This is a genomic window from Pseudomonas sp. 1 (genome assembly GCF_056626735.1).
Window position 1 is genome coordinate 1 of sequence record NZ_JBWXMQ010000021.1, and the last position, 90953, is coordinate 90953.

Genomic DNA, 90953 nt, shown 5'->3' on the forward strand with positions numbered 1-90953 from the left:
AGGGGGCGGGTTCTATTGTTTGGCGGTCGCTGAAAAGCAGCGATCGGGTTTAGCGATCCGGCTCCCTACAGACGCAACAACGCCCAATACCAATTGCAGTCTTTTCTCTGCACTTGGCGTAATGGTGGCTGTGCGTGGGAGACCTTCGGGTCTACCCGGGGTTTCTGTGACCCGGATCGCTAACCTGCGTACAGCCGCCACCTTTACTTGTTTAGCGATGAGTCGTGGCGGCTCAGTCCCATCACGGAGATTTGCCATGATCAAACCCACGCCAAACCCTCCGGAAGTCGATTCGACTTCCCCCTACGAAACCCTCGACTCCAAGAAATTCCACGAAGCCGCCGAACGCGCCCTCGATCACTATCTCAATCCGCTGCTCCCCCGCAAACCACTGCTCAAACCCAATACCCGCTACCTCATCGCCCCCGGCATCGACAGCGAAGAACTGCTGGCCGACGCCTGCGAAACCCTGACCTCGGCCAAGGTCATGGCCAATGACTTCGCCGGACTGGTGGACGGCCCGCAGCGGCATGTGCTGTTGGGGATTGCGCAACTGATCATGCTGGGGGAACTGGCGGTGAATCGGGTGCTGGATAACCTGGAGGTGAAGGCTGAGGCGCCCGCTATAGCCTGATCGTTTCCACTGATCGTTCCCACGTCGAGGCGTCGAACCGTCCGCGTGGGAATACCTCATTGGACGCTCTGCGTCCGCTCTTTGGGACGCGGAGCGTCCCGGGCTGCATTCCCACGCAGAGCGTGGGAACGATCACGGTTCCGGCCCTGAACACGCCAAAGAGAGCACACCCATCCAATTTCCCCCCGATCAATCGTTGCACCATGCCTGCAATGATTGATCAAGGATGGGCCCATGAACGCTGTACAACGCAATGACCAGGCGCAAAACCTCGGCCTGCTGTTCCTGCGGGTGACCGGCGGGTTGTTTCTGCTGTTCGTCCACGGCTTGCCCAAGCTGCTGGACTTCACTGCGCAGCTGCAACTGATCGAAGATCCGTTCCACCTCGGTGCCCACCTCACTTTGATTCTGGCGATCTTTGCCGAAGTCCTCTGTCCGCTACTGATCGTCGCCGGGGTGCTGGCGCGTCTGGCGTGCTTGCCTATTCTGTTTGTGTTGCTGGTGGCGCTGCTGCTTGTGCATCCGCAATGGAGTGTGGCCGAAGGGCAGTTTGGCTGGTTGCTGTTGATCCTGTTCACCACTGTTCTGATCGCCGGGCCCGGACGGCTGGCGCTCAATGTTCGTTTGCCCGGAGTACTCCGTTATGCCTGATGCCCAGACCCTGAAAAAACCGGGGCCCGAAGAAACCGTGACGCTGATCGTCAAGCACCGGGTCAAGGCCGGTTTTGAGCAGCCGTACGAAGCCTGGCTGCGCAATATCGTCAGTGTGGCGGGGCGCGAAGAAGGGCATCTGGGCGTGGACGTGATGCGCAGCCAGCAGGGCGGGCTCGCGCTGTTCACCTGCGTGCTGCGTTATTGCTCGACCGACGCGATGCAGCGCTGGCTCGATTCACCGCAGCGTCAGAAGCTGATCGACGAAGCGGCACCGATGCTCGCCGACGGCGACCAGACCGAAGTCAATACCGCCAGCGAATTCTGGTTCACGCCGACCGACGAGGCCGGTTCGCCGCCACCGCGCTGGAAGCAGGCCGTGGTCACGCTGCTGGTCATCCTGCCGCACACCTTGCTGGTGCCGCTGATCTGGGGGCCGCTGCTGCAGCTCAATGCCTTCCTCTCCAACTACGTGGTCGCCACATTCCTGATCACCCTGACCATCGTGTTGTCGGTGGTCTACGTGTTCATGCCGCCGGTGACCCGTCTGTTCGCGCCGTGGCTGGAAGCCGGTCAGTCACACAAACACCTCGAATCCAATGCCAATCCGCCGCGCTGAAGTGGTGGGTCCGGGCTCCGTTTCACTTATCTCGAAGGAACTGCGATGAACGCCGATCTGATTCTGTTCAATGGCCAATTTCATACGGTAGACCGCGAAAAACCCCTCGCCAGCGCCGTGGCGATCAAGGACGGGCGCTTCGTCGCCGTCGGTAACGATGCCGAGGCGATGGCGCTCAAAGGTGCTGGCACTCAAGTGGTCGACCTCAAGGGCCGCTGCGTGATCCCCGGCCTCAACGACTCGCACTTGCACCTGATCCGTGGTGGCTTGAACTACAACCTCGAACTGCGCTGGGAAGGCGTGCCGTCGCTGGCCGATGCGCTGCGCATGCTCAAGGATCAGGCCGACCGTACGCCGACTCCGCAATGGGTACGCGTGGTCGGTGGCTGGAACGAATTCCAGTTCGCTGAAAAACGCATGCCGACCCTTGAAGAGATCAACCAGGCGGCCCCGGACACCCCGGTTTTCATCTTGCACCTGTATGACCGCGCGCTGCTCAACCGCGCCGCGTTGCGCGTCGCCGGCTACACCCGCGACACGCCGAACCCGCCGGGCGGCGAGATCGTGCGCGATGCCAATGGCAACCCGACCGGCATGCTGGTGGCGCGGCCGAACGCGATGATTCTGTACTCGACGCTGGCCAAGGGGCCGAAGCTGCCGCTGGAATATCAGGTCAACTCGACCCGTCAGTTCATGCGCGAACTCAATCGCCTCGGCCTGACCAGCGCCATCGATGCCGGCGGCGGTTTCCAGAACTACCCGGACGATTATCAGGTGATCGAGCAACTGGCCAAAGACGACCAGTTGACCGTGCGCATCGCCTACAACCTGTTCACCCAGAAGCCCAAGGAAGAACTGACCGATTTCCAGAACTGGACCGGCAGCGTCAAGTTGCATCAGGGCGACGACTTCCTGCGTCACAACGGCGCCGGCGAAATGCTGGTGTTCTCGGCGGCGGACTTCGAAGACTTCCTCGAACCGCGCCCGGACCTGCCGCAGACCATGGAACAGGAGCTGGAGCCGGTGGTGCGCCACCTGGTCGAACAACGCTGGCCGTTCCGTCTGCACGCGACCTACAACGAATCGATCAGCCGCATGCTGGATGTGTTCGAGAAGGTCAACCGCGACATTCCGTTCAACGGCTTGCCATGGTTCTTCGACCACGCCGAAACCATCACCCCGCAGAACATCGAGCGGGTGAAAGCGTTGGGCGGCGGCATCGCGATTCAGGATCGCATGGCGTTCCAGGGCGAATATTTCGTTGACCGTTATGGCAAGCAAGCCGCCGAAGCCACGCCGCCGATCAAGCGCATGCTTGCCGAAGGCGTGCCGGTCGGCGCGGGCACCGATGCCACGCGGGTGTCGAGCTACAACCCGTGGACTTCGCTGTACTGGATGGTCAGCGGTCGCACCGTCGGCGGTCTGGCGCTGTACGAAGAAGGTCTGCCACGCAGCACCGCGCTGGAACTGTTCACCCATGGCAGCGCCTGGTTCTCGTCCGAGCAGGGCAAGAAGGGCCAGATCAAGGTCGGGCAACTGGCGGATCTGGCAGCGTTGAGCGCGGACTTCTTCAGTGTCGAGGAAGAAGCGATCAAGTGGATCGAGTCGGTGCTGACCGTGGTCGGCGGCAAGATCGTTTATTCCGCCGGCGACTTCGAAGACCTCGGCCCGCGTGCCTTGCCGGTGCTGCCGGACTGGTCGCCAGTGGTGAAAGTCCCGGGCCACTGGCGCCCGAATTCGCCATTGCAGGCCCAGGTCCATCAATGCAGCGGCCCGTGCGCGGTGCATACCCACAGCCATGAAAAAGCGCGGATGTCGAATGCGCCGGTCAGCGATTTCGCCGGTTTCTGGGGCGCGTTCGGTTGCTCCTGCTTCGCTTTCTGATTCCGTAAACGGCGCCGGTCTTCGTGGCCGGCGCTTGCCGCATCACCCATCCCCGAGGAGTTTCACATGAGCAACGTTCCTTACAAACGCCTGAACAAAGACGACGCCGTGGTCCTGCTGGTCGACCACCAGACCGGTCTGATCTCGCTGGTGCAGGATTTTTCGCCGAACGAGTTCAAGAACAACGTGCTGGCGCTGGGTGACATCGCCAAGTTCTTCAACCTGCCGACCATCCTCACCACCAGTTTCGACAGCGGCCCGAACGGCCCGATCGTGCCTGAACTGAAAGAGCAATTCCCGGACGCGCCGTTCATCGCCCGCCCTGGCCAGATCAACGCCTGGGACAACGAAGACTTCGTCAAGGCCATCAAGGCCACCGGCCGCAAGCAACTGATCATCGCCGGTGTGGTGACTGACGTGTGCGTGGCGTTCCCGACTCTGTCGGCCATCGCTGAAGGTTTTGAAGTGTTTGTGGTGACTGACGCTTCCGGCACTTTCAACACCACTGTGCAGCAAGCGGCCTGGGCGCGCATGTCGGCGGCGGGTGCACACCTGCTGAACTGGTTTGCTGTGGCGTGTGAGCTGCAGGGTGACTGGCGCAACGACATGGAAGGTCTGGCGAATCTGCTGTCCCAGCGCCTGCCGAACTACCGCAACCTGATCAACAGCTATACCAAGTTCACTGCCAAGTAAGCTTGTAACGAAGAGGCCCGCCAAAGTGGCGGGCCTCTTTTTGTCTTCTGAAAAGGGCTCAGCGTTTTTGCAACCAGCCCAGGAATCCACCTTTCCTCACTGGCGCAGGCTTGGCCATCAACGCCAACCGGCTATTCTGCTGCCGTACCGCCTGCAGTTTATTCAACGCCCGACCCACTTCACTGCGCTGCTCCATGCACTGGCGAGTCAGGTTCTTGTCGAGGCGATAAATGATCGAAGACGTCAGCGCCGTAAACGTCGCCTGCGAGGGCGTATCCGCGAGGATGCTCTGTTCACCCATGACCTCACTTGGCCCCATACGCCCGGCCTCGGTGAATCCGTTGCCGTCGGGCACGCTGGCGCTGACCACGCCGGTAGCGATCACGAACAAACTGTCCGGGACTTCCTCCAGATTGAGCACCACCTGCCCGGCGCTGTACTGCTGCGCGACCATCGATTCGGCAAGACGATCGCGTTCCTCATGGCTCAGCGAGCGGAAGATTTTCACTTCATCGAGCAAGGCACGGGCGCGGGTCGAAGGTTCGATCACGCCGTCGGGGTGGCGCGAAATACCGGCCGCTTCGAGGTGGCGGTGGGCGAGGTCGAACAGTTGATTGCGCACGTCGCTTTTCTTGCCCAGTTCGGCGATGAATCCGCTGGCCACGTACTCGGACATTTCTTCGCCGGCCTCTTTCAGCACCGCTTTCGGTGCAGGCGACAGCAACAGGCTGCTGCTGCCCTGCAGCGTGCGGTCGAGTGCATCGAGTACCCGGCGCGGGCGTATGTGGTTCGGCACCTTGATGCTGATCGACACGCCGTGCAGGTTGTTCGGGCGGCTGAGGTTGACGATCTTGGCCTTGGCCGCCACCGAGTTCGGCACCACGGCCAGGGTGCCGGTGCTGGTCAGCAGGTGCGTGGCGCGCCAGTTGATGTCGAGCACTTTGCCTTCGACGCCGTCGATGACCACCAGATCATCCACCTGATACGGCTTGGTGGTGTTGAGCACGATGCCGGAAAACACGTCGGCCAAGGTGCTTTGCAGCGCCAGACCGATGACGATCGCCACCACGCCGGAGGTCGCGAGCAGACCTTTGACCGGCAGATCCAGCACATAACCGGCTGCCGCGACGATGGCTGCCAGAAACACCAGCGCACCGATCACGTCCTGCAACAGACGGCCGCTGTGGCCGATGCGGCGCATCAGGATCAGGCCGATGACTTCGGTGAGCACCCGCGCGGCGTACAACCACCAGAGAATCCCCAGGGCCGTCGCCCCGAGTTGCGCCACCGGGTCATCGGCGAACATGGGCACCTGCAACGGGCTGACGCCGGCGTTGATGACCAGTGCGTTGAAGGCCAGAAACAGCACCAGTCGCACAGCGACCCGTTGCGCGCGATGCTTGAACGGCGCGAGGTGCCAGATCAGCGCGTCGAGCACCAGCAGCAGGGCACTCCAGGACAGCAGATGGGCAGAAAAAAGGCTCATGAGGTGAACTCCGGCGGGCACAAAAGAAAACGCCACACCCGAAGGTGTGGCGAGGGGTTGCACTCAGTTCAGGTGGGTCTTGAGTTCTGCCGCTGCCTGGCGCACGGCGGCTTTCACCTCGGGGATGCCGTTCAGCGGGTTGAGCAGACCGAAGTCGTGAATCATCCCGTTGTAGCGTACCGAGGTCACCGGCACACCCGCCGCGTCGAGGTGGCGGGCGTAGCCTTCGCCTTCGTCACGCAACACGTCGAACTCGGCGGTCTGCACCAGCGCGGCGGGCAGGCCCTTGAGCTGTTCAGCGCTGGCGTTGAGTGGCGAGGCATGGATCTGCGCGCGCTCGGCCGGGTTGGTGGTGTAGTTGTCCCAGAACCACTGCATCATGCCTTTGGTCAGGAAGTGGCCCTCGGCGAATTGCTGGTACGAGCCGTTATCGAACCCGGCGTTGGTCACCGGCCACATCAGCAGCTGGAAGCGCAGGGCCGGGGTTTTCTGCTCCTTGGCCATCAACGCCACGACCGCCGCCATGTTGCCGCCGACGCTGTTACCGGCCACCGCCAGACGCTTGCCGTCGACCCCGATGTCCTTGCCGTGCTCGGCCACCCATTTGGTTGCCGCGTAAGCCTGATTGATCGCAGTCGGGTACTGCGCTTCCGGCGACGGCGTGTAATCGACATACACCGCAACCGCGCCAGAGCCCACCACCAGATCACGGATCAAGCGTTGGTGCGTCGGGAAGTCCCCCAGCACCCAGCCGCCACCGTGGAAGAACATGAACACCGGCAGCTCGCCCTTGACCTTGGCCGGACGCACCACTTTCAGGTTGATCGTCTGGCCATCGACCTTGATCGCCTTGTCGCTGACTTCAACGCCGGACAGGTCAACCTTCACCGAAGCCTGGGCACCGGTCAGCACCGCACGGGCGTCTTTCGGGCTCAGTTGCTCCAGCGGTTTGCCACCACCGGCGGCGAGGGCATCGAGGAAGGCCTGGGTGTTGTGTTCGACGCCAGTGTTCTGGGCGGCGAATGCGTTGCCGATGGACAGGGCGAGGAGGGACGCGGCGAGGGTTTTCTTGATGTTCATGTGTAATTCCTTTTTAAGTCGTTTGAGTTTTTGTATGCCTTGGGATCGGGCTGCTGTGGCGCTGGGCTTCAGGCCTCAGCAACACCGTGAGCACAGATTAATGAGGTGCCGGAAAGTGAAAAAGCGGCTATAAAGCGTTTAACTGTCAACCAGAGAGTGACAATGAACCCGTTCGAAGACATGCGTATTTTTTGCCAGGTGATGGACTCCGGCAGCTTCACGGCGGCGGCCGATCAATTGGGCCTGTCCAAGCAGTTCGTCAGCCGACGGTTGATGCAGCTGGAAGAACGCCTCGGCGTTCGATTGCTCAACCGCTCGACCCGGCGCCTGGACGTGACGCCGCTGGGCCAGAGTTATTACGAGTCGGCGCTGCGTTTGCTCGGCGAAGTGGAATCGGTGGAGCAGAGCATCGCCGGGCAGACCGCCGAGCCGCGCGGGGCGATTCGCGTGAGCGCACCGCTGTCGTTTGCACTGGCGCATTTGGGCTGTCTGCTGCCGCCGTTTCTGCAGCGTTATCGCGAGGTCACGGTGGAAGTGGATCTGAGTGATCGGCCGGTGGATCTGCTGGGCGAGGGTTACGATCTGGCGCTGCGTATCGGTGTGCTGGAAGACTCGACCTTGATCGCCCGCCGCATCGCGTCAATCGAGCGGGTTTACTGCGCCAGTCCGGGGTATTTGGCCGAGCGCGGTACGCCGGTCAAACCGGAAGATCTGCTCGGCCACGACTGCCTGCCTTACGGCCACGGGCGTTCGGTGCAGTGGCGGTTCAACGCGGGGCAGGGCAAGCCGCTGCTGGTGAACGTCACCGGGCGGATGCGCGTCAACAACGGTGAATTGCTGCGGGATGCGGCGGTGGCGGGGATGGGGATTACCTATCTGCCGACGTTCATTGTCGGCGCGGCGCTGAAGGATGGGCGGCTGGTGCCGGTGCTGGACGAGTTTCGGCCCGAACCGCTGACGTTGTCGGCGGTGTATCCGCAACATCGTCAGGCGTCACGGCCGGTGCAGGCGTTGATCGAGTTTTTGCGTGAGCGGCTGGATAAGGCACAAGCGATTTTGTAGCCGCTCAAAGATTCAGTAGCCGATAACTGTGGGAGCGAGCTTGCTCCGGGCGGCGTTCCGACGAAAGCTCTCTGTCTGCCTGCGAAGAGGTTGTGTGTGCCGACGCCTTCGCGAGCAAGCTCGCTCCCACAGGTGGTGTGTTTCAACGTGAGTCAGTTGGCCCGCTTGTCATCGCCAGGCTCACCGCCGACATGTACGCCGCGATCATCACCGGGTTCGCCCGCCGCATGCTGGCCCCGGTCATCGCCGACTTCACCGGCACGGTGTACGCCATGGTCATCGCCGACTTCACCGGCGCGGTGTACGCCATGGTCATCGCCGACTTCGCCGGCGCGGTGTACGCCATGGTCGTCGCCGACTTCGCCCGCGCGATGCACACCGTGGTCATCGCCGGGTTCCGAATGCGTTCCGCTGCGACCCGATGACGCCGTGCTGCCGGAATGGCCCGAACCGTGGTCACTGCCGCTGTGGCCACTGTTGCCTCCGCCGCCACTGCCACTGTTGCCACCACTGCCGCTGCCGCCGTGACCACCACCATTGCCACTGCCGCTGCCGCCGTGACCACCACCATTGCCGCCGCCGCCACCTCCATTACCGCCACCACCGCCTCCGCTGCCACCTCCGCCGTTACCGCCTCCACCACCGCCGTGTCCACCGCCGCCGCCACCGCCACTACCTCCACCGCCGCCGCCACCGCTACCCCCTTCCTTGGCCTGAACACTCGACATCCCGGACAGGTTGTCAGGAATCAGTACGGTAGACGCCGACAGGACTGCGCCGATGGCCATTGCGAGCACTAGCTTTTTAATGTGCATATCGTTCTCCGTCTTTGTTGTCTTGATTGGGAACGTGGATGTGCCTTGTTTTTGCGTGTGATCCGACCCGTTCCCGAGGTCAGTGGATACTCGAAGCCAGTTCGAAGATCGGGATGTACATCAGGATCACGATCACCCCGATCAACAGGCCGATGAAGGTCATGAGCAGCGGTTCGAACAGACGCACGAACCACTCGATCCAGCGGCTGATTTCCTCATCGTAGAAATCGGCGCTGCGTTCCATCATTTGCCCGAGGTTGCCGGACTGTTCGCCGGCGCGCAGCAGGCGCAGGGACACGGGTGTCACCAGCCGGTTGAGCTCAAGCGCGGTGGACAGCGATTGCCCCTCGCGCACCCGCTCGCAGGCCTGATCCAGCCGCGCCCGCGAGGCTACGGTGAGCAGGCCGCGCACCATACCCATGGCCGTCACCAGTGGAATCCCGCCTTGCAGCAGAATCCCCAGTGACCGGTAAAACCGCGCCAGCTCATACATGAAAATCCGCTGGTGCACGGCGGGCAGTTTCTCCACCAGCCGATCCAGCCCACGGCGAAACGCCGGTTGTTTCTGCAGCACGGCGAGGGCGATGACGATTGTCGCCAACAGGCCGAAAAACTCACCCTGATGGGCGTGCAGAAACATGCCGCTGCTCATCAGGATCTGCGACAGCCACGGCAGGTTCGAGCCCAGCCCTTCGAACACCAGGCTGAAGCGCGGCACCACGTAGCCCATCAAAAACAGCACCACGCCACCGCCGACCACCAGCAACAACAGCGGGTAGATCGAGGCGCTGACGATCTTCTGCCGCACCTCGTCCATGCGCTGGCGATAGCTCACGTAGCGGCCCAGCGCATCGCCGACCGCACCGGTCTTCTCGCTGGACTGTACCAACGCCACGTACAACGGCGGGAAAACCGCCGACAACTGGCCCAGTGCCTGGGAGAAGGATTTGCCCTCGTACAGCAGCCGCACCAGCTCGCTCAGGGTTTTGCGGGCTGCGGGGACGGTTTCTTTTTCGGCCAGGCTTTCCAGTGCATCGATCAGTGGCAGGCCGGCGTTGAGCAGGGTGGTCAGTTCCTGGCTGAACAGCACCAGGTTGAAGGTTTCACGCTTGCTCAGACGCAACGAGCGCCAGTGACGCTCGGCGTGCAGGCTGACCACGCGCAAGCCTTGATCCTCGGCGATGCGCCGCGCTTCGCTCTGGCCGGGCGCCTCGACGCTCAGCGACACCACCCCGGCCTTGCCCACTGCCTTCAAATGAAAACGCATGCGCTGTACTCCGCTCATTGCCAGTTGGTGACTTCGGCGTTTTCGCCTTCGCCGCCGGGCTGGCCGTCCTTACCCATCGAGAGCAGATCGTACTCGGCGTTTTCGCCGGGATAGCGGTAGGTGTAGTTACGCCCCCACGGATCCTGCGGCAGTTTTTTCTGCAAGTACGGGCCGGTCCATTTGGCTTCGTCGCTCGGTGCGGTCACCAGCGCCTGCAAGCCTTGTTCGGTGGAGGGGTAGTGGCCGACTTCCAGCCGATACAGATCCAGCGCCTTGCTCAGGCCTTCGATCTGCGCCTTGGCGACCTTCACTTCGGAACGCCCCAGCTGGGCGAAATATTTGGGCGCGACGATCCCGGCCAGCAGGCCAAGCACCACCAGCACCACGAGCAATTCGAGCAGGGTGAAACCGCGTTGGGCATGCGGACGAAAATGCAGCTTCATGATGACCTCCCGTGAGTGGCAGCCGTGTCGCCACAGGGGCTTATGCAATTGCCATGCTCAGCCCCCGATAAATTCGGCTGTCGGGCTGTAGCCCTTGTATTACGGGCTCTTCAAGATTCGGCACAGTGCTTGCGTAGGGCTGGATGACGACGGGTCAGTGGGGCATTTCCCCCAATTTTTCGGGGCCTGTCAGGGGAGGCCCAATGATCCATTCATTCACTGCAGGACTGCTCGGCTGCGTGCTGTCAGTCGGTGTCGCGCAAGCCGATGTCTTCGTATCCGTGGACGCCAAGGGCAGCTACGTGCTGTCCAACGTCCACCGTCCCGGACGCACTTACGAGCGGGTGATCCGCGAAGCCGATGCGCCGCTGGTCAGCCTTGACCGGCAACCACAATTGATCGCCAACCAGCCCTATGCCGAGCTGGTGTCAGCGGCGGCCAGCGCCAATCAGCTGCCTGAAGCCTTGCTGCACGCGGTGATCAAGTCAGAATCCAATTACAACCCCGGCGCCACCTCGCCCAAGGGGGCCGGCGGACTGATGCAATTGATGCCCGACACCGCCCGCGAGCTGGGGGTGAAAGACGTCTACGACCCCAAGGCCAACATCCAGGGCGGGGCCAAATACCTCAAGCGCCTGATGACCCTGTTCGACAACGACATCGCCCTGGCCGTGGCGGCTTACAACGCCGGGCCTGACGCGGTGCTCAGCCGCGGCCGGGTGATCCCGCCGTTCGCCGAAACCCAACGTTATGTACCCAGCGTCTTGCGCCAGTACCGGCGTCTGCAAGGGCTGGCAGTGGACGCGCCGTTGTAGGTCCGGACACGGATTTCCCCCACTTTCGGGGCAAATCCGAGGGGCCGGAAAAGTGGGGAAACGGGTGGGGAATATCCCCCGGATTCTCAAATGGCTTGTGTAACTGATTGATATGGAAAGCAATTTTTTGTGGCATGCGGATTGCTCCAAGGGGTTTATCGAGAATCGTTCCCTGTGAGCACCCACTACGAGGTTTCCGATCATGGTTGGCATTCACCACGCACCGTCCCTGTTGAACTGGCTGCTGTTGCTGGTCTCGATGCTCAGTGTCGAACTGGCCAGCGCCACCGTGCGCTGTGAGCGCAATCTGGTGGCCAACGTCGTCGCCTTCGATCAACCGCTGATGTTCAACCGCCTCGGTGCGCAGAATGCCAACGGGATGATGTACGCGCTGCGCCGCGATGTGGTGGATGAGCATGACGTTTCGCTGGCCAATGGCGGCAGCGCGGTGCCGGGCAAAGTCTCGCTGCGGCCGGACAAACGTCCGCGGCCGCTGGTGCTGCGGGTGGCCGCCGGTGATTGCCTGACGATCAACCTGCAGAACCTGCTCGATTATCAGGCCAACCCGAACAAGCATTTCGAAGGCCCTGAAGGCGAAGAAGGCGAGGAGGGCACCGAGAACGCCAACGGCGCCGATGCTTTCAAAGTCGACGAGCAGGTCGCCGACCGCCATGTCGGTTTCCAGGTCAACGGCCTGCAAGCGGTGAACAGCATCGACGACATTTCCTCCTATACCGGGCGTAACGCCAATACCCTGGTGCCGCCGGGGGCGAGTCGTTCGTATGTGCTGTACGCCGAGCGCGAAGGAGCGTTTGCCGTCAGCAGTCGCGGCGCGACATTCGGTGGCGAGGGCGCGGCCGGGAATACCGCCAATGGTCTGTTCGGCCAGGTCGTGGTCGTGCCGAAGTCGGGCCGCACCTATCGCAACACTCTCACTGAAGAAGAAATGCGTCTGGCCACCACCGGTCGCACACCGGCCGGTCAACCCATCGTCGATTACCAGGCTCGCTACCCGCAGCGCGAACCATGGCTGCGCGAAGGCAAGGCTGGCACGCCGATCATCAGCATGGTCGACGGCAACGAAATCATCTCCAGCGAAAGCGATGCGATTGTCATGGGCAGCAATGCCGATGGCAGTTTTGCGCCCAGCACCTATCCGTTGGAATCGATGGGCAAACGCAACCCGGCGATCCCCAACCGCCTCGAACCATTTCGCGATTTCGCCTCGCAGTTCCAGGATGAAACTGCCGCCACCCAGGCATTCCCCGCCTACTGGGCCGACCCGGTCATGGCCCATGTGCTGGAGCCGACCCGCGACTCGTTCATGATCAACTACGGTTCCGGCGGCATGGGCGCTGAAGTGGTCGCCAACCGTCTCGGCGTGGGGCCGATGCACGATTGCCTGTCCTGCGCCTACGAAGAATTCTTCCTCAGCTCGCACACCGTCGGTGACGTGGCGATGCTGGTGGATGTGCCGGCCAACACCGGGCTCGAGAACATCGCCCCCGGCCAGACACCCAGCGCCGATCAGGTCGGCGTCAAGGCCACCATGGCCCTTTATCCGTCGGAGCCGTCGAACGTCAACCACAGCTACATCGGTGACTTCGTCAAATTCCGCAACACCCACAACGGCCACGAGCAGCACATCTTCCACCTGCACGGTCACCAGTGGCTGTTCAACCCCAATGATGACAACTCCGATTATGTCGATGCCCAAGGCATTGGTCCGGGCGCCGGCTATACCTACGAAATCGCCAACGGCGGCTCCGGCAACCGCAACCGGGTGGCTGGCGATGCGATCTATCACTGTCACTTCTATCCGCATTTCGCTCAGGGCATGTGGTCGATGTGGCGGGTGCACGATGTGTTCGAAGAAGGCACCCGGCTGGAAGTGTCGCAACAGGGCGCCGATGGTTATCACAGCGAACCTTACGCACTGCGCAGCGGTAAACCGGCTGCCGGTGCCCGCGCCTTGCCGGATGGCGAGATCATTGCCGGCACGCCGATTCCGGCCGTCGTGCCGCTGCCCGGCAAAGCCATGGCCCCGATGCCGGGCAAAGTGGTGGTCGTGCCGAAAATCGGTGAAACCCTGGTCGCCGGCCACGATGACGACGATGAGGAAGAAGAGGGCGATGACGATGGCGAACACCATGGCGGCAACGGCGGATCGCAAGCCATCGGTTCCCTGGCATTGGTCGATCGCAGCGAAGCCAACCGCAACGCCGACGGCAGCCTGAAAAACCCCGGCTATCCATTCTGGATCGGCGGCATGGAAAGTTCGGTGGGTCAGCGTCCGCCAACCCCACCGCTGGACATGCTCGACGCCGCCACCGCGCAATCGTTGAAAGCCAGCGGCAAGGCGCTGTGGGCCAACCTCGACCCGAACCAGTCCGGCGGCTGGGATGGCGGCTTGCAGCGGCACGCGCTCGACGGAGTGGCGGCCGGAGGCGAGGCACACACCGTGACCACTTCGCTGGACTTCTCCAAGGAAGTCACCCGCGCCAAACCGATTTACCTGCCCGAAGAGGGCACGGAAGTGGAACAGGCCGCGATGGCGTTCCACGCGAAAAAGGACCACCCAAGCTTTGCCTTGCTGCCCGGCAATCAAATCGTGGCCAAGGCCTTCCGCACCAACGGCGCCTTGCCGATGGCCGGCGCGCCGTACTACGAACCGTGCATGGACGACCGGCAAAAACGCCTGACCAGCAGCGCCGGCAGCGGTGAATTCGCCAGCGGCGACCGGCTGGACGGCATGTCCTTCGTCGGCGCCTCGACCTTCACCGCCGACCGGCCACGGATCTACAAGGCCGCCAACATCCAGTTCGATGCGGTCTACAACAAGGTCGGTTATCACTTCCCGCAAGCCCGGATTCTGGCGCTGTGGGAAGACGCCTGGCCGGTAATCACCAAACAGCGTCCGCCAGAGCCGCTGGTGATGCGCATGAACACCTTCGACTGCGTGCAATACCAGCAAACCAACCTGGTGCCCGCCACCTACGAGATGGACGACTATCAGGTGCGCACCCCGACCGACGTGATCGGCCAGCACATCCACCTGCCGAAGTGGGACCTGACGTCCGCCGACGGTTCCTCCAACGGCTGGAACTACGAGGACGGCGTGCTCTCCCCAGGCGCTGTTCAGGAACGCATTCACGCGATCCGCGAGTTCAACCAGTGCGAGGGCAGCGACCCGCGCGACGGCACCCAGGCGTGCCCGAAAGCCAAGGCGCATCCATTCTTCGGTCAATTCGGGCGCAGCGACTGGATGGGCGCGCGCACGGCCATGCAACGCTGGTTCGTCGACCCGGTGGTCAACGCCAAGGGCGTGGACCGGGGGCTGGGCACGATTTTCACCCACGACCACCTCGGCCCATCGACTCACCAGCAGATCGGGCTGTATGCCACGGTGCTGGCGGAGCCGGCCGGTTCCACCTGGTTCCACGCCGAAACCGGCGAGCCTCTGTACAGCGGCGCGCGCCAGGACGGCGGGCCGACCTCGTGGCAGGCGGTGATCAACACCGGCGACCTCGACGGCGACGGCAAGAACGACAGCTTCCGTGAGTTCTTCCTCGAATACAGCGACTTCCAGCACGCCTATGAAGCCGGTGTGTACGTGGGCGCCGGCCCTAACGGCGTGCCTGATCCGCAAGCGTTTCCAGCCACCGCCGACAGCTTCCGCTACGCGATCAACCCGCCGGTGCGCAGCAACGCCAGCTCCTTGCTCGAGGGCGTGCTGGAAATGCAGGGCGGTCAGGTGCCGGGCTGCCCGAGCCGGCCTTGCCCGCAAGCGATCTCCGTGGATGATCCGGGCATGTTCGTCGTCAACTATCGCAACGAGCCGCTGGCCCTGCGGGTCTACGACCCGAACAAGGTCGGCCCGGACGGCAAGCGCGGCATGCAGGCCGACGGCCTCGGCGGCGATCTGGCGTACGCCATGCAAAGCCGTACCGACCGGGCGATCCCGGCGATGAACCTGGCGCCGAATCTGGTGACGGCTGCCACCGGCCCGACCGGCGGCACCACGCTGTTCCCGCCGCACATCAACAAGGGCGGCAGCGAGCCGGGCGATCCGTTCACCCCGATGCTGCGTACCTACACCGGCGACAACGTGCGTCTGCGGGTCCATGCCGGCGGCCACGAGGAAGAGCACAACGTCACCCTGCACGGCGTGAAATGGCTGCAGAGCGGTTCCGGTTTCGGCAACAGCTCCAACTCTGGCTGGCGCGCCTCGCAGATGATCGGCATCTCTGAACAGATGGGCTTCATCGCACCCGTGTCGATGCTGTCCAGTTCCGCCGCGACCACCGGTGACTATCTGTACTCGATGGACGCTTCGATCGAAGGCTACTGGAGCGGGATCTGGGGCGTGATGCGCAACTACACGGCCAAACGCAATGACCTGTTCGCCATCCCCAACAACCCGAACCCGGCCGGCATGCGCAACACCGTGGCGTTTGAAGGCAGCTGCCCACGAATCAGCGCCAACCCCAACGGCATCGGCACCCGGCCGACGGTGCAGCGCAACTATGAAGTGGTGGCGGCGCTGGCCAACGACATCCTCGGCAATTCGCTGGGCCTGAGCATCGGCGATTCTGCCGGGCTCGGTCAGCATGTCGGCGGGCCGCTGAATCCGGCGGGCGGCACCCTGGTGCTGAACTCGCGCACGGTGAGCATCCCGCAAGTGACCGTGACTGATCCGGAGGACGGCGAGACCATCACCATCGGTGGCCAGAGCGGGCCGCTGCATGATCCGACGGCGATCCTGTACGTGCGCAAATCCGACCTCGATCCGGTCAGCGGCAAGCTCAAACCCGGCATTCCGGTCGAACCGCTGGTGCTGCGCGCAGCGGCGGGGGACTGCATCAACATCACCCTGGAAAACCGTCTGCCGAGCGTGATGCCGGACCTGACCCAGACCGCGGTGATGCAAGGCATCGTCAAGCGCGACCGCAACAGCGGCCTGGGCTCGACCACTTTCAGCAACAACCTGATGCGGCCGTCCAGCCACGTGGGGCTGCACGCCCAACTGCTGGCCTACGACATCACCAAATCCGACGGTGCCAATGTCGGCGCCAACCCGATCCAGACCGTGCCGCCACGGGTTGGCAGCAGCGGCGCCTACCCGACCCGTACCTATCAGTACTACGCCGGGCACCTGGAGCGTGAAGGCAAACCGGTGACTCAACTGGGGCGCAGTGTCGACAACATCAACGCCACGGCCGTCGAATTCGGTGGCCTGAACATCACCCCGGCGGATGTGATCAAGCAACCGCAAAAAGGTCTGGGGGGTGCGATGAGCATCCTGCCGATCGGCGCGACCTGGGTCGACGATGCGCGCAAGGTCAACGCCACGGTCACCGCACCGGGGCAGACGACTTACCGCGACTTCGCGATGGTCTGGCACAAGGCGCTGAACACGCGCTGGGCCAATGGCCGGCCAGTCGAAGGCATCGCTGCCGAGGGCTTCGGTGTGCCGACCGATCCGCAAGACAACTCGAGCATGGCCATCAACTACAAGACCGAGCCGCTGTGGTATCGCTTCGGCCTCGCTCCGGATGCACCGTTCGGTCATGCCGATGGCGCCGGTTACGGCGACATGACCAACGCGCACATGGCCTACAGCAATGCGCTGGTGGGGGGCGATCCGCAGACGCCGGTGCTGTATGCCAAACCGGGGCAGCCGTTGCGCACGCACATCCTGATGCCGAGCGGCGGCAGTCGCGGCACGACGTTCCAGCTCGACGGACATGTCTGGTCGCTCAACCCGTTCCAGGCCGAGAAGAGCGACACCGGTGGCTACCCGATGGGCACGCCGGGTGTGGGCTCGGTGCGCTTCGGCTACAACCCGATGTCGATGTACATCGGCGCTCACGAGAGCGTTCTGCCGGCGGCGCACTTCAGCTTCATGATCCCGAGCGCCGGGGGCAGCAACGCGATACCGGGGGACTACCTGTTCCGCGATTACGCCGCCTACGGCAATACCTCGGGGCTGTGGGGATTGCTGCGGGTGACCAATGAGCCGGAGCCGGCGCCGCCTGCTCAGTAGCTGGAATGCGATGGATCGGTGGATGCAAAAACTGTGGGAGCGAGCTTGCTCGCGAATGAAAGCAACTCGGTTTCGAGGGGTGAGGCGTCTGACGCCTTCGTCGGAACGCCGCCCGGACCAAGCTCGCTCCCACAGGGCGGTGGTGTTTCGGACAATGTGTCAGGGGAGAGCGACATGAACAGGATCATCAACATTATCGGCATCTGCCTGCTGGCGATGGCCGGCGCGCTGCTGACGCTGAGCGAGATAGCCCTGGCGCAAACCGGCGCCGGGCAGGTGCTGACCCGCGACGGCGTATCGATCGCCTTCAACCTGAAGCCGCTGGCCAGCGACGGCCAGTTGCGTGAGGGCGAGTTCGCCGACGTGCAGTTTCGTGTCACCGACGGCGCGTCCGGCCAGCCGTTGTCCGGTGTGGCGCCGGGGGCGTGGATCGATCCGCAAACCGTTGCCGCCGATCAGGCCCAGGGCCGCGATCAGAGCTGCAAGTCGCGGGTCGGCACGTTCCTCAAATCCAACATCGGCGCGCGGCCATTGCTCGATCTCAACAGCTATTTCCTGTTGGTGATGAACCGCGATGCCAGCGTTTCGGTGGTCGATCCCTCTGTCTCGGTCGGCGGCATCACCAGCACGCTGGCGCGGATCGAACTCAAGCAATCGCCGATGGATTGGGTCACGCCCAAGGACAACAAAAAGGTCTTCGTGTCGATGCCGGCGGCGGGAGAAGTGGCGGTGATCGACAGCGAGCAGTTCAAGGTCATCGACTCGGTGGCCGCCGGCAGCCAGCCAGTGCGAGTCGCGCTGCAACCGGACGAGCGCCTGCTGTGGGTCGGCAACAGCGCGAGCAAGGCTGAAGCGTCAGGCGTCACGGTGATCGACACCCAGAGCCTCAAACCGCTGAAACACCTGATGACCGGCCGCGGCCACCACGAAATCACCTTCAGCAAGGACAGCCGTTTCGCCTTCGTCAGCAACCGCGACGACGGCACCCTCAGCGTCATCGACGTCGCCAGCCTGAGCCTGCTGCAACAGGTGAAAACCGGTTCCAGCCCGCTGTCGGTGGCGTACTCGCCGCTGTCCGGCGCGGTGTACGTGGCCGATGGCAAGGACGGCACCGTCACCGTGATCGACAGCAACAGCCGCGCCGTAAGGCGGGTAATCAAGCTGCAACAGGGCCTCGGCCCGATGGGTTTCAGCGCCGACGGCCGTTTTGGCGTGGTGCTGAACACGGTGGAGAACCGCGCCACGGTGATCGACGCGGCCAACGATTCGGCGATCCATGACCTGGAGGTTTCAGCCGAACCCTATCAAGTGGTGTTCACCCAGGCCTATGCCTACGTGCGCGGACTGGCCTCGCCGAAAGTCACCATGATCAACCTGTCTTCGCTGGGCGAAGGGCGTCAGCCGATTACTCAGGGTTTCGAGGCCGGGCCGCAGCCGCCACGGCTGGCCGGGGACCTGCCGCTGGCGTCGAGCCTCGCGGTATCGCGCGATGACAACGCGGTGTTCGTGGTCAACCCGGTGGACAACACCACCTATTTCTACGCCGAAGGCATGAACGCGCCGATGTCCGGTTACCCCAACCGGGGGCAGATCGCCCGTGCCGCGCTGGTGATCGACCGCAGCCTGCGCGAAGTGTCGCCGGGGCTCTACAGCGCACGGGTCAAGCTGCCGGCGGCGGGGCGCTTCGACGTGGCGTTCCTGCTCAACCAGCCGAACATCATTCATTGCTTCACCGCGCAGGTAGCGTCCGACGGCGCGCCTGAAAAACATCTGGGCGTGCCCAAAGTCGAGTTCCTGCTGGACAAGACCGCCGTGGCCCTCAACGACCCGTATGTGGTGCGTTTTCGCATCGTCCAGGGCAAACAGAAGATCCAGCGCAGCGGCGTGACCGACGTGCAGTTGCGCTACTTCCTCGCGCCGACCTCGCGCCCTCGCGAAGTGGCGGCACAGGAAGTCGCCGACGGCGTGTACGAAGCGCCGGTGACCCTCGACCGCAGCGGCGCCTGGTACCTGCATGTGCGCGCGGCCTCGCTGGGCGCCGGTTTCGACGACAAGACATTTGCCAGTGTCCGGGTGCTGCCCGGCCAGACCCAGTGACGAGGTAACGACCATGAACCGATTTGCATCCCGTGGCCTGCTGACCCTGTGCCTGTTGACCGTCGGTATCCAGCAGGCCAGCGCCCACTCGGCGGACGAGCATGCCGGGCACACGGCCCCAGTCGCCAACAGCCAGGAGCATGCCCAGGTCAAATTCGCCGACGTGCCGCTGCTCGACCAGAACGGCAAGACCGTGCACCTGGAGCAGGATCTGGTACACAACAAAATCGTGGTCATGAGTTTCATCTACACCAGCTGCACGACGGTGTGCCCGGTGGTCTCGTCGATCATGGGCAAGGTGCAGAAACAGCTCGGTGCCCGGGTCGGCACCGAAGTGCAGCTGGTGTCGATCAGCATCGACCCGCAGCGCGATGACCCGAAACGCTTGCAGGATTACGCCCGCACCTTCCAGAAAGGCCCGGGCTGGAGCTGGCTCACCGGTTCGCCGCAATCGATCACCGCCACCCTCAAGGGCCTCGGCAGTTTCAGCGGCGACTTCAAGAATCACCAGCCGCTGATCCTCGTCGGTGACGGCAACAGCCGCCACTGGACGCGCTATTACGGCTTCACCGACCCGGCATTGCTGGCCAGGGAAGTCGAGAAACTCAGCGGCCTGCGCACCCACGCCAAACACACCGCGATTGCCATGGAGCAACAACCATGAGAACCCTGGACTGGATCACCCTGACGCTGTGTTTCTGGATTTTCAGCGCCATGGCCCTGGCCCACGAAGGCCACGAACAACCTGCACCGACAACGGCCAGCGCTGCGCCGGCACCGGCCAAAGGCACCCACGACGCGAAAACCTGGTTCACCGACACGCCGCTGCTGGATCAGAACGGTGACGTCCAGCGTTTCTACAGCGACGCGCTGCACAACCGCGTGGTGCTGCTCAACGTGATCTTCACCCGTTGCAATGACGCCTGCCCGCTGATCACCCGCAAGCTCAAGGAAGTCCGCGAGCTGCTGGGCGACAAGGCCGACGGCATCACCTTCATTTCCCTTACCAGTGATCCGCTGCGCGACACGCCGGCGGTGCTCAAGGCTTACACCTTGAAGCAGGGTGCCGATGACCCTCACTGGCTTTTCCTCACCGGCGACAAGGCGCAGATGGACCTGGTGCTGGGCCGCATCGGGCAGATCGTGCCGACGCCCGAGCAGCACTCGACCCAGTTGATCGTCGGCGATGTCGCCAACAAACGCTGGAGCAAAATCCGTCCCGACGCCCCGGCCGCCGCCATTGCCCAGCGCTTGCAGCTGCTGACAATGCCCGTGGCCGGCCGCTGAGTCCGCGCCATGAACCTCGGCCGCGTCCTCGCCCTGATCCTGCTCGCTGGCGTCAGCCTCTGCGCGGCCGCGTTGCCGCTGACCGATGAAGAAAGCGCCGGCAAGCGCCTGTACCGCGAAGGTTTGTCCGCCAGCGGCGAACCGATCATGGCGCGGGTCGGCGCGGCGGATGTGTTGCTGCCGGCCACCAGCCTGCCGTGCGCCAACTGCCACGGCGCCGACGGTCTCGGTCGGCCCGAAGGCGGGGTGCGTCCGCCGGAACTCAACTGGTCGCGGCTGACCAGCGTCCACGGTCAGCAACAAATCAATGGCCGCCATTACCCGGCTTACACCGAGAGCAGTCTGGCGCAGGTGATCCAGCAGGGCCGCGACCCCGGCAACAATCGCCTCGACCCGAGCATGCCGCGCTTTCTGCTGTCGATGAAGGATCAGCGCAACCTCACCGCCTACCTCAAACGCCTGGCCGATGATCGCGATCCGGGGCTTGATGACCAGACCTTGCACCTGGGCACCTTGCTGCCCAGCCAGGGGCCGCTGGCCGAGGAGGGCACAACCATCGCGGCGGTGCTCAACGGCAGCGTGGCGCGGATCAATCAGGCCGGCGGCATTCACGGCCGGCAGTTGCGCCTGACCGTGGCCGATCCCGGCCCGGATCGCGCGAGTGCTGAACGGGCCCTGCAACGGCTGATCGAGGAGGAGAAAATTTTCGCCCTGATCGCACCGCTGGCCCCGGCACTGGACAGCGAACTGGCGCCGCGCCTGGAACAGTCCGGCGTGCCGTTGATCGGGGCCATGTCGCTGCTCGGTCCGGTGCAGGCCAGCCCGCAGATTTTCGAACCGCTGCCGGGATTGCGCGAGCAGCTGATCGCGCTGGCCGACTACGCCACCGCCAGCCTGCGAGTGCTGCAAGGGCCGACGCTGATTGCCTATCCCGATGATCCGGCGCAAGTGCTGGCGGCACAGACCCTCGGTCGTTATCTGCAGGAACACGGCTGGCAAAAAGTCCATCTGCAGGCTTACGACCCGGCGGCGGACAGCTTGCCGCTGGGCTCACGCTCGGTGTTTTACCTGGGCAGCGGTGGTGGTTTCAGTCGGCTGGCGACCGGATTGCAGAATGCCGGGCAGGTGCCTTATCTGTTTGCCGCATCGAGCCAGGTGGCGGGGGATCTGCTGCAAGTGCCGGAGGGATTTTCCCGGCGAGTGTTTCTGGCGTATCCGTTCGTGCCCAGCGACTGGACCCAGGCCGGGCGCATGGCGCTGACGCTGTTGCGCGAACATCAGGGCCTCGGCGCCCAGCACGCGGTGCTGCAAGTCGGCGCTTACGCCTCGATGCTGTTGTTCAGCGAAGGCATGAAGCAAGCCGGCCGCGACGCCAGCCGCGAAAAACTGGTGGCGGCGCTCGAAGGCCTGCACGACTTCGACACCGGCCTGACCCCGCGCCTGAGCTTCGGCCCCGGCCGACGATCGGGCCTGAGCGGGGCGCACGTGGTCACCGTTGACTTGCCCGACCAGCGTTTTTACCTGGTCGCTCCCTACAAACCGATTATTGCCACGCCCTGACCGGAGGCCCTGATCATGAAGCTCAAAACCCTGTGTTTGCTGCTGACAGGCTGGTTGTCGGTGGCGCTGGCGAACGATGAACCGGTGGCCGCCCGGGTCAACGGCGAGGCGATTTCCGGGTTTCGCCTGGAACGCTATTTCGCCGAGTACCTGGAAGATCAAGGCCGCGCGGTGGCGAGCATCCGCAACCCGAAGGCCTATAAACAACTGCGGCAGGCCGCGCTGGATGCGTTGATCGACAAGGAACTGCTCTGGCAGGAATCGCGCAAGCGCGGGGTCAGGATCGATGAGCAAACGGTGCGCGATCAGGTCGAGCAGACCCGTACCGCGATCGGTGGCACCGATAAATTCCTCCAGCGTTTGCAAGACGCCGGTTTCGACGAGACCTCGTTCACCGAGTACACCCACCGCGAACTGGCGGCGCAGCGGATGTTCGCCGAGCTGACCCGGGTCCAGGCCCCGGACGAGCAAACGGTGCGGGCTTTCTTTGAAGAACACCGCGCTGAAATGGGCGCGCCGGAGCAGGTGCAGGCCCGGCACATTCTGATCAAGGTTGCCGGCGATGCCGACGCCGCCACGGTTGAAGCGGCGCGGCTACGCTTGATGCAAATGCGGGCGGCTATCGCTGAGGGGCAAACCTTTGCTAGCGTCGCCCAATCGGGATCGGAAGATGTCACCGCCCGCCAGGGCGGGGACCTGGGGTATTTCGCCCGTGGGCAAATGGTGCCGGCCTTCGAAACGGCGGCGTTTGCCCTCAAGCCTGGCGAAGTCAGCGAGGCGGTGCGTACACCGTTCGGCTGGCATTTGATCTTTGTCGAGAACCACAAGGAGGCGGCCGATGTCCCAGAGGAGCAAGGGCTGGAAACAGTCAGGGCGTACCTCGCCCGACAGCAACAGACCCAGGCTCGTCGTCAGGTGCTCGCGCAGTTGCGGGCAGAGAACAGGATCGAACGAATTGACGACGACTGAAGGTTCCCCCCCAAAAGTGGGGAATGGCTTCGATGCCCATTCAGGTGCTTCCCCGTTTCTGGGGAACGGGGTACCGGGACGAGCGGGCATTTCCATTCAATTCAAGGACATGAAGACAAAAAATTACCGGCACTCAGCCTGGCATGAAGTGTGCGTTACCTCTTGTGAGGCGCACTCCAGCAGGTTCGGGTCATTGAATTTCAATTGCCGGCACTTGAGGTTTCAGGGAGTCCACCTTGGTTAACAAAGTACTGGTTGTCGAAGACGAACAGCTGCTTGCACAGAACCTTCAGGATTATCTGTCGGCGCAAGGGCTGGAAGTCCGGATTGCACATGACGGCGCAGAGGGAATCGGCCTGGCCGAGACTTTCGCCCCCGACGTGCTGGTGTTCGATTACCGCTTGCCCGATATGGAAGGGTTCGAGGTGCTCGACGCGGTCCGCCAGAACAGGACGTGTCATTTCGTGCTGATAACGGGTCACCCGACCGCTGAAGTCTGTGAGCGGGCGCGGCAACTGGGGGTCAGTCACATCCTGTTCAAACCGTTTCCACTGGCGGAACTGGCCCGAGCTGTCTGTGACCTTCTGGGGATCCAGCGCGAAGAGAAACCCGGTGCGAGCCCATCCGAAGGCTTCGTCGAACGACGCCAGAGCAGGACCGAGAGCTTCCCGTTGCAGTTGTACGATGGCAGTTGGGTGCTGGCGGACCGCCGACGAAACCGGTCGGAGGCCATGGCACCGGACGACGATCAAATGCTCACCGGGGAGTAATGGCGCGATAGACGTTCCGGCACTCGCCGAACCCGCCTCCCGCGCCGTCAGGGCCTCAAGCCCCGGGTGTTGGAGAGCAAGCCATGGATCGTCTGTCCGTTGTCGTCGAACCGCTGTCGGTCACTCCTCCACAGGAGGCACAGACCCCGCCCCGCTTTTCCAGTGAGCAACTGGCCCAGGCCCGGGCACGGGCCAGCACTTCCGGGGAACGGGTGCTCGATGCGCTGGCCGTGCTCTGTGAGCTGGCGCCGATGCCGTTCATTGCCAGCCTTGGCGCCACCCTGCATTACCCGGTGCTCGACACCGACACGCTGTTTCTGGCGACCCCGGTGTTCGACCGGGTCACCCTCGCGCAATGCCTCAAACGTGAATTCATCCTGCTGCGCCACAACGACGAAGTCATCGGCGTCTTCGCCGACCCCTTCGACACGTCGCGCCTGGCCTGGATCGACGAATGCCTGCACGGCGCGCCGCTGTACCTGGTGCACGCCGACGACCTCAAGGCCTATCTGGCCCGCCACGAAGAAAGCTTCCACGCCGTCGAATCGCTCAACGCCCAGGCCGATGCCGGCAGCGAGACCGACACCCTGCAAAGCCTGTCGCTGACCAGCATCAGCGAAGACTCGAGCGTGGTGGTGAAACTGGTCAACTCGACCCTGTACGACGCGCTGAAAATGCACGCCAGCGACATCCACCTCGGCACCACCGGCCATGGCCTGGTGATCAAGTACCGGATCGACGGCGTGCTGAACAACATCGGCAAGATCCAGGGCAGCGAGTTCGCCGAGCAGGTGATCTCGCGGGTCAAGGTCATGGCCGAACTGGACATCGGCGAAAAACGCGTGCCCCAGGACGGTCGCTTCAAGATCGGCATCAGCGGCCGGCAGATCGACTTCCGGGTGTCGATCATGCCGAGCATCTTCGGCGAAGACGCGGTGCTGCGGGTGCTGGACAAACAGGACCTGGCCGACAAGGTCTGCGGCGTACAACTTCAGGCGCTGGGCTTTGAAGACGAAACCCTACGTCAATTGCGCCGTCTGGCTGCCGAACCCTACGGCATGGTGCTGGTGACCGGCCCCACCGGCAGCGGCAAGACCACCACGCTGTACGCGATGATCACCGAGATCAACCACGGTGTGGACAAGATCATCACCATCGAAGACCCGGTGGAATATCAGCTGCCGGGGGTGTTGCAAATTCCGGTCAACGAGAAGAAGGGCCTGACCTTCGCCCGTGGCCTGCGCTCGATCCTGCGTCACGACCCGGACAAGATCATGGTCGGCGAGATCCGCGACCCGGACACCGCGCAGATCGCCGTGCAATCGGCACTCACCGGGCACCTGGTGTTCACCACCATTCACGCCAACAACGTGTTCGACGTGATCGGTCGTTTTACCCAGATGGAAATCGACCCCTACAGTCTGGTGTCGGCGCTCAACGCGATTCTCGCCCAGCGCCTGATCCGGCTGGTGTGCAGCAGTTGCAGCACACCGGTCAACCCGAGCGATGAAGAGCTGCGTGCCTCGGGCCTCGATCCACAGCAAGTCGATCACTACCACTTCGTCCACGGCAAAGGCTGCGGCCACTGCCGCGGCAGCGGCTATCGCGGTCGGACGGCGATTGCCGAGCTGCTGCATCTGGACGACGAACTGCGGCAGATGATCGTCGAGCGCCAACCCATCACCCAGATCAAAGCCCTGGCCTGCGCCCGTGGTTTGCGCCTGTTGCGCGAATCGGCGCTGGAGCTGGTGGAGCACGGTCGGACCACGCTGGAGGAGATCAATCGTGTCACTTTTATCGCGTGATCAGTTTATCGCCGTGCTCGGCGCCAGCGGTGTCGGCCTCGGCCAGCGCCGGGGCAGCCACACCCTGTGGCTGGGCAGCGTCGGCTACATCGACGAAGGCTTCCAGAGCTACGCGGTGGCGCTGGACACCCTCGACCGTCTGCTCGGCGAACACACCCGCGCCGGTGCCGAGCTGAGCGTGGTGATCTCCGGCCATTTCAGCCGCTTTTGCCTGGTGCCCTGGAGCGAACAGATCAGCAGCCCTGAAGAACTGCGCGGCTTCGCCCGGTTGTGCTTCGAAGACCTGTTCGGCGCACCGACCCAACCGTGGAGTCTGGTGTTGTCCGCCGAGCCGGCCGGTTACGACCGTGTCGCCAGTGCGCTGCCGCAAGACTTGCTCGAACGCCTGCGCACATTGGTCAAAGGTCGCGGCCTGCGTCTGCGTTCGGTGCAGCCGTACCTGATGACGGCGTTCAACCGCTTCGACAAAAGCCTGGACGCCGGTGACTTCCTGTTCGTGGTCGCCGAACCGCAACGCAGCGTCTTGCTGCTGGCGCGGGAGGGTCGTTGGGCGTCGGTGCGCTCGGTGGGCGGCAGCGACAGCGACGCGGCACTCAGCGCGCTGATCGGTCGCGAACGGCAATTGCAAGCTTCCACCAGCGAGCGCGCCTTCAACGTTTACCTGCACGCCCCGGCACGCCTCGATGCGCAACCGGATGTGGCGGGGGTGCACCTGCGCACCCTCGAAGACGAATCGATGACTGTGCGTGACGCCTTGTACGTCATGTCCCGGGCGGTGGCCTGACATGCGCGCCTTGAACCTTGACTTCCAGCCTCGTCCGCGTTCCGGCCCGTTGGGCTGGAGCCTGTTCGGAGTCGGTGTGTTGCTCGCGCTGGCGTGCTTCGGCGTGCAGCAGCACTTCGACGATCAGGCCGAACAACAGCAAGGTCACTTGCAGCACACCCAGCGCCAGCTCACCGGCGACAGCGGCGCCAAGACCACGCTGAGCCCGGCAGAAACCCGCGAGCAGGCGCAGAACCTCGCCGAAATGCGCAAGGTCTCGCAGCAACTGCGCCGCCCCTGGGAGCGCCTGTTCGCCATGCTCGAAGCCATGCCGCGCGACGACATCGCCTTGCTGACCCTGACCCCGGATGCGCGCAAGGGCCAGGTGCGGATCAGCGCCGAGGCGCGGGATCTGCAAGCGATGCTGGATTTCCACAAACGCCTGGAGGCCAGTGACGAGCTGTCCGACGTGTCGCTGCTGAGCCACGAAATCGTCGTCAAATCGCCGGAGCAACCGGTGCAATTCAACCTGTCGGCGACCTGGGAGATGGGCGATGCGAATCCCTAGACTGATCGTTCACGAGTACCTGCAAGGTCTCGGTGTTCCAGGCCTGGCCGGACTGGCGCTGCTGCTGGTCACGGTTGCCTGGGCACTCGGCGGTTTGCTGCCGGGCTGGCAATCGCTGCAACAGCTCAGCCAGCAAACCCAAGAGGCCAGCGAATACCTGGCCAGAGTCGAGGACGGCAGCATCGCGCCGCCCGTGGTGCCGCAACGTCAGCTCGACGATTTTCGCAACAAGCTGCCGGCCCAGCCGCAAGCCACAGTCGCCATCGACCGCATCTACGCCCTTGCCGCTCAGGAACACATCACCCTGGCGCGCGGTGAATACGCCCTCGGCGTCGATCCCAAGACGCATCTGGCGCGCTACCAGATCCTGTTGCCGGTGCGCGGCAGCTACCCGCAACTGCGCCGCTTCCTGCATGCCTTGCTCGGCCAGTTGCCGGCGGTGGTGGTGGAGGACGTCGAGTTTCAGCGCAAGAAAATCGCCGACACCGACCTCAGCGGCCGGATCCGTATGACCCTCTATCTGTCGAGGTCGTGATGGACAGCAAACGCATAACCGGCTGGGTGGCATTCTTCGGCGTGGCGGCGGCGCTGGCCTGGTTGCCGGAATATTTCTCGCCGAGCGACGAGGCGGATTCGACCGAGGTTGCCGTGGCCAGCCCGGCGAAAACCACTGCCCGTGGCGCCTTGCCCGCCAGCAGCGCCAAGGCGGATGCGGCGCCGATCAAGGACCTGAGCCCGGCCGGCGATCTGTTTGCGAGCAAATCCTGGAAGGCCGCGCCGACTTTGGCGACGGTCACCGAACAAGCGATCAACCCGACCCCGGTGGTGCAAGCCCCGAGCCTGCCACCGGTGCCGTTCCAGTTCGTCGGCAGGCTGCATGACCGCAGCGACCTGCAGGTGTTTTTGCAGGACGGCGAGAAAATCTACGTCGTGCGCAGCGGGGATGTGATCGACGACACCTGGAAGATTGCGGCGATTTCCGATCTGGAGCTGAGCCTGGTCTACCTGCCTTTGCATTTGTCGCAGACCTTGTCTGTGGGGAGTACGCAATGAACAGATCCCGTTTGCTGATGAGCCTGGGCCTGTGTGCCGGGCTGGCCGCGTGCAGTTCCGCGCAGGTCGCCAACAAGGAAGCCGCCGACCTGATCGATCAGGGGCAGTACGAGGCGGGCCTGGCCCGGATCGAGGAAGGCTTGCGGGAAAATCCGCGCGACACCGAGCTGCACCTGCTGCTCAACAGCGGCCGGGCCAAGGCAATCACTGCGCTGTTGACCTCCGGCGACACCGACCGCGCCCGCCGCGATTTCGCTTCGGCGCGTACCGCCTACAACCGCGTGCTGACCATCGAGCCCAACAACCGCCGCGCCCAGGACGCACTGCGCCAGCTCGAATACTTGCGCAGCATGGACGAAAAGATCGAACTGGCCCGTGGCGACCTGCGCCGGGGTGACATTTACGGCGCCGACCGCCAGGTGAAACAGGTACTCGAACTCGACCCGACCAACGAAGGCGCGCTGGAGCTGCAGGGCAATATTCGTCTGGTGCAGAGCCGCAACGTGGTCCAGTACCCGCAACTGCGCACCCGGCTCGACCGCCCCGTAACCCTGGAATTTCGCGACGCCAACCTCAAGACCATTTTCGAAGTGCTGTCGCAGGTCGCCGGCCTGAACTTCATCTTCGACAAGGACCTGCGTCCGGACATGAAAGCCACGATCTTCGTGCGTGACGTGCGCATCGAAGACGCCGTGCAACTGCTGCTGCAACAGAACCAGTTGCACCAGAAAGTGGTGAACGAAAACACCTTGCTGATCTTTCCGGACTCGCCGCAGAAGCTGAAGGACTATCAAGAGCTGGTGATGCGCACCTTCTACCTGACCAGCATCGACGCCAACACCGCGCTGAACATGATCAAAACCATGCTCAAGACCCGCGACGTGTTCGTCGACGAACGCCTCAACACCCTGACCATGCGTGACACCGAAGACGCGGTGCGCATGGCCGAGAAACTCCTGCAGTCGCAAGACCAGTCCAACCCCGAAGTGGTGCTGGAAGTGGAAGTGATGGAAGTCGCCACCCAGCGCATTCTCGACCTCGGCCTGCAATGGCCGAACACCTTCGGGGTGGTCAACAGCGACGGTTCGGCGGTGACCATTCTCGATCAACTGAAGGGCATTAACTCCAGCCGGATTTCGATCTCGCCGTCGCCGCAAGCCAAGATCAACGCCCAGGACAACGACATCAACACCCTGGCCAGCCCGGTGATCCGCGTCAGCAACCGCGAACAGGCGCGCATCCACATCGGTCAGCGCGTGCCGATCATCAGCGCCACCTCGGTGCCTTCGACTCAAGGCCCGGTGATCACCGAAAGCGTGACCTACCTCGACGTCGGCCTGAAGCTCGAAGTGCAGCCGACCGTGCACCTGAACAACGAAGTGGCGATCAAGATCGCCCTGGAAGTGAGTAACGCCACACCGCTGGAACCGACCCGCCAGGGGACGATTCCGGTGCAGGTCGATACCCGCAACGCCCAGACCTCGCTGCGCCTGCATGACGGCGAAACCCAGATCCTCGCCGGCCTGATGCGCAACGACCACGGCGCCACCGGCAACAAGATTCCGGGCCTCGGCGACATTCCCGGTCTGGGCCGGCTGTTCGGCAGCAACAAGGACACGATCGGCAAATCGGAACTGGTGCTCTCGATCACCCCACGGATCGTGCGCAACCTGCCGTACCAGAGCCCGTCGGACATGGAATTCCCGACCGGTACCGAAACCAGCATGCACATTCAGGCGCCGGACCGTTCGCAGAACTACACCATGCCAGCGCCTGCCGCGCAGCCTCGTGCAGTCGGTGAAGCGGCCGTGGCAACCACTCACGTGACCGTCGAGAAGCCTTGATCATGAACGCCTCCCAACGCGGTTTTACCTTGATCGAAGTCGTGGTGACGCTGGCCCTGATCGGCCTGCTGGCCGGCATGGCCGCGCCGCTGACCGAGACCCTGGTACGGCGTGGCAAGGAGCAGGAACTGCGCACCGCGCTGTATCAGATTCGCGATGGCATCGACGCCTACAAGCGTGCCTTCGATGCCGGCTACATCGAGAAATCCCTGAACAGCAGCGGCTATCCGCCGAACCTGAAAGTGCTGGTCGAAGGCGTGCGCGACGTGCGCAGCGCCAAGGGGGCGAAGTTCTATTTTCTGCGCCGGATACCGCGGGATCCGCTGGTGCCGGCCAAACGTGACGACAACGGCGGTTGGGGCCTGCGGGCCTACAACAGTTCGGCCCAGAACCCGCGCGATGGCGAAGACGTGTTCGACGTCTACTCCCATGCCCGGGGCAAGGGTCTCAACGGCATCGCGTACCGCGAGTGGTGACTCTCATGCGCCGGGAAAAGGGGTTTACCTTGCTCGAGCTGATGGTGGTGATGGCGATCATCGCGACCCTGATGACCATCGCCTTGCCGCGCTACTTCAACAGCCTTGAGGCCTCGAAAGAGACCACGTTGCACCAGAGCCTGTCGGCCATGCGCGAGGCGCTGGATCACTACTACGGTGACACCGGGCGCTATCCCGACTCCATCGAGCAACTGGTGGAGATGCGTTACCTGCGCAACGCGCCGCTGGACCCGATCACCGAACGCAATGACCAATGGGTGCTGATCGCTCCACCGGACGGCGTGGCGGGCGGCGTTGCCGACATCAAGAGCGGAGCTACCGGGAGGGCGCGCGATGGCAGCCAGTATTCCGAGTGGTAAGCACGCGGAGCAGGGTGGGTTCACCTACCTGGGCGTGCTGTTCCTGATCGTGATCATGGGCATGGGCCTGGCCAGTGCCGGCGAGTTGTGGTCGACCGTGTCGCGCCGCGATCGCGAGAAGCAACTGCTGTGGGTCGGCACCCAATACGCCCAGGCGCTGCGCAGCTACTACCGCAGTTCGCCGGGGCTGGCGCAGTACCCGAAAGAACTGGTGGACCTGCTCGATGACGAGCGTTTTCCCGAGGCGCGTCACCATATCCGCCAACTCTATCCAGACCCGATCGGTGGCGGCGAATGGGCACTGCAACGCGGCTTCGACGGGCGCATCACCGGCATCAACAGTGCCTCCACCGAGGTGCCGTTGAAGCAGGCGGACTTCCCGGCGCAGTGGTCGGATTTCGAGGGCATGCAGCGTTATTCGGACTGGCAGTTCGTGGCCGAGAAAGCCTTTCTCGATGGCGCCGGCTCCGGCAGCGGGGGGCCGGCCAAAGGCCAGTCGGCCCTGCCGCAGGCGTTGCAGCCATGAACGCAAAAGGGTGGTGCGCGTTGATCCTCTCGCTAGCGGCGGCCTGCGCCATCGCCAGCGAGGAAGACGAAATGATGGGCTTCATCGTCGACGACACGATCTCGCACATCGGCCACGACTTTTACTACTCGTTCAGCGAACGCCTGCGCGACACCAGCCGCATGGATTTCAACCTGGTGGTGCGCGAGCGCCCCGACGCGCGCTGGGGCAGCCTTGTGACCGTCGAATATCAACAACGCCTGGTGTATCGGCGCTTCCTGCCGCCGAACACCGTGGAACTGAAGGACGAGGCCTACGAGGCCGCCGACTCGGTTCGCCTGGAGGTCGTCCGGCGCAAGCTGGAAGCCCTGTTGCAGGACACCACCGACCTTGAGAAGGACGAACTATGAACACGACAACGTTCTCACGGCGCAGCGGATTCTGGATCTCGGGGTTGTTGATCGGGCTTGCCAGCGCCGCTGCCGTCCAGGCCACCGAACTGGTCTACACGCCGGTCAACCCGTCGTTCGGCGGCAACCCGCTCAACGGCACCTGGCTGCTCAACAACGCCCAGGCACAAAACGACCACGACGATCCGGATCTCAAGAAGCGCTCGACGGTGGCCGGCACCTCGGCACTCGAACGTTTCACCAGTCAATTGCAGTCGCGGTTGCTGGGGCAACTGCTGGACAACATCTCCACCGGCAACACGGGGAGCCTGTCTACCGACGCTTTTATCGTCAACGTCGTTGATGACTCGGGGGCACTCACGATTGAAGTGACCGACCGAGCGAGTGGCGAAGTTTCCGAAATTCAGGTGAACGGCCTCAATCCATGACGGGATGACGGTTCCGGGGAGTGATGGACATGAAAAAAATAATCGCGCTAGGGCTGATGTTGGCAGCATTACAAGGGTGCAGTCTGCGCGAGCCGATGCCGGCCGAGCAGGACACCGAGACCCCGACCCTGACCCCCAGGGCCTCGACTTATTACGACTTGCTGAAAATGCCGCGACCCAAGGGCCGGCTGATGGCGGTGGTGTACGGCTTCCGTGACCAGACCGGGCAGTACAAACCGACGCCGGCGAGTTCGTTTTCCACCAGCGTCACCCAGGGCGCGGCGTCGATGCTGATGGACGCGATGCAGGCCAGTGGCTGGTTTGTGGTGCTTGAGCGGGAAGGGCTGCAGAACCTGCTGACGGAACGCAAGATCATTCGGGCGTCGCAGAAGAAGCCGAATACGCCGGTGAATATTCAGGGTGAGCTGCCACCGTTGCAGGCGGCGAACATGATGCTCGAGGGCGGGATCATCGCTTACGACACCAACGTGCGCAGCGGTGGGGAAGGCGCGCGGTATCTGGGGATTGATCTGACCCGGGAGTATCGGGTGGATCAGGTGACTGTGAATTTGCGCGCGGTGGATGTGCGCAGCGGGCAGGTGTTGGCGAATGTGATGACCAGCAAGACGATTTATTCGGTGGCACGCAGTGCCGGGGTGTTCAAGTTTATCGAGTTCAAAAAGTTGCTTGAGGCTGAGGCGGGGTACACGACCAATGAGCCGGCTCAGCTTTGTGTGTTGTCGGCGATCGAGGCGGCGGTGGGGCATTTGCTGGCGCAGGGGATTGAGCGGCGGTTGTGGCAGGTTGCCGGGGATGCTTCTACGCCTTCGCAGGATGATGTTTTGAATCGGTACCTGACTCAGAACAAGATTGATCCGGATGCCGAGTGAACGTGGCGGCCTTTGGGCCGACCAGGTTCCTTTGGGGGGGTGTGAATATCCGTTTCTTTGGGTGCGGCCGCTGACGGTTCCGCCCTTACGGCGGGTCACTTTGGCAAACGCCCCAAAGTAACCAAAGGTCTGGGCCCCGGCGTTCGGCCCCTCGCTGGGGCTCGGGGTTCCTTCGCTCCGGGATTCATCCGGGGGCATCGCCTACGGTTTGCTTCGCTGCACCTCCTCTCGATGCATGCGGCTGCGCCGCACGGTCGCTGCGCTCCCTCCCCCGGATGAATCCCTCCACTCAGCCTTCCGAAGGGGCCAGCACGTCAAAAGCTTTACTCGAGCTAACGCTCATTGCGTTGAGTGGTGAGAAGCGAAAAGCGAAAAGCGGATTGCTTTTGCTTTGATCGTTCCCACGCTCCGCGTGGGAATGCAGCCCGGGACGCTCCGCGTCCCATTCTCGAATGTTTAAAAGTTGTGTCTGTTTCAGCGATCCTTCCCACAAGGTTTTCAGGTTGTCCGTCGGAAGCGCGGGCTCTAGCCTGTTTCGGTCGCTGCCAATTCAGCGGCCGGGCCTGGAAACCCGGGAATGTGAGAAGGCGAAAACGCTGTTCATAACGTATGCTTGCGCACCTTCATTGTGTGCACGCTGTTATGGCGGCTGTGCGCGGGAGACATTTATGTCTGCCGGGTCGCGTTCTCCCCCGGATTTCCAGCCCGCGTACAGCTGCCACCCATTCTTCCTGGAAGTCGATTGGGCCGGCTGCAATCATCAATGAGGACGAAATGACCATGAAAAAACCAACGCCAAACCCACCCGAAACCCAATCCAACCTCGAAACCGACCCAACCTCCCCATACACCTCCACCAACTCCAGAAAACTCCACGAAGCCGCCGAACGCGCCCTCGATCATTACCTCTGCCCCGGCGCCCACATCATGGGCAGCGTCAACGAACCCGCCCCGATGTACCTCGCCAACCCGGCCTACAACACCGAATCCCTGCTCGCCAACGCCAGCGAATCCCTGGGCTCGGCCAGCGAAATGCTCAACAACTTCGCCGCCACCCTCGACCCCGCCCACCGAAAAACCGCCCTGGGCATCGCGCAGATCCTCATGCTGGGTGAACTGGCCGTAAATCAAGCCTTGGATCACGTCGAACTGAAGGGCTGATCCAGCACATGCCCAATAAAAAAACGCGGCCCAGCAATGGGTCGCGTTTTTCACATTCAAACTGGAGTCACCATGGATCCCCTGATCTCCACAATCGTTTCAGACTTCGAAAACGAAGAGCAGGCCGCCAGCTACGACCGCTGGTTGCGTGCCAAAGTACAGGCTTCAATCGATGACCCAAGACCCAGCATTCCGAATGAGCAGGTGATGGCTGAAATGTCGGCCCTGATGGAGGAAAAACGAAGAAAGCATGAGACGGAATGAGGCTTCTCGCAGCGGCAGTACGAAAAACCGCGCTCCCTGACAGACGCGCGGTTTTTGTTTGGGGCAGAGTTAACAACGGATTAGAAAAAACGAGTTCGCGGATACTCCTGACGAGTGTGCAGTACGTTCACGATTTCAATTCGATCGGTTACCCGATAGATGATCAGATAACTCGAATGTACAACAGCTTCTCGAGTGCCGGGGATCCGACCGGTTCGATAGAGGCGAGGATGTTCCAGAAGGTTGGATGCAGCTTTTCCAATCGCCCTAACGAGCTCTCTGGCTGCTCTCGGATGTCTTTCTGTTATGAAGTCGATAATTAGCATTAGCTTGGCCCGTGCTTCGGGCCTCCACTCAATCGACCTCGAAACCATTGTCTTTTGCCTTGAGCAAGGCATGTATCTCAGCCATCACCTGGTCATGCGAAATATTCGGACGCGGATCATCGAGAGAGGCCTGTACTTCGGCCCGAAACCAACGGTCATAACTCGCAGCCTGCTCCTCGGGACCAAGATCCGAAACAACCGGGCACAGTGGGTCGATCAAAGACGGGTCGATCATGGAACCTCCGGGTTTGGTGCCTGGAAGTCTATTCGGTAACGGTATCGCTGTCGTCGCTGTCTGGATGAATTGCATGTTGGCCAAGCTCCATGAGGATCAAGTTGTCCCGGCAAATCCTAGAGCCTGCACTTCCGACGGCCAACCGCCAGAATTCGTCAGAAAAGTCCCCGATTTTCTGAAAACGGTATGTTTTCCGTAGGACGCCACTCAAGCGTCAGCGCAAAAAAAAACCGCGACCCTCAACAGGTCGCGGTTTTCCAACACCCAACCCTTACTGCTGCAACACTGTCGCCTGGTTAGCCGACCCGAACTGTTGAATATTCGCGGTCTGCGTCATCCCGCTCTGATCCACATTGGCAATGTTCCCGGTCCCGCCCTGGGTCACGTACGCCACGTTCATGGTGTCAGCCTGTTTCACGGTGATCATGTTGTCGCTGCCGTACAGCTGCGCGGTGTAGGCCTGGTTGCCGGTGCCGGATTGATCGAATTCGGTGCTGTTGCCCGAGCCGTTCGACGAGCCCTGAACCAGGTTGGTGGTGCCGCGCTGGTCGGCGATGAGGATGTTGTCGCTGCCGTTCTGATCGAAGTACAGCTCGTTGTAGGAATCAGCCTGGCTGACCGTGGTTTTGTTGCCGGTCCCGGTCTGGTTGGTGGTCATGATGTGGCCGACGCCGTCCTGGGTGAAGCTGGCGATGTTGCCGTTGCCGGCCTGATTGACCGTCGCACGCTGGTTGCTGCCGAACTGGCCGCCGTGTTGCGGGCCTTTCCAGTTGCTGGCGTAGACCTTGTTGTCGTTGCCCACCGAGGTGGCGTTGAGGGTGTGGCTGTCGCCGTTCTGGTAGGTGTAATGCACGTTGCCGTTGCCGACTTGATAGAGCGCCAGCGTCGAGTTGACCGACTCGAACTGGTCGGCGTAGATGGCGTTGGTGTTGCCGACCTGGGTGACGGCGGCGGTGTTGTTTTCGCCATAGCTCTGGTCGACCACGGTTTCGTTGCTGTCGCCATACTGGTTGACGGTGGCCTGGCTGGCCAGTTGCGAGTCTTGCCAGATTTCGCTGCCGTTGAGGTTGCCGAACTGGTTGATGGTGATGTTGCCGCCGGTGCCGTTGCGCTGGTCGCCATAGGCGTAGTTGGTTTCACCGGCCTGGTTGATGCCGATCTGGCCGCCGTTGTGCAGTACTTGTTCGGCGGTGCCGTAGTTGGCGGTGCCGTATTGGGTAATCACCGAGCTGTTGCCGGTGCCTTCGTACAGTTGCTCGATGTTGGCTTCGTTGCTGTCGCCGAACTGGAAGGTCTTGCCTTCGCTGCCGTTCTGCGAGTCCTGGTAGACGAACGAGAAGTTGCCGGTGCCTTGCTGTTGTTGCAGGGCCTGGTTGCCGGCGCCGAAACCGAGGGACTGGCTGGCGTGGGCGGTGTTGAAGGCGCCGGTCTGTTGTTGGGTGATGGTGCTGTTGTCTTCATACAGCTGTTCGGCGTAACCGGCGTTGTAATCGCCGACGGCGTCCTGAGTGATGACGCTGGTGGCGGTGTCTTGCACGGCGGCGGCGTTGTTGCCCTGACCCAGTTGGGTCTGGGTCGCGGTGCTGAACGGGGCCTGGGTCTGCTTCACATCAGCGATGTTGGCGGTGCCGAGCTGGATCTGGGTGGAAATGCTGTCGTCGGCCATGGCCTGGGCACTGATCATGACCAGGATGGCGGCGGTGAGGGGCGTCAGTTTGAACATGATGAACTCTCCGATGATTGCAGTGCTTAGCGATATTGCTTGACCGAAACGCTCATGCCGTTGCCCGACTGGGTCACGGCGCTTTGCAGCCCCGTGCCCGCCTGCTCGATGCTGGCGTCGTTGTTGTTGCCGTTTTGCGAAATCTGCGCACGGTTGTGGCTGCCGGTTTGCGTGATGGACGCGGCGTTGCCGGAGCCGTTTTGGGTGATCAAGGCCATCAGGTCGCTGCCTTGTTGCAGGATGTACGCCTCCTGATTGCTGCCCGACTGCACGATTCTGCCCAGCAGCGACTGACCGTTCTGCGAGAGCAGGGCAAGGTTGACCTGGCCGTTCTGGTCGATCAGGGCTTGCTGGCCCACGGGGGGCGGCAGTTCGCCGAGATCGGCGCTGTTGGGCGCCAGGTCATCGTTTTCCATCAGGTCGTCGGCGCGCACGCCCGCACTGACGCACAGGGCGAGCAGGCAAAGCAGGGCGGCGGTCGGCGTGTTCATGGCGTTGTCCTGTGTTTTCCTGAATCCGAAATCCGGGCTGAGCTGGCCCCACCCACTGCGCATTGAACGGTGTGGGGTGGGTGGGGCACGGGCTCAGAGCGTGGTCACCGATACGGTGCGAACGGTGCCCTGGGACGAACGGATAGTGGCGGTCGGGTTGGCCGACGGCACGACCAGCGTGTTGTTCAGCGTCAGCCGCCAGCGTCCGGTCACCGGTACCGTGGTTGTACCCAGCGTCACCAATCCGCTCGGGGTGGTGACCTGCACGGTGATGGTGTTGCCGGTGGTCACCGATGAGGTGCCCGCGAAGTCCCAGTTGAAGCGTCCGCCGGAGCGGGCCTGCACGGTCGAGGTGGTGATCGTGAAGGTTTCCGCCGCTGGCCGTGGCGACACTTGCACCGTGACGGTCGCCGGCGTCGACTGGGCGCCGAAGCTGTCCCGGGCGATGTAGGTGAAGGTCGTGGTGAAGGCCGTGGTCACGGTGGCCGGTGGGGTGTAGGTGATCACCGTACCGTCGGTGCTGACCGTGCCGCGTCCTGCCGGCGGTTGGGTCAGGCTGGCGACGCCCAGCGGTGTGTTGCCTTCCGGATCGGTGTCGTTGGCCAGGACGTTGATCGGGATTGCGACACCCAGCGTGGCAACGCTGTCGGCGACGGCGGTCGGTGGCCGGTTGGGCGCGACGGAGATCGTCACGGTCGCCGGGTTGGCCGAGGCCAGGCCTTTGCTGTCCTGGGCCTTGTAGGTGAAGGTGGTGGTCAGCGGAGTGTTGACCACGGCTGGCGGGGTGTAGACCACCGAGGTGGTGCCGCTCAGCGCGACGGTGCCCTGGCCTGCGGCCGGTTGCGTCAGCGCGGTAATGGTCAGCGGCACGTTGTTGTCCGGGTCGCTGTCGTTGGTCAACAGGCTGAGGGTGATCGGCACGCCGAAGCTGGTGCTGCCAGTGTCTGCAACGGCCAGCGGTGCCTGGTTCTCGCCGGTGTCCGGTGCGGTACCGACCACCACCACTGGCTCGGTGTCGCTGCCACCGGCGGCGGACTTGACCGTGACGGTGGCCGGAGGCTGGGTCAGGTCGGCCACGGTGATTTTTTGCAAAGTCCCGGATTTCGAAAGGCGTCCGTAACCTTGCGCGACCATGTCCGGCACCGCGACTTCATCGGTCGAGGTGGCTTCGATCAACAGGCTGTGGTTGGCCCAGCTGTAGCGGGCGGTCTGGATTTTCACCACGTCGGTGAGCTTGGCCGAAACGGCGGTCGGACGGGTCGTGCCGGCCGGGTTGGTCGCGGTCACGACCACCACCGACGGCAGGGTACCGGTGCCCAGACGCTGGCCGAAGAACAGCCCGTTGTTGTCGCCCAGCAGGCTGGTCTGGCATGGCGTCGGCGGTGGGCCGGGCAGCAACGCCAACGTTTCACGAAAGCACAGGGTCGAGCTGCTGTCGGCCTCGGCGAACACCTCGGCGCGCACACCGGCCGAAGTACGGCGATAAGTGGCGCGGTCGACGGCGACATGGGTCTGCTGCCGGTTGTCGAGGACCTTGCCGGCGACCGTGAACAGGTTGGTCTGAATCGAGCCGGCACCCGACGGACCATCGATCCGCAGGAAGTTGGTGTTGAACGGGCTGCCGGTCACCGCTTCGGTGAGGTTCGGATCGCCGACAAAGGTTTCGATGCCGCCGGTGTCCGGGTTCACTTCGGTGTACGGGCCGTTGATGCTGCGCAGAAATGGGCCGATGGCCCCGTTGAGCGCACCGCTGAAGTTGCCCGGGGCGCCGATACCGACGTCCTTGGTGATGTTGATTGCCCGCCGGCCCGGCGTGGTGACATTGACGGTTTCAACACCGTACGGGTGGGTGATGGTGTAGGTGCCGGCCACCGGGACGTTCACCCGGATGCGGATCCGCGCGAAGCTTTGCTGATCGCCATCGACCGGATTTCCCGAGGCGAACGCCGCTTCGATACCGGCCACGTAGGCATCCACGCCGAAACCGGCGCCGTTGTTCGGGATGTTGGTTTCCGCCAGGAACCAGAAGGCTTCCGGTGGCCAGTTGTCGGGAAACACCATCGGCAGGGTGTCATCGAACACGCCCGGTTCCGGCAGCAGGGTGCACATGTACGCCGGCGGGGTGCTGACCGGCACCCGCGAACTGGCGGCGCGGGACTGGCAGAGCTCCATCGACAGTTGATTGTTGTCCTGGTACCACATCGGGAATTTCCCGGTGGCGAAGGTGTAGGGGCCGGGATCGACGGCGGCCAGTTGCGCGAACGCACTGCCGGTCAGCGAGATTGTCAGCCCGAGCGCGTTGAGCGCGAAACGTGGCCACTTGTTCATGATGCCTCCTGATGCGGATCTGGGCATGTGAGCGTTCATTGCACGATGACCACTTCTTCGGTATCGCTGCCGCCGTTGGACGACGTCACCCGAACCCTGGCCGGTGGAATCGGCGTGATCCCGGTGGACAGGGTTTTCACCGCGCCATCACCGCCCAGCGCACCGATGGTGGCGCCGGTGCCGGAGGTCGCGGTGAGTACCGGTGGCGAAGTTTCGTCACTGGTCGAAGCCTCCACAGTCAATTGCCCGGAACTGAGGCTGTACTCGGCGCGCTGGATCACCACCAGGTCGGTGAGGGTCATGGGCAGGGTGGTCGGTGAACTGGTGGCGATCGCCAGGTGGTTGTCGGCGGTCACTTGCAGCACGGTCGGCAAGGTCGGGTTGATCGCCGATTGCGCGTACCAGCTGCCGGTGCTGTCGGCTTCTGTCATGTTCACCACGGGTGTGCTGCTGGTGATGGCGGCGGTACCGGGCGCTGGCGGCGCCTGGACGAACACGTCTTGCTGGGCCACCGGCGCACTGTCGCCGGGTTTGCGCGAGTAGGTGCTGCGCTGCGCAATCAGCGGGGTTGGCCGCACCACCGTCGACAACTTGCCGGATACGGCGAAGGTCGTGGTGCGCAGGTCAATGCCCCCCGGGCCTTCGATCCGCACGTAGTTGGTGTTGAACGGGCTGCCGGTCACCGCTTCGTTGAGGTTCGGGTCGCCGACAAACTGCTCGGCCGCACCGGTCAATGGGTTGGTCTCGGTGTAAGGCCCGTTGACGCTGCGCAGGAATGGACCGATGTCACCCTTGAGCGCGCCGTCGTAGGTTTGCGGGGTGCCGATGCCGATGTCGCGAGTCATGTTGATCGCGCGGCGACCGGGGGTGTCGACGGTGAACACATCGACGCCGTAGGGGTGGGTGATGACGTAGGTGCCGGCGGTGGGCACGTCGACCCGGATGCGGATCCGCGCGAAGCTGATCTGGTCGCCTTCCGCAGGGTCGCCGCCCCCGAACGCGGCCTCGACGGCGCTGACGTAAGTCAGGTCGATGCCGCGTGCCGCATCGACGATGGAAGTATCGCCGGTGAACCAGAATGCTTCATCGGGGAAGTTGGTGGGGAATACGAGCGGTTGCGTGTCATCGAACACGCCGGGGGTCGGCAACAGCGAGCACATGTACGACGGGGCGCCCGGTGTGCTTGGCACGCGGGAGCTGAGCGCTTTGGACAGGCACAGATCCAGGGTGCGACCGTGGGTGTCCTGATACCAGCTGGCGAAACCGCCATTGGCCGGTGTGTAGGGACCCGGGTCGACGGCGAACAGAGCGGCCTGGGCAATGCCCTGGGCCAAGGCGCTTACGACCAGGACGGTCGCGGTTTTGGACAGTAAAGGGTGCATGAGTTAATCCCTCTATCAAAGTACCTGCCCCTTGGGGATGGGTCAGTTGCAGAGGGCTTTACAACTTCCATACCAACGACGCGCCAACTGGCGGCAAAGGCCCGTGGCGCAAGGGTTCGCGGCTTGACGTGGGGGATAGGGACGCCCGCCCGGACAGGGCGACTTTCCCCAGCATTGGGGATTGTGGGGAGGGCGCTGGTTATCCGGGGGCTTGTGGGGACCCGCATCCGGGCAAACACCCAACCGTGGGCTATAACCCTATAGGGACGTATCGGGAAGTCGCCGCCATGAACATGCAGTCAACATCGCTACCGGTCGAGCAGGGCAGCCAGCGGCTGAGCTCGCCCAAACAGTCGTTCAACCTGTTGCGCTGGTTTTCACTGATCAGCATGGCGGTGATCGGCACTGTGGCCGTAGCGCTGGGGGCGGTGTCGACACGGTTCGTGATCGAGGAAAGCGTGCAGCGCGATGCCTTGCTGACCGCGCAGTTCATTCAGGCCATCGCCTCGGCCGAAGTGCGCCACGTCTCGATCCCCAATATCCGCACCATGGGGGAGCTGCTTGACCCTCGTCAGGACAACGACTTTCCCGATGTGAACCCGCAAGCCAGGGCCAGCGCGCGGGGCGAATTTCTTGATCACATCGAACATTTGCCGGATGTGATCCTTGCCAACGTTTATGCGCCGGATCGAACCGTGATCTGGTCGACCAATCCCGCACTGGTCAACACCCGCATTCATGCCGACGAAGACCTCGACCGGGCGTTCGATCAAAGGATTCCGGTGTCGGCCAGCTATCACGATGTAGACAAGGCCCGTGAAGAGCAGAAATTCGTGGTGCCGCCGGAATACATCTTCATCGAAAACTACATCCCGCTGTTCGACGCCGAGGGCAAGAACGTCACGGCGATGGTCGAGATCTATAAAGAGCCCAAAGACCTGATCGCCCGCATGGAGCGCGGGTTGGCGCTGATCTGGCTGGCCACCGCGCTGGGCGGTGGACTGATTTATCTGGGGCTGTACTGGATCGTGCGCCGGGCGGCAATCCTGCTGGCAGCCCAGCAAAAACAACTGATCGCCAACGAAACGTTTGTCGCCCTGGGTGAGATGTCTTCGGCGGTGGCTCACAGCCTGCGCAACCCGCTGGCGACCATCCGTTCCAGTGCCGAGCTGGCGCTGGAGTTCGATGCGGGACCTGCGCAGAAAAACATCAAGGACATCATCGGCCAGGTCGATCGCATGTCGAAGTGGGTGCGCGAGCTGCTGCAATCGTTGCGACCGCTCAATGACGACCCGGAACCGGTGAACCTGGTGGCGGCGCTGCACGACAGCCTGATGGCGTTCGAGCAGCAGATCGCCAAGGCCGGCGTGCACGTGGTGTTTCATCCCCAGCAGACGCCGATGGTGCTGAGTCAGCCGGTGCAGCTCGCACAGATCCTCAACAGCCTGCTGGCGAACGCGCTGGAAGCGATGGACAAGGGCGGCACGCTGACTATCACCCTCGAACCGGGCGACAGCCGTGGCGTGATCGTCATGCTCAGCGACACCGGCAAGGGCATGAACGAAGAACAGCGCAGCATGGCGTTCCGGCCGTTCTTCACCACCAAACAGGGCGGCCTTGGCGTTGGGCTGGTGCTGGTCAAACGGATCATGGAGCGCTTCGGCGGCGGTGTGAGTCTGGACAGCCGCGAAGGCGAAGGCACCACCGTTCGTCTGGCGTTTCAGCTCATTCAGTAAGTTGGGGTGAACTTTCCCCCAGCAGTGGGTGTCAGGCCCCGGTCACCGGGGAGTGGGGAATGTAACAGCGCGCGCAAGCCACTGTTACAACTGGAAAAGATTTTTTGGCGAGGTAATTGCAAAACATCATCACCCCTTCCTTAGATGAGGCGGTTGGTGATGGACAGAACAACGCGTGACCCCAAAAAGCTATTCCTGTTGACGCCACTGAGCGTCGTTCTGATGTTGACCCTCGGCAATATGTCCGGGGTTCGAGCGAGTCCGATCGACGACGAAAACCAGCCGGAAGCGTCCGACCCGTCGGCGTACTACGACGAGCCGGCCGATGAACCGGCGGCACTCAACGCCATCCTGACGATGCCCGAGGCCAACGAAGACTCCTTCGATCTGCCCGACGGGGTCAAAGGCACGCGCAACACGACGCGCACGGAAAACATCCTGCCGCCCGCCGTCCAGACCAGTTTCAATTACCCCACCAACGGCAAGCCGAGCCCGCTGTACGGTGCCCAGCCGTTCACTCAGCAACTGGTGCTGTTCGAAGAATTCGGACCGGAAAAACTCGACCCCACCACACCGGCAGCGCCCTTGAGTTTCCCGTCAGCGGCCATCGGCCCGGCACCGGCGCAGGACCCGAACAACATCGCCCGCAGTGCGCCTCCCGGCACCGCGCTGGACGCGTTTTTGCGTCAGCCGGGGCTCACGCCATTCCCGAGCCAGTTTGCCAACGTGGTTGACCGCAACCCGTGGCAGGCGCAGATCGAACTGTTCCTCAACCGTCATATCGGCTCTTCTGCCGAAGGCCGGCCACCGGGAAAAGGCTGGGCCCACCAGCGCTGGAACGAGTTCTACCCGCAAGTCGCCTACAAGACCGTGCAGACCGGTGCGCGGCTGAACGGCGGCCTGCGTGACAGTCGGCAAATGCACGGTTATGCGGTTGGCGAGTTCGGCCCCGGTGGTCTGTACCATAACGTCGCGGGGGTGCCTGCGACCGATGGCACGGCCAAGGGTGTCGATGCGCGCTTCCATCCGGCGATGCCGGTGCAGGACCACAATTCGGTGTGGACCTTTGACGGCACGCTGCCACCGAAACTGTTGATGGTGCGCTACGGCCAACCGGTGCTGATGCGTCACTACAACGGCTTGCCGATCGACCCTTCCGCCAACCGCGGTTTCGGTCTGCACACCATCACCACCCACGAGCATAACGGCCACGCGCCGGCGGAAAGCGATGGTTATGCCAACGCGTTCTTCTTTCCCGGCCAGTACTACGACTATCGCTGGCCGATCCAGCTCGCCGGTTACGACAGCATCAACACCAAGGCTGAAGACCCACGCGCGGCATTCCCGTGCGCGCCGGGGGAAACCCTGTGGGTCAACGACGTGCAGCCTGCGAAAAAGACCTGCGACCACGGCACCATCAAGATTCGTGGCGACTGGCGCGAAACCATGAGCACCCACTGGTTCCACGACCACATGCTCGATTTCACCGCGCAGAACGTCTACAAGGGCAACGCGGCGATGATGAACTACTACAGCGCCCTGGATCGCGGCAACGAATCGGTGAACGACGGCGTCAACCTGCGTTTCCCCAGCGGTAGCGCGTTGCCGTGGGGCAACCGCGACTACGACGTCAACCTGGTGTTCGCCGACAAGGCCTGGGATCAGCAAGGTCAGTTGTGGTTCAACCCGTTCAACACCGATGGCTTCATCGGCGACCAGGTGCTGGTCAACTGGCAATGGAAACCGACCCTCGATGTGAGGGCGCGCAGCTATCGCTTCCGCATCCTCAACGGTTCGGTATCGCGCTACTTCAAGTTCGCGCTGGTGCGTGAAGTCAAAGGCAACGGCGGCGAATTCCCGGGGCCGAAAAACGCCGGTGTGTCGTACAGCCGTGTGCCGTTCCACATGATCGCCAACGACGGCAACATCATGGAACACAGCGTGCCGTTCGACGGGTCGATGGACCTCGATGCCGACGGCGACAAACAGAACCACAATGCGATTCTGCCGACCCAGGGCATCGCCGAGCGGTTCGACATCATCGTCAACTTCGCGAAAAACGGCATCAAGCCGGGTGACAAGCTGTTCTTCGTCAACCTGCAGGCCCAGGACGACGGCAAAGGTCCGAAAGAAGTGATCCCGCTGGCCGACGTGCTCTCGGAGAAATACCTGCCGGTGATCAAGCAGACCAGCAAGGGGCCGCAGTGGGACAGGGGTGACCCGGTGGTGGGCAAAGTCCTGCAACTCAACGTCAAGGCCTACACCGGTCAGGACCTGGCCATGGACCCGGCGGCCTACGAGCCGGCCAAACCGGGCAAGGCCGAAGGCATGGTAATGATTCCGCTGAAGATCCACCGCGACAACGCTGCCGACAAGGCCTTGCTCGCCAGGGCACTGCACCGGACCTTCATCTTCGGTCGCGCCGACGGCACCGACGAAGCGCCGTGGACGATCAAGACCGATGGCGGTTTCGGCTTTCACATGGACCCGCGCCGGTTGAATGCCTCGACCAAACTGGCCAGCGGCCCGACCGACGCCGGGGTCAGCGGTATCGGCACCCTGGAGGTGTGGAGTATCAAGGCCGGCGGCAAGGGCTGGAGCCATCCGGTGCACGTGCACTTCGAGGAAGGCATCATCCTCAGCCGTGGCGGCAAGGCTCCGCCTGAGTGGGAAAAATGGGCCCGCAAGGACGTCTACCGGATCGGTTCGGAAGCCGACGGGCTGGATAACGTCGAGATGGCGATCAACTTCCGCGAGTTTGCCGGGACCTACATGGAGCACTGTCACAACACCCAGCATGAGGACAACTCGATGCTGCTGCGCTGGGACCTGGAAAAACCCGGGCAACTGCAGTTGATGCCGACGCCGCTGCCGAGCTGGGATGGCGTGCGCTACGTCAACTCCGCCGCGCTGCCGACCTTCCGCACCGGCGACGGCTTCGGCCCGCAAGTGACCGTGAAACCATGAGCAGGGAGGGAGCCGACATGACCCAGCCAACGCCGCGCTCCCGCGCCCTGGGCATGCACCTGATTCTGGTGCTGGTCACCTGCCTGCTTGGCAGTCAGGTGCTCATCGCCCATCAGGCGCAGCCCGACGGCGCCAGTGAATCCGCCACCCCGTGGGGTGGCGACTATTTCCCCAACACCCTGCTGACCGATCAGGACGGTCGGCAGGTGCGTTTTTTCGATGACCTGATCAAAGACAAAGTGGTGGTGATCAACTTCATCTTCACCTCGTGCAGCGACTCCTGCCCGCTGGAAACCGCGCGCCTGCGCCAGGTGCAGAAGCTGCTGGGGGACCGGGTCGGCAAAGACATTTTCTTCTACTCGATCACCATCGATCCGCTGAGCGACACCCCCCAAGTGCTCAAGGCTTATTCGCAACGCTTCAAGGTCGCTCCTGGCTGGAAATTCCTCACGGGTGAATTCGAAGACGTCACTGAGCTGCGCAAGAAGCTCGGGCTGTTCATCGAAGGCGTCGACAACGGCCGCACCAAGGATCACAACCTGAGCCTGATTGTCGGCAACCAGAGCACCGGGCGCTGGATGAAAGCCTCGCCGTTCGAGAACCCGTGGATCCTCGCCGATCAGCTCGCCAATACCTTGCAGAACTGGAAACAGGCCAGCACTGAAGAAAGCTATGCCGACGCCCCGCAGATCCGTCCGCCGAGCAATGGCGAAGAACTGTTCCGCACCCGTTGCGCTTCGTGTCACAGCCTCGGCCCGCAGGACGGCGAGGGCATCGGCATGCGCAACATCGGCCCGGACCTGATCGGCGTGACCCGCCAGCGTGACCCGGCCTGGCTCAATCGCTGGATCCGCGAACCGGATCGCGTGCTGGCGGAGAAAGACCCGATCGCACTGCAACTGTTCGAGCAATACGAGCGCATCCCGATGCCGAATCTGCGTCTGGACGAGGCTTCGGCGCAGTCGATCATCGACTTTCTGAGTGCCGAAACCGAGCGTCAGCATCCGTCCGTGCAACCCTTGGCCGACGGGGCGTTGACGCCAGTAAAACCGGGCTCTGCCAGCGAAGCGGTGAGTCGTATGCAGTAGCGGCTAAATAGCATCATTGAACCGTATGCCACGGTCATTGCCACCTACACTCATTCGAGAAGGCGGCTGTAACGGGCTCGACACAAAAACGCCAGGGCATTCCCATGCAGCGACTGGAAGAACAAAAAACAGCAGCGCCGAACGTGGCGTTGGCAGCCATCAAGAGTTGGGGCAGACAGTTCAACCTGCTGCGCTGGTTCTCGCTGGCCAGTTTTTTCATCATCGCGGCCGTGGCGCTGGGGCTGGGTTATATCTCCACGCGCTTCGTGGTTACCGAAAGCGTGGAGCGCGATGCACTGCTCACCGCGCAGTTCGTGCAGGCCATCGGCGATGCGGAAATGCGCCACGCCAACATCACGCCGCAACGGACCATGGGCGAAATGCTCGACCCGCGCCAGGATCAGAATTACCCCGACGTCGATCAATTGGCCCATGCCGCGGCCCGCGCGGAGTTTCTCGATCATGTCGAACACTTGCCCGACGTGTTGCTGGCCACGGTGTATGCCCTGGACCGCACGGTCATCTGGTCGACCAACCCCGAGCTGATCAACGTCAAGTTTGAAGACGACGACGAACTGGATGAGTCGTTCGAGATGAAAGTCCCGGTGTCTTCCAGCTATCACAAGATCGACGATGAAAAACCCGAGCAGCGGCTGTCGCGGGAACCGAAATACCTGTTCATCGAAAACTACATTCCGATGTTCAACGCCGACAAAAGCAAAGTGGTCGCCATGGTGGAAATCTACAAGGAACCGGCGGATCTGGTGGACCGCATCGATCGAGGGTTCGCTTCGATCTGGGCCGCGACCCTCCTCGGCGGCGCGGTGATTTACCTGGGGCTGTTCTGGATCGTGCGGCGCGCCTCGACCCTGCTGCAGAGCCAGCAACGGCAACTGATCAGTAACGAAACCTTTGTCGCCCTGGGCGAGATGTCCTCGGCGGTGGCCCACAGTTTGCGCAATCCGCTGGCGACCATTCGCTCCAGCGCCGAACTGGCCCAGGAAGTCGCCAGCCCCGGTGCGCAGCGCAATATCGGCGACATCATCAGCCAGGTCGACCGCATGTCGCGCTGGGTGCGCGAGCTGTTGGTGTCGTTGCGTCCGATGAGTGACGACGGCGAGGCGGTGGAACTGCTGGCGGCGGTCGAGGACACCCTGGGGGCGTTTGACGCGTTGATCCGGCGCAATGGCGTCGAAGTGCGATTCACGCCACAAGATTGCCCGCCGGTCATCAGCCAAAAGGTGCTGCTGACGCAAATTCTCAATAGCCTGTTTGCCAACGCCCTGGAAGCGATGCCCAAGGGGGGCGTACTGAGTGTCGAGATTGAAACACCGCACACCGGTCATGTGCGCATGACCCTGAGCGACACCGGCAGAGGCATGAGCGCGCAGCAGCAACAACTGGTGTTCAAACCGTTTTTCACCACCAAACAGGGCGGCCTCGGGGTCGGCCTGGCGCTGGTCAAAAGAATCATGGAGCGGTTTCAGGGTTCGGTCGTGCTGACCAGCCGGGAGCAGGAAGGAACCCGCGTCAGTCTCAACTTTAGAGTGGCATCGGGAGGGGAATATGGAACACAGCATTCTGCTGGTCGAGGATGACGAACTGCTGGCCGAGAATATTCAGACCTACCTGGAGCGCAAAGACTTCGAGGTGACGGTCTGCCACTCGGCCGAGGACGCGCTGACGCAGCTGGAAAGTTTCATGCCGGACATCGTCCTGACCGACAACTCGCTGCCGGGCATGAGCGGTCACGATCTGATCCAGAAGCTGCGCATCAGCGCGCCGGAACTGAAAGTGATCATGATGACCGGTTACGGCAACGTCGAAGACGCGGTGGTCGCCATGAAGGAGGGCGCCTTTCATTACGTCACCAAACCGGTCGCGCTGCCGGAACTCAAACTGCTGCTGGACAAGGCCCTGGCCACCGAACGGATGGAGCGCACGCTGTCGTTCTACCAGGAGCGCGAAGCTCAGAAATCCGGCGTGCAGGCGCTGATCGGCGAGTCGTCGCCGATGCAGTACCTGAAAAACACCATCGGCCAGTTGCTCGACGCCGAGCGGCGCATGGCCAACACCGACCTGCCGCCGGTACTGGTGGAAGGCGAAACCGGAACCGGCAAGGAACTGGTAGCCCGCGCGCTGCACTTCGACGGTCCGCGCAGCAAAGGCCCGTTCGTTGAATTCAACTGTGCGTCGATTCCGTCCAACCTGGTGGAGTCAGAACTGTTCGGCCACGAGAAAGGCGCATTCACCGACGCCAAGGATCGCCGGGTCGGACTGGTGGAAGCGGCGGACGGCGGCACCTTGTTCCTTGACGAGATCGGCGAAATGGACCTGCTGTTGCAGGCCAAGCTGCTCAAACTGCTCGAGGATCGGACCATCCGCCGGGTCGGCTCGGTGAAGGAGCGCAAGGTCAACCTGCGGGTGATCAGCGCCACCAATTGCAACCTTGAGCAGATGGTCCAGCAGGGCAAGTTTCGCCGTGATCTGTTTTTCCGTTTGCGGATCATCTCGATCAAGGTGCCGCGTCTGTATGCCCGTGGCGAAGACATCCTGCTGCTGGCCCGGCACTTCCTCGCCAGCCACGGCAAGCGCTACGGCAAACCGAACCTGCACTTCAGCGATCAGGCCGAGCAACTGCTGCTCAGTTACACCTGGCCGGGCAATGTGCGCGAATTGCGCAACATGCTCGAACAGACCGTGTTGCTGGCGCCGAACGACACCATCGCCGCGCATCAACTGAATGTCTGCATGAGTCTGTGCGATGACCTGCCACCGCAGCATCAGCACGAAGTGCAGCATTTCGAACCACGTCCGGCGAGCAACACCGAGTCGATGAACCTGCCGGAAGTCGAACGCGACATGGTGCGCAAGATGCTCGACAAGACCGACTGGAACGTCACCAAATCGGCGCGCCTGTTGGGCCTGAGCCGCGACATGCTGCGCTACCGCATCGAAAAACTCGGCCTGGCCCGTCCGGACAAGCGTCAGTGGTAAACGGCGTTGCTGCGTGGATTCGGCGGGCTCAGGCATTCGAGCACGCACGTCGGGTCCAGCACTTCGTCGTTGACGTAAATACCGCGCTCGGCATCGTAGGTGCGGATGAACACCCGCACCGTCGCATCGGCCACTGTGGGCAGTTGCGAGTCATGGAACACGTGACGATCCGGGATGACGATGAAATCCTGCGGCGGCGTGTCATCGAACGGCCGGGGTGGCTGAGCGGACAGCGACGGCGGAGTGGGGTGGGCGAAAGGCTGGTCGGAACCGTAGTAATTGAAGTTGCTGTCCAGCGCCTGAGCCTGGGTGGCGGCGAGTAGACAAACGGACAGCAGCAATCGACTGAACATTCCCATGGCAGCACCTGTGGAAGCGGATTTCCCCAAGGCTATTAACTATAGCTGTCCGTGATGCAGGCGTTGGTGCAAGTGTTGTCGGCTTACAAGTTCGCAACAACCTGTAGCGCGAGGCTGAACTAGACTCGGGCCGCTCGATTGTGAGCATCGCCCGGAGTGCGCCATGGAAGTGCCAAACAATAAAAATGCCGTCGAGAGCAATCGTCAGGCGTGGAATGATTCCGCCCGTCATCATCAGGATTCGCCCGACTGGCAGGCCTTGCTGACCGAAGTCACGCAGGCTGACTTTTCCTGCCTCGACGACACCCTTCGCGGCTTGCTCGAGCAGGTCGGTGTCGATGGCAAAGACGTCGTTCAGCTGTGTTGCAACAACGGCCGCGAGAGCCTGTCACTGTTCGCCCTCGGCGCACGGAGCGTGGTCGGTATCGATCAGTCGAGCGCGTTTCTCGAACAGGCCCGCGAACTGAACAAGCGTTCGCCGCACAATGCCGAATTCATCGAAGCCGATATTCATCATTTGCCTGAAGCGCTGCGCGCCCGTTTCGACGTCGCGCTGATCACCATCGGCGTCTTTGGCTGGATGCCCGACATCGGCGAATTCTTCCGCCACGTCGCCTCGACCCTCAAGCCGGGCGGACGGCTGGTGATCTACGAAACCCACCCATTCCTGGAAATGGTCGACCCCGAGGCCGAAGACCCGTTTCGCCTCGCCACCTCGTATTTCCGCGAAGAACCTTTCGTGCTGGAAAAACCGATCGTCTACGTCGGCAAGGTCGAACAGCCGGCGGCGAAGTCCTACTGGTTCGTGCACAGCCTCGGCGAGATCTTTACCGCTGCCATCGAGGCCGGCCTGAACATCACGCACTTCAAGGAATACCCGCACTCGAACCGGGAAGACGTGTATGACCAGTACCAGAACCGCGAGGCGCAGATGCCGATGTGTTTTACGTGGGTGGGGGTGAAGCGCTGAGTAGCGCAGCTTTCAGGACGTGGAGTGATTCAGCACATGTCCCGGTTGCGCGCACAGATCGATGCCAAGGGCATGAATGACTTTAAGTACCGTGTCGAAGCGAGGCTTGGCTCCTGGTGCGAAAGCCTTGTACAGACTTTCGCGCCCCATGCCCGAATCCTTCGCAACCTGCGTCATGCCCCGCGCCTTGACGACATAACCGATCGCACGAAGAAACTCCTCGTTGTCTCCGTCGGCCAACACTTGGGATAGGTATTCACTGATGGCTTCATCACTTTCCAGCAGAGCTGCCATATCAAAAGCTGTCAAAGTCTGGCTCATGGTTAAACCTCCTTTGCCATGTTTTTTGCACGTCTGATATCCGCGCTTTGTGAGGATTTGTCGCCACCGGCCAGCAAAACGATAACTACACCGTTACGCATCGTGAAGTAGACCCGATACCCGGCGCCGACATCAACGCGCATTTCCGACACACCATCACCTACGGGTTTAATGTCGCCTAGATTACCTGCTGATGCACGTTCTATGCGACGGGCAATAGCAACCTTGGCACGGAGATCTCGAATAGAGGTATGCCAGTTCACGAACACGGATGTTTGTTGCACGAAATAGTTCATAGCTCGACTGTATCCATTTGGATACGGTAGAGCAGTCAGCCGGTTCTGGTATCGGCCTTGGATGTGTCGTTTCCATGTGTAGGCAAGTAGTCTTAGATTATGTAGGAGCTAGCGTCTCCGATAGCTCCCACAGTGCTGCGGTGAACCTTTAAGCCTGCGCAGCCGCCGTCACCACCGGCCGTCCCGGTTTGCGCAGCGGGTCCAGGCGTGAGCCGGCGTAGCGGGTTTCGCGGAAGAACCGCCATTTGCCGAACAGGCAATAGACGTGGGTGACGCGGCCCTGTTCGTGGTAGCCCATGCGGATGTGCAGTTTCAGCGCCGGGATATTGTGGGTTTCGCAGACATCCACCACTTTGTGGCAGCCCTGAGCGGCCATGGCTTCCCAGAGGGCGACCTGGACGTCCACTGACAGGCTGCTGCCGAAGTAGGCGCGGGTCATTTCGCCGCCGAATTCGAAGAACTCGCCGGGTTTGACCGGGAAGGTGCAGCTGTAATAGTGGCGGTCGTGGTAGTCGCGAATGCTGCCCCAGATGAACGCCACCGCATGGCCGTCGGCGTCCAGGTACATGTGCCCGGTGTGGCCCTCGTTGGCCAGTTCGGCCATGGTCTGCACGCGGTCACCGAAGTGTTTGGCGAACGCGCCGGCATTCTCGGCGGTGATGTCGACTTTGCGCAGGCCGTCGTAGGGGCGCAGCTTGTGCGGCGGTACCGGGCTGACCAGGTCGCGCTCCATCCACAACAGTTCCCAATGGAAGAACACGTAGCGTTTCCACAACGTGCCGAAGGTGCGGCTCAGGCCTTTTTGCTTGATACGTTCGCGCAGCTTTTGAATGACGCTCATGATGCCCTCCGTGGCCGAAGCCCGGGTGTTGTGGATGTCGCTTTTGTGGGTATAGATCAAGCCTTGCCAGTTCATGTCAAAGCGCCAGCTTTGAATTTATTGCAAGTTATGTAACCGTTCAGAGTGCCGCGGCACCGCGTAGGAAATCCCTGTTCAAGTCGGCATAGGAAACCCGTGGAACGCCCGCCAGCCGCTGCTCTAGCACAAGGCTCAGAGACTCTCCGGGTTGCAAATAGGCATCACCGAAGTCCGCCCCGAGCTGGTTTGGATGGGCGACTATTTCCAGCACACCGTCGGTCGGCGCGAGCGCGTTGCGCAGGTCCACCGGTGTGCAGACGTAATCCGCCGTAACCCCGGCCAGACCTTGCAACCGACGGTTGAGCAAACCCTTGAACACGCGTTTGGGCAGGCTGAGGTTTTGCCCCAGGTTGCGCGCCAGGCGCACCGGCACCCCTTGATGGGCGGCGAAGCGCGCGACGATCTCGCCGATCGGCCAGATGTTGTGCACGTGCTGATGTGAATCGAGGTGGCTGGGACGCACCCCGTGATCGACGCAGCGCTGCCACTGCGCCTGCAATTCTTCCTGCACCGCCTCGCGATCTTCCCGGCTCAGCCACAGGCTGTGGCGAGGCAGGTTGAGGTCGAACACGCCGTGGCTGTCGCAGAAAGTGCGACGTTCGAGAATCGCCCGGCTCAAGGGGCGGCCGTAGGTCAGGTTGAAGTGCAGGCCGATCCGGCCTTCCAGCAGCGGCAGCCGGGCCAAGGCGCAGGCCGCTTCGAACGCCGGCATGTTGGCCATGGCGGTGGCGGAACTGATGACCCCGGCCTGGAATGCACCGAGAATCACCGCGTTTTCGTTCGGGCTCAGGCCGAAATCGTCAGCGTTGACTATGACTTGGCGAGGCATGTTCGCCCTCCTTGGTCGGGTTGATCACAGCTGTCGCAATGGCCGCCGCTTTGGCCGCCGCACGCTTCGCCCGCCATTGTTGCAGCGCAGGCTTGAGCCGGTGCCAGACGCGCAGCCCCAGCCCGAGCAACAGACCGCTCGGGCGCCACGAATAGAAGCTCCAGCGCCAGTGTTCCAGTTGCCCGGTCATGCGTTCGTGCAGTTGATGGCTGGAGTTTTCCAGGCTGACCCGCGAGGCATCGATCCAGCGCCAATTGTCGTCCAGCCCCCAGCGTATCCATTCCTCCAGCAACACCCGGCCGCTGCCCAGATCGGCGTATTGCGGCAGGAAGGCGAGGTTGTAGTCGTAGAGCCGGCCCTGTTCGAACAGGCCGAGCCGATAGCTGATGCAACGTCCGTCCAACTCCAGCATCACCACGCGGACCCGATCCGAAGCGGCGAGGGCGGTGAAGGCGTTTTCCATGCAGCGGCGGCTGCGCTCGCTGGCAAAGATTCCGACGCCTTCGTCGCCTTTCCAACTGACCGCTTCGACTTCGCTGATGGCCTGCAGCAACGGGCCCATGCTGGTCGCGTCAGGAATGATCCGCCGGACTTCGGCGCCGCACGCGGCAATCCGTTTGCGCGCCCGGCGCAGCTTATAGCGCGGGTCGCCGGAGACTTCCTGGCGATCGGCGTCGCTGATCAGGTGCACCGGCACCCGGCAGCTCAAGCGACGTTCGCCGGTGGAGCTGTGGGCCATCCATTCGGTGAGCAGGCTTTCGTCGCCGACCGGGTCGGCGATTTCGTTGAGTTGCAACAGGGCGTGGGGCACTCGCTGGCGAATCAGGCGCAAGGCCTGGCGCATGTCTTCGACGTTCAGCCGAGATAACAACGCCAGACGATCGGCCAGCGGATAACCCAGGTGGTGCACCACCCGAAACGGCAAACCGAAAAACCGTTCATGGCTCGCCACCAGCGGCAGGCACAAGCGCAATTCGTCCGCTTCCCAGCCCAGCAATACATGCAGCCGCTCGTGCGCGTCGAGCGCCTGCTCTGCCGCACGCAGCCAGTCGAGGCTGTTGAACGGCGTGTGATCCGTCACCCGCAGGCGCAGCGCTTCATGAGCCGCCGCCGGGAAGTCAGGTGCGCACAACGAGGTGCGCCATTCGAATTGCGCCATAGGCTCAGGTCGCCGTTGCTGTGACAGGTGGACGGGAAGGTTTGCGCAGCGCGTCCAGACGCGATCCGCTGTAGCGGGTTTCGCGATAGAAGCGCCAGCGACCGAACAACTCATACACATTCATGATCCGGCCCTGTTCGATATAGCCCATGCGCAGGTGCAGTTTGAGCGCCGGAATGTTGTGGAACTCGCAGACGTCCACAACCTTTTCGCAGCCCTGGGCGGCCATGGCTTTCCACAGTTGCAGTTGCAGGTCCACCGACAGTTCGGTGCCCCAATACGAGCGGGCCAGTTCGCCGCCGAACTCGAAGAATTCACCGGGTTTCACCGGGAACAGGCAGCCGTAATAGTGGCGGTCGAAATAGTCCCGGGCGGTGCCCCAGATGAAGGCCACCGCATGGCCCTGATCGTCCAGATGCATGTGCCCGGTGTGATGTTCCCGGGCCAGTTCAGCCATGGTGCCGACGCGGTCGCCGAAGTGGCGGGCGAAGGCGCTGACGTTGTCCGGGGTGATTTTCACCACCCGCAGCGGCGGGTAGGGCTTGAGGCTGTGGGGCGGCACCGGACTGACCAGATCGCGCTCCATCCACAGCAGTTCCTGATGAGAAAAGACGTAGTGCTTCCACACCTTGGCCATGGTGGCCCGCAGGCCTTTGCGTTTGATGTGATCGCTGACTTTTTGCAGAACATTCATGGTCGTTGCTCCTGATGGCGAGTCATCGCGCGGCCAGGGGCCAGCGCGGCCGGACATCAACAGGGCGGTCATGAGGCGCTCCAGCTCAGGGCAAACAGGGTCTGCCCGGGCAGCTCGAAGCGCACGCGACCGTCCTGACAGCGAAAAGGTGCGTCGCGACTGCGGTTGTCGGCGCCGAAATAACGCAGCGCGCCGTTGTTCAACGGGCATTTCGCACCCGCCAGATCGACACGCTGCAAACGCGTGCCTTTGTTCACGCCGAGCAGTCCGCGCTGATCGTCGCTAGACATCGCCAGCACATCGACCTCGAACGCGTCGTTCTCCAGCCACAGCACGTTGTGCAGCCAGTGCTGCTGAATGAACTGCTGGGCCAGGCCCACCGGTTTCAATTCGAAGCGGTCCTCGTCCAGCACCCGCAACATGCCTTTGGGGTATTGCGGCTCATCGGCGGCCTGGAACCAGTTGAGCATGGTCAGCAAACCGTCCTGAGAGGCGTTGATCACCACCGAGGCCCACCACAGCGAGGTGAAATGGGTTTCCTGATCGTAGGGGCTCAGGCTTGAGCCGCTGGACAGATTGGTCTGGTCCAGCAACAAGGCCTTGCGCGGCTGACCCTTGGCGTCGAGGCCGACCAGATCCGCCGCCCGGCGCACGCTGTCGCGGTAGACGCGGGTGGCGAGCAGGTCGCGAATCATCCACTCGTGCCAGGCCAGCGCATCGACCTGATCGGCGGACTCACTCAGCAGGCGCCGCGCCCAGTCGATGCCACGCTTGTTCGCCGCGTTGTCAGCGAACGGCCCGTTGACCAATCGCGAACTGGCCGGCATCGCAATACGCACACCGGCCTGGGCATTGGCCGGATCGCTGCGCACTTGCCGGGCCATGCTGGTGAAGATCGAACGGTATTGCTCGTAACTCGAATAATTCAGGTTGGGCTCGTCGGCGAACCCGATGTAGTGGGTGCCTTTACCGCCCAGCGCACGGGTGCCGGCGAGCCAGGCGTCGAGGCCGCTGTTGCTTTGCACGTCGGCGCGCAGATCGGCCTGACGTTGGCTGCCGGCGAGCAAGGTGATGTCCTGACGAATGCCGAAACGATCCTGATAGACCTGGCGAAACGCATCTTCGAAGTGCGGATTTTTCGCCGTCACGTCGACAAAACTGTAGTAACTGGCGGCTGTCGGTTTCAGCGCATCGAGCAGCGGATGACTGGCCGGCGGCGGCATCACGTAGGGCAGGGCGATGCCCAGATCCGGGGTGCGGCCGAGGACTTTGTCGTGCAGGGTCAGGCGCGTCTGGCCGTCGTCTTCGCGCAGCGGTTTGAGCTGTTGCGGGGTCTGTGCAAACAGATTGGCCGTGCCATCGAGCCAGAACGCCGCTTTGCCACTGCCTTGCAGACGCAGGCGCCAGACCTGTTCGCGTTCGCTGACCGGCAACGCCACCTGATCAAACTGCCAATAGGCGCGATAGGGTTTGAGTGCCAACGACAGCTGTTGTCCATCGCCGATTCGCTGCGCTTGCAGGCCGCTGACACCGCCGTGGAACTTGCCCGCCAATATCGCGTGCTCACCCGCAGCGACCTTGAAATACAGTTCATCGCCGTTACGGGTTTGCGCACTGAAATGCACCTTGGCCGGGGCGAACAGCGCCACGGTGTTTTCGTCGTGTTCGACCCGGTATATGCGGAAGCTGTAGCCGGGGATTTCCAGCTGATGACTCGCGGCGCCCGGCGCCAATGGCCAGCTCTGACTGCCACGGGTTTCGCTGGCTTTTATGAAGCGGTCGCCCTGCAATTGGCCCCGGCCGTCGAGCAGGTAAATGTGCTCTTCGTTGGCCTGCGCCTGCCACGCCGGCGCCCAGCGCACGGTTACCGTATCGGGGCGATCGGCTTGCAGGTACAGGCTGCCGTCGCGAATGTCGCCCCAGCGCATCGACGCCGCGAAGGCGTCCAGCGACAGGCCGAGACCGAACAGCAGGGCCAGGCCTTTCATGCCGATTTCCGCTGTAAAAAGCGACGCTGCAACATCAGCCACATCGGCGTGAGGTCGTTGGGCAGAATGATCAGGGTTTGCCAGAACGCCACGCCGCTCAACCGGCAGTACAACACCAGCATCGCCACGGTCACCGCCAGATAGGCAATCGACGAAGCCGCTGCCGCGCCGACGATGCCGTAGGCCGGAATCAGCAAAAGATTCAGCGCAAGGTTGAGCAGTGCGCCGATCCCCATCATCAACGACACCGTGCCGGGGCGATTCTTGCCGATCAGGTCCAGGCGCAGGATGCTTGCGTAACACAGGCCCAGCAGTCCCGGCAGCAACGCCAGCAGCGCCGGATACGCCGGTTGGTAGGCGACGCCGAACAGGGTGACGATCAGCCATTCGCCGATCACGGCCATGGTCAGGCAGGCACCGAGCATCACCGTAGCGGTCAGGCGCAGGGCCAGCGGGGTGACCTTGTCCATGCCTTCGTCCTGTTGCAGCAGGCGTTTCATCAGCGGCGTGGTTACCGCTTCCGGGACGATCAGCAGCAACTCGGCGGCGGCGCTGGCCATCGCGTAATGCCCGAGGGCGGTGCTGCCGAGCAGGGCGCCGATGAACAGGTAATCGGAACGCAGGATCACCTGCTGGAACAGCAGATCGGGATGGCTGCGCGCACTGAAGCGCAGCAGTTCGTTCTGGCTGGCGCGGTCCCATTGCAGCTGCAACGGCTGCGCGCGTTTGAGCCACAGCCAGCCGACCAGTACCACCAGACTGATGCCGGCCAGCCAACTGATCAGCGCCGCTTCAAGCGCCGCTTCTTTCCACATCCAGAACAGGGCGAGAAACAGCAGCAGCGGCGTCAACGATTCCACCAGGCGCAAGGCATTGAACGCGACCACCCCGCCGGACGCATTGTGCAAGGTCAGCAAGCCGCTTTTGAGTACGGTCAACGGCACCGCCAACAGCAACAGCCACGCCAGCAGACCGAGTTGCATGGTCACGTCCAGTTCGCTGCCGAACTCGCGCACCAGCGCCACCACCAGCAAGGTCAACAAACCCGCGAGCAAGCAACCGAACACCAGCACCTGAGCCAGCAGCAACCCCATCGGCCGTTGCTTGGCCGCCTGATAACCGACCGCCGAATTAAGACCGCCGCTGGTGGCCGCGCTGATCAGATCGGGCAGGGTGCTGAGCAGGGCGAACAGGCCCCGTTCGCTGGGGCCGAGGATCCGCGCCAGCAGCACATTCCTCAGCAGACGCAGGCCGATCATCGCCAGTTTGGTGCCCATGCTCAGCGCCAGGTGCTTGAGGTAATTGCCTCGACTCATGGCCGCGCCCCGCGATAGATCCGCCACGACAGCAGTTCCGGATTGCGCGCGGTGCGCTGGCTGACGCCGAAGCGCGGCAGGTTCAGCGGATCACTGTTGCCACGATAAATGCCGCTGCCGGTGCCGAGCGCGAACGGGTAATCGTGACTGGCAATCTGTTCGCGAACCCGTGCGTCGTTGTCACCGTTGGGGTAGCAATACACCGGCAATGGCCGGTTGCAGCCATTGAGCAGGGCATCGCGGCTGCGACTGATTTCTTCGCCCAGGCGCACATCGTCAAGGCCGGTGAGGATGGCGTGACTGGCGCCGTGGGGGCCGAAACGCACCAGGCCTGAAGACTCCATCAAACGCACCTGATGCCAGTCCAGCGCCTGGGGTTGCGACTCTTGCGGGCACTGGTCGGTCAGGTGTTCGAGCATCATCGGGTCAAGTGCCTTAAGCCCTTGCAGGTAATGCAACAGAGTCAGACTGCGCCGATCCACGTCGATGTCGTCCAGCAGTACTGGCAACGGCTGGCCGATCGATCGCAGGCATTCGATCAGGTGCGTGCGGGCTTTTTCGCCATGGCTGCCCCACAGGGTTTCGCCGATGCTTTCCCACCAGAAACGCTGTCGGCTGCCGATGAAATCGGTGGAGAGAAAAATGCTCGCCGGCACCTGATGTTTCTGTAGCAGCGCGAAGGCGTTGGCGGCGTTGTCGCGCCAGCCGTCGTCGAAGGTCAGCGCCACTTGCGGACGCTCGGTGCGCAAGGCGTTGGGCTGCAGGATCTCCATCAGCGGCACGCAATCGAAATGCCTGCGCAGCCACACCAGCAAATGTTCGAAGGCCTTGGGCCCGACGCACAGTTCGTTGCGGTGCGGCAGGTCGGCGGCGCGGTCGTTGGACAGCACCCGGTGCAACATCAGGATCACGCCGGCGCCGTGCAACTGGTTTCGTCCCACGGACGAGTTGAGATAGAGCCAGCCGCTGGTGCGTTTAATCAGTTGTTTGATCGCCATGGCGCTGTCCCTCTCAACGGTTTTGGTCAGGGTTCCACTGGGCGTAACGCTGGCCGCGCAGGAACTGCCACAGGCCGATACTCATGCCCGCCAGTGTCACCAGCAGGAATGCCGCAAGGCGAAACGGTTTGGGCAAGCGGTGTTGCGAATCCAGCAGGCCGGCAATCGCGATGGCGTAGCCGACCAGTTGCGCGATCAGGCAGAGGCGATAGAAACCGTGCTCTTCCCACAGCCATAAATTGCTCAGCAGCAGAGGCAGCAACAGGATCGGGGCCAGGCGGCGGATCAACTTGTGGCTGATCAACGCAATCGAATACAGCCCATGCTTGAACGGATTGAGCAGTTCACTGCGTTGCGCCAGGCTTTGCAGGCCACCGACGGTGACCCGCTGGCGACGGCGAAACTGCTTGTCGGCTTCATCCACGCCGTGGTCGATCACTTGCGCTTCGGGCACGTAGACGATGCGTTTGAATTGCACCGGCGCGCAGGTGCTGATGAAGAAATCGTCGTTGACCTCCGCCGGTACGTTCTCGAACAGTTCGCGGCGCAGGGCGAGCAGGGCGCCGTCGGCGGAGACCATGCAACCGGTGCGATTCTCGACCCGGCGCAACCAGCCCTCGTAATGCCGGTACAGGCTGTCACCGACGCTCAAGCCGCCACCGGTAACCGGGATCACCATGTGCCCGGCGCAAGCGCCGACTTGCGGATCGCTCAGGGGCGCCAGCAGGTAGCCGAGGGTTTCCCGCGACCATTGGTTGTCGGCGTCGGTGAACACCAGAATGTCGCCCGTGGCCAGCGCTGTACCGGCATTCAGCGTGGCAGCCTTGCCCTGGCGGGGCAGGTCGAGCACGGTGATTCGCGGGTCGACGACTTTGTGCGCGCAGGCCACGGTGTCGTCGGTGGATCCGTCGCTGGCCAGAATGATTTGCAGGGAGGCGGGCTGATAGTCCTGCGACAGCAGCGAGCGCAGCTTGTGTTCGATGTGCCGGGCCTCGTTGTGGGCGGCGATGACGATGCTGATGTTCAGCGGCGGTGCCGGGCTGTGGCGCCACGCCGGGAACAGCGGAGCGAGCAGCGTCAGCAGCAGTGGATAGCCGACATAGGCGTACACCGGCAGCAGCAGGCACATCCAGAAAATGAATTCAGCCACGGGCAGGCCTCCTGGCGTTCCAATGACACAGACTGAGAATGAACGCGGCGCCCGCCAGGTGCAGGCGCATCCAGTGCAGACCCCACAGTTGCAGGGTGAAACCGAGGTCATGTTGCCGGTGGCTCTGGCGCACGCTGAGTACCAGCCCCGGAAGCAGCGTCAGCATCACCATGACCGCGGCGTGATGGGGGAAACCGTCGAGCAGGGCGGATATCGCCAGAAAATCGAGAATCCAGACCAGGATCGACAGCATCGGAAACCGCAGCAGGCGCAGGCTGAAACCGTGGGTACGGAGCAATTGCAGATGACTGCCCTGACGCCACAGTTCCTTGCCCATCCATTCGCGCCAGTTCATTTCATAGCCCCAGTGCAGCGCGACGTTTTCATTGATCGACAGCAGCCGCGCGCCGTGTTCGTGCAGGCGCAGGGTGAATTCCTTGTCTTCGCCGGTGCGCAGGTTTTCATTGAAACCGCCGACCTTGTCGAACCAGCGCCGGCGCAGCAGCAGGTTGGCACTGGGCAGCCAGTCGACGACATGGCTGGTGTGCGTGGTCGGGCGCAAGGTACGGCGCTGCCACGCGGTGGCGTACCACGGCGCGGCGGCGGGCGTGTGCAGATCGAGACCGAAGACGTCGGCCTGGCCGCTGGCTTCGATGTCGAACAACGGCCGCAGCCAGTCTTCCGGCATCTCGATATCGGCGTCGATGAACGCCAGCCATTCCCCGGTGGCAATGGCCGTGCCGCGATTGCGCAACGCGCCGATCAGCAGTCCCGGCATTACCAGCACCTGGGCGCCGAACTGCCGGGCGATCTGCGGGCCGTCGTCGCTGGAGCCGTTGTCGACCACGATCAGCTCGCATTCGACATCGGCGGCGTGGGCGGCTTTCTGCGCGGCCAGCAGGGTGCGACCAATGTGCCGCGCCTCGTTGAACATCGGGATGACAATACTGATCCGGCTCATGCTTTGGCCTCCGTCATCGGCGCCTGCTCGGCTTTCAGGCGCAGGACGCTGGTCAGCGCGAGCATGATCCACAGGTATTTCTGGTTCGGCGCGCTGAGGAACATCAGGAACAGCGTCAGCGACAGGAAACTCACCCCGAGGTGGGTCATCAGATCCGCCTGTTGCCAGTTGCGCCGCTGCATCCATTCCTTGCGTGCCCGCATCAGGTTGTACAGGCCCAGCGCGAGCATGCCGACGAACATCAGACCGGCGGGAACCCCCAGTTCACTGAAGATTTCCAGGTAGGTGTTGTGCGCCCGACGGTACAGATCGCCGATCTTGCGGTTCGCGGAAAACGCCTTGGCATAGCCGGTGGTGGCGTAGTGCAGGGGGAAGGTGCCGGGGCCGGAACCGAGCAGCGGGTTCTCGCGAATCATCTGGCTGCCGACCACGATATAAGAGGCGCGGCGGCCGAGGGATTCGTCGTTGTGGCCCTTGGCCCCGGCGCTCAATACGCTGAGCGACTGGATGCGCGCGATGTAACCGGCAGGCATCGCATAGATCGCCAGCGGAATCACGATCGCCGCGCCGAGCATGGCAAAGCCCAGGTGACGCGGACGAATGCGCGTCAGTTGTGCGCGGTAGTGCCAGCAACCGATCACCAGACTCAAGGCCAGCACCACCAGCCCGGAGCGCGATTCGGTCTTGGTCATGCCGCCGAGCAGCAGCAGGCAGCAACCGCCCCAGAACAGCCGATGCAGCAAGTTCGGGCTGCGGATCACCAGCAGCAGCCCCAATGGAATGGCAAACGCAATCAGCAGGGCGAAGGCGTTGGGGTCTTCGAGCAGGCCGGCGGCGCGGCCCTGATCCTGGAATTTGGTGGAGAACATGGCCATGGCGCAGGTCGTGCTGACGGCCAGGGTCACCAGCCGGGCGAACAGGTCAAGGTTCAGCTCGCGGCCGATCAGCAGGGTGATGACAAACAGGATCAGGCCGACGCTGATTTCCCGCAGGTGGCCCAGCGACATGCCCATGTCATCGGTGTCGAGCAGGCTCAGAAAGTACAGGGTCATGAAGGCGATCAGAAAGCGCCAGATATTGCTGCGCAGACGATCCGAGGGAATCTGGTGCATCGCCAGTTGCAGCATCAGGATCACCGCCAGCGAAGCGCCGATCAGTTTGCTGCCGGACAGTGAGCTGTCCTTGAAGAAACCCTCGAACGGTACCAGGGCGGCAATGCCGAGCAGGCCCCAGGTCGGTTTGCGGTACAACACCGCGAACCCCACCAGACCGAGCACGGCGCCCGGCGCGAGATAGGGCCAGGGGCTGGCCAGCAGAGCGATGCAGACCAGGCCCAGCAGACTGACAATCGAGAGCGGGAAAATCATGCGCGTGCCTCCCGTGCCGTGCGGATGTACAGCTGCGACCAGTGTTCGGCCAGGGCCTTGAGGTCGTAGCGGTCCTGTTGCGTGCGTTTTGCGTTGTCGCGCAGTTGCCGTGCCAGGCCTGGCTCGGACAGCAACGTGTCGAGCTGGCGGGCGAGGGCGGCGCTGTCAGTGGGTGCGGCGAGCAAGCCGTTGTGGCGATTTTCCAGCACATCGGGAATTCCGCCGACGCCGAATGCCACCACCGGCACCCCGGCCTGCATCGCTTCCAGCAGAATCATCGGCGTGCCTTCGGTGCGCGAGCTGATGACCAGCGCATCGAGTTGCTGCCACCAATGCCGCATGTCGGTCTGATAACCCGGCAAGCGGATGCGCTGTTGCAACCCGGCGGCGTCGATTCGCGCCTGCAAGCCTTCGCGTTCCGGGCCGTCGCCGAGCATCACCGCATCGAGTTGCGGGTGTTGGTGACACAGCGGAATCAGCGCGTCGAGAAACAGATCCGGGCCTTTTTCACTGCTCAGACGCCCGACGTAACCGGCGAGCCAGCGTTGCCGGGGCGCTTCGGAAAGCAGCGCGGCGGCTGCCGGCAGACCGTTAGGAATCACCTGCAACTTCTCCGCGCGCACGCTGGCCTGACGGTGCAACTGCGCGATGCTTTCGGCGACGCACACCACCCGATCCACCGACGCCGTGCGGCACAGTTGCAGGCTCAGCCAGGTGTAGAACTTTTGCTTGCGGCTGCGCGGGGTGAAGCCGTGTTGAGTGATCACCAGTGGCAGGCGCAACAGCGTGGCGCCGACCCAGCCGAACAACAGGCCTTTGAAATTGTGAGTGTTGATCAACGGACGTTCACCGCGCCGCTGACGCAAGTGCCGCAGCAGGGCAGCGAGCCCTGCGCAGCCTTGTGCATCGACGCCGGCTTCGCGAAAGCGCGCGATCAGTTCCGGCGGCGCATCGAGGAACAGCACCTGGTGCTGCCCCGGCGTCGCCAGGCAATGATCGAGCAACATCCGCTCGGCCCCGTAAAACCCGCCGCTGCTGAGCAAATGCACGATCGGCAGGGCGGCGTTCGGGGTGGCGGGCGTGTTCAATTGCGCACCCAGTGCACGAAGCTTGGCACGGTCCAGTTCTTGTGCGGATTGCTCGGCTGCGCGTTCTGGTCGTTGATCACCAGCAGCACCGGCAGGCCCAGTTCGTGGCTGATTTGCGCCGGGTGTTTGAAGCGGTGGTCGAAGAACTCACGCACGTAGACCAGTGCAATCGCCAGCAACAGGCCGGTGAACAAACCGAACGGAATGATCAGCATCGGTTTGGGAAACGCTGCTTCGGTCGGCTCGAACGGCGGGCTCAACACCCGGGCGTTGGACAAGTCGTCGCTCAGCGAGCGGGTGGTGCTGCTTTCGGCAAAGCGCTGGGCGTAGGTCGAGAACGCGGCGTGCAGGGCATCGATTTCAGTGTCCATCTGCCGCAGCTTGCTCTGGGTCTGCTGCAACTCATGGATACGCGCCTTGAAGTCGGCGATGCGCGCGGTTTTCTGATCGATTACTTGCTGGACCACCGCCAGGTCGTTGGTGCGTTCCTGGATGCGGTTACTCACCACTTTGAGGAACTGCTGACGGGTGCGGGCAATCTGTTCGCGGGTCAGCAGCATCGGTTCGCTGCCGGGCTGGAACACCGCCAGATCGTTCATGTAGCGGCTGACCTGGGTGGTCAGTTGCTCGCCCATCTGTTTGATTTCCCGGTCCTCGAACGCCACGTTGTCGACGGTGGTGGTGAAGGTGTAGGGGAAGGTGTAGTCGTTGAGTTTGCTGTTGCTGGCGGCGGCCAGCGCGGTCTTCAGGTACTCGAGCCAGCGCTGGCTCTGCAGCAGGCGGTCGCGGTACAGGTTCAGCGCCTGCTCTTCGGTGTTGATCGCGTTGAGGCGGAAGGTGATTTCCTCCTTCGGATCCGACGCGCCAACGCTTTCCAGCAGCGCCTGACGATTGCCTTCCAGTCCATCGAGGCGCACCTGATACAGATGCTTCTTGGTTTCGTAGAAGGACTGCGGCAGATCGATCGATTGCAGCGCCTGACGGCTCACCAGGTAGTTTTGCAGCAGGGCAGAGACGAAGTTCGTGCCTTGATGCGGATCGGGGAAGCTGTAGACGATCGAGATCACGTTGGAGCCGGGCAGGGTCTCGATTTTCAGGCTGTCGATGGCTTGCTGGGTCAGCGCATCGAGCGCGGTGTCGCGCACCGGATCGGTTTCAAGCCCGAGGGTGTTGCGCACCGGGTTGATCACGTACTGGCGCAGCGGCGAGCTGATGTAGCGCTTGAACGGTTCGCCCACCAATTTGCTGAACAGGCCCGGCGACGGAGTGTATTCGCCCTTGTCGCGCAGCTCGCTGATGGTCTGACGGATCAGCGCCGGCGAGCGCAGGATATTGCTCTCGGTTTCCATGTCCGCCAGCGACGGCGGGATGAAGGTGGCGTTGTCCACGGTCAGCGACGTGGTGGCGTCGCCCTGTGAAAGTTTTTTCGACTGCACGATCACTTGAGCGGTGATATCGAAGCTCTGTTTGAGCAGCAGCGGCAGCACCAGGGCGATCACTGCAAAGATCAGGAAGACGCGCTTCACCAGTTGCTTGTTGGCGAAGAAGATCCTGAAGAACTCATGCAGGTAGTTTTCCTTTGGATTCATGGTCGGTCACCTGAGAGTCAGTTGTTGTTGCTGTCTTTGTTGTCGACGCGGTAGCCGAAGCTGAAGCCCACGCCCTGGAACAGCACCACGTCGGCCAGTTGCCGGGCGAGTTCGCCGGCGCTGGCCAGTTTGGTTTTCGGCACGTACAGCATGTCGTCCGGTTGCAGGTAGGCGATTTGCGGCGCCTCGCCCGACAACGCTTTCTCGACGTCATAACGCACGGCCTGCACCTGATTGCCGTTGCGCCGCATGATCACCACCGAATCGAGCCGCGCCTTGACGTTGGTGCCGCGCGCCAGGGTCAGCGCCTCAAGCACCGACACTGGCCGGCGGATCGGGTAGGAGCCCGGCTGACCGACTTCGCCCAGCACGTAGATCTCGTTGCCGGCGGTGGACTTGAGCAGCACGTCCACGGTCATCCGGCCCGGCAGTTGCGCGTACTTCTTGTTGAGGAAGGTTTCGAGCTGGTTGACGGTCATGCCTTGCAGCGGCACCGCGCCGATTTCCGGGAAGCTCGCGTAACCGTCGGTGCCGACGGTGATCTCGCGGCTCATGCCGGTGGCCGGGTGGTTGAGGGCGTTTTTCAGATTCTGCTCGTTGGTCAGCGGGCTGATGATCTGCACCGTCAACTGATTGCGGTTGGGCTGGAACAGCTGTTTGCGTTGGTAGGCGCGCTGGATTTCCTGGCGCGCTTCGTCGCTGGTCAGCCCGGCGATTTTCACCGAAGTGTTGGCGCCCGGCAGTTCGATGGTGCCGTCCGGCAGCACCAACTGGTTGCCGTTGAGCTGACTGGCGGCGGTGAAGTTCAGGCCAATCTGGTCACCCGACTGCACGCGGTAGGCGTCCGAGCCGCTGGTGCTGATGTGGAAGATCACGTCCAGGACGTCTTGCGGGCGCAGGGTCTGTTCGACCTTGGGCATGTCGGTCGCCTGGGCGTTGGCCGGGGTGGCGGTGAGAATATTCACCGGCATGTTCTGGGTTTCGGAAGTGCTTGAGCAACCTGCAAGCGGCAGCATCAGCAGAACCAGTATCTTGGCGTTCATGGCGTCATCCCTCGCGGTTGCTTACAGGTTTTTGTACAGCCATTTGGGCATGTAGTACTTGCGCCGGTTGAACACGCTGCCGACCACTTTCGCCCCGGCCTGGGTCAACCGCTGCACCGCCGCTTGCGCGACTTCCCAGCGGGTGTCTTCGGCCCGTACCACGAACACCACGCCGTCGACCTGGGTGCTGATGACCAGCGTGTCGGCAGCCGAATACACCGCGTCGCCGTCGATCACCACAAAGCGGTACTGGCTGCCCAGTTGATCGAGCAACGGGCTCAGGCGCTCGGCGGTCAGGTGTTCCATGGTGCGGATCGGCCGGCCGTTGGGCAGCACGTGGAACGGCAGGCTCGACACCTGCACCACGCAGTCCTGCAACAGCGGCGGATTGTCCGGATTGAACAGCAGGTCGCGCAGGCCGCGCTCCTTGCTCAGGTTCAGTTGCTGGGTCAGGTTGCTCGCCGACTGGCTGGCGTCGACGTACAGCACCTGGCCGCTGCTCATTTGCGCCAGTTGACTGGCCAGCGCCAGCGCGCTGGTGGTGGTGCCGGCGCCGGGGTTGGCGGCGGTCAGGAACAGGATCCGCAGATCCAGGTCCAGCACGGTCGAAGTCAGGTTCGACTCGCTGGGGCTGGCAATGCTCAGGCTTTTGTTGGTTGAACCGTCCATTAGCTTGCTCCGTGGCCGCTGAATACTTTGAAGGGGGTTTTCAACAGAATCTTCAGATCAAGCAAAAGGCTCTGCTCGGCGATATAGCTGAGGTCCAACTCAACGCGCTGGTCGAAGTCGATGTTGCTGCGTCCGGAGATCTGCCACAGGCCGGTCATGCCGGGGTAGATCGCCAGACGAGCGAGGTGACTGTCCTTGTAGCGGTAGGCGTTGAACGAGGTCGGGCGAGGGCCGACCAGGCGCATGTCGCCGGTCACTACATTGATCAGGTTGGGCAATTCATCGAGGCTGGTACGCCGCAGGAAACCGCCGATCCCGGTGATGCGCGGGTCCTTGTCGATCTTGAAATCGATGGCGTCGGCACCGTGCTTGTTCAGATGGCGCAGCGACTCCTTGAGCTCTTCGGCGTTGGCGACCATGGTCCGGAACTTGTACATGCCGAACTTGCGGCCGCGGTAGCCGGTGCGTTTCTGCACGAACATCACCGGGCCTTTGCTGGTGAACTTGATGGCCAGCGCCAGACCGATCAGCAGCGGCGAAATCAGCAGCAGAATCATCAGTGCGCCGAGGCAGGCCACCACCCGGTTGGTGCGCGACAGTTGCCACGGCCGGCCACCTTCGCGACCGGTCACCCAGCCCTGGCCCTGACGATGGATCGCCGCGTCGAGGCGCATTCGCTGTTCCGGATCCATGCGTTTGTCACGCACCAGATGTTGGATCGGTACACCTTTTTCATGTCCAGTCATGGAGTCCTCCGCTGATGGTCAGCCGCGTGCGGCGCGTGGGCGATAGGCAGTGGGGTAGTAATCGCGGAACCAGGCGATGAACCGCCCCAGTCCCTCATCCAGCTCGATCCGGGGCTGAAACCCGGTGGCCTGGGCCAGATCGCCGGCCTCGGCGCAGGTGTTGAGCACGTCGCCCGGTTGCAGCGGCAGCAGCTCGACCACGGCTTTCTGGCCGAGGTGCTTTTCCAGCAGGGCGAGGTAGGTCTTCAGCTCGACCGGGTGCTGGCCGCCGATGTTGAACAGGCGCCACGGGGCCATGCTGCTGGCCGGGTCGGGCTGTTCGCGGTTCCACTCGGGATTGGCCCGGGGGGCGCGCTCAATCAGGCGTGCGATGCTTTCGATGATGTCGTCGATGTAGGTGAAATCACGCTGATGCTCGCCGTAGTTGAACAGCTTCAGCGGCGAGCCTTCACTGATTGCCCTGGCGAACTGGATCGGCGACATGTCCGGCCGGCCCCAGGGCCCGTACACCGTGAAAAACCGCAGCCCGGTGCAGGCGATGCCGAACAGGTGGCTGTAACTGTGGGCCATCAATTCATTGGCTTTCTTGGTCGCGGCGTACAGCGACAGCGGGTGATTGACGCCGTCCTGTACCGAGTAAGGCGTGTGCTGGTTGGCGCCGTACACCGAACTGGACGAAGCGTAGATCAGGTGCTCGACCGGGTGCCGGCGGCAGCACTCCAGGATGTTCAGGAAACCGTCGAGGTTGCTGTCCAGATAGGCCCGTGGATTTTCCAGCGAATAACGCACCCCGGCCTGCGCCGCGAGGTGGACCACGACTTGCGGCCGTTCGCTTGCGAACAACGCTTGCAGAGCCGACGCGTCCGCCAGATCGATCATGGCGAGCTGAAAGTCGCCGATCTGCTCGCGCACCCAATCCACCCGATCATGCTTGAGCTGCGGATCGTAGTAGCCGTTGAAGTTGTCCAGGCCGATCACCTGATGGCCGTCGCGCACCAGCCGCAGTACGCAATGAGCACCAATGAACCCGGCCGCACCGGTGACGAGGATTTTCATGGCCGCAACCCGTCAGGCGCGATGTGGCGCAGACCGATGCCGCTGTAGTGCAGGCCGGCGGCTGCGACTTGTTCCGGGTTGTAGAGGTTGCGCCCATCGATGATGACTTTCGAGCGCAGCTTGCTGGCCAGCAGCTCGAAATCCACCACGCGGAAATTCTTCCACTCGGTGCAGATCACCAGTGCGTCGGCGTCTTCCAGGGTGTCGTCGCGGGTGGCGCACAGGTGCAGGTCATTGCGGTAACCATAAATGCGCCGGCATTCGGACATTGCTTCCGGATCGTAGGCCTGCACGCTGGCGCCTTCGGCCCACAGCGCATCCATCAGATAACGGCTGGGGGCTTCGCGCATGTCATCGGTGTTCGGCTTGAACGCCAAACCCCAGATCGCGATCGACTTGCCGGCCAGGCCTTGAGGGAATTGCGCCTTGAGCTTGCTGAACAGGATGTGCCGCTGGCTGTCGTTGACGTCGGTGACGCTGCGCAGCAGTTTGAGCGGCATGCCGTTGTGTTCGGCGGTGTGCAGCAGGGCGCGCAGGTCCTTGGGAAAGCACGAACCGCCAAAACCGCAGCCGGGGTAGATGAAGTGATAGCCGATGCGCGGGTCGGAACCGATGCCCTTGCGCACCGCTTCGATATCGGCGCCGAGCAGTTCGGTGAGGTTGGCCAGCTCGTTCATGAAGCTGATGCGGGTGGCGAGCATCGCGTTGGCCGCGTACTTGGTCAGCTCGGCGCTGCGGTTGTCCATGAACATCAGTTTTTCGTGGTTACGGCAGAACGGCGCGTACAGCTCGCTCATTTGCTCGCGGGCCAGGTCGTCGCGGGTGCCGACGATGATCCGGTCCGGACGCATGCAGTCGGCGAGGGCGCTGCCTTCCTTGAGAAATTCGGGGTTGGACACCACTCGCACCGCCAGAGCGCTTTTGCCGCGCCGTTGCAGTTCTTCTTCAGCGGTGTGCAGCACCTGATCCGCCGTGCCGACCGGCACCGTGGATTTGATGATCAGCGTGCGATCGTCCTCCATGAAGCTTGCGATCTGTCGTGCCACGTTGAGCACATGGCTGAGGTCGGCGGAACCGTCTTCATCGGCTGGCGTGCCCACGGCGATGAAGATCAGTCCGGCATGTTCCACCGCATCGCTGGCCTGGGTGCTGAATAACAAACGCCCGGCCTTGATGTTTTCTTCCAAAGTTGCCGAGAGACCCGGTTCGCTAATAGGCGGTACTGCCTGTTGCAGTTGTTTAATTTTGTTCGGGTCAATATCGACGCACAATACGCGATGTCCGACATCGGCAAGTGCGGCTGCTTGTATCAGGCCAACATAGCCCGTACCAAATACGCTCACGTCCATATTGGCGTGCCTCGTAAGACGGTGATGGAAGATCGAAATTGAACTGTCAAAAGGGGTATAGCGCAGCGTGGGAAAAGCGTGTCAGCAAAATGACATGTTGCAGGTGTATAACACCCCCAAATTTGGGGGCGAATGGCCATCAAGTGCTTGCTGTAGATGGATTTGTCCCGTCCTTGACATGTTTTTCACAATTCGAAGAAAACGATAAACGGTCGTAGGCCGCGAAATTCAAGGGTTTTAACGACTTGGGTGTGTCAGATTTGAGTCAACAGTTTTTTGACGCTTTTTGATTATGTCCGACATTTCTTGCGCTTTGATGGCCCGGTGCTAGTGTCAGATTTTGACCGACAATCCCTTGACAATGCTTCGTCGGACGCGCCCGGAATTGCCATGTTTCGATATCTGAAAGAACTGCTTTTAATTATTTATCTGCTGCTTTATTTCGAATATTACCTTGACCGCTTAAATGCGATGGGTATGGGGTTGGCAGTACTTCTTTTTGGCGCGATGTTTTTGACGCTAACGTTTTCGTTATTACTAACGGCCTATATACGTCAGACTTTCATTCGGCATTTGTTCGCATTGACAATGTTTGTTTCGGCGGTGTTCTTCGATGTGTATACGAGGGTGACCGCCGATTACCTGACCTACAGCAGTTTCGTTTCGCTGGTGTACTCCGGCGGCTTCATCCAGGAAGCGGCGTATCAGTACCGGGGGGCGATCATCCACGGGCTGCTCAACGGGTTGTTGCTGTTGTTCGGGATCGGCCTCAAGCCACGGCACGCGATTGCGGTACCCAATGCCCTGCGGATCGCTGCGCCGGTGTGCGGTGTGTTGCTGCTCAGCGCCGTGTTGTTCGTGCGGGCCGGCGAGGGCGCGCGCGGATTGCCGATCATGTATACGCCGCTGGCCTATCTGAACCTGTTCGGCTACGAAGCGCTGCACAACACCGTCGGCCCGCGTGAGCCGGTGACCCTGGCACGCAATGGCCCGGCGGTCGGTCATGACATCGTGCTGATCATCGACGAAAGCATTTCCGGCAATTACCTGGACATCAATGCGCCGTTCGGTGTGCACAGCAACCTCAAGCAGGCCCGTCCGGGCGTCGAAATCTTTAATTACGGTTACGCGGCGTCCATCGCCAATTGCAGCGCCGACACCAACATCACCTTGCGCTACGGCGGCACCCGCGCCGACTACATGCGCATCAACAGCACACTGCCGTCGATCTGGCAGTACGCCAAAAAGGCCGGTATGCGCACGGTCTACATCGACGCGCAGCGCACCGGCGGCAACCTGCAGAATCTGATGAACGACGCCGAGAAAAAGGACATCGACGAATTCGTGCAATTTGACCAGACCAGCGTGCGCGACCGCGACATGGCCGCCGCGGCCAAGCTGATCGAACTGCTCAACGACGACAAGCCGGAGCTGGTGCTGATCAACAAGGTCGGCGCGCATTTCCCGGTGCACGACAAATACCCCGACGCCTTTATGGCCTACCGCCCGACCTTGCCTCGCGGGCAGTTCACGGAAGTCGCCGATACCGGCGAACGCACCGGTTTCAACGGCCAGCCGGATGACTGGGTGCTGTATCGCAACGCCTACAAGAACACCGTGCTGTGGAATGTCGGCGAGTTCTTCTCGCGGGTATTTGCCCAGGCCAATCTGCACAACGCGCTGCTGATCTATACCTCCGACCACGGCCAGGATTTGCACGAGCGTGGGAATCCGGGACTCAACACCCACTGCGGCGGCGATCCGGTGGAAGAAGAAGGGCTGGTGCCACTGGTGGTGATCCAGGGCGATCAGTTACAGACGCTCGACTGGTCGGCGCAACTGGCGGCGAACAAGAACCGTTCCAGTCACTACAACATCTTCCCGACCCTGCTGCAGTTGATGGGCTACGACCTGCCGGGAATCGAAGCGGTGTACGGCAAACCGCTGAGCGTGGCGACGGCGGATGAATTCACCTTCAACTACCGCTTCAACGCGCGGCTGGGGGCCAAGCCCGAGTGGAAACACATCGACCTGAGCAGCATCGTGACGCCGGGTGAGGCGCCGACGAGTGTGGCGGTGGGTCAGTGATTTATGGGTTGTCCAGGCTGGCCTCATCGCGAGCAAGCTCGCTCCCACATTTGGAATGCAGTTTCCTGTGGAAGCGAGCTTGCTCGCGATGAGGGCGGATCAGACAAAGCAGAGTTCAGATCCATTCCTTGTATCCGCTATCCTTGGCCGACACGGATCGATCGGATGGCGGCATGCTCCAGGTTCAAAACGTCTTCAAAAGCTACCTCACCCCGCAAGGCCCGTTGCCGGTGCTGCAAGGCATCGACCTGACGCTCAAGCCCGGCAGCAGCCTGGCGCTGATGGGTGAGTCGGGCAGCGGCAAGAGCACGCTGCTGCACCTGATCGCCGGGCTCGACAAGGTCGACAGCGGCAGCATCAGCAGCGGCGAGCACCGTCTGGACCGGATGAACGAGGCGCAACTGGCCAACTGGCGGCGCACCGAAATCGGTCTGGTGTTCCAGCAGTTCAACCTGATCGGCAGTCTGCGGATCGAGGACAACCTGGCGTTTCAGGCGCGGCTCGCCGGTCGGCATGACCCGCGCTGGCAGCATCATCTGGTGCAACGCCTGGGGCTGGGCGAATTGCTCAAGCGCTATCCCGAACAACTCTCCGGCGGCCAGCAACAGCGGGTCGCGCTCGGTCGGGCACTGGCCGCACAACCGAAACTGCTACTGGCCGACGAGCCCACCGGCAGCCTCGACGAAAACACCAGCGATGAAGTGCTGCGGCTGTTGCTGGAATTACTCGACGACACACCGACCACGCTGCTGATGGTCACCCACAGTCAGCGCGTGGCAGCGCGGCTGGCGGAGCGGGTGGTGTTGTCCAGCGGTCGATTGACGTGAAGGTTTTCCGCCACGCGTTGATGGCGCTGCTCAGTCACTGGCGGCGCCATCCGGTGCAGTTTTTCAGCGTGCTGACCGGGTTGTGGCTGGCCACCAGCCTGTTGACCGGAGTCGAAGCGCTCAACAGTCAGGCGCGGGACAGTTACGCGAGGGCCAGCCAGTTGATCGGCGGCGAACCCCAGGCCAGCCTCAGCACGCCGAACGGCGCGACCTTCCCGCAACAATGGTTCATTGACCTTCGGCGTCAGGGCTGGCCGGTGTCGCCGGTGCTGCAAGGTCGCTTGACGCTCAAGAATCACGAAAACCAGCGTCTGCAATTGATGGGCATCGAGCCCGTGTCCTTGCCCGGTGACAGCGCGGTGGCCGGGCAGGCGATGCCGATCGAGCGGATTGTCGAGTTCTTCAGCCCGCCGGGCAGCACCTGGATTTCTCCCGAGACCTTGCGGGCGCTGAACCTCGCCGACGGCGCGACGCCAACCACTGAATCCGGGCAGACGTTGCCGCCGCTGCGAGCGCAAACCGACATGGCCCCCGGCGTGCTGTTGGTGGACATCGGCGTCGCTCAGCGCGTGCTCGAACAACCCGATCAACTGTCGCGTCTGCTGCTGCCGAAGGATTTTCACGCCGAGGTGCCGGCCGCGTTCAACAGCCAGTTACAGCTCAAGAGCAGTGGCGAGGAAAACAATCTGGCGCGACTGACCGAGAGCTTCCACCTCAACCTCGACGCCCTCGGATTTCTCTCGTTCATTGTCGGTTTGTTCATTGTTCACGCGGCTATCGGTCTGGCGCTGGAACAGCGCCGGGGATTGCTGCGCACCTTGAGAGCCTGCGGTGTCAGCGCGCGGATGCTGATCGCTTGCCTGATCGTCGAGCTCGGCGCGTTGGCGTTGATCGGCGGGTTGTTCGGCGTGGTCAGCGGTTACTGGCTGGCGAGCGTGCTGTTGCCGGACGTCGCGGCCAGCCTGCGCGGTCTCTACGGCGCGGAAGTGGCGGGGCAGTTGCGTCTGAGTCCATGGTGGTGGTTCAGCGGCATCGGTTTGAGCCTGCTCGGCGCGTTGCTGGCCGGGGCCAACAGTTTGCTGCGGGCGGCGCGTCTGCCGTTGCTGGCGGTGGCGGATCCGCAGGCCTGGCATCAACAACATGCGCGCTGGTTGCGACGTCAGGGCTGGGTGGCCGGCGTATGTGCGGCGATTGCGTTGGCCGCGCTGGTGTGGGGCAACAGTCTCGCCAGCGGTTTTGTGTTGATGGCGGGATTGTTGCTCGGCGCCGCGCTGGCGCTGCCAGTGTTGCTCAGTGCGTTGCTCAACGGGTTGCTCGGGCGCAGCCGCTCGGTGCTCGGTCAGTGGTTTCTCGCCGATTGCCGCCAGCAATTGCCGGCGCTGAGTCTGGCGTTGATGGCGCTGCTGCTGGCAATGGCGGCGAACATCGGCGCCGGCAGCATGACCGCCGGTTTCCGCCAGACCTTCGACGATTGGCTCGAACAACGGCTCACCGCCGAGCTTTATCTGAACCCGAGCAACCCGGCTCAGGCGCGGGAGCTGTACACCTGGCTCAAACAGCAATCGAGCGTCACCGCGATCATGCCCAACTGGCAGGTCTCTGTGACGCTGCAAGGCTGGCCGGCGGACGTCTTCGGGATCATCGATCATCCGCACTATCGTCAGCACTGGCCGTTGCTCGAAGCGCGGGGCGATGACCCGTGGGCGGCGCTGGCCAAGGACGATGCAGTGATGCTCAGCGAACAACTGGCGCGTCGCTTGAAAGTGAGGCCGGGCGATCACCTGACGATTCCCACGCCGGGCGGGTCGTGGTCGCCACGCATCGTCGGCATCTACGCCGACTACGGCAACCCCAAGGGCCATGTGCTGGTCAACAGCAATCATCTTTTGCGCGGCTGGCCGCAACTGACGCCGAACCGTTTCAACCTGCGCATCGACCCGCCGAATATCCCGGCGCTGCTCAGTGCCTTGCAGGCGCGCTTTCAGCTTGATGACAGCCGCATCGTCGATCAGGCTCGGCTCAAAGGCTGGTCGGTGCAAGTCTTCGAACGCACCTTTGCCGCGACCGCCGCCTTGAATAGCCTGACGCTGGCCGTCGCTGGTGTGGCGCTGTTCATCAGCCTGCTGACCCAGAGCCAAAGCCGCCTCGGCCAGCTCGCGCCGTTGTGGGCCCTGGGCGTGACGCGACGCCAGTTGATGCTGCTCAACCTTGGGCAAACGTGGCTGCTGGCGCTGTTGACGCTGGTGCTGGCCTTGCCGTTGGGCATCGGTCTGGCGTGGTGTCTGGACGCGGTCATCAATGTGCAGGCCTTTGGCTGGCGTCTGCCGCTGCGGGTGTTTCCATTGCAGTTGCTGCAACTGATGGGGCTGGCGCTGCTGGCGACGTTGCTGGCCTCGGCGTGGCCGCTGTATTCGCTGTACCGCACGCAACCGGCGGACCTGTTGAGGACGTTTGCCCATGAGGACTAGGTTTGCGGTGGTGTTTCTGGCGGTTTTTCTGGCGTCGTTGCTCAGTGGTTGCGACAACCCCGCACCGGAACAGAAGGGCTTCGCCGGGATGGGCGCCCAGGCGCAGGCCTTCACGCCGGTGGTGCCGGGGCGAGTGTTCAGCTTTCCGGCGGATCACGGCGCCCATGACGGTTTCCGTATCGAATGGTGGTATGTGACGGCCAATCTCAAGGATGCGCAGGGCAACGATTTCGGCGTGCAGTGGACGTTGTTTCGCAGCGCTCTGAACGCCTCGCCGCAGCAGCCGGGCTGGGCCAACCAGACGATCTGGCTCGGGCATGCGGCGGTGACCTCAGCCAGCGTCCACCACGCTGCCGAGCGTTACGCCCGTGGCGGCGTCGGGCAGGCCGGGGTGCAGGCAGTGCCGTTCGAGGCGTGGATCGATGACTGGCGTTTCGTCAGTCAGGCAAGCGATCCGCTGGCCGACCTGCAACTCAGCGCTCGGGATAAAAACTTCAGCTACCAACTGCGCCTGACTTCCAGCCGTCCGCTGGTGCTGCAGGGTGACAAGGGTTTCAGCCAGAAATCCGAACAGGGGCAGGCGTCGTACTACTACAGCCAGCCGTTTTTCCAGGCCAGCGGTACCCTGCAGATCGACGGTCAGACCTACACCGTCAACGGCCCGGCCTGGCTTGATCGCGAGTGGAGCAGCCAGCCGCTGACCGCCAACCAGACCGGGTGGGACTGGTTCTCCCTGCATCTGGACAGCGGCGAACACGTCATGCTCTACCGCATGCGTCAGAAGGAAGGTGCGCCTTATCTCACCGGTACGTGGATTGCTGCCGATGGCCAGACTGAAACGCTGCAGGCCGGGCAGATCAAGCTGACCCCGCAGGACACTGCGAAGGTAGCCGGACGTTCGATGCCGGTGCGCTGGTCGATCGGCATTCCGGAAAAAGATCTGCAGATCACCCTCGATGCAATCAATCCCGATGCCTGGATGAACCTGCGCATTCCGTATTGGGAAGGGCCGGTGCGCCTGAGCGGCAACCGGGGCGGGCAGGGCTATCTGGAGATGACCGGGTACTGATTCCGCGCTCCGGGCCGGAGAAGAAATCGATTGGAACTCTCTCCAGAATGCCCCCTCTACCGAGGAACATGGCCGAGGATCCGATCCATGAGCGAGGAACTGAAACCGCCAGACCTGACGACCTGGCAGCAAATGTTTGACGATCAGACGTACTGGCAACAATCCCCGGATGCCCATTACTTTGATTTGCAGCGCATCGCTGACGATCTGTTGGGGCAGGGTGCGATCGATCTTGAGCAGTGGCAGCTGCTCAAAGCCAAGGCCGATGAACTGCACAAGGACTCGCCCGCCGTGAACGTTGCGCGGGAACTCGATAACCCCGAAGCCTGAGGAGGCCTGGCATGAATACTGTCCCTGATAGCGAGCACCCCGACGAACCTCGTCCGCCGGGTGAAACCGAACGCGACAATGTTGCACTGCGTCCCACCGATCCCAAACAGCGGCAGCGTTCCGGGAAAGGCACCGCCAGTGGCGAGTCCACGGCGCAGGACACCGCGCAGCGATCGCGGAACAAACCCTGATGCGCGTCTATGCTCAGTGGCACTCCAATCGCTGAATACGTTGGCGATGGGGGCTGCCATCCATCACAGGGAACGTACCGCTTATGAAGCTCCAAGCACTGACGCACGCCATTGCACTTGCCACTGTTTTTTCTGCTTCCACGGCGTTCGCTGCCGATACTCCGTTGTCGGCGACTGTCGAGAAGGATCAGGTCATAACCAGGGTGCTGGCAGTTGATGCGGCCAATCATCAGGTTGTCCTTGAAGGCGAAGAAGGTCGCCAGGTGCACATTCAGCTCAGCGACAAGGCGAAAAACCTGGGAAATCTGAAGGTGGGTGATCTGGTCAAGATCGAGGTTCAACATTCGATCGCCGCTTTCCTGGACACCGATGTGGATAAAGGTCTGCCTGGCTCCACTGAGCGCACAGGTGAACTGCGCAACGCCGTGGGCAGCAGCAATCCCGGTGGCGAGGCCTTCCGCCAGATTCAGGTGCAATTGAAAATCACCAAAATTGATTTGGCGACAAACCAGGTCACTCTGGAAAACCCGTCGGGCCAGTCCAAAACCCTCAACGTCGAAAAGCCTGAGATTCAGGCCAAACTGAAAAACCTGAAAGTGGGGCAGAGCGTCATCGTCACTTACACCGATGTATTAAAAGTGACCAGTCAGCATGAAAGTTGAGTATTGACTCTACAGCGTGACTGTTCTTGTACAAGTAATTGTATGAGAGCAGTCATATGAAGTGTTCGAGGCGGTGAATTCAGAAAGTTTGTCGGGAAATATCGATAAGCAATATTCTTTAACTTTTCAGTACATAAAATTCATCTTCAATTAGCACGACATATCCGCCAACTTCCATTAAAATCCCTCCCGTTCGCCCAGTGTCAGGGCTCTTTACCGGTGCATGGATTGCCAGGCCATCACACTGGGCGAACACCTCCTCGGAGTAGAGGCCAAAGAATTCAGATGCAAAAAGGGCGACTTTAAAGTCGCCCTTTTTAATTGCCTTACGATTTGGCAGGTCGCATGCCTCGTTGTAACTGAAGGCGCTTGAGCGTTTCCTGATACATGGTGGTGCGGCGGTGCTGTGTGCCGTATCCACCAATTGCGGCAACGGTGCCGGCCTGAATGTGATCCAGGTAGCGGAAGATGGTGCGCGGCGAGAGGCATTTGATGCCGTAGCCAAGGGTGCTTAAACGATCCTGCAGCGTGTATCCCGGGACCCGGTCGTCCATCGAAAAATGCAGCCCGTGAGCTTTGATCAACCGTGCATTCCACAAGGTGCAGAAGCTTTTCAGGTGAGTTTCCCGGTAGGGTTTCGGATCTCGGGAGGGCAACCCCAAGTGCTGTTTTGCCCGGCGGAAATAGTGTTTGAAGTAACGCGAAGACAAGCGCCAGGTGTCTCTAAAGACGCCGCGATCTAATTGCTCGACGCAACCGACCGCTGCTGTATCCAAAGATTGCATACATTCATTCATCATCATCGAAAAGACAGTGCTGTCAAAAACGAAAGTATCGGTATGCAGCGAAAACAGGTAATCGGTTTCAACTTTTGCAAGTGCCAGATCAAGTGCCTTGCCATGAGCAATATGCCCCGCTTCCTTGCCGGGGGAGGGGCGCTCGATCAAGTTGATCCAGTCCAGAGACCGCAAGTAGACCAGGCTTTCATCGGCGGAATCATTGTCCACCACCCACACCGGAATTTGATGCTCCTTGACGTATTGCTGGAGAAACTCCAGGCACATTCGGGTTATTTCCGGCGTCTTGTAATTGACCAATACAAGGCTGAAGGCGGGCAGTTGTTTTGAGGTGGAATCGATCGCACTCATGGTCCGGGCTCACTTCAAGGTGAAGGGTTCTGCTGACAGCAATCAGCACACAGAACCGTTGCTTTGTGGCCCGGATGGTAGGGACGCAACCTTAGTTCAAACTTAATTTTCGAGCGCTCGGTCCGGGTGACTTGTTACGGCTTGCGACGCAGGCGAGGCGCTTGGCGATCAGGCGCAGTTCCACGGTAAGATGCGCCGCCATTACAAGCTCAAGGAAGACAACGGCTCGCGCCGTTCGCCAGGGAAGAAACCACTTTCTCTCTACACCCAGGCTACGTCGAAGACATGGAACTCTCATTCGGCTAAGCCCGCATCGGCGGCGGCATCTGCCAACTCAGCAACCACATCCACTGGATGGCCATTCACTCAACCTTGATCGTCATCGAACGCGCCAACCACAGCTTCGACCCGGTCCTGGAAGACGGCCGCGTCCTGCCATTCGGCTCCGGCGCGGCGATCTTCTACAACTACATCGACCTGGTGCTGCACAACCCGACGGATCGCAGCTTTCAGCTGAAGTTGACGGTCGGGGAGACGTAGTTGGAGGGGGAGTTGTTGTGTGATCGGGAGCGGGTGTATCGGTATCACGTATTCGAGGTGGGGCATCGGTTTGTGCGGGAGGGGGAGCGGGTGTATCGGGAGAATGAAATTTGGCGGGAGGTGAGGGAGAAGGGGCAGGTGGGGGCTTTGGTGGAGAGGGAGAGGTTGTATGGGAATCGGGTGGTGGTTAAGTATGAGGTTTTGGAGGGGGTGATTGAGGGGGGATAGTGGTGATGTCGCTTTAGTCATTTGGTTTGCTTCATGTGTCGGAAGTGTTTGTCGATTCTAGCTTTCCAGGTTTTTTAATATGTTCTCTAGCGCGATTTTCAGCTCTGCCCAGTTTTTGGCTTTTTCACAATGAGTAGGATTTTGCCAGTCTTGATTGCGGATTAGAGAGATTACAAAGGAACCGTATGTGCTGAATTCTGGATGCCATCCGATATCGAGTATTTGGCCGCATGGGAAAGTCGCTTGAAAAAGGTCTTCCTTTAAGTTTTCTATTTCGAGAGAAGTGTCGATTGTTTTATCAAGCTGGGAAATGTCATCGAGAGTTATTTTGGCTCCGAGAGTGATGATTTTGCTTGTGTTCATTTAGTGATATCCAAGGGGTATTTGAGGGGGGGGTTGAGCACTACTCAGGTGTTGGTTGGGTAAAGGGTGATTTGAATGGCTGAAATCTCTATAAAGCTCGGAAAAATAAGATCTCTATTTTCGTTTTTTAGTGAGATGAGGATGATGGAGTTGCCGAGTTTTAGCGAGCTGCATCCATCTTTGCTAATAGAAATCAGCTCTGCTGTTATATAGGTTGTTTCTGCTTCGTGGCGAATTGATGGTGTGTTGCTCATTGATGTGGAGATGTTTTTACCCCAGTAAAAATCATCATCAATATTTATTTCGACGTCATAGGAACGGTTTTCTATTGCCTCTAGATTGAATAAGCTTGAAAGACCTTCTCCGTAAGGGGTGGAGAATTCAATAAGGGTCTTTTCTGTGTGGATTTTAACTATGCGCGATATTGTGATTTTCATGAGTTTATTAAGTAAAAGAAGTAAAAGGGGACGGATTTATTTTCTTTAACGAAAAATAAATCTGTCCCCTTTTGGTCTATTTTCGAAGTTTAAATGATAAGCGGCGTAGATTGCGATCCACTTTCGAAGTGACTCATCCTGTGAAGGTAGCTCTTGAGCAATTTCTGTATATGATTTTGCCTCAAAGCCCCACCAGATTTTCCTCGGGATTGTCTTCTGAATACTCATTTTTTATCCTTTAAACTTGTGTGAAAAGGGGAGGGATTTATTTTATTAAAAATAAATCTGTCCTCTTTGGATTGAATACACATATTTGGATAAGATGTTGGATGTGGATGTTTTTAATCTTCTTCATTCCATTTTGTATGGGTCTCAATCGCTATTTTCAGCCATGCGCTAAAGTCAGGATGTTCTCCGTGAAGCTCCCACCCCTCTGAAGCATATGCATGTATTATTAGCACTTTTGGATTGCCGGATAAATCATCGCCGTCAAAGCAAGCAATATCATCATTGGCGTTGAACTTTGCGAAAGGAACTAACGTGCGGTTGGGATACAGATTTTTTAGCGTGTTGTGCCAGTAGTTTATTTTTCCCTCTTGATATATTAGTAACCACCAAGGTTCAATGTCCGGTTCAGGTTCCGTAGTCGCGAATTTTATAAATGTACTAGGGAAGTTATAGTTTTTCAGGTGTTCAATGTTGAGAAGAATTTTCATTTTGTTTGTTCGAAAAGGGGATAAATTGTCCCTTTGATTCTGTTTTTTAGTTAAGACCATTCTATGGAAAGGTTGTCTGGCCAATCAGTGGGTACTATTGCTAATGTGCCGCTTGATGAACGCATTCTTGTGAGCCTGAAAAAATATTGGCTTGATTCCATCGTCCTCAATCTGTGGCCATCTACTATATTTCTAAAATAGCGGTACCTTGAAGTAATCCCTAAGGCAGCCCGCGCGGATTTAGGTCTAATGGCAAACTGTGCGGCCAGTTGTCATATCGATCGGAATGGCTCTAGACTCCGTCTTGCGAGTCAGCTACGGCTCGAAAGTCATCAGATTACGTCGTCATTGAATCTAAGCCGCCTCCGCTAAATCGAGCAACTCCTCCAGCCCGGATTCCTTTATTTCTTGCTCCATCTGATAACACACAAATAACAAATCTACATTAAGAAAGATACCAAGTCAGGAACTCAAAAAAACCGCTCCATTTTATCTGCACTGTGCCAGCCAAGAATTCATCTCGCTTAGCCAAGCTAAAATCTAAGACCTCACCACTATTTTTGTCGTACAGGTAGCATCCCTCGCCCTGAACATTTGTAAGGCAAATGAAATTTTCTGGAAGCTCCCACACCTCCTTAATAAAATCTGTACCGACCTCTATTTCGTTACTGGGGGCGGCGATGTCACATAGTTCCTCCTCTGAAGAACTGCTTTTGAAAAAAGTTATGGTGTAGTTTAGAAAAAACTCGGCCAGTTCACTGCTAGGATCGATTCCGAGGGCCGCCAGTTCTTTTAAGACGGAATTTTTATCTCTCCGGTGAATGTCACCAGGTTGTTTCTCAATGAGTTTTACTAATTCATTAGGGATCATTTCGAAGCCTCGGCTGCTCGGTCTTTCCAATATTGTGGAACTTCTTTCTTGAAAAGTTCCCTGTCTACAGGTTGCTCTGGGTGTTGGCTGTGCCCATAAGGATGCACCGCTTCTCGTCCTCTACCTTTCAAAGTGGTCAGGTGAGTTTTTCGACTCAACTCAAAAAGCGGGCCTTTTCCATTTTGCCTTGAGTGGTGTAACTGGAGCTGCTGAGGAACTCCGTCCTTCATGATGTACGGTGCACCACCATCTTTCGCTCTATCCAAGTTAGACACGCCTTTGTGTTCTAGACTCCAGTCAATGTCCTGTTGGAAGACTTTATATTCATTACCTGTTCCTTTTCCGCTCGCTTTCCATGTGGTTTCAGTCTTGAAAAACCTAGGATTTTTACCATGTTCAGGTCCCGGAACCTTCGGTGCACCCTCATCTACCGTAGCGGCAGTTTCAGGGGGCTTTAAAAGGGACTCTTGCCCATCTACCTCGGGAGGGGGGCAGTTGTTTAGCCCCAACGGATCCACCCACCCCGTAGGGTTAGGCACGTACTGGTAGCTGTTCAAGCCACCCGCAAGCTTGATCGGATCCGGCGTCAAAAAGCGCCCACTGCTCGGATTGTAGTAGCGGTGCCGGTTGTAATGTAACCCCGTCTCGGAATCGAAATACTGACCCTGGAAGCGCAACGGGTTGTCGATTTCACTGACATCCAGCGCCGCGAGGTTGCCGTAGGCGCGGTACTTCGCGGACCACATGACTTCACCACTGTAGTCAGTGAGTTCCTGCGGCGTGCCTAGATGATCGAGCTGGTAATAGAACGGCGTCGCCTTGCGCGGGCCTTCACCGTCGAGCATGGCCAGCGGGCGGAAGCTGCCGGGTTCGTAGATGTAGGTGCGATAACGGCTATCGCCGCTTTCGGCGATCAGGCGTTCGCCTTGCCACAGGAACTCAGTGGTGTGACCGTCGACATTTTTTTCGATTCGGCGACCGAAGGCGTCGTATTTGTAAGACGCGGTGCTGCCACCCGGCAGGCTGACGCCGATCAGTCGATGCTGGCAGTCGTAGCGATATTCGGTGACGAGTTTCTGTCCGGTGCCACGGCGTTCGCGGATCAGGTTGCCATAGGCGTCGTAGTCGTAGTGGCGGTCACCCTGCATCAGCAGGCGGTTGCCTTTGACGTTGGCGAGGTTGGCTGTGCCTTCGTTGTTCTGGCCGAGCAGGTTACCCGCTGGATCGTGGGCGAAGCTCTCCGGCGTAGCGCCACGAACGCTGATCAAGCGATCGAGCGGGTCGTAGTGGTAGCTGCGGCTGCCTTTGCGGCTGTCGTCGATGCCGGCGAGGTTGCCGTTGGCGTCGTAGTTATAGCGGCGCTGGAACAGGTTTTTTTCACGCTGGCTGACACTGTGCGCTTGCAGGCGACCTTGTTCGTCGTATTGGTATTGGCTGAGCAACAGGCCTTGCTGGCGCTGCTGTTCGCGACCGGCGCTGAATTGGTGGCTGGTCAGGCGTGAGCCGTTGAGGTCGATGCTGCTCAGACGTCCGCCGTACAAGTGGCGGTAGTCGAGTGTGCTGCCGTCGGGGAGCCGGCAGTGACTCAGTTGTCCGACGCTGTCATATTCGTAGCGCGTGGTGCCCCATCCCTGATGCTCGGTGATCAGGCGATCCTGCACGTCGTATTCGTAGGCAAGCGGCCAGTGTCCGTCGTCGACATTCACCAAACGGCCCAGGGCATCGTAGCTGTAGTGTATTTCTTCGCCATCGGCGAGGGTTTTCACCAGCAGTCGACCGGCAGCATCGCGCTGATACTCGGTAACCAGTTCGCTGCCGTCATCGCCGAATTCGGTTTTCTTCAGCAACTGGCCGTTGAGGTCGTATTCGTACGCGGTGCGGCGGCCGTCGAAACCGGTTTCCTGCTGGATCAGGCCGTTCGAGTAGTAGTCGAGTTTGTAATGCTCGCCACGTTCGTTTTCGATTTCAGTGAGCAGCAGACCCGCGTTGTCGTAGCGATAGAGTAACTGGCTGCCGTCCGGGTTGATGCGGCGGCTGACCAGATGCAGGTTGTCGGCGTATTCGTAGTAATGCCATTCGGGACAGATCTATTTTCTTTAACTGCCCTCTTCTGTGTTGCGATGTCTATATTCGACAATCGTTAATCTGTTGGAGTGGAAGGGCAATAGGCTTTGTTGATGTAATGATGTAGTTGAATTTTGTTTGTGGTTGTTGTGTTGATATATTATTAGCTCAGAGCTTTGGTTCGGGTGTTTTTCAGATGTTGGATAAATTGAGTTTTAGTTTCTGATGAATTTTATCTATTTGGGGAGTTGGTTTAATGAGTTGTAATTTTGATGATTTAAGTCGGTTTCTTAGCTATGTTTTACGCCACGAGCCAGAATATATTGGGCTTGAACTTGATGCTGAAGGATGGGGAGGTATTAAAGAATTAATATCGGGTAGCGCTGGAAAAGGTGTTTTCATAAACTTGGTGGAGGTTGAGAAAATTGTTTCTATGAATGATAAAAAACGTTTCGAAATTTCCAGCGATGGATTAAGGATTCGTGCTATACAAGGGCACTCGACCAAGTTGGTTAGTCGCAGGTATTCTGAGTTAGAACCTCCAGAATATTTGTATCATGGTACAGCAGAACGATTTCTGGAGAGTATTCGACATCGCGGTCTTGTTCCAGGTAGCAGGCATCACGTACACCTAACAAGCGACAGAGTTTTAGCGTCAGAGGTGGGGCGGCGATATGGCAAGGTTATCTTGCTGAAAATAAACTCTCAGTCTATGTATGGAAAGGGCTTTGTTTTTTTTAAGTCTGAAAATGAAGTTTGGTTAACCGATAGTGTACCCGCTGATTTTATAATTGAGGTTGATGAAGAGTAGTCGTGCTACTCTTCATCTTCCCAGGTTTTATGCGTTTCTGTTGCGGCAGCTAACCAGTCGCTAAAGGTTTTATAGCTGCCATGAAGCTCCCAGCCCACTGCGGCATAAGCGTGGATTATGAGTACCTGAGGATCTCCGGAATTATCGTTTCCATCAAAACAGGCGATATCATCGTTCGCATTAAATTTGGCAAACGGTATTAAGTCTCTCTGTGGGTAAAGGCTTTTTAGTGTGTGGTGCCAATAGTTGACATCTCCATCTTCAAAGACGATGAACCACCAAGGCTCAAGATCGACTTCAGGAACGGTGCTGATGGTTTTTATAAAGCTTTTTGGATATTGAAATTCACTTCTGTTTTGAATATGTAAAAAGTAATTCATTCTTTGCCGCTCAGTTTTGGAAGCTCGTGTGAGCCGTAAGGAGTTTCTTTGCCGAAGCGCTTTGGCGACTGCTTGCCGACTCTTAATTCGATCGCTTGTCCCCATGTGTCAGGTTTCTTTCCTTTTACGGCGAAACGCTGCTGTTCAGGCACAGTGACAGGGTCATTATAAGAACGTTCTCTAGCCTCCACTTTGATCCCTGCTTCACGTGCAGCCCGAACCCGAGTGTTGTCCATACTGGTTAGATGACCGTCTGGCATTCGTACAACGTCAATTGGATCACCTTGCCACCCTTTTTCTTTCATACTTGTGACCAAGTTTTCATAAGTATAATTATTGCCTGCTCTATCAATTTTATTGTATGAAACAGACGTTTGGGAAAATCTTACCTCGTTGGGGTCAATAGAGCGCACTTTGGGGCAGTGTGCCAATGTAGAACTCAATCCCAATGGATCCACCCACCCCATAGGATTAGGCACGTACTGGTAGCTATTCAACCCACCCGCAAGCTTGATCGGATCCGGCGTCAAAAACCGTCCAGTCCCCGGATTGTAGTAGCGATGCCGGTTGTAGTGTAGGCCCGTCTCAACATCGAAATACTGACCCTGGAATCGCAACGGATTGTCGATTTCGCTGACGTCCAGCGCAGCGAGGTTGCCGTAGGCGCGGTACTTCGCGGACCACATGATTTCGCCGCTGTAGTCGGTGAGTTCCTGTGGCGTGCCCAGGTGATCGAGCTGATAGTAGAACGGCGTTGCCTTGCGCGGGCCTTCACCGTCGAGCATGGCCAGCGGGCGGAAGCTGCCGGGTTCGTAGATGTAGGTGCGATAACGGTTATCGCCGCTTTCGGCGATCAGGCGTTCGCCTTGCCACAGGAACTCGGTGGTGTGGCCGTCGACAGTTTTTTCGATTCGGCGACCGAAGGCGTCGTATTTGTAAGACGCGGTGCTGCCACCCGGCAGGCTGACGCCGATCAGTCGGTGCTGGCAGTCGTAGCGATATTCAGTGACGAGTTTCTGGCCAGCGCCACGGCGTTCGCGAATCAGGTTGCCAAAGGCGTCGTAGTCGTAATGGCGATCACCCTGCATCAGCAGGCGGTTGCCTTTGACGTTTGCGAGATTTGCTGTGCCTTCATTGTTCTGGCCGAGCAGGTTACCGGCCGGATCATGAGCAAAGCTTTCCGGCGTAGCGCCACGAACGCTAATCAAGCGATCGAGCGGATCGTAGTGGAAGCTGCGGTTGCCTTTGCGGCTGTCGTCGATACCGGCGAGGTTGCCGTTTGCGTCGTAGTTGTAGCGGCGCTGGAACAGGTTTTTGTCGCGTTGGCTGACGCTGTGGGCCTGCAAGCGGCCTTGTTCGTCATATTGATACTGGCTGAGCAACAGGCCTTGCTGGCGTTGCTGTTCGCGACCACCGCTGAACTGGTGAGACGTCAGGCGCGAGCCATTGAGATCGATGCCGCTGAGCATACCGCCGGGTTGGTGGCGGTAGTCGAGTGTGCTGCCATCGGGCAGGCGGCAGTGCTTGAGCTGGCCGACGCTGTCGTACTCATAACGCAAGGTGCCCCAGCCCTGGTGTTCGGTGACGAGGCGGTCTTGCAGGTCGTATTCGTAGGCGAGCGGCCAGTGTCCGTCGTCGACGTTGACCAGGCGGCCGAGGGCGTCGTAGCTGTAGTGGATGTCTTCGCCATCGGGAAGAGTTTTCACCAGAAGCCTGCCAGCGGCATCGCGTTGGTATTCAGTCACCAACTCGCTGCCGTCTTCACCGAATTCGGTTTTCTTCAGCAATTGGCCATTGAGGTCGTATTCGTATGCAGTGCGACGACCGTCGAAGCCGGTTTCTTGCTGGATCAGGCCATTCGGGAAGTAGTCGAGGTTGTAGTGCTCGCCGCGCTCGTTTTCGATTTCGGTCAGCAGCAGGCGCGAGTTGTCGTAGCGGTAGCGCAGCTGGCTACCGTCAGGATTGATACGACGGCTGACAAGGTGCAGGTTGTCGGCATATTCGTAACGGGTGACGCGGCCGAGTTCGTCGCGTTCGGCAGTGACGTTGCCGTAGGCGTTGTAGGTGAACGCGCGCGTTGCGCCGCCCGGCAGGGTAATTTGTGCAAGGCGGTTGGCGGTATCCCATTGGTATTGGGTAATGGCCCCGGACTCTTCTTGCCGAGTAATCTGCCGCCCCAACGCGTCGTAGCGATATTTGCGTTGACCACCGTCGGGCAGGCGTTCTTCAAGCAATTGACCGAGGTTGTTCCAACCCAGTTGGTGGCTGCTGCCATCCGGGTGACGGATCTCCAGCAAACGTCCTTGACGGTCGTAGCTGTAGAACGTCGAATTTCCGTCCGGGTCGATTTGCTGGGTAACATCGCCCTGTCTGTTGCGTTGATACTTCCAGCTGGCTTTGCCGCGATGAACATCACTGACGAAACCGTTGCTGTACTCGTAGGTGATGGCCTCATCTTCAGGAGGGATGACGGCGATCATCAATCCATTGTCGTCGTACCGGTATTCGGTCACGGCGCCGAGAGGATCCTTTTCCGCGACCAATTGGCCTTTATCGTTATAGGCCTTGAGGTGCTCGGCACCATCCGGGTCGATCTTGCTGATCAGGCGCGCCTGGTCGTCGTGGGTGTAGACCTCTTCGCTGCCATCGGCGTTGGTAACGGTCACGCTGCCTTTGTCATCCCAGGCGTAGTGCGCGTCCATCTGCGAGAAGTTTGCCCAGTGGTGGATGCATCGAGCCAGTTTTCCTTCGTTCTCCCACTCCCAGAAGAAGCTCGCGCCGCCGGCCAGTTGCCGTTCCAGAATCACATGTTGATCGTTGTAGCGATAACGCTCGGCTTCCCCGGCAGCATTCTTCGCTTCAATCAACCGGTGCTGCGCGTCATAGCTATAGGTGATCAGCGTCTGGACAGTGCTCCAGGCATCCTCAAGATTGTCCGCTGGAAGAAACTGCTGATAGTCGACAGCCACAATATGTTTGCGGTCGTAGCGCAAAAGCAGCGAACGACCGGCGCCGTTGTCGAGGCGCTTTATACGGCCATGTATGTCCCGGGTAATGTGAAGGCGATTGCCATAGCTGTCGCTGATGGCGATCAGGGTGGCGCCTTTGCTGTTGAACCGGAAGTGGTAGAACGATGGGCGTTTGCCGGCTTGAGCCAGTACCAGTTCTGACGGGTCATCGCCGAGGAAAATGGCTGCACGCGAGAGGCTGTTGGTGATCGCCGGGCGCTGCTCGCTTGGAAGCGGGAACGGTGTGGAGCGGTTTTCGTGGTCGGTCCAGATGACTTCATCGCCCACGATTTCGATGCGGTGAGCAAGGGCGTGACTCCACCCGTACCCCAAGCCACAGTTGATTTCCACGGCGCTGGTTCTGTACAGGCGTGTCCATTCAAAGGGCAGCAAACCGTCTAGCTGACCATCTGTGAGCGTCAGCAATTCTTCACCGGTAACCATCGAGACCGGGCATCCGTTGGTGCATGTCGCTGAGGCCGGCTCGGCACTTTTTTCTGCGGGCGACTTTGCCTGCCTGGATACATCGTCTCCCGCTTTTCCTCTACCTAGGGTCGCGTTTCTCTTTCCATCAAACCTCAGTTCAGAAACACCATTTCTCACCTTCGCCGTAACCCCACGCGCCGCAACGGCAGTGTACTTGGCGACGTATTCCATGAAGCCCTTGATGATCTTGAATACTGACTCCACAAAACCAGTGACAGCCTTGATGATGATCTGCCCGTACTTTTTCAGGCGTGCGGCGAGATAGATTACGCCCGTACCCTCCGCAGCAATTGTCAGCACGATACCAATCACGATGTCGATGGCGATGCCGACGACTGCCGCAGTTGTCATCTTTGCTGATTCACCTGCCAGTTTCGTTGGTGGCAAACCTGCCAACCAGATCACGGCACTGCGTACCATCAGGAACAGTGCAGCTTCGTCGCTGGCCAGCAACATCGCTTTTTTCATGACGTCCGGGGATTGTTTAGCCAGATCAATCAGCTTCTGGGTACCCGCCCCCAAATCGTTGGCAAATTTTCCCGGATCCTGAAGGATGTCGAGAACCAGACTGATGCCATCCCACACCCCTTTGATAGCCTCCCAGCCGCCCTCAAGGATGCCGCTGCCAACAGCCATCGCCATGCCGGATGCAGATAGATTCGACCATTGCGGTTTGAAACCGGCCCATTCTTTGCGCAGGAAGCCTTCAAGGTCCGCCGTGATGCCTTTGTAGGAATTGAAAAGGGTGTCGATCTGGCCGGGCGTCACTTCGTTGTGAACACGGATTTTGTAAAATTTGCCGGGAATGCCACCTGTCCAACTTGCCTTGCCTTGGGCGTCAAGTTTGACCTTGCTGACTGCGCCACCTTCCACAGCAACGATTTCAACTTCGATATTGCCAAGTGGAATGTCATAAACCGATTCAAACTTGCTCTCGATCAGCAGCGGTCCCTTCAAAGGGCACCGGGCCACGTTCGACGTGAAGTCGCCGTCTGTCATGCTCACCGATTTGCTGGTGTTGCCGACCTTGATCACTCGCTCCATGCCCAGCAGGGAAGGCAGATCGGCGGCCCGACTGGCCTTGTCGGCAGCTCTCGCATACCAGGTTTTGGTTTGTTCCTGGTACAGCGTCAAGCTGTCCTTGAAGGTGTCAAGTTGCTTGTCAATGAAAGCAATGCGTTCCTTCGCGATCATCAGCCTTGCTCCATAATCAGGTGATCCAGCAGTTTTTCTTTGCGGTTTTCAGATGTGTCCGGCCGACGCACGAAACGGGTGATTTTCAATTTCAGATTGTTCTCGGGCCACGCGCTGTAGAGGTCCGGGCGTGCCTCTTCGAGCCATTGCATCAAGTTGCCGACCAGCGTCGTCCGGTCTTCCTCCGCCAACCGATCCAACAACCCC

General features: G+C 61.0%; 80 protein-coding genes and 3 pseudogenes. 43 read left to right on the forward strand and 40 right to left on the reverse strand.

Annotation, left to right across the window (positions count from 1 at the left end; all coding sequences use genetic code 11):
• The first annotated feature begins 256 nt into the window (after positions 1-256).
• From AC1MDC_RS25145 to ycaC, 5 genes are all read left to right on the forward strand, one after another.
• The gene (locus tag AC1MDC_RS25145; protein WP_085698569.1) at positions 257-634 is read left to right on the forward strand and encodes a DUF6124 family protein; all 378 of its coding nucleotides are present in this window, start codon (positions 257-259) and stop codon (positions 632-634) included.
• Between the two features lie 234 nt (positions 635-868).
• Positions 869-1285, forward strand: coding sequence for a DoxX family protein (locus tag AC1MDC_RS25150; RefSeq protein WP_085698570.1), 417 nt, complete (start codon positions 869-871; stop codon positions 1283-1285).
• On the forward strand, positions 1278-1904 hold the full coding sequence (locus tag AC1MDC_RS25155) for an antibiotic biosynthesis monooxygenase (RefSeq protein ID WP_085698571.1): 627 nt from the start codon (positions 1278-1280) through the stop codon (positions 1902-1904). The genes AC1MDC_RS25150 and AC1MDC_RS25155 overlap by 8 nt, the downstream gene beginning before the upstream one ends.
• A gap of 45 nt (positions 1905-1949) precedes the next feature.
• Positions 1950-3788: an amidohydrolase gene (locus AC1MDC_RS25160; RefSeq protein ID WP_085698572.1), complete on the forward strand. Its 1839-nt coding sequence runs from the start codon at positions 1950-1952 to the stop codon at positions 3786-3788.
• 66 nt (positions 3789-3854) lie between these two features.
• Positions 3855-4481: an isochorismate family cysteine hydrolase YcaC gene (gene ycaC, locus AC1MDC_RS25165; protein WP_011333417.1), complete on the forward strand. Its 627-nt coding sequence runs from the start codon at positions 3855-3857 to the stop codon at positions 4479-4481.
• 58 nt (positions 4482-4539) lie between these two features.
• Here the strand turns inward: ycaC and AC1MDC_RS25170 are convergent, their stop codons facing one another.
• The gene (locus AC1MDC_RS25170; protein ID WP_085704822.1) at positions 4540-5967 is read right to left on the reverse strand and encodes a mechanosensitive ion channel family protein; all 1428 of its coding nucleotides are present in this window, start codon (positions 5965-5967) and stop codon (positions 4540-4542) included.
• A 63-nt stretch (positions 5968-6030) separates the two neighbouring features.
• The gene (locus tag AC1MDC_RS25175) at positions 6031-7047 is read right to left on the reverse strand and encodes an alpha/beta hydrolase (RefSeq protein WP_085698574.1); all 1017 of its coding nucleotides are present in this window, start codon (positions 7045-7047) and stop codon (positions 6031-6033) included.
• A 162-nt stretch (positions 7048-7209) separates the two neighbouring features.
• Between AC1MDC_RS25175 and AC1MDC_RS25180 the strand changes: the two genes are divergently transcribed.
• Complete coding sequence (locus AC1MDC_RS25180; protein WP_227235116.1) at positions 7210-8109, forward strand: LysR family transcriptional regulator; 900 nt, start codon at positions 7210-7212, stop codon at positions 8107-8109.
• A gap of 152 nt (positions 8110-8261) precedes the next feature.
• Here the strand turns inward: AC1MDC_RS25180 and AC1MDC_RS25185 are convergent, their stop codons facing one another.
• The 3 genes from AC1MDC_RS25185 to gspG all read right to left on the reverse strand — a co-directional run bounded on the left by AC1MDC_RS25185 (position 8262) and on the right by gspG (position 10634).
• Positions 8262-8924, reverse strand: a complete 663-nt coding sequence (locus tag AC1MDC_RS25185) for a hypothetical protein (RefSeq protein ID WP_480393889.1) — start codon at positions 8922-8924, stop codon at positions 8262-8264.
• Positions 8925-9003: 79 nt separating this feature from the next.
• A complete protein-coding gene (locus AC1MDC_RS25190) occupies positions 9004-10191 on the reverse strand; it encodes a type II secretion system F family protein (protein ID WP_480393890.1) in 1188 nt (395 codons plus the stop codon).
• 14 nt (positions 10192-10205) lie between these two features.
• A complete protein-coding gene (gspG, locus tag AC1MDC_RS25195) occupies positions 10206-10634 on the reverse strand; it encodes a type II secretion system major pseudopilin GspG (RefSeq protein WP_085698578.1) in 429 nt (142 codons plus the stop codon).
• 203 nt (positions 10635-10837) lie between these two features.
• Between gspG and AC1MDC_RS25200 the strand changes: the two genes are divergently transcribed.
• The 22 genes from AC1MDC_RS25200 to relB (AC1MDC_RS25305) all read left to right on the forward strand — a co-directional run bounded on the left by AC1MDC_RS25200 (position 10838) and on the right by relB (AC1MDC_RS25305) (position 34725).
• Positions 10838-11449, forward strand: coding sequence for a lytic transglycosylase domain-containing protein (locus AC1MDC_RS25200; RefSeq protein WP_085698579.1), 612 nt, complete (start codon positions 10838-10840; stop codon positions 11447-11449).
• 202 nt (positions 11450-11651) lie between these two features.
• Positions 11652-17495 (forward strand): manganese-oxidizing multicopper oxidase MnxG, encoded by a 5844-nt coding sequence (mnxG, locus tag AC1MDC_RS25205; protein WP_480393891.1) that lies wholly within the window; start codon positions 11652-11654, stop codon positions 17493-17495.
• Positions 17496-17669: 174 nt separating this feature from the next.
• Positions 17670-19592 carry a YncE family protein gene (locus tag AC1MDC_RS25210; RefSeq protein ID WP_480393892.1) on the forward strand — a complete coding sequence of 641 codons (1923 nt, stop codon included), beginning with the start codon at positions 17670-17672 and terminating at the stop codon, positions 19590-19592.
• Between the two features lie 13 nt (positions 19593-19605).
• Complete coding sequence (locus tag AC1MDC_RS25215) at positions 19606-20256, forward strand: SCO family protein (RefSeq protein ID WP_227235121.1); 651 nt, start codon at positions 19606-19608, stop codon at positions 20254-20256.
• Positions 20253-20879, forward strand: a complete 627-nt coding sequence (locus AC1MDC_RS25220) for an SCO family protein (RefSeq protein WP_085698583.1) — start codon at positions 20253-20255, stop codon at positions 20877-20879. Before AC1MDC_RS25215 ends, AC1MDC_RS25220 begins: the two co-directional genes overlap by 4 nt.
• 9 nt (positions 20880-20888) lie before the next feature.
• On the forward strand, positions 20889-22439 hold the full coding sequence (locus AC1MDC_RS25225; RefSeq protein WP_480393893.1) for a cytochrome c/ABC transporter substrate-binding protein: 1551 nt from the start codon (positions 20889-20891) through the stop codon (positions 22437-22439).
• A 15-nt stretch (positions 22440-22454) separates the two neighbouring features.
• Entirely contained in the window at positions 22455-23408 is a 954-nt protein-coding gene (locus AC1MDC_RS25230; RefSeq protein ID WP_085698585.1) for a peptidylprolyl isomerase, read from the forward strand.
• A gap of 236 nt (positions 23409-23644) precedes the next feature.
• Positions 23645-24178 (forward strand): response regulator, encoded by a 534-nt coding sequence (locus AC1MDC_RS25235; RefSeq protein WP_085698586.1) that lies wholly within the window; start codon positions 23645-23647, stop codon positions 24176-24178.
• Between the two features lie 83 nt (positions 24179-24261).
• Positions 24262-25983, forward strand: coding sequence for a GspE/PulE family protein (locus AC1MDC_RS25240; protein WP_085704843.1), 1722 nt, complete (start codon positions 24262-24264; stop codon positions 25981-25983).
• Entirely contained in the window at positions 25964-26767 is an 804-nt protein-coding gene (locus AC1MDC_RS25245; RefSeq protein WP_480393894.1) for a hypothetical protein, read from the forward strand. Before AC1MDC_RS25240 ends, AC1MDC_RS25245 begins: the two co-directional genes overlap by 20 nt.
• 1 nt (position 26768) lies before the next feature.
• A complete protein-coding gene (locus AC1MDC_RS25250; RefSeq protein WP_480393895.1) occupies positions 26769-27314 on the forward strand; it encodes a PilN domain-containing protein in 546 nt (181 codons plus the stop codon).
• Entirely contained in the window at positions 27301-27849 is a 549-nt protein-coding gene (locus tag AC1MDC_RS25255; protein WP_085698590.1) for a GspMb/PilO family protein, read from the forward strand. The genes AC1MDC_RS25250 and AC1MDC_RS25255 overlap by 14 nt, the downstream gene beginning before the upstream one ends.
• Positions 27849-28367 carry a hypothetical protein gene (locus AC1MDC_RS25260; RefSeq protein WP_085704849.1) on the forward strand — a complete coding sequence of 173 codons (519 nt, stop codon included), beginning with the start codon at positions 27849-27851 and terminating at the stop codon, positions 28365-28367. Before AC1MDC_RS25255 ends, AC1MDC_RS25260 begins: the two co-directional genes overlap by 1 nt.
• A complete protein-coding gene (locus AC1MDC_RS25265) occupies positions 28364-30211 on the forward strand; it encodes a secretin N-terminal domain-containing protein (RefSeq protein ID WP_085698592.1) in 1848 nt (615 codons plus the stop codon). The genes AC1MDC_RS25260 and AC1MDC_RS25265 overlap by 4 nt, the downstream gene beginning before the upstream one ends.
• 2 nt (positions 30212-30213) lie before the next feature.
• Positions 30214-30687, forward strand: a complete 474-nt coding sequence (locus AC1MDC_RS25270) for a type II secretion system protein (protein WP_007956136.1) — start codon at positions 30214-30216, stop codon at positions 30685-30687.
• Between the two features lie 5 nt (positions 30688-30692).
• Entirely contained in the window at positions 30693-31067 is a 375-nt protein-coding gene (locus tag AC1MDC_RS25275; RefSeq protein ID WP_011333435.1) for a type II secretion system protein, read from the forward strand.
• Positions 31042-31593, forward strand: coding sequence for a type II secretion system protein (locus AC1MDC_RS25280; RefSeq protein ID WP_085698594.1), 552 nt, complete (start codon positions 31042-31044; stop codon positions 31591-31593). The genes AC1MDC_RS25275 and AC1MDC_RS25280 overlap by 26 nt, the downstream gene beginning before the upstream one ends.
• Positions 31590-31982: a curli production assembly/transport protein CsgE gene (csgE, locus tag AC1MDC_RS25285; RefSeq protein WP_085698595.1), complete on the forward strand. Its 393-nt coding sequence runs from the start codon at positions 31590-31592 to the stop codon at positions 31980-31982. The genes AC1MDC_RS25280 and csgE overlap by 4 nt, the downstream gene beginning before the upstream one ends.
• Positions 31979-32410, forward strand: a complete 432-nt coding sequence (locus AC1MDC_RS25290) for a curli assembly protein CsgF (RefSeq protein WP_007956141.1) — start codon at positions 31979-31981, stop codon at positions 32408-32410. Before csgE ends, AC1MDC_RS25290 begins: the two co-directional genes overlap by 4 nt.
• Positions 32411-32439: 29 nt before the next feature.
• The gene (locus tag AC1MDC_RS25295) at positions 32440-33300 is read left to right on the forward strand and encodes a CsgG/HfaB family protein (protein ID WP_227235128.1); all 861 of its coding nucleotides are present in this window, start codon (positions 32440-32442) and stop codon (positions 33298-33300) included.
• A gap of 780 nt (positions 33301-34080) precedes the next feature.
• Positions 34081-34461 carry a DUF6124 family protein gene (locus AC1MDC_RS25300; RefSeq protein ID WP_480393896.1) on the forward strand — a complete coding sequence of 127 codons (381 nt, stop codon included), beginning with the start codon at positions 34081-34083 and terminating at the stop codon, positions 34459-34461.
• Between the two features lie 72 nt (positions 34462-34533).
• On the forward strand, positions 34534-34725 hold the full coding sequence (relB, locus tag AC1MDC_RS25305) for a type II toxin-antitoxin system RelB family antitoxin (RefSeq protein ID WP_480393897.1): 192 nt from the start codon (positions 34534-34536) through the stop codon (positions 34723-34725).
• A gap of 80 nt (positions 34726-34805) precedes the next feature.
• Here the strand turns inward: relB (AC1MDC_RS25305) and AC1MDC_RS25310 are convergent, their stop codons facing one another.
• From AC1MDC_RS25310 to AC1MDC_RS25335, 6 genes are all read right to left on the reverse strand, one after another.
• Positions 34806-35123, reverse strand: coding sequence for a type II toxin-antitoxin system RelE/ParE family toxin (locus AC1MDC_RS25310; RefSeq protein WP_480393898.1), 318 nt, complete (start codon positions 35121-35123; stop codon positions 34806-34808).
• A complete protein-coding gene (gene relB / locus AC1MDC_RS25315) occupies positions 35080-35286 on the reverse strand; it encodes a type II toxin-antitoxin system RelB family antitoxin (RefSeq protein ID WP_085712084.1) in 207 nt (68 codons plus the stop codon). The genes AC1MDC_RS25310 and relB (AC1MDC_RS25315) overlap by 44 nt, the downstream gene beginning before the upstream one ends.
• Positions 35287-35557: 271 nt before the next feature.
• Positions 35558-37009 (reverse strand): curlin, encoded by a 1452-nt coding sequence (locus AC1MDC_RS25320; RefSeq protein WP_480393899.1) that lies wholly within the window; start codon positions 37007-37009, stop codon positions 35558-35560.
• A 26-nt stretch (positions 37010-37035) separates the two neighbouring features.
• Positions 37036-37500 carry a curlin gene (locus AC1MDC_RS25325; RefSeq protein WP_064595177.1) on the reverse strand — a complete coding sequence of 155 codons (465 nt, stop codon included), beginning with the start codon at positions 37498-37500 and terminating at the stop codon, positions 37036-37038.
• 93 nt (positions 37501-37593) lie between these two features.
• Positions 37594-39828, reverse strand: a complete 2235-nt coding sequence (locus AC1MDC_RS25330) for an Ig-like domain-containing protein (protein ID WP_227235135.1) — start codon at positions 39826-39828, stop codon at positions 37594-37596.
• Positions 39829-39863: 35 nt separating this feature from the next.
• Positions 39864-41210 carry a hypothetical protein gene (locus AC1MDC_RS25335; protein WP_480393900.1) on the reverse strand — a complete coding sequence of 449 codons (1347 nt, stop codon included), beginning with the start codon at positions 41208-41210 and terminating at the stop codon, positions 39864-39866.
• A gap of 287 nt (positions 41211-41497) precedes the next feature.
• Between AC1MDC_RS25335 and AC1MDC_RS25340 the strand changes: the two genes are divergently transcribed.
• From AC1MDC_RS25340 to AC1MDC_RS25360, 5 genes are all read left to right on the forward strand, one after another.
• Positions 41498-42946: a sensor histidine kinase gene (locus AC1MDC_RS25340; RefSeq protein ID WP_085698602.1), complete on the forward strand. Its 1449-nt coding sequence runs from the start codon at positions 41498-41500 to the stop codon at positions 42944-42946.
• Between the two features lie 159 nt (positions 42947-43105).
• On the forward strand, positions 43106-45913 hold the full coding sequence (locus AC1MDC_RS25345; RefSeq protein WP_480393901.1) for a multicopper oxidase domain-containing protein: 2808 nt from the start codon (positions 43106-43108) through the stop codon (positions 45911-45913).
• A 17-nt stretch (positions 45914-45930) separates the two neighbouring features.
• Positions 45931-47001: an SCO family protein gene (locus AC1MDC_RS25350; RefSeq protein WP_480393902.1), complete on the forward strand. Its 1071-nt coding sequence runs from the start codon at positions 45931-45933 to the stop codon at positions 46999-47001.
• A 104-nt stretch (positions 47002-47105) separates the two neighbouring features.
• The gene (locus AC1MDC_RS25355; protein ID WP_085698605.1) at positions 47106-48599 is read left to right on the forward strand and encodes a sensor histidine kinase; all 1494 of its coding nucleotides are present in this window, start codon (positions 47106-47108) and stop codon (positions 48597-48599) included.
• The gene (locus tag AC1MDC_RS25360) at positions 48568-49998 is read left to right on the forward strand and encodes a sigma-54-dependent transcriptional regulator (protein WP_085698606.1); all 1431 of its coding nucleotides are present in this window, start codon (positions 48568-48570) and stop codon (positions 49996-49998) included. The genes AC1MDC_RS25355 and AC1MDC_RS25360 overlap by 32 nt, the downstream gene beginning before the upstream one ends.
• Here the strand turns inward: AC1MDC_RS25360 and AC1MDC_RS25365 are convergent.
• A complete protein-coding gene (locus AC1MDC_RS25365) occupies positions 49989-50357 on the reverse strand; it encodes a hypothetical protein (RefSeq protein WP_480393903.1) in 369 nt (122 codons plus the stop codon). The two genes, AC1MDC_RS25360 and AC1MDC_RS25365, sit on opposite strands and share 10 nt — an antisense overlap.
• 163 nt (positions 50358-50520) lie before the next feature.
• Here AC1MDC_RS25365 and AC1MDC_RS25370 point away from each other — a divergent pair, with 163 nt between their 5' ends.
• Positions 50521-51327 (forward strand): class I SAM-dependent methyltransferase, encoded by an 807-nt coding sequence (locus AC1MDC_RS25370; protein ID WP_480393904.1) that lies wholly within the window; start codon positions 50521-50523, stop codon positions 51325-51327.
• Positions 51328-51339: 12 nt separating this feature from the next.
• Here AC1MDC_RS25370 and AC1MDC_RS25375 read toward each other — a convergent pair whose 3' ends face one another.
• The 19 genes from AC1MDC_RS25375 to AC1MDC_RS25465 form a co-directional block, all read right to left on the reverse strand.
• The gene (locus AC1MDC_RS25375; RefSeq protein WP_480393905.1) at positions 51340-51648 is read right to left on the reverse strand and encodes an addiction module antidote protein; all 309 of its coding nucleotides are present in this window, start codon (positions 51646-51648) and stop codon (positions 51340-51342) included.
• A 2-nt stretch (positions 51649-51650) separates the two neighbouring features.
• Positions 51651-51944, reverse strand: coding sequence for a type II toxin-antitoxin system RelE/ParE family toxin (locus AC1MDC_RS25380; protein WP_480393906.1), 294 nt, complete (start codon positions 51942-51944; stop codon positions 51651-51653).
• Positions 51945-52092: 148 nt separating this feature from the next.
• Complete coding sequence (locus tag AC1MDC_RS25385; RefSeq protein WP_480393927.1) at positions 52093-52785, reverse strand: N-acetyltransferase family protein; 693 nt, start codon at positions 52783-52785, stop codon at positions 52093-52095.
• A 118-nt stretch (positions 52786-52903) separates the two neighbouring features.
• Positions 52904-53692 carry a ChbG/HpnK family deacetylase gene (locus AC1MDC_RS25390; RefSeq protein ID WP_085698609.1) on the reverse strand — a complete coding sequence of 263 codons (789 nt, stop codon included), beginning with the start codon at positions 53690-53692 and terminating at the stop codon, positions 52904-52906.
• Positions 53664-54851, reverse strand: coding sequence for a GNAT family N-acetyltransferase (locus AC1MDC_RS25395; protein WP_480393907.1), 1188 nt, complete (start codon positions 54849-54851; stop codon positions 53664-53666). Before AC1MDC_RS25395 ends, AC1MDC_RS25390 begins: the two co-directional genes overlap by 29 nt.
• Before the next feature lie 4 nt (positions 54852-54855).
• Complete coding sequence (locus AC1MDC_RS25400) at positions 54856-55545, reverse strand: N-acetyltransferase (protein WP_480393908.1); 690 nt, start codon at positions 55543-55545, stop codon at positions 54856-54858.
• Positions 55546-55613: 68 nt separating this feature from the next.
• Positions 55614-57533 (reverse strand): hypothetical protein, encoded by a 1920-nt coding sequence (locus tag AC1MDC_RS25405; RefSeq protein WP_480393909.1) that lies wholly within the window; start codon positions 57531-57533, stop codon positions 55614-55616.
• Positions 57530-58849, reverse strand: coding sequence for a lipopolysaccharide biosynthesis protein (locus tag AC1MDC_RS25410; RefSeq protein WP_480393910.1), 1320 nt, complete (start codon positions 58847-58849; stop codon positions 57530-57532). The genes AC1MDC_RS25405 and AC1MDC_RS25410 overlap by 4 nt, the downstream gene beginning before the upstream one ends.
• Positions 58846-59847 (reverse strand): polysaccharide deacetylase family protein, encoded by a 1002-nt coding sequence (locus AC1MDC_RS25415; protein WP_085704875.1) that lies wholly within the window; start codon positions 59845-59847, stop codon positions 58846-58848. Before AC1MDC_RS25415 ends, AC1MDC_RS25410 begins: the two co-directional genes overlap by 4 nt.
• Positions 59848-59860: 13 nt before the next feature.
• A complete protein-coding gene (locus AC1MDC_RS25420; RefSeq protein WP_480393911.1) occupies positions 59861-60997 on the reverse strand; it encodes a glycosyltransferase in 1137 nt (378 codons plus the stop codon).
• A complete protein-coding gene (locus AC1MDC_RS25425) occupies positions 60990-61958 on the reverse strand; it encodes a glycosyltransferase (RefSeq protein ID WP_480393912.1) in 969 nt (322 codons plus the stop codon). The genes AC1MDC_RS25420 and AC1MDC_RS25425 overlap by 8 nt, the downstream gene beginning before the upstream one ends.
• Positions 61955-63325, reverse strand: a complete 1371-nt coding sequence (locus AC1MDC_RS25430) for an O-antigen ligase family protein (protein ID WP_480393913.1) — start codon at positions 63323-63325, stop codon at positions 61955-61957. The genes AC1MDC_RS25425 and AC1MDC_RS25430 overlap by 4 nt, the downstream gene beginning before the upstream one ends.
• Positions 63322-64413 (reverse strand): glycosyltransferase family 4 protein, encoded by a 1092-nt coding sequence (locus AC1MDC_RS25435; protein ID WP_480393914.1) that lies wholly within the window; start codon positions 64411-64413, stop codon positions 63322-63324. Before AC1MDC_RS25435 ends, AC1MDC_RS25430 begins: the two co-directional genes overlap by 4 nt.
• On the reverse strand, positions 64410-66002 hold the full coding sequence (locus tag AC1MDC_RS25440; RefSeq protein WP_085698618.1) for a GumC family protein: 1593 nt from the start codon (positions 66000-66002) through the stop codon (positions 64410-64412). Before AC1MDC_RS25440 ends, AC1MDC_RS25435 begins: the two co-directional genes overlap by 4 nt.
• A gap of 17 nt (positions 66003-66019) precedes the next feature.
• Entirely contained in the window at positions 66020-67045 is a 1026-nt protein-coding gene (locus tag AC1MDC_RS25445) for a polysaccharide biosynthesis/export family protein (protein ID WP_085698619.1), read from the reverse strand.
• A gap of 21 nt (positions 67046-67066) precedes the next feature.
• A complete protein-coding gene (locus AC1MDC_RS25450) occupies positions 67067-67714 on the reverse strand; it encodes a CpsD/CapB family tyrosine-protein kinase (RefSeq protein ID WP_085698620.1) in 648 nt (215 codons plus the stop codon).
• Positions 67714-68460 carry a sugar transferase gene (locus AC1MDC_RS25455; RefSeq protein ID WP_085698621.1) on the reverse strand — a complete coding sequence of 249 codons (747 nt, stop codon included), beginning with the start codon at positions 68458-68460 and terminating at the stop codon, positions 67714-67716. Before AC1MDC_RS25455 ends, AC1MDC_RS25450 begins: the two co-directional genes overlap by 1 nt.
• An 18-nt stretch (positions 68461-68478) precedes the next feature.
• Positions 68479-69516: an NAD-dependent epimerase gene (locus AC1MDC_RS25460; RefSeq protein ID WP_085698622.1), complete on the reverse strand. Its 1038-nt coding sequence runs from the start codon at positions 69514-69516 to the stop codon at positions 68479-68481.
• Positions 69513-70865: a UDP-glucose dehydrogenase family protein gene (locus tag AC1MDC_RS25465; RefSeq protein ID WP_085698623.1), complete on the reverse strand. Its 1353-nt coding sequence runs from the start codon at positions 70863-70865 to the stop codon at positions 69513-69515. The genes AC1MDC_RS25460 and AC1MDC_RS25465 overlap by 4 nt, the downstream gene beginning before the upstream one ends.
• 390 nt (positions 70866-71255) lie before the next feature.
• Here AC1MDC_RS25465 and AC1MDC_RS25470 point away from each other — a divergent pair, with 390 nt between their 5' ends.
• The 7 genes from AC1MDC_RS25470 to AC1MDC_RS25500 all read left to right on the forward strand — a co-directional run bounded on the left by AC1MDC_RS25470 (position 71256) and on the right by AC1MDC_RS25500 (position 78500).
• Complete coding sequence (locus tag AC1MDC_RS25470) at positions 71256-72953, forward strand: sulfatase-like hydrolase/transferase (RefSeq protein WP_480393915.1); 1698 nt, start codon at positions 71256-71258, stop codon at positions 72951-72953.
• A 173-nt stretch (positions 72954-73126) separates the two neighbouring features.
• On the forward strand, positions 73127-73780 hold the full coding sequence (locus tag AC1MDC_RS25475; RefSeq protein ID WP_085698625.1) for an ABC transporter ATP-binding protein: 654 nt from the start codon (positions 73127-73129) through the stop codon (positions 73778-73780).
• A complete protein-coding gene (locus AC1MDC_RS25480; RefSeq protein WP_480393916.1) occupies positions 73777-76248 on the forward strand; it encodes an FtsX-like permease family protein in 2472 nt (823 codons plus the stop codon). Before AC1MDC_RS25475 ends, AC1MDC_RS25480 begins: the two co-directional genes overlap by 4 nt.
• Positions 76238-77317 carry a lipocalin-like domain-containing protein gene (locus tag AC1MDC_RS25485; RefSeq protein WP_480393917.1) on the forward strand — a complete coding sequence of 360 codons (1080 nt, stop codon included), beginning with the start codon at positions 76238-76240 and terminating at the stop codon, positions 77315-77317. The genes AC1MDC_RS25480 and AC1MDC_RS25485 overlap by 11 nt, the downstream gene beginning before the upstream one ends.
• A gap of 87 nt (positions 77318-77404) precedes the next feature.
• A complete protein-coding gene (locus AC1MDC_RS25490) occupies positions 77405-77647 on the forward strand; it encodes a hypothetical protein (protein WP_480393918.1) in 243 nt (80 codons plus the stop codon).
• 11 nt (positions 77648-77658) lie between these two features.
• Positions 77659-77838, forward strand: a complete 180-nt coding sequence (locus AC1MDC_RS25495; protein ID WP_480393919.1) for a hypothetical protein — start codon at positions 77659-77661, stop codon at positions 77836-77838.
• An 83-nt stretch (positions 77839-77921) separates the two neighbouring features.
• Positions 77922-78500 carry a hypothetical protein gene (locus tag AC1MDC_RS25500; protein WP_480393920.1) on the forward strand — a complete coding sequence of 193 codons (579 nt, stop codon included), beginning with the start codon at positions 77922-77924 and terminating at the stop codon, positions 78498-78500.
• 326 nt (positions 78501-78826) lie between these two features.
• Here the strand turns inward: AC1MDC_RS25500 and AC1MDC_RS25505 are convergent, their stop codons facing one another.
• The gene (locus tag AC1MDC_RS25505; RefSeq protein ID WP_480393921.1) at positions 78827-79648 is read right to left on the reverse strand and encodes a glycosyltransferase family 2 protein; all 822 of its coding nucleotides are present in this window, start codon (positions 79646-79648) and stop codon (positions 78827-78829) included.
• 258 nt (positions 79649-79906) lie between these two features.
• Between AC1MDC_RS25505 and AC1MDC_RS25510 the strand changes: the two are divergent.
• Positions 79907-80416: pseudogene (locus AC1MDC_RS25510) on the forward strand (VanW family protein); the annotation flags it as partial.
• Positions 80417-80473: 57 nt separating this feature from the next.
• On the opposite strand, the gene AC1MDC_RS25515 reads toward AC1MDC_RS25510, so the two are convergent.
• The 5 genes and pseudogenes from AC1MDC_RS25515 to AC1MDC_RS25535 all read right to left on the reverse strand — a co-directional run.
• Positions 80474-80779 carry a hypothetical protein gene (locus AC1MDC_RS25515; RefSeq protein ID WP_085704900.1) on the reverse strand — a complete coding sequence of 102 codons (306 nt, stop codon included), beginning with the start codon at positions 80777-80779 and terminating at the stop codon, positions 80474-80476.
• Positions 80780-80823: 44 nt separating this feature from the next.
• The gene (locus AC1MDC_RS25520; RefSeq protein WP_480393922.1) at positions 80824-81216 is read right to left on the reverse strand and encodes a hypothetical protein; all 393 of its coding nucleotides are present in this window, start codon (positions 81214-81216) and stop codon (positions 80824-80826) included.
• Between the two features lie 341 nt (positions 81217-81557).
• Positions 81558-81932 (reverse strand): hypothetical protein, encoded by a 375-nt coding sequence (locus AC1MDC_RS25525; RefSeq protein WP_480393923.1) that lies wholly within the window; start codon positions 81930-81932, stop codon positions 81558-81560.
• 445 nt (positions 81933-82377) lie between these two features.
• Positions 82378-82803, reverse strand: a complete 426-nt coding sequence (locus AC1MDC_RS25530) for a hypothetical protein (protein ID WP_085704906.1) — start codon at positions 82801-82803, stop codon at positions 82378-82380.
• A pseudogene (locus AC1MDC_RS25535) lies at positions 82800-84869 on the reverse strand (RHS repeat-associated core domain-containing protein); the annotation flags it as partial. The pseudogene AC1MDC_RS25535 and the gene AC1MDC_RS25530, both read right to left, overlap by 4 nt.
• A 254-nt stretch (positions 84870-85123) precedes the next feature.
• Between AC1MDC_RS25535 and AC1MDC_RS25540 the strand changes: the two are divergent.
• Positions 85124-85678, forward strand: coding sequence for an RNA 2'-phosphotransferase (locus tag AC1MDC_RS25540; RefSeq protein ID WP_480393924.1), 555 nt, complete (start codon positions 85124-85126; stop codon positions 85676-85678).
• A 5-nt stretch (positions 85679-85683) separates the two neighbouring features.
• Here AC1MDC_RS25540 and AC1MDC_RS25545 read toward each other — a convergent pair whose 3' ends face one another.
• The 3 genes and pseudogenes from AC1MDC_RS25545 to AC1MDC_RS25555 all read right to left on the reverse strand — a co-directional run.
• Entirely contained in the window at positions 85684-86058 is a 375-nt protein-coding gene (locus tag AC1MDC_RS25545) for a hypothetical protein (protein ID WP_480393925.1), read from the reverse strand.
• Positions 86055-90746: an RHS repeat-associated core domain-containing protein gene (locus AC1MDC_RS25550; RefSeq protein WP_480393926.1), complete on the reverse strand. Its 4692-nt coding sequence runs from the start codon at positions 90744-90746 to the stop codon at positions 86055-86057. Before AC1MDC_RS25550 ends, AC1MDC_RS25545 begins: the two co-directional genes overlap by 4 nt.
• Positions 90746-90953 (reverse strand): annotated as a pseudogene (locus AC1MDC_RS25555) (DUF4123 domain-containing protein); the annotation flags it as partial. The pseudogene AC1MDC_RS25555 and the gene AC1MDC_RS25550, both read right to left, overlap by 1 nt.

Coding starts and splice junctions, on each gene's coding strand:
- AC1MDC_RS25145 (WP_085698569.1), top strand. CDS start 257: ATGATCAAACCCACGCCAAACCCTCCGGAAGTCGATTCGACTTCCCCC.
- AC1MDC_RS25150 (WP_085698570.1), top strand. CDS start 869: ATGAACGCTGTACAACGCAATGACCAGGCGCAAAACCTCGGCCTGCTG.
- AC1MDC_RS25155 (WP_085698571.1), top strand. CDS start 1,278: ATGCCTGATGCCCAGACCCTGAAAAAACCGGGGCCCGAAGAAACCGTG.
- AC1MDC_RS25160 (WP_085698572.1), top strand. CDS start 1,950: ATGAACGCCGATCTGATTCTGTTCAATGGCCAATTTCATACGGTAGAC.
- ycaC (WP_011333417.1), top strand. CDS start 3,855: ATGAGCAACGTTCCTTACAAACGCCTGAACAAAGACGACGCCGTGGTC.
- AC1MDC_RS25170 (WP_085704822.1), bottom strand. CDS start 5,967: ATGAGCCTTTTTTCTGCCCATCTGCTGTCCTGGAGTGCCCTGCTGCTG.
- AC1MDC_RS25175 (WP_085698574.1), bottom strand. CDS start 7,047: ATGAACATCAAGAAAACCCTCGCCGCGTCCCTCCTCGCCCTGTCCATC.
- AC1MDC_RS25180 (WP_227235116.1), top strand. CDS start 7,210: ATGAACCCGTTCGAAGACATGCGTATTTTTTGCCAGGTGATGGACTCC.
- AC1MDC_RS25185 (WP_480393889.1), bottom strand. CDS start 8,924: ATGCACATTAAAAAGCTAGTGCTCGCAATGGCCATCGGCGCAGTCCTG.
- AC1MDC_RS25190 (WP_480393890.1), bottom strand. CDS start 10,191: ATGCGTTTTCATTTGAAGGCAGTGGGCAAGGCCGGGGTGGTGTCGCTG.
- gspG (WP_085698578.1), bottom strand. CDS start 10,634: ATGAAGCTGCATTTTCGTCCGCATGCCCAACGCGGTTTCACCCTGCTC.
- AC1MDC_RS25200 (WP_085698579.1), top strand. CDS start 10,838: ATGATCCATTCATTCACTGCAGGACTGCTCGGCTGCGTGCTGTCAGTC.
- mnxG (WP_480393891.1), top strand. CDS start 11,652: ATGGTTGGCATTCACCACGCACCGTCCCTGTTGAACTGGCTGCTGTTG.
- AC1MDC_RS25210 (WP_480393892.1), top strand. CDS start 17,670: ATGAACAGGATCATCAACATTATCGGCATCTGCCTGCTGGCGATGGCC.
- AC1MDC_RS25215 (WP_227235121.1), top strand. CDS start 19,606: ATGAACCGATTTGCATCCCGTGGCCTGCTGACCCTGTGCCTGTTGACC.
- AC1MDC_RS25220 (WP_085698583.1), top strand. CDS start 20,253: ATGAGAACCCTGGACTGGATCACCCTGACGCTGTGTTTCTGGATTTTC.
- AC1MDC_RS25225 (WP_480393893.1), top strand. CDS start 20,889: ATGAACCTCGGCCGCGTCCTCGCCCTGATCCTGCTCGCTGGCGTCAGC.
- AC1MDC_RS25230 (WP_085698585.1), top strand. CDS start 22,455: ATGAAGCTCAAAACCCTGTGTTTGCTGCTGACAGGCTGGTTGTCGGTG.
- AC1MDC_RS25240 (WP_085704843.1), top strand. CDS start 24,262: ATGGATCGTCTGTCCGTTGTCGTCGAACCGCTGTCGGTCACTCCTCCA.
- AC1MDC_RS25250 (WP_480393895.1), top strand. CDS start 26,769: ATGCGCGCCTTGAACCTTGACTTCCAGCCTCGTCCGCGTTCCGGCCCG.
- AC1MDC_RS25255 (WP_085698590.1), top strand. CDS start 27,301: ATGCGAATCCCTAGACTGATCGTTCACGAGTACCTGCAAGGTCTCGGT.
- AC1MDC_RS25260 (WP_085704849.1), top strand. CDS start 27,849: ATGGACAGCAAACGCATAACCGGCTGGGTGGCATTCTTCGGCGTGGCG.
- AC1MDC_RS25265 (WP_085698592.1), top strand. CDS start 28,364: ATGAACAGATCCCGTTTGCTGATGAGCCTGGGCCTGTGTGCCGGGCTG.
- AC1MDC_RS25270 (WP_007956136.1), top strand. CDS start 30,214: ATGAACGCCTCCCAACGCGGTTTTACCTTGATCGAAGTCGTGGTGACG.
- AC1MDC_RS25275 (WP_011333435.1), top strand. CDS start 30,693: ATGCGCCGGGAAAAGGGGTTTACCTTGCTCGAGCTGATGGTGGTGATG.
- AC1MDC_RS25280 (WP_085698594.1), top strand. CDS start 31,042: ATGGCAGCCAGTATTCCGAGTGGTAAGCACGCGGAGCAGGGTGGGTTC.
- csgE (WP_085698595.1), top strand. CDS start 31,590: ATGAACGCAAAAGGGTGGTGCGCGTTGATCCTCTCGCTAGCGGCGGCC.
- AC1MDC_RS25290 (WP_007956141.1), top strand. CDS start 31,979: ATGAACACGACAACGTTCTCACGGCGCAGCGGATTCTGGATCTCGGGG.
- AC1MDC_RS25295 (WP_227235128.1), top strand. CDS start 32,440: ATGAAAAAAATAATCGCGCTAGGGCTGATGTTGGCAGCATTACAAGGG.
- AC1MDC_RS25300 (WP_480393896.1), top strand. CDS start 34,081: ATGAAAAAACCAACGCCAAACCCACCCGAAACCCAATCCAACCTCGAA.
- relB (WP_480393897.1), top strand. CDS start 34,534: ATGGATCCCCTGATCTCCACAATCGTTTCAGACTTCGAAAACGAAGAG.
- AC1MDC_RS25310 (WP_480393898.1), bottom strand. CDS start 35,123: ATGCCTTGCTCAAGGCAAAAGACAATGGTTTCGAGGTCGATTGAGTGG.
- relB (WP_085712084.1), bottom strand. CDS start 35,286: ATGATCGACCCGTCTTTGATCGACCCACTGTGCCCGGTTGTTTCGGAT.
- AC1MDC_RS25320 (WP_480393899.1), bottom strand. CDS start 37,009: ATGTTCAAACTGACGCCCCTCACCGCCGCCATCCTGGTCATGATCAGT.
- AC1MDC_RS25325 (WP_064595177.1), bottom strand. CDS start 37,500: ATGAACACGCCGACCGCCGCCCTGCTTTGCCTGCTCGCCCTGTGCGTC.
- AC1MDC_RS25330 (WP_227235135.1), bottom strand. CDS start 39,828: ATGAACAAGTGGCCACGTTTCGCGCTCAACGCGCTCGGGCTGACAATC.
- AC1MDC_RS25335 (WP_480393900.1), bottom strand. CDS start 41,210: ATGCACCCTTTACTGTCCAAAACCGCGACCGTCCTGGTCGTAAGCGCC.
- AC1MDC_RS25340 (WP_085698602.1), top strand. CDS start 41,498: ATGAACATGCAGTCAACATCGCTACCGGTCGAGCAGGGCAGCCAGCGG.
- AC1MDC_RS25345 (WP_480393901.1), top strand. CDS start 43,106: ATGGACAGAACAACGCGTGACCCCAAAAAGCTATTCCTGTTGACGCCA.
- AC1MDC_RS25350 (WP_480393902.1), top strand. CDS start 45,931: ATGACCCAGCCAACGCCGCGCTCCCGCGCCCTGGGCATGCACCTGATT.
- AC1MDC_RS25355 (WP_085698605.1), top strand. CDS start 47,106: ATGCAGCGACTGGAAGAACAAAAAACAGCAGCGCCGAACGTGGCGTTG.
- AC1MDC_RS25360 (WP_085698606.1), top strand. CDS start 48,568: ATGGAACACAGCATTCTGCTGGTCGAGGATGACGAACTGCTGGCCGAG.
- AC1MDC_RS25365 (WP_480393903.1), bottom strand. CDS start 50,357: ATGGGAATGTTCAGTCGATTGCTGCTGTCCGTTTGTCTACTCGCCGCC.
- AC1MDC_RS25370 (WP_480393904.1), top strand. CDS start 50,521: ATGGAAGTGCCAAACAATAAAAATGCCGTCGAGAGCAATCGTCAGGCG.
- AC1MDC_RS25375 (WP_480393905.1), bottom strand. CDS start 51,648: ATGAGCCAGACTTTGACAGCTTTTGATATGGCAGCTCTGCTGGAAAGT.
- AC1MDC_RS25380 (WP_480393906.1), bottom strand. CDS start 51,944: ATGAACTATTTCGTGCAACAAACATCCGTGTTCGTGAACTGGCATACC.
- AC1MDC_RS25385 (WP_480393927.1), bottom strand. CDS start 52,785: ATGAGCGTCATTCAAAAGCTGCGCGAACGTATCAAGCAAAAAGGCCTG.
- AC1MDC_RS25390 (WP_085698609.1), bottom strand. CDS start 53,692: ATGCCTCGCCAAGTCATAGTCAACGCTGACGATTTCGGCCTGAGCCCG.
- AC1MDC_RS25395 (WP_480393907.1), bottom strand. CDS start 54,851: ATGGCGCAATTCGAATGGCGCACCTCGTTGTGCGCACCTGACTTCCCG.
- AC1MDC_RS25400 (WP_480393908.1), bottom strand. CDS start 55,545: ATGAATGTTCTGCAAAAAGTCAGCGATCACATCAAACGCAAAGGCCTG.
- AC1MDC_RS25405 (WP_480393909.1), bottom strand. CDS start 57,533: ATGAAAGGCCTGGCCCTGCTGTTCGGTCTCGGCCTGTCGCTGGACGCC.
- AC1MDC_RS25410 (WP_480393910.1), bottom strand. CDS start 58,849: ATGAGTCGAGGCAATTACCTCAAGCACCTGGCGCTGAGCATGGGCACC.
- AC1MDC_RS25415 (WP_085704875.1), bottom strand. CDS start 59,847: ATGGCGATCAAACAACTGATTAAACGCACCAGCGGCTGGCTCTATCTC.
- AC1MDC_RS25425 (WP_480393912.1), bottom strand. CDS start 61,958: ATGAGCCGGATCAGTATTGTCATCCCGATGTTCAACGAGGCGCGGCAC.
- AC1MDC_RS25430 (WP_480393913.1), bottom strand. CDS start 63,325: ATGATTTTCCCGCTCTCGATTGTCAGTCTGCTGGGCCTGGTCTGCATC.
- AC1MDC_RS25440 (WP_085698618.1), bottom strand. CDS start 66,002: ATGAATCCAAAGGAAAACTACCTGCATGAGTTCTTCAGGATCTTCTTC.
- AC1MDC_RS25445 (WP_085698619.1), bottom strand. CDS start 67,045: ATGAACGCCAAGATACTGGTTCTGCTGATGCTGCCGCTTGCAGGTTGC.
- AC1MDC_RS25450 (WP_085698620.1), bottom strand. CDS start 67,714: ATGGACGGTTCAACCAACAAAAGCCTGAGCATTGCCAGCCCCAGCGAG.
- AC1MDC_RS25455 (WP_085698621.1), bottom strand. CDS start 68,460: ATGACTGGACATGAAAAAGGTGTACCGATCCAACATCTGGTGCGTGAC.
- AC1MDC_RS25460 (WP_085698622.1), bottom strand. CDS start 69,516: ATGAAAATCCTCGTCACCGGTGCGGCCGGGTTCATTGGTGCTCATTGC.
- AC1MDC_RS25465 (WP_085698623.1), bottom strand. CDS start 70,865: ATGGACGTGAGCGTATTTGGTACGGGCTATGTTGGCCTGATACAAGCA.
- AC1MDC_RS25470 (WP_480393915.1), top strand. CDS start 71,256: ATGTTTCGATATCTGAAAGAACTGCTTTTAATTATTTATCTGCTGCTT.
- AC1MDC_RS25475 (WP_085698625.1), top strand. CDS start 73,127: ATGCTCCAGGTTCAAAACGTCTTCAAAAGCTACCTCACCCCGCAAGGC.
- AC1MDC_RS25485 (WP_480393917.1), top strand. CDS start 76,238: ATGAGGACTAGGTTTGCGGTGGTGTTTCTGGCGGTTTTTCTGGCGTCG.
- AC1MDC_RS25490 (WP_480393918.1), top strand. CDS start 77,405: ATGAGCGAGGAACTGAAACCGCCAGACCTGACGACCTGGCAGCAAATG.
- AC1MDC_RS25495 (WP_480393919.1), top strand. CDS start 77,659: ATGAATACTGTCCCTGATAGCGAGCACCCCGACGAACCTCGTCCGCCG.
- AC1MDC_RS25500 (WP_480393920.1), top strand. CDS start 77,922: ATGAAGCTCCAAGCACTGACGCACGCCATTGCACTTGCCACTGTTTTT.
- AC1MDC_RS25505 (WP_480393921.1), bottom strand. CDS start 79,648: ATGAGTGCGATCGATTCCACCTCAAAACAACTGCCCGCCTTCAGCCTT.
- AC1MDC_RS25515 (WP_085704900.1), bottom strand. CDS start 80,779: ATGAACACAAGCAAAATCATCACTCTCGGAGCCAAAATAACTCTCGAT.
- AC1MDC_RS25520 (WP_480393922.1), bottom strand. CDS start 81,216: ATGAAAATCACAATATCGCGCATAGTTAAAATCCACACAGAAAAGACC.
- AC1MDC_RS25525 (WP_480393923.1), bottom strand. CDS start 81,932: ATGAAAATTCTTCTCAACATTGAACACCTGAAAAACTATAACTTCCCT.
- AC1MDC_RS25530 (WP_085704906.1), bottom strand. CDS start 82,803: ATGATCCCTAATGAATTAGTAAAACTCATTGAGAAACAACCTGGTGAC.
- AC1MDC_RS25540 (WP_480393924.1), top strand. CDS start 85,124: ATGAGTTGTAATTTTGATGATTTAAGTCGGTTTCTTAGCTATGTTTTA.
- AC1MDC_RS25545 (WP_480393925.1), bottom strand. CDS start 86,058: ATGAATTACTTTTTACATATTCAAAACAGAAGTGAATTTCAATATCCA.
- AC1MDC_RS25550 (WP_480393926.1), bottom strand. CDS start 90,746: ATGATCGCGAAGGAACGCATTGCTTTCATTGACAAGCAACTTGACACC.